General features: G+C 59.2%; 99 protein-coding genes, 8 tRNA genes and 6 pseudogenes (2 of these 113 running past the window's edge). 61 read left to right on the plus strand and 52 right to left on the minus strand.

Translation table 11 applies throughout. From position 1 onward, the window contains the following. Window positions 1-420: the 5' portion of an FMN-dependent NADH-azoreductase gene (locus PY649_RS06085; RefSeq protein WP_285867547.1), read on the minus strand. The gene continues 195 nt to the left of window position 1, outside the view; only the first 420 of its 615 coding nucleotides appear in the window; it begins with the start codon at window positions 418-420; the stop codon falls past the left edge of the window. Window positions 421-555: 135 nt separating this feature from the next. Between PY649_RS06085 and PY649_RS06090 the strand changes: the two genes are divergently transcribed. After that, window positions 556-1,524, plus strand: a complete 969-nt coding sequence (locus PY649_RS06090; protein WP_285867313.1) for a LysR family transcriptional regulator — start codon at window positions 556-558, stop codon at window positions 1,522-1,524. Window positions 1,525-1,731: 207 nt separating this feature from the next. Here the strand turns inward: PY649_RS06090 and PY649_RS06095 are convergent, their stop codons facing one another. The 3 genes from PY649_RS06095 to PY649_RS06105 all read right to left on the minus strand — a co-directional run bounded on the left by PY649_RS06095 (window position 1,732) and on the right by PY649_RS06105 (window position 4,805). Further along, window positions 1,732-3,720 carry a bifunctional 2',3'-cyclic-nucleotide 2'-phosphodiesterase/3'-nucleotidase gene (locus PY649_RS06095; protein WP_285867314.1) on the minus strand — a complete coding sequence of 663 codons (1,989 nt, stop codon included), beginning with the start codon at window positions 3,718-3,720 and terminating at the stop codon, window positions 1,732-1,734. 249 nt (window positions 3,721-3,969) lie between these two features. Then, the gene (locus PY649_RS06100; protein ID WP_285867315.1) at window positions 3,970-4,329 is read right to left on the minus strand and encodes a PilZ domain-containing protein; all 360 of its coding nucleotides are present in this window, start codon (window positions 4,327-4,329) and stop codon (window positions 3,970-3,972) included. Window positions 4,330-4,445: 116 nt separating this feature from the next. Beyond that, complete coding sequence (locus PY649_RS06105; RefSeq protein ID WP_285867316.1) at window positions 4,446-4,805, minus strand: PilZ domain-containing protein; 360 nt, start codon at window positions 4,803-4,805, stop codon at window positions 4,446-4,448. Window positions 4,806-5,004: 199 nt separating this feature from the next. Between PY649_RS06105 and PY649_RS06110 the strand changes: the two are divergent. Beyond that, window positions 5,005-5,813, plus strand: a pseudogene (locus PY649_RS06110) (endonuclease/exonuclease/phosphatase family protein). A 6-nt stretch (window positions 5,814-5,819) separates the two neighbouring features. On the opposite strand, the gene PY649_RS06115 reads toward PY649_RS06110, so the two are convergent. Then, window positions 5,820-6,281 carry an Lrp/AsnC family transcriptional regulator gene (locus PY649_RS06115; protein WP_285867317.1) on the minus strand — a complete coding sequence of 154 codons (462 nt, stop codon included), beginning with the start codon at window positions 6,279-6,281 and terminating at the stop codon, window positions 5,820-5,822. A gap of 151 nt (window positions 6,282-6,432) precedes the next feature. On the opposite strand from PY649_RS06115, the gene ald reads away from it, so the two are divergent. Then, window positions 6,433-7,551, plus strand: coding sequence for an alanine dehydrogenase (gene ald, locus PY649_RS06120; protein ID WP_285867318.1), 1,119 nt, complete (start codon window positions 6,433-6,435; stop codon window positions 7,549-7,551). A 78-nt stretch (window positions 7,552-7,629) separates the two neighbouring features. Here the strand turns inward: ald and PY649_RS06125 are convergent, their stop codons facing one another. From PY649_RS06125 to PY649_RS06155, 7 genes are all read right to left on the minus strand, one after another. Next, window positions 7,630-8,577: an IS630 family transposase gene (locus PY649_RS06125; RefSeq protein ID WP_285867319.1), complete on the minus strand. Its 948-nt coding sequence runs from the start codon at window positions 8,575-8,577 to the stop codon at window positions 7,630-7,632. Between the two features lie 113 nt (window positions 8,578-8,690). After that, window positions 8,691-9,164, minus strand: coding sequence for a DUF1203 domain-containing protein (locus PY649_RS06130; RefSeq protein ID WP_285867320.1), 474 nt, complete (start codon window positions 9,162-9,164; stop codon window positions 8,691-8,693). Window positions 9,165-9,236: 72 nt separating this feature from the next. After that, window positions 9,237-9,749 carry a GNAT family N-acetyltransferase gene (locus PY649_RS06135; RefSeq protein WP_285867548.1) on the minus strand — a complete coding sequence of 171 codons (513 nt, stop codon included), beginning with the start codon at window positions 9,747-9,749 and terminating at the stop codon, window positions 9,237-9,239. A gap of 60 nt (window positions 9,750-9,809) precedes the next feature. Further along, entirely contained in the window at window positions 9,810-10,667 is an 858-nt protein-coding gene (gene sseA / locus PY649_RS06140; protein WP_285867321.1) for a 3-mercaptopyruvate sulfurtransferase, read from the minus strand. 52 nt (window positions 10,668-10,719) lie between these two features. Beyond that, window positions 10,720-11,457 (minus strand): alanyl-tRNA editing protein, encoded by a 738-nt coding sequence (locus PY649_RS06145; RefSeq protein WP_285867322.1) that lies wholly within the window; start codon window positions 11,455-11,457, stop codon window positions 10,720-10,722. Between the two features lie 4 nt (window positions 11,458-11,461). Further along, complete coding sequence (locus tag PY649_RS06150) at window positions 11,462-12,502, minus strand: cysteine synthase A (protein WP_285867324.1); 1,041 nt, start codon at window positions 12,500-12,502, stop codon at window positions 11,462-11,464. Between the two features lie 49 nt (window positions 12,503-12,551). Beyond that, window positions 12,552-12,806, minus strand: coding sequence for a hypothetical protein (locus tag PY649_RS06155; RefSeq protein ID WP_285867325.1), 255 nt, complete (start codon window positions 12,804-12,806; stop codon window positions 12,552-12,554). Here PY649_RS06155 and PY649_RS06160 point away from each other — a divergent pair. Together PY649_RS06160 and PY649_RS06165 are read left to right on the plus strand one after the other, a co-directional pair. Next, complete coding sequence (locus PY649_RS06160; protein ID WP_285867326.1) at window positions 12,801-13,631, plus strand: SDR family NAD(P)-dependent oxidoreductase; 831 nt, start codon at window positions 12,801-12,803, stop codon at window positions 13,629-13,631. The two genes, PY649_RS06155 and PY649_RS06160, sit on opposite strands and share 6 nt — an antisense overlap. Before the next feature lie 133 nt (window positions 13,632-13,764). Next, entirely contained in the window at window positions 13,765-14,877 is a 1,113-nt protein-coding gene (locus PY649_RS06165; RefSeq protein ID WP_285867327.1) for a sn-glycerol-3-phosphate import ATP-binding protein UgpC, read from the plus strand. A 246-nt stretch (window positions 14,878-15,123) separates the two neighbouring features. Here PY649_RS06165 and PY649_RS06170 read toward each other — a convergent pair whose 3' ends face one another. The 3 genes from PY649_RS06170 to PY649_RS06180 all read right to left on the minus strand — a co-directional run bounded on the left by PY649_RS06170 (window position 15,124) and on the right by PY649_RS06180 (window position 18,502). Continuing rightward, window positions 15,124-16,038, minus strand: coding sequence for an ABC transporter permease subunit (locus PY649_RS06170; RefSeq protein WP_285867328.1), 915 nt, complete (start codon window positions 16,036-16,038; stop codon window positions 15,124-15,126). Between the two features lie 9 nt (window positions 16,039-16,047). Next, window positions 16,048-16,932, minus strand: a complete 885-nt coding sequence (locus tag PY649_RS06175; protein ID WP_285867329.1) for a carbohydrate ABC transporter permease — start codon at window positions 16,930-16,932, stop codon at window positions 16,048-16,050. A gap of 217 nt (window positions 16,933-17,149) precedes the next feature. Further along, the gene (locus PY649_RS06180) at window positions 17,150-18,502 is read right to left on the minus strand and encodes an extracellular solute-binding protein (protein WP_285867330.1); all 1,353 of its coding nucleotides are present in this window, start codon (window positions 18,500-18,502) and stop codon (window positions 17,150-17,152) included. Window positions 18,503-18,742: 240 nt separating this feature from the next. Here PY649_RS06180 and PY649_RS06185 point away from each other — a divergent pair, with 240 nt between their 5' ends. Together PY649_RS06185 and PY649_RS06190 are read left to right on the plus strand one after the other, a co-directional pair. Continuing rightward, complete coding sequence (locus PY649_RS06185) at window positions 18,743-18,868, plus strand: hypothetical protein (RefSeq protein ID WP_285867331.1); 126 nt, start codon at window positions 18,743-18,745, stop codon at window positions 18,866-18,868. 99 nt (window positions 18,869-18,967) lie between these two features. Continuing rightward, window positions 18,968-19,525 carry a sugar O-acetyltransferase gene (locus PY649_RS06190; protein ID WP_285867332.1) on the plus strand — a complete coding sequence of 186 codons (558 nt, stop codon included), beginning with the start codon at window positions 18,968-18,970 and terminating at the stop codon, window positions 19,523-19,525. A 9-nt stretch (window positions 19,526-19,534) separates the two neighbouring features. Here the strand turns inward: PY649_RS06190 and PY649_RS06195 are convergent, their stop codons facing one another. Further along, a complete protein-coding gene (locus PY649_RS06195) occupies window positions 19,535-19,849 on the minus strand; it encodes a hypothetical protein (protein ID WP_285867333.1) in 315 nt (104 codons plus the stop codon). A 117-nt stretch (window positions 19,850-19,966) separates the two neighbouring features. Here PY649_RS06195 and PY649_RS06200 point away from each other — a divergent pair. Then, window positions 19,967-20,041 (plus strand) — tRNA-Asn (locus PY649_RS06200). A 2,630-nt stretch (window positions 20,042-22,671) separates the two neighbouring features. Here PY649_RS06200 and PY649_RS06205 read toward each other — a convergent pair. Then, window positions 22,672-23,019 carry a hypothetical protein gene (locus PY649_RS06205; protein ID WP_285867334.1) on the minus strand — a complete coding sequence of 116 codons (348 nt, stop codon included), beginning with the start codon at window positions 23,017-23,019 and terminating at the stop codon, window positions 22,672-22,674. Window positions 23,020-23,142: 123 nt separating this feature from the next. On the opposite strand from PY649_RS06205, the pseudogene PY649_RS06210 reads away from it, so the two are divergent. From PY649_RS06210 to PY649_RS06220, 3 genes and pseudogenes are all read left to right on the plus strand, one after another. After that, window positions 23,143-23,442 (plus strand): annotated as a pseudogene (locus PY649_RS06210) (SDR family NAD(P)-dependent oxidoreductase); the annotation flags it as partial. 26 nt (window positions 23,443-23,468) lie between these two features. Next, window positions 23,469-23,970 (plus strand): annotated as a pseudogene (locus PY649_RS06215) (nuclear transport factor 2 family protein). A 153-nt stretch (window positions 23,971-24,123) separates the two neighbouring features. Continuing rightward, window positions 24,124-24,303, plus strand: coding sequence for a hypothetical protein (locus PY649_RS06220; protein WP_285867336.1), 180 nt, complete (start codon window positions 24,124-24,126; stop codon window positions 24,301-24,303). 147 nt (window positions 24,304-24,450) lie between these two features. Here PY649_RS06220 and PY649_RS06225 read toward each other — a convergent pair whose 3' ends face one another. Both PY649_RS06225 and PY649_RS06230 read right to left on the minus strand, forming a co-directional pair. After that, entirely contained in the window at window positions 24,451-24,777 is a 327-nt protein-coding gene (locus tag PY649_RS06225; protein WP_285867337.1) for a hypothetical protein, read from the minus strand. 307 nt (window positions 24,778-25,084) lie between these two features. After that, on the minus strand, window positions 25,085-26,185 hold the full coding sequence (locus tag PY649_RS06230; RefSeq protein ID WP_285867338.1) for a porin: 1,101 nt from the start codon (window positions 26,183-26,185) through the stop codon (window positions 25,085-25,087). 394 nt (window positions 26,186-26,579) lie between these two features. Here PY649_RS06230 and PY649_RS06235 point away from each other — a divergent pair. The 7 genes from PY649_RS06235 to exoR all read left to right on the plus strand — a co-directional run bounded on the left by PY649_RS06235 (window position 26,580) and on the right by exoR (window position 36,121). Then, a tRNA-Cys gene (locus tag PY649_RS06235) sits at window positions 26,580-26,653 on the plus strand. Between the two features lie 204 nt (window positions 26,654-26,857). Then, a complete protein-coding gene (locus PY649_RS06240) occupies window positions 26,858-28,000 on the plus strand; it encodes an acyltransferase family protein (protein ID WP_285867339.1) in 1,143 nt (380 codons plus the stop codon). A 154-nt stretch (window positions 28,001-28,154) separates the two neighbouring features. Further along, on the plus strand, window positions 28,155-28,826 hold the full coding sequence (locus tag PY649_RS06245) for a protein-L-isoaspartate O-methyltransferase family protein (RefSeq protein WP_285867340.1): 672 nt from the start codon (window positions 28,155-28,157) through the stop codon (window positions 28,824-28,826). Window positions 28,827-29,068: 242 nt separating this feature from the next. Further along, window positions 29,069-29,980 (plus strand): DUF2497 domain-containing protein, encoded by a 912-nt coding sequence (locus PY649_RS06250; protein ID WP_285867549.1) that lies wholly within the window; start codon window positions 29,069-29,071, stop codon window positions 29,978-29,980. Window positions 29,981-30,101: 121 nt separating this feature from the next. After that, a complete protein-coding gene (locus PY649_RS06255) occupies window positions 30,102-32,945 on the plus strand; it encodes a valine--tRNA ligase (RefSeq protein WP_285867341.1) in 2,844 nt (947 codons plus the stop codon). A gap of 412 nt (window positions 32,946-33,357) precedes the next feature. Further along, entirely contained in the window at window positions 33,358-34,611 is a 1,254-nt protein-coding gene (locus PY649_RS06260) for an OmpP1/FadL family transporter (protein WP_285867342.1), read from the plus strand. A gap of 706 nt (window positions 34,612-35,317) precedes the next feature. Next, window positions 35,318-36,121 (plus strand): exopolysaccharide production regulator ExoR, encoded by an 804-nt coding sequence (exoR, locus tag PY649_RS06265; RefSeq protein WP_285867343.1) that lies wholly within the window; start codon window positions 35,318-35,320, stop codon window positions 36,119-36,121. A 9-nt stretch (window positions 36,122-36,130) separates the two neighbouring features. On the opposite strand, the gene xth is transcribed toward exoR, so the two are convergent. Both xth and erpA read right to left on the minus strand, forming a co-directional pair. Further along, complete coding sequence (xth, locus tag PY649_RS06270; RefSeq protein ID WP_285867344.1) at window positions 36,131-36,922, minus strand: exodeoxyribonuclease III; 792 nt, start codon at window positions 36,920-36,922, stop codon at window positions 36,131-36,133. 129 nt (window positions 36,923-37,051) lie between these two features. Next, on the minus strand, window positions 37,052-37,384 hold the full coding sequence (gene erpA / locus PY649_RS06275; protein ID WP_285867345.1) for an iron-sulfur cluster insertion protein ErpA: 333 nt from the start codon (window positions 37,382-37,384) through the stop codon (window positions 37,052-37,054). A 316-nt stretch (window positions 37,385-37,700) separates the two neighbouring features. Between erpA and PY649_RS06280 the strand changes: the two genes are divergently transcribed. The 13 genes from PY649_RS06280 to PY649_RS06340 all read left to right on the plus strand — a co-directional run bounded on the left by PY649_RS06280 (window position 37,701) and on the right by PY649_RS06340 (window position 53,282). Beyond that, window positions 37,701-38,918, plus strand: a complete 1,218-nt coding sequence (locus PY649_RS06280; RefSeq protein ID WP_285867346.1) for a deoxyguanosinetriphosphate triphosphohydrolase — start codon at window positions 37,701-37,703, stop codon at window positions 38,916-38,918. Window positions 38,919-38,972: 54 nt separating this feature from the next. Then, a complete protein-coding gene (gene argS, locus PY649_RS06285) occupies window positions 38,973-40,733 on the plus strand; it encodes an arginine--tRNA ligase (protein WP_285867347.1) in 1,761 nt (586 codons plus the stop codon). A 62-nt stretch (window positions 40,734-40,795) separates the two neighbouring features. Continuing rightward, window positions 40,796-43,705 (plus strand): SPOR domain-containing protein, encoded by a 2,910-nt coding sequence (locus tag PY649_RS06290; RefSeq protein WP_285867348.1) that lies wholly within the window; start codon window positions 40,796-40,798, stop codon window positions 43,703-43,705. 113 nt (window positions 43,706-43,818) lie between these two features. Beyond that, window positions 43,819-44,832 carry a beta-N-acetylhexosaminidase gene (nagZ, locus tag PY649_RS06295; protein ID WP_285867350.1) on the plus strand — a complete coding sequence of 338 codons (1,014 nt, stop codon included), beginning with the start codon at window positions 43,819-43,821 and terminating at the stop codon, window positions 44,830-44,832. A 24-nt stretch (window positions 44,833-44,856) separates the two neighbouring features. Further along, on the plus strand, window positions 44,857-45,702 hold the full coding sequence (locus PY649_RS06300; protein WP_285867351.1) for a segregation and condensation protein A: 846 nt from the start codon (window positions 44,857-44,859) through the stop codon (window positions 45,700-45,702). 40 nt (window positions 45,703-45,742) lie between these two features. Continuing rightward, entirely contained in the window at window positions 45,743-46,441 is a 699-nt protein-coding gene (scpB, locus tag PY649_RS06305) for an SMC-Scp complex subunit ScpB (protein WP_285867550.1), read from the plus strand. A gap of 252 nt (window positions 46,442-46,693) precedes the next feature. Then, window positions 46,694-46,897 carry a twin-arginine translocase TatA/TatE family subunit gene (locus tag PY649_RS06310; protein ID WP_285867352.1) on the plus strand — a complete coding sequence of 68 codons (204 nt, stop codon included), beginning with the start codon at window positions 46,694-46,696 and terminating at the stop codon, window positions 46,895-46,897. 55 nt (window positions 46,898-46,952) lie between these two features. Further along, window positions 46,953-47,639 (plus strand): Sec-independent protein translocase protein TatB, encoded by a 687-nt coding sequence (tatB, locus tag PY649_RS06315; RefSeq protein ID WP_285867353.1) that lies wholly within the window; start codon window positions 46,953-46,955, stop codon window positions 47,637-47,639. Beyond that, window positions 47,636-48,463: a twin-arginine translocase subunit TatC gene (gene tatC / locus PY649_RS06320; RefSeq protein WP_285867354.1), complete on the plus strand. Its 828-nt coding sequence runs from the start codon at window positions 47,636-47,638 to the stop codon at window positions 48,461-48,463. Before tatB ends, tatC begins: the two co-directional genes overlap by 4 nt. Before the next feature lie 100 nt (window positions 48,464-48,563). Next, the gene (serS, locus tag PY649_RS06325) at window positions 48,564-49,847 is read left to right on the plus strand and encodes a serine--tRNA ligase (protein ID WP_285867355.1); all 1,284 of its coding nucleotides are present in this window, start codon (window positions 48,564-48,566) and stop codon (window positions 49,845-49,847) included. 65 nt (window positions 49,848-49,912) lie between these two features. Further along, the gene (surE, locus tag PY649_RS06330; RefSeq protein ID WP_285867356.1) at window positions 49,913-50,686 is read left to right on the plus strand and encodes a 5'/3'-nucleotidase SurE; all 774 of its coding nucleotides are present in this window, start codon (window positions 49,913-49,915) and stop codon (window positions 50,684-50,686) included. Further along, window positions 50,683-51,336, plus strand: a complete 654-nt coding sequence (locus PY649_RS06335) for a protein-L-isoaspartate(D-aspartate) O-methyltransferase (RefSeq protein WP_285867357.1) — start codon at window positions 50,683-50,685, stop codon at window positions 51,334-51,336. Before surE ends, PY649_RS06335 begins: the two co-directional genes overlap by 4 nt. 170 nt (window positions 51,337-51,506) lie before the next feature. After that, window positions 51,507-53,282, plus strand: a complete 1,776-nt coding sequence (locus PY649_RS06340; protein WP_285867358.1) for a peptidoglycan DD-metalloendopeptidase family protein — start codon at window positions 51,507-51,509, stop codon at window positions 53,280-53,282. Between the two features lie 78 nt (window positions 53,283-53,360). Here PY649_RS06340 and PY649_RS06345 read toward each other — a convergent pair whose 3' ends face one another. Then, window positions 53,361-54,233 carry an ATP-binding protein gene (locus tag PY649_RS06345; protein WP_285867359.1) on the minus strand — a complete coding sequence of 291 codons (873 nt, stop codon included), beginning with the start codon at window positions 54,231-54,233 and terminating at the stop codon, window positions 53,361-53,363. A 205-nt stretch (window positions 54,234-54,438) separates the two neighbouring features. On the opposite strand from PY649_RS06345, the gene yajC reads away from it, so the two are divergent. From yajC to PY649_RS06370, 5 genes are all read left to right on the plus strand, one after another. Further along, window positions 54,439-54,789: a preprotein translocase subunit YajC gene (yajC, locus tag PY649_RS06350; protein WP_285867360.1), complete on the plus strand. Its 351-nt coding sequence runs from the start codon at window positions 54,439-54,441 to the stop codon at window positions 54,787-54,789. A 165-nt stretch (window positions 54,790-54,954) separates the two neighbouring features. Further along, complete coding sequence (gene secDF, locus PY649_RS06355) at window positions 54,955-57,498, plus strand: protein translocase subunit SecDF (protein ID WP_285867361.1); 2,544 nt, start codon at window positions 54,955-54,957, stop codon at window positions 57,496-57,498. 4 nt (window positions 57,499-57,502) lie between these two features. Then, on the plus strand, window positions 57,503-57,889 hold the full coding sequence (locus PY649_RS06360; RefSeq protein WP_285867362.1) for an Mth938-like domain-containing protein: 387 nt from the start codon (window positions 57,503-57,505) through the stop codon (window positions 57,887-57,889). Between the two features lie 18 nt (window positions 57,890-57,907). Further along, window positions 57,908-58,768: a phytoene/squalene synthase family protein gene (locus PY649_RS06365; RefSeq protein ID WP_285867363.1), complete on the plus strand. Its 861-nt coding sequence runs from the start codon at window positions 57,908-57,910 to the stop codon at window positions 58,766-58,768. Window positions 58,769-58,843: 75 nt separating this feature from the next. Beyond that, window positions 58,844-59,317 carry a hypothetical protein gene (locus tag PY649_RS06370; protein WP_285867364.1) on the plus strand — a complete coding sequence of 158 codons (474 nt, stop codon included), beginning with the start codon at window positions 58,844-58,846 and terminating at the stop codon, window positions 59,315-59,317. A gap of 137 nt (window positions 59,318-59,454) precedes the next feature. Here PY649_RS06370 and trmFO read toward each other — a convergent pair whose 3' ends face one another. From trmFO to PY649_RS06385, 3 genes are all read right to left on the minus strand, one after another. Beyond that, window positions 59,455-60,864, minus strand: coding sequence for a methylenetetrahydrofolate--tRNA-(uracil(54)-C(5))-methyltransferase (FADH(2)-oxidizing) TrmFO (gene trmFO, locus PY649_RS06375; protein ID WP_285867365.1), 1,410 nt, complete (start codon window positions 60,862-60,864; stop codon window positions 59,455-59,457). A gap of 216 nt (window positions 60,865-61,080) precedes the next feature. Beyond that, the gene (locus PY649_RS06380; RefSeq protein ID WP_120706345.1) at window positions 61,081-61,224 is read right to left on the minus strand and encodes a DUF1127 domain-containing protein; all 144 of its coding nucleotides are present in this window, start codon (window positions 61,222-61,224) and stop codon (window positions 61,081-61,083) included. Between the two features lie 304 nt (window positions 61,225-61,528). Continuing rightward, a complete protein-coding gene (locus tag PY649_RS06385) occupies window positions 61,529-61,675 on the minus strand; it encodes a DUF1127 domain-containing protein (protein ID WP_007690983.1) in 147 nt (48 codons plus the stop codon). A 911-nt stretch (window positions 61,676-62,586) separates the two neighbouring features. Here PY649_RS06385 and PY649_RS06390 point away from each other — a divergent pair. The 4 genes from PY649_RS06390 (at window position 62,587) to tig (ending at window position 66,363) form a co-directional block, all read left to right on the plus strand. Beyond that, on the plus strand, window positions 62,587-63,741 hold the full coding sequence (locus PY649_RS06390; protein ID WP_285867366.1) for a DUF2157 domain-containing protein: 1,155 nt from the start codon (window positions 62,587-62,589) through the stop codon (window positions 63,739-63,741). Then, window positions 63,738-64,358 carry a GDYXXLXY domain-containing protein gene (locus PY649_RS06395; protein ID WP_285867367.1) on the plus strand — a complete coding sequence of 207 codons (621 nt, stop codon included), beginning with the start codon at window positions 63,738-63,740 and terminating at the stop codon, window positions 64,356-64,358. The genes PY649_RS06390 and PY649_RS06395 overlap by 4 nt, the downstream gene beginning before the upstream one ends. Window positions 64,359-64,502: 144 nt before the next feature. Beyond that, window positions 64,503-64,587: transfer RNA gene (locus PY649_RS06400), tRNA-Leu, on the plus strand. 276 nt (window positions 64,588-64,863) lie between these two features. Then, complete coding sequence (gene tig / locus PY649_RS06405) at window positions 64,864-66,363, plus strand: trigger factor (protein WP_285867368.1); 1,500 nt, start codon at window positions 64,864-64,866, stop codon at window positions 66,361-66,363. Window positions 66,364-67,176: 813 nt separating this feature from the next. On the opposite strand, the gene sthA is transcribed toward tig, so the two are convergent. The 3 genes and pseudogenes from sthA to PY649_RS06420 all read right to left on the minus strand — a co-directional run. Further along, window positions 67,177-68,580 (minus strand): Si-specific NAD(P)(+) transhydrogenase, encoded by a 1,404-nt coding sequence (gene sthA, locus PY649_RS06410; RefSeq protein WP_285867369.1) that lies wholly within the window; start codon window positions 68,578-68,580, stop codon window positions 67,177-67,179. A gap of 103 nt (window positions 68,581-68,683) precedes the next feature. Next, window positions 68,684-69,280, minus strand: a complete 597-nt coding sequence (locus tag PY649_RS06415; protein ID WP_285867370.1) for a dual specificity protein phosphatase family protein — start codon at window positions 69,278-69,280, stop codon at window positions 68,684-68,686. A 258-nt stretch (window positions 69,281-69,538) separates the two neighbouring features. Next, window positions 69,539-69,670: pseudogene (locus PY649_RS06420) on the minus strand (JAB domain-containing protein); the annotation flags it as partial. A gap of 478 nt (window positions 69,671-70,148) precedes the next feature. Here PY649_RS06420 and PY649_RS06425 point away from each other — a divergent pair. The 4 genes and pseudogenes from PY649_RS06425 to PY649_RS06440 all read left to right on the plus strand — a co-directional run. Then, window positions 70,149-71,207 (plus strand): HlyD family secretion protein, encoded by a 1,059-nt coding sequence (locus PY649_RS06425; RefSeq protein ID WP_285867371.1) that lies wholly within the window; start codon window positions 70,149-70,151, stop codon window positions 71,205-71,207. Continuing rightward, window positions 71,204-73,978: a ribosome-associated ATPase/putative transporter RbbA gene (gene rbbA / locus PY649_RS06430; RefSeq protein WP_285867373.1), complete on the plus strand. Its 2,775-nt coding sequence runs from the start codon at window positions 71,204-71,206 to the stop codon at window positions 73,976-73,978. Before PY649_RS06425 ends, rbbA begins: the two co-directional genes overlap by 4 nt. Window positions 73,979-73,980: 2 nt before the next feature. Next, the gene (locus PY649_RS06435; protein WP_285867374.1) at window positions 73,981-75,093 is read left to right on the plus strand and encodes an ABC transporter permease; all 1,113 of its coding nucleotides are present in this window, start codon (window positions 73,981-73,983) and stop codon (window positions 75,091-75,093) included. 230 nt (window positions 75,094-75,323) lie between these two features. Next, window positions 75,324-76,310 (plus strand): annotated as a pseudogene (locus PY649_RS06440) (IS1595 family transposase); the annotation flags it as partial. A 979-nt stretch (window positions 76,311-77,289) separates the two neighbouring features. On the opposite strand, the gene radC reads toward PY649_RS06440, so the two are convergent. From radC to phaC, 4 genes are read right to left on the minus strand one after another with little or no spacing between them, the layout of a single operon-like run. After that, complete coding sequence (gene radC / locus PY649_RS06445) at window positions 77,290-78,141, minus strand: RadC family protein (RefSeq protein WP_285867376.1); 852 nt, start codon at window positions 78,139-78,141, stop codon at window positions 77,290-77,292. A 3-nt stretch (window positions 78,142-78,144) separates the two neighbouring features. After that, the gene (map, locus tag PY649_RS06450) at window positions 78,145-78,981 is read right to left on the minus strand and encodes a type I methionyl aminopeptidase (protein ID WP_285867377.1); all 837 of its coding nucleotides are present in this window, start codon (window positions 78,979-78,981) and stop codon (window positions 78,145-78,147) included. Between the two features lie 2 nt (window positions 78,982-78,983). Then, on the minus strand, window positions 78,984-79,733 hold the full coding sequence (gene sfsA / locus PY649_RS06455; protein ID WP_285867379.1) for a DNA/RNA nuclease SfsA: 750 nt from the start codon (window positions 79,731-79,733) through the stop codon (window positions 78,984-78,986). Window positions 79,734-79,746: 13 nt separating this feature from the next. Further along, window positions 79,747-81,594: a class I poly(R)-hydroxyalkanoic acid synthase gene (gene phaC / locus PY649_RS06460; protein ID WP_285867380.1), complete on the minus strand. Its 1,848-nt coding sequence runs from the start codon at window positions 81,592-81,594 to the stop codon at window positions 79,747-79,749. A gap of 157 nt (window positions 81,595-81,751) precedes the next feature. Here phaC and PY649_RS06465 point away from each other — a divergent pair, with 157 nt between their 5' ends. The 4 genes from PY649_RS06465 to recJ all read left to right on the plus strand — a co-directional run bounded on the left by PY649_RS06465 (window position 81,752) and on the right by recJ (window position 86,900). Further along, window positions 81,752-82,213: a hypothetical protein gene (locus PY649_RS06465; RefSeq protein WP_285867381.1), complete on the plus strand. Its 462-nt coding sequence runs from the start codon at window positions 81,752-81,754 to the stop codon at window positions 82,211-82,213. A 222-nt stretch (window positions 82,214-82,435) separates the two neighbouring features. Continuing rightward, window positions 82,436-83,656: an LL-diaminopimelate aminotransferase gene (locus PY649_RS06470; RefSeq protein WP_285867382.1), complete on the plus strand. Its 1,221-nt coding sequence runs from the start codon at window positions 82,436-82,438 to the stop codon at window positions 83,654-83,656. Window positions 83,657-83,716: 60 nt separating this feature from the next. Further along, entirely contained in the window at window positions 83,717-85,036 is a 1,320-nt protein-coding gene (locus PY649_RS06475; protein ID WP_285867383.1) for a homoserine dehydrogenase, read from the plus strand. Window positions 85,037-85,094: 58 nt separating this feature from the next. Continuing rightward, a complete protein-coding gene (gene recJ / locus PY649_RS06480) occupies window positions 85,095-86,900 on the plus strand; it encodes a single-stranded-DNA-specific exonuclease RecJ (protein WP_285867384.1) in 1,806 nt (601 codons plus the stop codon). A gap of 61 nt (window positions 86,901-86,961) precedes the next feature. Here the strand turns inward: recJ and PY649_RS06485 are convergent. After that, window positions 86,962-87,036: transfer RNA gene (locus PY649_RS06485), tRNA-Glu, on the minus strand. Window positions 87,037-87,155: 119 nt separating this feature from the next. Beyond that, a tRNA-Glu gene (locus PY649_RS06490) sits at window positions 87,156-87,230 on the minus strand. 332 nt (window positions 87,231-87,562) lie between these two features. Here PY649_RS06490 and PY649_RS06495 point away from each other — a divergent pair. After that, on the plus strand, window positions 87,563-88,756 hold the full coding sequence (locus PY649_RS06495; RefSeq protein ID WP_285867385.1) for a M14 family metallopeptidase: 1,194 nt from the start codon (window positions 87,563-87,565) through the stop codon (window positions 88,754-88,756). 223 nt (window positions 88,757-88,979) lie between these two features. Here the strand turns inward: PY649_RS06495 and PY649_RS06500 are convergent. The 3 genes from PY649_RS06500 to PY649_RS06510 all read right to left on the minus strand — a co-directional run bounded on the left by PY649_RS06500 (window position 88,980) and on the right by PY649_RS06510 (window position 90,666). Continuing rightward, window positions 88,980-89,054: transfer RNA gene (locus tag PY649_RS06500), tRNA-Glu, on the minus strand. 157 nt (window positions 89,055-89,211) lie between these two features. Beyond that, complete coding sequence (locus tag PY649_RS06505; protein WP_285867386.1) at window positions 89,212-89,961, minus strand: hypothetical protein; 750 nt, start codon at window positions 89,959-89,961, stop codon at window positions 89,212-89,214. A gap of 264 nt (window positions 89,962-90,225) precedes the next feature. Then, on the minus strand, window positions 90,226-90,666 hold the full coding sequence (locus tag PY649_RS06510) for a VOC family protein (protein ID WP_285867387.1): 441 nt from the start codon (window positions 90,664-90,666) through the stop codon (window positions 90,226-90,228). Window positions 90,667-90,863: 197 nt separating this feature from the next. Here PY649_RS06510 and PY649_RS06515 point away from each other — a divergent pair, with 197 nt between their 5' ends. The 3 genes from PY649_RS06515 to PY649_RS06525 all read left to right on the plus strand — a co-directional run bounded on the left by PY649_RS06515 (window position 90,864) and on the right by PY649_RS06525 (window position 92,161). Then, window positions 90,864-91,442: a cold-shock protein gene (locus PY649_RS06515; RefSeq protein ID WP_028753855.1), complete on the plus strand. Its 579-nt coding sequence runs from the start codon at window positions 90,864-90,866 to the stop codon at window positions 91,440-91,442. A gap of 1 nt (window position 91,443) precedes the next feature. Beyond that, complete coding sequence (locus PY649_RS06520) at window positions 91,444-91,953, plus strand: DUF192 domain-containing protein (RefSeq protein WP_285867388.1); 510 nt, start codon at window positions 91,444-91,446, stop codon at window positions 91,951-91,953. A 131-nt stretch (window positions 91,954-92,084) separates the two neighbouring features. Beyond that, a tRNA-Pro gene (locus PY649_RS06525) sits at window positions 92,085-92,161 on the plus strand. 119 nt (window positions 92,162-92,280) lie between these two features. Here the strand turns inward: PY649_RS06525 and PY649_RS06530 are convergent. From PY649_RS06530 to PY649_RS06540, 3 genes are all read right to left on the minus strand, one after another. Continuing rightward, window positions 92,281-92,889 carry a hypothetical protein gene (locus PY649_RS06530; protein ID WP_285867389.1) on the minus strand — a complete coding sequence of 203 codons (609 nt, stop codon included), beginning with the start codon at window positions 92,887-92,889 and terminating at the stop codon, window positions 92,281-92,283. A 149-nt stretch (window positions 92,890-93,038) separates the two neighbouring features. Continuing rightward, window positions 93,039-93,770 (minus strand): SOS response-associated peptidase, encoded by a 732-nt coding sequence (locus PY649_RS06535; RefSeq protein WP_285867390.1) that lies wholly within the window; start codon window positions 93,768-93,770, stop codon window positions 93,039-93,041. Between the two features lie 229 nt (window positions 93,771-93,999). Then, on the minus strand, window positions 94,000-94,650 hold the full coding sequence (locus PY649_RS06540) for a hypothetical protein (RefSeq protein ID WP_285867391.1): 651 nt from the start codon (window positions 94,648-94,650) through the stop codon (window positions 94,000-94,002). A 247-nt stretch (window positions 94,651-94,897) separates the two neighbouring features. Here PY649_RS06540 and PY649_RS06545 point away from each other — a divergent pair, with 247 nt between their 5' ends. The 3 genes from PY649_RS06545 (at window position 94,898) to PY649_RS06555 (ending at window position 95,741) form a co-directional block, all read left to right on the plus strand. Beyond that, window positions 94,898-95,059, plus strand: coding sequence for a DUF3309 family protein (locus tag PY649_RS06545; RefSeq protein WP_285867392.1), 162 nt, complete (start codon window positions 94,898-94,900; stop codon window positions 95,057-95,059). A gap of 204 nt (window positions 95,060-95,263) precedes the next feature. After that, window positions 95,264-95,569: an ETC complex I subunit gene (locus PY649_RS06550; protein WP_283050236.1), complete on the plus strand. Its 306-nt coding sequence runs from the start codon at window positions 95,264-95,266 to the stop codon at window positions 95,567-95,569. Between the two features lie 95 nt (window positions 95,570-95,664). Next, window positions 95,665-95,741, plus strand: a tRNA-Arg gene (locus PY649_RS06555). Window positions 95,742-95,917: 176 nt separating this feature from the next. Here PY649_RS06555 and PY649_RS06560 read toward each other — a convergent pair. Then, window positions 95,918-96,100 (minus strand): annotated as a pseudogene (locus PY649_RS06560) (AAA-associated domain-containing protein); the annotation flags it as partial. Window positions 96,101-96,173: 73 nt separating this feature from the next. Further along, window positions 96,174-96,356 (minus strand): hypothetical protein, encoded by a 183-nt coding sequence (locus PY649_RS06565; protein WP_285867393.1) that lies wholly within the window; start codon window positions 96,354-96,356, stop codon window positions 96,174-96,176. A gap of 6 nt (window positions 96,357-96,362) precedes the next feature. Here PY649_RS06565 and PY649_RS06570 point away from each other — a divergent pair, with 6 nt between their 5' ends. From PY649_RS06570 to PY649_RS06585, 4 genes are all read left to right on the plus strand, one after another. Continuing rightward, complete coding sequence (locus PY649_RS06570; RefSeq protein WP_285867551.1) at window positions 96,363-96,614, plus strand: response regulator transcription factor; 252 nt, start codon at window positions 96,363-96,365, stop codon at window positions 96,612-96,614. A gap of 565 nt (window positions 96,615-97,179) precedes the next feature. Continuing rightward, window positions 97,180-98,664, plus strand: coding sequence for a lipopolysaccharide biosynthesis protein (locus PY649_RS06575; RefSeq protein WP_285867394.1), 1,485 nt, complete (start codon window positions 97,180-97,182; stop codon window positions 98,662-98,664). A gap of 57 nt (window positions 98,665-98,721) precedes the next feature. Next, window positions 98,722-99,732 (plus strand): polysaccharide pyruvyl transferase family protein, encoded by a 1,011-nt coding sequence (locus PY649_RS06580; RefSeq protein WP_285867395.1) that lies wholly within the window; start codon window positions 98,722-98,724, stop codon window positions 99,730-99,732. 269 nt (window positions 99,733-100,001) lie between these two features. Beyond that, entirely contained in the window at window positions 100,002-103,937 is a 3,936-nt protein-coding gene (locus tag PY649_RS06585; RefSeq protein ID WP_285867396.1) for an AAA family ATPase, read from the plus strand. A 14-nt stretch (window positions 103,938-103,951) separates the two neighbouring features. On the opposite strand, the gene PY649_RS06590 is transcribed toward PY649_RS06585, so the two are convergent. The 5 genes from PY649_RS06590 to PY649_RS06610 form a co-directional block, all read right to left on the minus strand. Further along, on the minus strand, window positions 103,952-104,953 hold the full coding sequence (locus PY649_RS06590) for a 3-oxoacyl-ACP synthase III family protein (RefSeq protein WP_285867397.1): 1,002 nt from the start codon (window positions 104,951-104,953) through the stop codon (window positions 103,952-103,954). Next, window positions 104,946-106,640, minus strand: a complete 1,695-nt coding sequence (locus PY649_RS06595; protein ID WP_285867398.1) for a flavin monoamine oxidase family protein — start codon at window positions 106,638-106,640, stop codon at window positions 104,946-104,948. Before PY649_RS06595 ends, PY649_RS06590 begins: the two co-directional genes overlap by 8 nt. A gap of 14 nt (window positions 106,641-106,654) precedes the next feature. Beyond that, window positions 106,655-108,457 carry a thiamine pyrophosphate-binding protein gene (locus PY649_RS06600; RefSeq protein ID WP_285867399.1) on the minus strand — a complete coding sequence of 601 codons (1,803 nt, stop codon included), beginning with the start codon at window positions 108,455-108,457 and terminating at the stop codon, window positions 106,655-106,657. Between the two features lie 223 nt (window positions 108,458-108,680). Then, on the minus strand, window positions 108,681-108,818 hold the full coding sequence (locus PY649_RS06605) for a hypothetical protein (protein WP_285867400.1): 138 nt from the start codon (window positions 108,816-108,818) through the stop codon (window positions 108,681-108,683). A 111-nt stretch (window positions 108,819-108,929) separates the two neighbouring features. Then, window positions 108,930-109,538, minus strand: a complete 609-nt coding sequence (locus PY649_RS06610; protein WP_285867401.1) for a LysE family translocator — start codon at window positions 109,536-109,538, stop codon at window positions 108,930-108,932. 110 nt (window positions 109,539-109,648) lie between these two features. Here PY649_RS06610 and PY649_RS06615 point away from each other — a divergent pair, with 110 nt between their 5' ends. After that, window positions 109,649-110,110 carry an Lrp/AsnC family transcriptional regulator gene (locus PY649_RS06615; RefSeq protein WP_285867402.1) on the plus strand — a complete coding sequence of 154 codons (462 nt, stop codon included), beginning with the start codon at window positions 109,649-109,651 and terminating at the stop codon, window positions 110,108-110,110. A gap of 48 nt (window positions 110,111-110,158) precedes the next feature. Here PY649_RS06615 and PY649_RS06620 read toward each other — a convergent pair whose 3' ends face one another. The 5 genes from PY649_RS06620 to PY649_RS06640 all read right to left on the minus strand — a co-directional run bounded on the left by PY649_RS06620 (window position 110,159) and on the right by PY649_RS06640 (window position 114,809). After that, complete coding sequence (locus PY649_RS06620; protein WP_285867403.1) at window positions 110,159-110,398, minus strand: hypothetical protein; 240 nt, start codon at window positions 110,396-110,398, stop codon at window positions 110,159-110,161. Between the two features lie 148 nt (window positions 110,399-110,546). After that, on the minus strand, window positions 110,547-111,320 hold the full coding sequence (locus tag PY649_RS06625; RefSeq protein WP_285867404.1) for an amino acid ABC transporter ATP-binding protein: 774 nt from the start codon (window positions 111,318-111,320) through the stop codon (window positions 110,547-110,549). Window positions 111,321-111,340: 20 nt separating this feature from the next. Further along, on the minus strand, window positions 111,341-112,495 hold the full coding sequence (locus PY649_RS06630) for an amino acid ABC transporter permease (protein ID WP_285867405.1): 1,155 nt from the start codon (window positions 112,493-112,495) through the stop codon (window positions 111,341-111,343). A gap of 1 nt (window position 112,496) precedes the next feature. Continuing rightward, the gene (locus PY649_RS06635; protein ID WP_285867406.1) at window positions 112,497-113,687 is read right to left on the minus strand and encodes an amino acid ABC transporter permease; all 1,191 of its coding nucleotides are present in this window, start codon (window positions 113,685-113,687) and stop codon (window positions 112,497-112,499) included. Between the two features lie 96 nt (window positions 113,688-113,783). Next, window positions 113,784-114,809 carry an amino acid ABC transporter substrate-binding protein gene (locus tag PY649_RS06640; RefSeq protein ID WP_285867407.1) on the minus strand — a complete coding sequence of 342 codons (1,026 nt, stop codon included), beginning with the start codon at window positions 114,807-114,809 and terminating at the stop codon, window positions 113,784-113,786. Window positions 114,810-115,172: 363 nt separating this feature from the next. Here PY649_RS06640 and PY649_RS06645 point away from each other — a divergent pair, with 363 nt between their 5' ends. Beyond that, window positions 115,173-115,343, plus strand: the beginning of a protein-coding gene (locus PY649_RS06645) for a cystathionine beta-lyase (protein ID WP_285867408.1). It continues 1,020 nt past the right edge of the window; 171 of the gene's 1,191 nt are visible here — the first part of the coding sequence; the start codon lies at window positions 115,173-115,175; the stop codon falls past the right edge of the window.

Below are 115,343 nucleotides of genomic sequence, written 5' to 3' on the forward strand. Positions count from 1 at the left end.
GGAAGCAAGAACGATATAGGCCTTTTTGCCGGTCGCCAGACCTTTCGGGCCGGTTTCCGTGTAGGTGAAGGTGCGGCCGGCACGGGCAACGTTGTCGATCCAGGCCTTCAGCGACGAATAGATGTTGAAGTTGATGAGCCCGGTGCCGATCACGACGGTGTCGGCAGCGAGCAGTTCGTCCACCAGCTGGTCAGAGATCTTGACAGCTTCGGCCTGTTCTGGGCTGCGAGCCTCTGCCGGCGTGCGGATGGCGGCGGTGAAGAGCTCATCGATATGCGGCAGCGGCGCGAGGGCCAGATTGCGGTGGACGATCGTCTTGCCCGGGTTCTGGGCCTTGATCTTGTCGGCAAGCTCGGTGGCGATCTTGGTGGAGAGCGAGTCGCTGCGCGGGCTGGAAGTCAGAAGCAGGATGGAGGACATGGTCATGTTCCTTTTCAATGGGTTGCGGGAGCCAGGCAGGAGACTGGCCGCCGTTCGAGAAAAGAAATAAGGCTGCAGTGCCATCGAAAAAACTGTGATAATATGGATTGGAATTATCGATAGAATGGATGGCCCATGCTTCCTAATCCAACCCTGGACCAGCTGCAGGTTTTTCTGACCGTTGCCGAATCTGGCAGCTTTTCTGCTGCTTCGCGCACCCTTAATCGTGCGCAATCGGTCATCAGCTATACGATCGCCAATCTCGAGGCACAGCTTGAGGTGCCGTTGTTCGAGCGCTCCGGCTCCCGCCAGCCGACCCTGACGGACGCCGGCCGAGCCATGCTGGAGGATGCGCGCCGTATCCTGTCCGATCTCGCAGTGATGCGCGCTCGTGTCAAAGGTTTGAAAGCCGGGCTTGAGGCGGAAGTGGCCGTGGCGATCAGCATCATGGTGCCGACACACGCCACGGTCGACGTGCTCAGCGAGTTCCGCGACCGCTTCCCCTTCGTGTCGCTACGGCTCGACACCGGCGAGCTCGGCACGATGATGGATCTTGTCGCCAGCGGTAGGTCGACGATCGGCATTGGCGGTGCGGTGCTGAAGCAGGATGATTCGCTGGTCATCGAGCGCATCGGCCACTCCTTCATGATTCCCGTCGTGTCGCCCCGTCATCCGCTTGCCCAGATCCGGAGGCCGTTGACACTTGCCGATGTGCGCGAGGAGGTGCAACTGGTTGTCACCGATGCCTCCGGTCTCACGAATGGAAAGGATTTCAACGTCCTGTCCTACAAGACCTGGCGCGTTAGCGATATCGCGACCAAGCATCAATTGATGCGCGGCGGGCTCGGCTGGGGCGGGCTGCCGGCTTCGCTCGTCGTCGAAGACCTACAGAAGGGACGGTTGGTGCGCCTGGACCTCGATGCGTACGACCAGAGCGAATATCCGATCTATGCCGTCCATAAGCTTGCCAATCCACCCGGTCCTGCCGCTGCCTGGATGATAGAAGCCTTCAGCGCGCGTCTTTCAAACTGCCCGAATCACGCGGATTTCAAGGCAGCCGTCGAAATGTTCCATCCGAACGAGGAGCCATTGGCGGCCGAATGATCAAGCTCCTTCGCCCCGCAAATGCGGGGAGAAGGTGGCCGAGAGCTGTTGAACGAAGTGAAACGGCGATCGGTCGGATGAGGGGCCTTCTCGGATTAGGCTCAGCCGCGAAAGGCGCCGACTTCGCAAGCATTCGATGATGGTCAGGCACGGCTGCCGCCGCCGCCAACTTCTCCCCGCAATGCGGGGAGAAGGAACGACCGGGGACTAAAGAACCAGCCGGAAGTTACGGAAACCGTCGGTACCTTCGCCGGCATCCTCGATCGTCACGCTCTTCACATCGGCAAGAAAATCCTTGGCCTTGGGCGAGCTCTGGAACAGGACCGTGGTGCCTGGCAGCGGCTTGAAGGTCCAGTTGCCGTCGGCGGTCGGATTGATTGTGCCCTGGTCATGGACATAGCGGACGATGACGTCGCGGTTGGTATCCGGAGCCTGGTAGACCACCTTGTCCGAAGCAATCTCCGGGAAGTTGCCGCCGCCGCCGGCGCGATAGTTGTTGCTGACGACCAGGAATTTTTGAGCCGGATCGATCGGTTTTCCCTCGAACTGCAGGCTCTGGATGCGGTTGGAGTCGGGGTTCAGCAACTTGCCGTCGTCACCGAAGCGGCGCGGCTGCGATATGTCGATCTGATAGGTCACGCCGTCGATGACATCGAAGTTGAATGATGGGAAGCTGTCGTTGAGCAGGGCGGCATCCTTGGCGCCCGGCTGGATCTGATTGAACATCGCCGCCGACATTTCCAGCCAGTTCTTGACTTGCGCGCCGTTGATGACGACCGCCTGTACAGTGTTCGGATAGAGATAGAGGTCGGCGACATTCTTGATGGCGATATTGCCGGCAGGAACGTCGGTATAATAGTCTACGCCGTTGCGCCCACCGCATTTGAAGGGCGCGGCCGCTGAAAGTACCGGCAGATCCTTGTACTGCGTCTCCTTCAGCATGTCCTTGATGTACCAGGTCTGCGCCTGGCTCACGACCTGCACCGACGGGTCGTCGGCGACGAGGGCGAAATAGGAATAAAGCGGCGCCGAGGTCTTGCCGACCGGCGTGCGAACGTAGGCGAGCGTTGCTTCATGCTCAGCCTTCGCCGCTTCGACCACTTCCTTCTTGTCGGCGACATCGGCAACGATCTTCTTCTTGTCGTCGCGGTGATAGATCGGCCGTGCCTCGGAGGTGAAGTCGACGATTTTCCAGCTGTTGCCGTCTTTCTCCAGCAGCAGGTCGATCAGGCCGAGATGCGAGCCCCAGAAGCCGGCCATGACTGCAGGCTTGCCCTGCAGCGTGCCCTTGACCGGATCGGCATTCTTGATGCCGTCCCAGGTCTTCGGACCGGGGAAAACGAGATGCTGGTGGCCGGTAAAGATTGCGTCGATACCGTCGACTGCAGCAACATAGAGAGAGGCGTTTTCCATCTTGTCGGCCGGGCCGGAGCCGTCGATGCCGGAATGCGAGAGGGCAATGACGATGTCGGCGCCTTCTTCCTTCATCACCGGGACCCAGGCCTTGGCGGCCTCGACGATATCGCGCGTCTGCGCCTTGCCTTCGAGATTCTTGATATCCCAGAGCATGATCTGCGGCGGCACGAAACCGATGAAGCCGATCTTGATCGTGTTTTCATTGCCGGCGCCGTCCTTGATCTTCTTTTCGAGGATCAGATAGGGCTTGAAGAACAGGTCGTCCTTCTTCGGGTCGGAGGCGAGCTGGCCCTTGGTCAGGTTGGCGCAGACGAAGGGGAAATTCGCGCCGCCCAGCACCTTGAACATGAAGTCGAGGCCATAGTTGAACTCGTGATTTCCGAGCGTGCCGACCTCATAGCCGAGCGTGTTCATCGCCTTGACCACCGGATGGATGTCGCCGTCCTTCATGCCGTGCTGATAGGCCATATAGTCGCCCATCGGATTGCCCTGCAGCACGTCGCCGTTGTCGATCAGCAGCGAATTGGTGGCTTCCGCGCGGATATTGTCGATGATCGTTGCCGTGCGCGTGAGGCCCATCGTGTCGTTCGGCTTGTCGGCATAATAGTCATAAGGGAAAACATTGACATGAATGTCCGTCGTTTCCATGAGGCGCAGATGCGCCTGATTGCTGGCCGCGCGAGCCGCGAACGGATGCAGCACGATCAGCGCCGCAGTGACGCTGAGGCCCTGCAGCAAGGAACGGCGCGAGATGCTGGGCAATTCCAGAACGGAAGACATGAAACACTCCTTCGACAATGAATCTATGGCCCCTCGATCACCATTCGGGGTGACGGAGACTAAGATGATTTTTGAAGGTGTGCACCACCAATATGACAGACTTATTGTGGTCCCGGCGCTAGAGCGGGATGATTTCAGGTCGAACCGACCTGAAATCTGAATCCGTCTCTAAATCAAAAAGTTAGAGCGGGATGTCGCCCGAAAACCGCGTACACTTTTCGGCATCCCGCTCTAAGGGCAAGGAAGCTGTCAACGCTTGAGAACCGGCTGTATGTCCTTGTGGAAAAAGCGAAAATAGGAGGCAACTTGCGCGGACGCGTTGGAGGAGGGGTCGAATTCGATGCCGATCCGGCCGTTATGGCTCCAGCGCACGAAGCCGTCCAACATGCCGATCTCGTCGCACTCGACACGAACCTTGCTGCCGGCGGCAGCATGGATAGGCCCCACTAGGTCGAGCGCGATACCGCCGGTGGAAATATCGACCACCCGGCCAACAACCGCCTTTGCGAAATATCGAACCCGGCCCATCAACCGGACACGCTTGCGGGGCGAACGCCTCGTCTTGATATTCAGATTGCTCTGAGCGAGCGATTTTGAAATTGGCTGCATGACTGACCTCCCTATATACGTGTTTCCGAAAACACGAATAACAGGCATTCGTTGAAAGGCCGTTATGACAACCGGTAAAATTGAAATCATCCGTTCCGAATCGGGATTAGCTTCTCCTAACGTTTCAGCACTGGTGTAGCGTCCTTGTGATAGAAGCGGAAATAGGCCGTTACCTGTGCTGCCGCGTTGGAAGATCCGTCGAATTCCACGCCGATGCGTCCGCCCCTGAGCCATCGCACGGTGCCCTCCAAAGCGCCGAGTTCGCGGCACTCGATCCGGACCTTGCTGCCGCGAACGCCAGTGAACGGTCCGCCGAGATCGAAGGCCAGGCCGGTTGTCGAAATATCGGACACCTGTCCCGGAGTGGGTCTGCCGAGATAGGTCAATGTCGCCATGACCCGGCACCGCGTGCGGGTCGCTCGCCGTCCCTTTTGCGTCGAAGTGCTTGATGAGTAAAGGTTAATTTGAGCAGACATAAAATTAACAATGGTTAAATTTCTCTGCTGCCATCGTTAACTTTTGCCACTTAAAGCAAAGCTACCCAAATTGTTAAAATGCGACCTAAGCTGTTGTTCTTCAGGTGGGAAAGGTTAATTTGGGGACGGATGACGCGTTTCGCGAAAGTAAATATTTGCAACCTTCGTATGCAGGTTGAGTGAAGGGTTTTAGGGAGAGATAACTTTGCGCATTGTTTCGCTAAATGTTTGGGGCGGCAGGTTGCATGAGCCGTTGATGCGATATGTCGTCGATGCCGAAGCGGATGTTCTGTGCCTCCAAGAGGTCACGCGCACCCAGGGCGCACATTCCGAGTGGCTGGTCTATCGCGACCATGGCGTCGAGCTTCTGCAGCGAACCAATCTTTTCGAGGAGATTTGCGCAGCCCTGCCTACACACGATGCCTTCTTCAGCCCGACAGCGCGGGGCGATCTTTTCGATGGCGAGGAGCGGGTTGTATCGGAATTCGGCCTGGCGACCTTTGTCCGCAAGTCCTATCCGGTGATCGGCCAGGCATCGGGCTTCGTGCATGGGGAATTTTCCCCTGATGGATGGGGGGCGCATCCACGGTCGCGCAACGCGCATTGCATTCGGCTTTTCGACTATGAAAGGGGGTCGCGATCATCATCGCGCAAATGCACGGCTTGCGCGACATCGGCGGCAAGGGTGACACGCCGGCCCGCCGCGCCCAGGCAGATGCATTGGTGAAGCTCATCCGGCAGGTTCGGAAGGGCGATGAGAGGCTGGTCGTGTGCGGCGACTTCAATGTTCTGCCGGGAAGCGTAACCTTCGACGCCCTAAGCACCTTGGGGCTTTCCGATCTCATTACCGCACGCGGTCACCGCGATACGCGAACCTCCTATTACGGCAAGGAGCCGCGTTTTGCCGACTACATGCTGGTGACACCGGCGGTGGAGGTGATTGCATTCGACGCGGTCACCGAGCCGGAAGTTTCCGACCACCGCGCCTTGTTGCTCGATCTCAGGTAGCTCGCCTCAAAGACCGACATTCGGCCGGTCGATTATTTCGCGCAGCGCGAAGCTGGAATTGATCTTCACCACATGCGGCAGGGCCGAAAGCCAGTCGCGGTGAATACGTTCATAGTCCTCGAGATCGCGCGCGGCGACCCGCAGGATATAATCATATTCGCCGGACATAAGATAACAGACGAGCACATTCGGGCAGCGTTTCACCGCAGCCTCGAATTCTGACAGCGTTTTGGCAAATTGGCCGGAAAGTGAGATGTGCACGATGGCAATCATCTTGTAGTCAAGCGCCTTGTGCGACAGCCGTGCATGATAGCCGCCGATGACGCCGTCCTTCTCCAGAATATCGAGCCGGCGCGAGCACGCGGATGGAGACAGGCCCACTTTTTCGGCTAGCTCGGCATTGGTGATTCTGGCGTTCTGCTGCAGCACCCGCAAGATCGAACGATCCATGATGTCTATATCCGCCATTCGAAGATCCTTCGAAAAAACTCCACTTGGCGCAATAATTCACGAAAAATGGCCATTTGCAAATTGTCTTTGCAAGGACATTTCAAAGCAGAGGTGGTCTCATTCCCAATGGAACAGTTGCAAGCCAGATAAGCATTCAGGGAGAAATAAAATGCGCGTTGGTTGTCCGAAAGAAATCAAAAATCATGAGTATCGCGTCGGTCTGACGCCCGCATCCGTCCGCGAGTATGTCGCCCATGGTCACGAGGTCTGGGTCGAGACCAAGGCTGGCGCAGGCATCGGCGCTGACGATCACGCCTATATCGCCGCCGGCGCCAAGATCGCCGCCAGCGCTAAGGACATTTTCGAAAAGTGCGACATGATCGTGAAGGTCAAGGAGCCGCAGCCATCCGAATGGGCGCAATTGCGCGATGGTCAGCTTCTTTATACCTATCTGCATCTCGCGCCAGACCCGGAACAGACCAAGGGGCTGCTCGCCTCCGGCGTCACCGCGATTGCCTATGAAACCGTCACCGACGAGCGCGGCGGCCTGCCGCTCCTTGCGCCGATGTCGGAGGTCGCCGGCCGTCTGTCGATCCAGGCGGGCGCAACGGCGCTGCAGAAGGCCAATGGCGGCCTCGGTATCCTGCTTGGTGGCGTGCCTGGCGTTTTGCCGGCCAAGGTTGCCATCATCGGCGGCGGCGTCGTCGGCCTGCATGCCGCCAAGATGGCGGCTGGGCTTGGCGCTGATGTCAGCATTCTCGATCGTTCGCTGCCGCGCCTGCGCCAGTTGGACGATATCTTCAACGGCCGTATCCACACGCGCTATTCCAGCATCCAGGCGCTGGAAGAAGAGGTCTTCGCCGCCGATCTCGTCATCGGCGCCGTGCTGATCCCCGGCGCGGCGGCGCCGAAGCTCGTCACGCGCGAAATGCTGTCCGGCATGAAAAAGGGTTCCGTGATCGTCGACGTCGCCATCGACCAGGGCGGCTGTTTCGAGACCTCGCATGCCACGACCCATTCCGACCCGACCTACGTGGTCGAAGGCGTCGTGCATTATTGCGTGGCCAATATGCCGGGGGCGGTTCCCGTGACCTCCGCACATGCCTTGAACAATGCCACGATCTATTATGGCCTCGCGCTCGCAGATCGCGGCCTGCGCGCCATCGCCGAGGACAAGCACCTGCGCAACGGCCTCAACGTCCACAAGGGCCGCGTCACAAACAGGCCGGTGGCCGAAGCACTCGGCTACGAAGCCGCCGCACCGGAAAGCGTGTTGAACGTAGCGTAAATCCTATCGCGCTACATGAGATGAGGCGCCGGCATCCTCATATGCCGGCGCCTCTTTTTGTCGCGCCGCTAGAGCGTTTCAAGTTTTGACGGAAGCGTAGCCAGCGTTTGAGAAGTAATTAGCACATTCATCCGGCTTGATGGTTTCGGTCAGCAGTCCCAGATGGCGCCAGGTATCGTCGATGGTTCGCTTTTGGGCCATGCGCATCCAGTGCTTGATCTTGGCAAAGGCCTGCTCGATCGGATTAAGGTCGGGGGAATACTTTGGCAAGAACCATAGCCTGGCGCCGACCGCCCTGATGGCCTCGCGGATGGCCTTGGCTTTGTGAGAGCCGAGATTGTCGAGGATGACGATATCGCCGGGCTTGAGGGTCGGGATCAACTGCTGGCGGACATAGGCGCGGAAGCATTCGCCATTGATCGGACCATCGAAGACGCAGGGCGCGGTGAGTTTGTCGCAGCGCAAGGCGCCGAGGAAGGTCAGGGTGCGCCAGCGGCCGTGCGGGGCAAAGCCGCGCAACCTCTTGCCCCTCGGCCCCCAGCCACGTAACGGCGCCATGTTGGTGCGGATCCAGGTCTCGTCAATAAAGACGAGCCGCTTCGGATCGAAGCGGTCTTGCCAGGCCTTCCAGCGGGCTCTGCGCCGAGCAATGTCGGCACGGCCCTGCTCAAGGGCGAACAGCGTTTTTTTTAAGCTCAGGCCTTCGCGACGCATGAACTGCCAGATGGCATTGTGGGAGACGGCCACGCCGCGGGCGGCCAACTCATCCTTCAGCCGATGCAGTGTCAGATGGGATGTCTGCTCGATCTGCTCGACGATGAAGGCGCGGTGCGGCTCCAGCACCCGCCGGCGATGGCCGCCCATCTTGCCGGGCGACACGCTGCCGGTCGCCCGATAACGCTGTGACCACTTCACCACAGACGAGACGGCAATATCAAACCGCTCCGCCACCACCCGGCAGCTATGCCCGGCTGTGACCGCAGCGACAACGCGCTCACGAAGATCATTCGAATAGGGTCGCGTCATGGATGCTGGCCTCCATTCCAGCATCCATCTTGAATCACAATTCTGCCGATTCGAGAATCCCGAACCGATTCCGATAAGCAATGATCCGCTCTAGAGCGGCGCATACCCCTTTGTTATGCGCGGTCGATCCGGCACTGGTAGCAGTTGTTGCGTGCCGAGCGGACATGCACATAGGCGATACCCTCGCGGCTCAGGAGTTCGGCAGCATAGGTCTTGATGTCACCGATCGGCGTCACTGCGCCCGTGCCGTAGACGATACGGTTGTTTTCGGCATAGCCTCGCACGATGAAATCCGGGCTCGTCGTCAATACGGGCGGTAGGATTTCCTCAGCCGCGTAACGTTTGCAGGGGACTTTGTGCAGGAAGATCGGCCCGGTCTCGGCATAAGGCTGCAATTCCGGAAACGGTCGATAGGCGAAGACGAAAAGCTCTTCGCCCGCATCGACATTCCGCAGGCAGTGGCGGCAGGGATGGCCCGGACCATCCGAGATCATTGTCTCCGGTCGGCGACCGTAGGCATCAACACCGCCATTCCAGAGGGCTTCGGCATCGGACGTGGGCATGGCGGCAAAAGCGATGGCGGACATGGCAAATCTCCTTCTTTGAGGTTCACCATGTGATGCGCCGCGATGGCGGGAGAAGCCACCCGATTCCTGCGGCTAGCTTTTCTTCGCCAACTCCAGCAATTCCTTGTCGCTCAACGGCCGGACGATGCCTTCGCCGGTCGAGACGGGGGAGAAGCCGAACATCTGGTAGAGTTGAAGCGCTCGCGGATGGTCGAGATTGTTGGTGGTGGTTGTGATGCGTTGCGGGCTCAGCGTCCACATGGCGTAGAGCGCCTGCAACAGGAACCATTTGCCGATGCCGAGGCCGAGAGCGTGCTCGATCAGGCCGAAATGGCTGAGCTCGATTGTCTCATCGTCCTCACGGAAATACTCGAAAAATCCGGCCGGCGCGCCGTTGACGTAGAGCACGCTGATGTCGTTACGCTGGTCGTGCAGGACTGCCGTCAGCTCTTCGTCGTGCAGACGAAGCCGGTCGACCCAATGCCAGCGAGCGCCGACCTGGCGGTAGAGATAGCGGTAAAAAGGCAGGGGAATGCCGGGCGAGCGCATGATCGCCGTCTGGATATTGACGGGCACGGGCAGGCTCGCCTTTGGCGGCGCAGTCATTTCCAGCCGGGTGATATGAACTTTGAGCGACGATGGCGTTTTCACTTGGGGCCGCGCCACTCAGTCTTTGCCGGTGACGATAGGTGTGTCTGGTCGGCTGCCCCATTCGGACCAGGAGCCGTCATAGAGCCGGTTGGCACCATGGCCGAGCGATTCCAGCGCCAGCGTGATGATGGCGGCGGTGATCCCGGAGCCGCACGTGGTCACCACCGGCTTTTCGAGATCTATTCCGGCCTTCTCGATTGTCTCCCGCAGCTCCGGCAGGGACTTGAACTTGCCGTTTACGGCGAAGCTGCCGGACGGCAGGCTTTTCGCGCCCGGCATATGGCCGGAGCGCATACCTTCGCGCGGCTCCGGCTCGGTGGCGGCGAAACGGCCGGCGCTGCGGGCATCGGCAATCTGCAGAGAGCCGCGGTCGACGATTTCGCGCATCTCATTGAAGGGGACGACGCGGCCGGCATTGAATTTCGGCTTGAAGATAGCAGGGGCGAATGCGGGCAGGGCTGTTTCCAGCGGCCGCCCTTCCGCCTTCCAGCCGTCCAGGCCGCCGTCGAGCACGAAGACGTTTGGGGCGCCCATGGCGACTTGGAACAGCCACCACACGCGCGGTGAGGCAAAGACACCGGGACCGTCATAGACGACGATGCGATCGGTCTCGCTGATGCCGAGCTTGCCGACCTCGGCTGCAAAGAATTCCGGCGACGGCACCATGTGAGGCAGATCGGTGGAATGATCGGCGACCTTGTCCTGATCGAAGCGGATGGCGCCGGGAATATGGCCGCTGGCATATTCGGCATCGGCATCGCGCTTCTGCGCCGGCAGATAGAAGGACGCGTCAAGGATGCGCAGATCCTTGGCACCCAGTTCGTTCTGCAGCCAATCGGCGGATACGACGAAACGGCTCTTCTCCGCAGTCATGATCATTTCTCCCTGATTTGTATCGGGCCCTATTTTACCAGGAATCGTCAGCTCAAGCTTCGTCGGTGGGCGCGCCGAAACGGATGCGGAAGCGGCGGTTCTCTTTGCCCTTCTTCTCGATTTTGGCGATGTAGATTGCACCGACTTCCTGCGTCTCCGACACATGTGTGCCGCCGCAGGGCTGGCTGTCAACGGCAGAGTTCTCGCCGATGCAGACAAGGCTGACGCGGCCGAGTCCGATCGGCGGGCGCACATTCTTGGATTTGACGATACCCGGATTGGCTGCAAGCTCTTCATCCGTGATCCACTGGACGAAAACGGGATGGTTCTCGTTGACAAGCGCCATCATCTTCGCTGTGACTTCGTCCTTGTCGATCGTCTCGCTCATATCGAAATCGACGCGGCTTTCGTCTTCGCCGACGGCTGCACCCGTGATCGGATATTGGCAGACGACCGAGAGCAGGTGGCAGGCCGTGTGCATACGCATCAGCTTGTAGCGGCGTGGCCAATCGATATGCAGCACCAGCTTCTCGCCAACGGCAGGCTGTGCTTCACCCTCGAGCGGCACATGGATGATGATATCCTTCGTCGCCCCGTGCTTGGTCTGGCCGAGCGCGATTTTCGAACCGTCGGCGCGCTCGAAGAAACCGATATCGCCCGGCTGTCCGCCGGACATGGCATAGAAGCAGGTCTGATCGAGTTCGATGCCCCCATCCTCGTGAATTGCGGCTACGAAAGCTTCTGCGGTCGAGAGATAGAAATCGTCACGATAAAGGGCATTCACCGACATAAGATCACGCTTGGTTCTCGTAAGGAACAGGAATATCGGAATTCGTCGTCAAATATGCCGGCAGCGGCAGACCCTTCGACTTCAGGAAATCCGGATTGAAAAGCTTGGACTGATAGCGATTGCCATAGTCGGCGAGGATGGTCACGATCGTATGGCCCGGGCCGAGATCCTTGGCAAGGCGCACAGCGCCGGCAATGTTGATGGCCGTCGAGCCACCAAGGCAAAGACCTTCGTGTTCCACCAGATCGAAGACATAGGGCAGGGCTTCGGCATCGGTGATCTGATAGGCGAAATCGGGCGTAAAGCCTTCCAGGTTAGCCGTCACGCGGCCCTGGCCGATACCTTCCGTGATTGAAGAGCCGGAGGATTTCAGCTCGCCGTTCTTGTAGAATTCATAAAGTGCTGCGCCTTCCGGATCGGCGATGCCGATCTTGATGTCCTTGTTGAAGGCATGCAGGCCCATGGCGACGCCCGCCAAGGTGCCGCCGGAGCCGACCGAGCAGATGAAGCCGTCGACCTTGCCATTGGTATCGCTCCAAATTTCCTTGGCGGTCGTCTCAATATGCGCCTGGCGATTGGCGACGTTGTCGAACTGGTTGGCCCAGATCGCGCCGTTCAGGTCGGTCTTCGCCAGCTGTTCGGCAAGCCTGCCGGAAACCTTCACGTAATTGTTGGGGTTTTTGTAGGGAACGGCCGGCACTTCGACGAGTTCGGCGCCGAGCAACTTCAGCGCGTCCTTCTTTTCCTGGCTCTGCGTTTCCGGAATGACGATAACGGTGCGGTAGCCGAGCGCCTTGGCGACCACCGTCAGGCCGATGCCGGTATTGCCCGCCGTGCCCTCGACGATGACGCCGCCCGGCTTCAGCAGGCCTTTCCGTTCGGCATCGCGGATGATGTAGAGCGCGGCGCGATCCTTGACCGACTGGCCGGGGTTCATGAACTCCGCCTTGCCGAGAATGGTCGAGCCCGTCGCCTCGGAGGCACCCTTGAGCTTGATCAGTGGCGTGTTGCCGATCGCTTCTAGGACGGAGGGATGGACGGTCATGGAATCTCTGCCTTCTGTTCGGGACTACTGTAAGAACGGTCTTTTCCCTTCACAAGGCGGCATAGGCAAGAAATTCTGTTCCACGCTCCCCTTCCACGCCGCAAAATTCCACTTCGACGATAAAAGTCAGCCGCGAGGCGTCCTTCAGGGTTTCGTCTTTCTGCCCCGTCGATGCGGAATTCGACCGTGGCGACGGTCGGCTGGCCGAAAGAGGCCACAATGATGCGTTAGTCCTAAAATGCTGCCAAGACCGCCCGAAGGCTGCATCGGGCAGGTTGCCGGCCAGGGAGAAAAAGTCATGCACCCGTTTATTGCCCGTCCCGAACATGGAGTGATCTGGATCACAGGAGCCAGCTCCGGGATCGGTCGGGCATTGGCACTAAAGCTTGCGGGCGAGGGCTACAAGGTCGCCGTCACCGCCCGACGTCACGACAAGCTCCTGGAGCTGCAGGCGGAAGCGAGCGAACAGCCCGGCAGCATTATCGTGCTCGACGGCGATGTCACCAGTGCCGAGGACATGGAGCACACCGTCGCGGCGATCGAATATCAACACGGCCCGCTGGCTCTGGCGGTCCTCAATGCTGGCATTTATCTGCCGGCGCGGGGCGAGGATCTGAACCACGATGTTTTCGACCGCAGCTTCGCCGTCAATCTCCATGGCGTCATCAACTGCCTGGTGCCGGCCGTGCGCCATATGAGGGCGAGGGGACATGGCCAGATCGCCATCGTCTCGTCCGCCGCAGGCTATGGCGGTGTACCGGCAGGCGCCGCCTACGGCGCCACCAAGGCTGCCCTGATCAATATGGCCGAAAGCCTGAATTTCGAACTTGACCGTATGGGCATTCATATCCAGCTCGTCACGCCCGGCTTCGTTGACACTGCGCTGACTGGGGAGAACAAATTTTCAATGCCTGGACTGATGTCGGCTGAAGATGCAGCGAAGGCAATCGCCGCTGGCCTGAAATCGCCTGGTTTCGAAATCACGTTTCCAAAGAGCTTCACCTACCGCGCAAAGCTGGTGAACTTTCTGCCCTATAGCCTTTATTTCCGCGTCATCAGACGTATCATCGACGGCCGTCGCCCGTCGCAGGCCTCCGGCCACCATCCCAATCCGCATCCGGCCGAATAACTGCTAAATGTTGCCCTGCTGAAAAGCTTGTGCGCTGCACAATTCGCGGGGTCTTGTCACCGTTTTGTAATGCAAGTTCGCTAGCAGTCCAGCGAACTGACAGGCCCAGAATTGACAGGCAGGGAAGAGCAAGATGGCAGAGATCCGGATCGAGCAAGTCCGCAAGGCCTATGGACGCAATCAGGTCGTGCACGGCGTCGACTTGAACTTCCGCTCTGGCGAGTTCGTCGTCATTCTTGGCCCTTCCGGCTGCGGTAAGTCCACGCTGCTGCGCATGATCGCAGGCCTCGAGGATATCACGTCGGGCGAAATCGTCATCGACAACAAGGTGGTCAATCAGCTGGAGCCGCGCGAACGCGGTTGCGCCATGGTTTTCCAGAACTACGCGCTTTATCCGCATATGGATGTCGCCGCCAACATGGGCTACGCGCTGAAGGTGGCCGGAGTGCCGCGCGAGGAACGCGACCGCCGCATCAAGGAAACCGCACGCATCGTCGGCCTCGAGGATTTCCTTGCCCGCAAACCATCAGAGCTTTCCGGCGGTCAGCGCCAGCGCGTCGCCATGGGCCGCGCCATCATCCGCGAACCGAAGGTCTTCCTCTTCGACGAACCGCTCTCCAACCTCGACGCCAAGCTGCGCGTGCAGATGCGTGTCGAAATCCGCCGCCTGCACAAGCGCCTTGCGGCCACCTCGGTTTTCGTCACCCATGATCAGGTCGAGGCCATGACGCTCGCCGACAAGCTGGTAGTCATGTACAGGGGCAATGTCGAGCAGGTTGGCACGCCGCTGGAAGTCTACAATACGCCGCGCACCCGTTTCGTCGGCTCCTTCATCGGCTCGCCGGCCATGAACTTCCTCGAAGGTTCCTTCTCGGCGAATGGCGAACAATTCATCTTCGACGGACTGCCGATTGCCATCGACGCCAATATCGGCAAGCGCCACGCCGGTCAGCCGGTCGCGCTTGGCATCCGCCCGGAACATGCGCGTCTTGTGCCGGCGGGCACGCCCGGCGCTGTTCCGGCCACGGTGGATTTCGTCGAAGAACTCGGCGCCGGCCGCGTCATCCATTGCGACATCAACGGCTCCAACTTCGCCGTCGCTGTCTCCGACCATACCACGGGACAAACAGGTGACGCCGTCGGCCTGGAGCTTCCCCAGCAGCATACTCATCTTTTCGCCCAGGACACCGGCCTGCGCCTCGACACCATTGCTTCCGTCACGCCCCTCAAGGTCGCGGCAAACTAATTTTCAGAATCAATTTTCAGCAAGAGCGCCCGGAAATTCCTACCGATTTCCGGGCTTTTTGTTGTCTGGCGGAAGGCGGGCTGCTGCGGCCCGAAGGCTCGATCCATCTTTAGGCTGCACGGGCGCATCCACTGGCGCCGCGACGGTCGCCACGACTTTCAGGTCTATCGTGCTTGAACGACAGCCTTGATGATCCGACCTTAAAAGCCTGCCGCACTCCCCGAGGAAGTGCGGCAGAAAATTCAATTACTTCTCGGGCACGATCAGGCCGCGCACGAACCAGCGCTGCATCAGCACCACAACGACGAGCGGCGGCAGCATGGTGATTAGCGTGCCGGCCATGGCGATGTGCCATTCGGGAATGCCGCCCTCATTCGGGATGAGGCTCTTCAGCCCAACGATAGCCGTGGAGAAGTTGGGATCGGTGGTGACGAGCAAGGGCCAGAGGTACTGATTCCAAGCATATAGGAACATGATAGTGCCGAGCGCGGCCATATTGGTGCGCGATAGTGGCAGCAGGATATCGACGAAGAAGCGCAACGCGCCAGCGCCGTCCATGCGGGCAGCCTCTGTCAGCTCGTCCGGCACTGTCAGGAAGAACTGGCGGTAGAGAAACGTGCCGGTGGCGGTCGCGACGAGCGGCAGGATCAGGCCGGAGCAGGTGTTCAACAGGCCGAGGTTCAGCGACACTTGAATGCCGCTTACCTGCTGGATCAGCCAGCTTATGCCGGTGATATCAAGAATTGCCTGATAGGGTAACAGCACATTGGCTGCGACCGCAAAAGTCGGCACAATGCGCACCTCCAGGGGCAACATCAGGGTGATGAAGATCGCCCAAAAGATCAGGGCTCTGCCCGGATAGCGGAAATAGACAAGCGAAAAGGCCGTCAGCGCCGAGATGAAGACTTTGCCGGCAGCGACGCCGGTGGCCAGAATCAAGCTGTTCAGCAGTTGCGGCCCGAGATTCGCGGTCGTCCAGGCTGTCTTCATATTAGCCCAGAAATCGCGGCCGGGGATCAGCGACATAGGGACATCGTTGACATCGGCAAGGTTATGCGAAGCGGCGATCGCGACAATGGCGAAGGGCGCGACTGCCACCACGAAGCCGATGAACAGGATGATATGGGTGAAGATATCGAGAATGGGTGTACGTTCGACCATGGACGCGCCTCAGCGGTAATGTACGCGCCGCTCAATGAAGCGGAACTGGAAGATGGTGAGCAGGATGATCAGCAACATCAGGATGATGCTCTGCGCGGCGGCGCCTGAGTAATCGAGGCCTTTGAAGCCGTCGAAAAAGATCTTGTAGACCATGAGATTGGTCGAGTTGGCCGGGCCGCCGGCGGTCATGATGTCGACGATGCCGAAGGAGTCCTGGAAGCTTTCGGTGATGTTGATCACCAGCAAAAAGAAGATTGTTGGGGTCAGCAGGGGAAATTGTACGTCCCGGAAGCGGCGTAGCACGCTGGATCCGTCCATCGCGGCTGCCTCGATCAGCGAGCGCGGTATACCCTGCAACGCCGCAAGGAAGAAGATGAAATTATAGCCGATATATTTCCACGAGAAAGCGACGATGATCGAGGCCATGGCATCGGTGCCGTTTAGACCCGGATCCCATAGGCCCGGCCAATAGTGATTGACGACGGCCATGAAGCCTGCCTCCGGCGCCAAAATGAAGCGGAACGCCATCGCCAGCGCCGGCGCGGCGATGCCGTAGGGCCAGATCAGCACGACACGATAGATCTTGGAGCCTTTGAGTTGACGATCGGTCAACGCCGCCAGCAGCAGCCCGCCGCCCATTGACAGCGTCGTGGTGATCGCAGCGAAAGTCAAGCTCAACGTCACCGAGTTCCAATAGTCGGGGTTGGCGAGGATGGATCTGAAATTGTCGAGCCCGACCCACTCATTGCCGCCGCCCCAGGGTTGCTGCAGCGTCAGCGACCAGTAGACCGCCTGGCCGGCTGGCCAATAGAAGAAGGTGAAGATGAGAAGGATCTGCGGCACGGCAAAGAGGAAGCCGATGCTCCATTTGTTGAAGGTTGTACGCTTTTCCATCGGCCCTTCCGGTGAAGATGTCGGTTGCCAGTGCTGCATTATTCCTTTGGCCACACGTGTGGCGGAAGGGATGATGCAGTCGTTCGAACGAAGCCTTAGATCGCGAAGATCGCCGAACCTTGCCCGCCGGATCAAGGTCAGCCGTCGCGCCAGTGTCGGCTTATAGAAAACGTCCGCCGGGAAAGCCCGGCGGACGCTTGCTGTGGAATCTTGCGGATCAGGGGAGCTGCTTGCCCTTGTAGGTGGCTTCGAAACGGTCGAGGACTGCGTTGCCGTTCTTGACGATGTTGTCGACGCCTTCCTGAACGCTGACCTTGTTGGCGAAGATGGCCTGCATCTGGTTGCCGAATTCAGCGCGGATCTGCGTGAAATTGCCCAGGCGAACGCCGCGGGTGATCGGGGTCGGCTCGGAGGCGGTCAGGCTGGCGATGGCGACTTCGCGGCCCTTATAGGGAGCCTTGTCGTAGAAGCCGGAGGACTTCATGAAATCGAAGCCGGACTTCGTGACCGGGATATAGCCGGTGTTGGTCGACCAGAAGAGGGCGGTTTCCGGCTTGGCGATGAAGTTCAGAAACGCAGCGGCGCCCTTGTACTCATCGGAAGACTTGCCAGCGAGAACCCAGAGGGAAGCGCCACCGACGAGCGAATTCTTGCGCTCGGTGCCGGCGTAAACCGGAAGTTCGGCGACATCCCAGTTCATGCCGGCCTTCTGCGTCTTGCTGACGGTGCCGTGGTCGCCGACCGAGGTCAGGATCATCTGGCAATCGCCGGAAGCGAACGCCTGGACCATATCCTGGCCGAGGTCCTTGGACTTGATCTTGATGAGGCCGGCGTCGTACCAGCTCTTGAGATCGGTAACGTACTTGACGAACTTGGTCTTGTTGACGGTCAGACGGGCATTGAGGCCGTCATAGCCGTTGTTTTGGGTAGCAACCGGCTCGTTGTGGACAGCCGAGAACTGTTCCATCAGCTGCCAGCTTTCGTTGCCGGAGATGTTGATGGCCATCGGGCAATCAAAGCCAGCGCCCTTCAGCGCCTTCATGTCGTCGGCAGCTTCTTCCCAGGTCTTCGGAGCTTCGGTCTTGCCGATCTTGGAGAAGGCGTCCTTGTTCCAGTAGAGCAGGGCGGTCGAGGAGTTGAACGGGAAGGAAAGCAGTTCGCCCTTCGACGTAGCGTAGTAGCGAGCGATGCCCGGGAAATAGTCGTTCCAATTAACCTTGTAGCCGTTTTCCGACATCAGCTTGCTGACCGGATAGTAGGCGCCCGAAAGCATCATGGTCGCGGTGCCGACGTCGTAAACCTGCACGATCGTCGGCTGCTTGCCGGCGCGGAAAGCGGCAATGGTGTTCTGCAGAGCGGCGTCGTAGTTGCCCTGGCTGGTGCAAACGACCTGATAATCGGTCTGCGAATTGTTGAAGTTCGTGCACATCGTCTGAACGACGCGCTCCAGATCGCCCGACAGGCCGAACCAGAAATCGAACTTGACGGGAGCAGCGGCGGCCGGCAGGGCCAGCGCTAAGCTCATGACGCCGGCGGCAGCCGCCGAGATGCAGTTTTTAAGTTTCGACATAATCCCTATTTCCTTTTGAAAGCTCGGAACCGATGGCCTTGCGCAAGTCCGCGGCAGCGGCGTTATAGACAAGCTGTGTGACAGTTTATTGAGGGCGAAAATCTCTTGTCAGCAGGCGGTTTTGCGTCTCTGCAAACGCTTTTAAAGGGCAATTGCGGATTAATCCGAAAGGAGGAGAAGACACCGCTTTACGTGCAACATAAGGTCTATCTAAATATTGAATATCGAGAGGAGGTGCGCATGAGTCGTCGGTCGCGGCGCCTCGTCAGAATGGAGCGCTATATGATGAAGCGGCTGCTTCTGATCATAGCCGCCCTCACTCTATTTGCGCTCGCCCCGTTGGCACTGTTGATCTCCGCCTATTGAAGGACGCGGACTGAACTGCGCGTTCTCCTTGCCGCTCACCTGTGTCCTGTGCATGATCGTCCCGACACACTGACGGAAGTCTCGGGAGGAGAACGGACGATGGTCCGAAGCGAGCGGCAGAAGATGGCATCAGGGGAATGGTATTGCTGCATCGATCCAGAGCTCGATGGTTTACGCGCGATTGCTCGAGAGGCAGTGCATCAGCACAATACCATGCCGCCGGGCGAGCGTGGCAATATCGGCCCCGCTCTGTCGATGCTTTTTGCCCACGTGGGTGAGGGCGTGTTCATCGAGGCGCCATTTCATTGTACCTACGGCATTAATATCTCGCTCGGCCCGAACGTCTATTTCAATGCCGGCTGCACCATTCTCGATACCGCGACGGTGCGCATTGGAGAAGGCAGCATGCTCGGACCGGGTGTTCATATATATTGTGCCGAACACCATAAGGATCTGCCGGAACGGCGCGCTGGGCTGGAAGTCGCGCGGCCGGTCGAGATCGGCAGGGATGTCTGGATTGGCGGTGGCGCCATCATCCTTGGCGGTGTGACCATTGGCGATGGTGCGATTGTCGGCGCGGGCGCCGTTGTTACCAGGGATGTGGAGGCAGGCGCGACCGCGGTCGGCAATCCTGCGAGGCGCGTGGCCGTCAAATAGGTAAGAAGGCTAGTCTGCCGGCCGCCGCCGTCTCGTCCACCATACGGCAAGGCGCCGTCGCCAGCGCCGTATGAGTGGCAGGTCGTGCGATAAGAGGATGAAACCCAGTGGCAACATCCAGAAGCCCAGGACAGGCAGGAAGCCGAGACAGCCGCCGAAGATCAGCGCGAGGCCAATGCCAAGGCGGGCAAGCCGCGATCGTGGGAGCGGAATGCGAATGGAGCCGATGACGAGCTCGCGTGTAGTGTGATCGATCCCGAAACGCCGGGCCTTTTCGCTGCCATTGCGATCGGTTTTTTTTTCGGCTCTGCCCTGATCAGTCATCCACAGGAGATGGTAAGGCGACGAAATAATACAAGGGAAATGGATTTTTTTGAAAAAACCGCTTGGCAAATCGGGAAAGCATTTGTATTACCCCGCTCACACCGCGCCAAGCGGTATTCCCTGGTAGCTCAGCGGTAGAGCATTCGACTGTTAATCGACAGGTCGCCGGTTCGAATCCGGCCCGGGGAGCCAGTTTTTAAGATAAGTGCCTGTTTTTGTTGTGTTTTCAAAAACGGGCACTTTCTTCCCCTCTTTCCCTCCCCACTTTTGATTTCTGTTAAGTCACTGAATTTGTTGGTTGGCTCCAATGCGGAGTCGATCTGGCGGCCCGTCGTTCTTTATTTATCCCGGCTTGGCGCCTTAAGCTCCTCGCACCGCAGCTGATCGCTGCCCGATATAAACCGCTTCCGATTCCCGAATCGCATATCCTGGTGACGCGGGCAGGCTCCATTTGTTTTATGCGGTTTGCAGAGACCGCACGCAGCGATGCGTGGACGTTTGCGCTTGTGATGCATGATTGCCTCCGACATTGGCTGGTGCGCCCCTATGGCGCACGCGCATGTGTCGGAGGTGAGTGGGTTGAATGGTCATGGTGGGTTAATTACTACAAAGGCCGAAAGTGAAAAAGCCGTCGGCTGGTGGCCAGCGGCGAGCTGTGGTGGGCGCTCAAGGGTTTCCGCATGGCGACTGGGCGCAGGATATAACGGCCGCCTTTGCCAGAATGCCCGCAGCGTTAAGCTTCACCGAAGCGTGGCTTACCTACCCAATCACCAGGAAGCGGCATTGCCCATCGCTCCGCGTTGTAGTGTGCCCCACCAATGGGCTTCTGTGAGCTCTTGGCGAGCCGAACGGGTCCTTGTGTTCCCCGCCCCCCGTCAACACGAAGTCTGTCCGAAAAGTATTCTCCTTCCAATATGTCTCCTTTTGCGCCGGTCTGCAAACGAAGTATGAACGTAACAGAATGGTTAGATGAGACGTTTTCATTGGATTCGTGAATCCGGACGTCGGATGTAAAAATAAGAGAATACCGCGTCTTGCTCTCATCACTGACGATGGCTGCAGTTCTACTCTCGGAGCTGGCCAGCTCAGAGAAAGTCGCGATTGACAATGTCAGTCCGTTTTGCGCAACTTCCAGGGCAAGCACGTCGCATCCCGCCCGTGCCACGGAGTAGGACCATCCTTCCCATCGTCCCGAAAAATCTGGGACACCTAGCATCGATCGGATCCATCGAAGTCGGAGGGCTATTGTGTATAGAACGTAGCTCGATCCGGCTCCGATAGTGGCGCTTATGGTGACGTACCTCAGTGCTTTTCCTATTTGATCTGCGCCGATGATGCCCACAGCCGAGAGTGAGACGAGAAACGATAAGATGCCGCTGATAACGGCTACCTTAATGATCAGATCTCGCTGCTCGCGGACTTGCAAGATGTCACTCCCCTTCAAACCTCATATAACCAGACATCGCTGCTTACCGCAAGTTGAGTCGGCCAGCGCGCGTCTGGTGTAGGCGACGGTGGTGATCGCGCCGGCGTGTGGTAATTTGGCGATCCCTGAAACGTCTTCCCGCGCCATCAGAAGCTCGATGACGTAGTCGACTTCAGGCGGTGGCTCGTCAAAGCTTGGATCTTCCGCCTTGAGTGGCGAACCTTTCGACTTGCCAGGGCGTGGCGTCCCCAAGCCTGATTCCGCTCCTATGAAATCGATGCCAAGGGACGCAACCGCATCTGCACAAGATCCATACGACAGGAAATCGTCTGATAGCTCGTCAACGTCGTTCCGCGGCCGGAGCTCGTAACGCTTGTGTCAGTTGCCAGTTCGGGCCGGTTGTGGTTCAGCGTCAGCAAGCCGAGGCATAACTGCTGGCAAGTCCAGATGCTCTCCGAGATTTGACTTCGCCTTCGACTTTCCGCGTGCCGTTCCGTTCCTGCGCGTGTCGAGTCCTCCCTGCGGCGGCTCGTTATCGTAGCAACAACAGAAGCCAGGAGCCGTTGGCGCGCTATGAGCCAGAGGCAGGCCGCTCCATACTTGTCGTGTTTCATCGCCCAATTGAACGCGGGCCGGCCACCTCGATAGACCGGAGCCCTCCCTTTAGGTGGTGTGTTGTCATTGGCAGCTATGAACTTCGTGGCGAGGCGCTCTGCTGCGTTTCGCGAAGATGTCGTGCGTAGGTTCGTCGGTAGGTTCACGCTGTCCTCCTACGCGGCAAGTTGTCGTTCGCGGCGACGAGCCGCGTTACAGGTGATGGCATTTATGATTTCCCTCGGTAGCAGCGAGCCGCAAAAGCGGCTGGTGGCGGGCCCTTGGTGGCCTTCGTATGGATAAGGTGATGATGCTGTAAACTAGCGAATTTATCAATATAGAGATTGACACGGAAGGCGATATGTGCATGCAAAGATATTTAATAAAAATTCAACACGCTATTTAATTAATTCAAAGTATTCGTTGTGATTCAAATATTGAATGATATCATTAAATTGTTAGGCGACTTTCCGCCTACGTGGCGGCGATAAACAGCCGCATTGGGCCGCCGCACGATCCCCGCCGACGGCCCAATTTTTATGATTTCTCCAATTGCGAATTTTGCGGATGAGAAAAAATGCCTAGGCCGCCGGTAGGTTGGCGAACGGATGTAGAACGCCGATATTGCCCTCCCGTTAGCCCCGATTTGCGCTAAATTTCCCAACGATTCCTCATGCGCGCTCTGCGCGTACGCGCCTGGGATTCCTGTGTTAGCACCATCGTGGTGGAGGCCGAGCGGTAGTAGGAGAGGGAGTGGGCAGGATGCGAGCACCCCTCCCGCTCGCCAATATTGCTTTTGCCGTCAGCGACCTTGCACGACCTTGATGAGGTTTGGCGATGGTACCTGTGTTCTCACGAATGTTTCGACTTCTTCGCTCGTGATCTTGCCCGCCGTCAGACCATTGACCACCCGGCGACAGACCACCGCCATCGGATCGCTGGCGCTGACATTTGCCATTGTGGCAATTGCCTGCTTTTGTTTGGCCGTAATATTTCCGGAGCGGCAGGACGCGTAAAAATTTTCCCTAAGTGCGGGGCTTCCTTGTAACGCGGTCTTAACGGCTTCGGATTTTTGAGCCCTCTGCTCGGGCGTGCAAGCTGCAAGAGATGCTAAGACAGAAGCAATAGCCAGAATATGTAAGTATTTCATAAATTCCCCCAATCAATCGCGCTGCCAATAAAAGCGCGAATTGATTGGAGAATTGTTAAATCCTAGCGTGCATTAAGTTTGCTGGCGGTGGTGACGTTAACCAGTTGAATCTCGTTGATGCGGCTCTTCACCTCCTCGATGGGCGGCCTCTTCACGCCGGCCAACTGGGGCACCTATGTCTCCACCAAGCACGCTTTGGAATCGATTGCCGAAGCGTTGCAGCAGGAACTTGGCGCTTACGGAATCAAGATCCAGACGATCAATCCGGGCGCCTACTACACCGGCTACAACGAGACGATGGCCGACAATCCGTTCCGCTGGCTGGATGACAGCAAGAACTTCACCAAGCGCGCGGACTTGCGCAAAGGTTTCGACGACTTCTTCGCTACCCCCGAAGGCAAGATGGACCCGCCACCGCAAGTGCAACTGTCCGCAGTCGGGAGCCCCGTATCCGCCGCATCTTCAACGTGGCCCTCGGCGTCGCCACCACTATCCTGACCTTGCGCGGGTTGGAGGCCCGCGCGCGCCGCAGATGCTGACCGAAACCGAACGCCGCAACAAGACAATCGTCGACGCCGGCTTTGAGGCCTGGACGGCCGGCACAGGCAGCCCCTATGACCTCCTCGCCGACGACGTCCGCTGGACGATCGAGGGCTATTCGCTGGCATCGAAGACCTATCCGAATCGCGAGGCATTCCTGCGCGAGGTGATCCGCCCGTTCAATGCCCGCATGAAGGCGCCGCTCAAACCTGCGATCCGCAACGTCTATGCCGAGGCGACACAGTGATCGTGTTTTTCGACGCCCGCGGGATCGCACGTGACGGGAAGCCCTATGCCAACACCTATGCCTGGTTCCTCGACATGCGCGACGGTCGTATCGTCCGCGCCTCGGCCTTCTTCGATTCGGTTGCATTCAACGAGTTCTGGACTCGTGTGACGCCGTCCGAATAGGGCAACACGAGGCGTACTGACGCAGTTTGCCTCTAGGTCCGGCTGCTCTCGCAAACGTGAGGACGCATTCATGTATCGTTAATCTGAATCGGCGCATGAACGTCGCGCGCCTTTCGCGCAGCATAGTCCCCCAAATGCTTTAGAGGTTCGAAAATGAAAAACCTGATTCTTGCTTCCGCCGTTGCTCTGGCTTCTTTTGTCGGCATCAGCACGCAGTCCGAAGCAGCCACGATTGTGCATGTAGACAATCATCACCATCATTGCATCGTGAAGACCGTACGTCATCACGTCAACGGCCATTGGGTCGTTCGCAAGGAACGCGTTTGCCGTTGATTTTGTAACAGGTTCAAGCCGGCGGCCTTTGTCGTCGGCGAAATAAGCCGGCCGTTGCCGAATATTGTTCGGCAACGGCCGGAATGTTTTTGGGGGTGTAAGCAGGAGACCGCGCTCATTTACATGACAGGCCGGGCACCATATGAGTTACGGCCTGATTTCGAAGTAGATGCCTCCGCGGTGCGGACGGTAGTAGCCGCGGCCGTAGCGCCAGTCATCATCATAGTAATGGCGGCGATCCCAGCGGCTATCGCGCCAATGGCGATCATGATAGTGGCGGTTGCGCCAATATTCCCCTCGTCCATAATCCCAGTTCGGGTCTCGCCGGGATCCGTGCTCCTGAACCAGAATGATACCGGAAGAGCTAGGCGAAGGCGAATTCGTCAACGGCATTGCCGTTGCTGGAACCACGGCGGCCAGCACTGTTCCCATGGCAAGTGAGGCCGCCAGGGCCATCAAAGCAATATATTTCAAAGCACCAACTCCTTTATTGGAACAACGTCCCTTTTCGCCGGACTCAACGCTGCGACGGCGGCAATGTTCCCCGTCAAGCTTGATGCGGGCCTGGGTGGCGACATGCTGGCAGAGGGCGATAGTGAGATTTAAAGGCGCTGCTGTCCGTCGAAAATGGCGCAACCGGTTGTGCTGGGGAGGGGAGTGAGCGAGACCGAGGCTGCAGGTTCAGCGGGCGCTCATATGGAAAAGGGTCAATGTAGAAAAGGAGCCCGGCAGGGAAAGCCGGGCTCCTCTCTTCTCTGATCGGAGGTCAATTCAGATCAGGTCAGAAGTTGCGTTCGAAGCGGAGGATACCGGCGACGGTATCGTCCTTGGCAACGTCGTAGTGAACGTAGGTCACTTCCGGTTCGACCAGCAGGTTCTTGACCGGGTTGAACTTCAGGTTCGTCGTTGCTTCGAACATCTTCGAGTCGGTGTAAGCGAGCTGGACGTTCCACTTCAGCTTGTCGTTGAACGGTACGCCAACGCCGCCCCAAACTGCCCAGTCGCCCCAGCCGCATTTCGCGCCATGAACGGTGCCGTCCGGTGCCGTGCAAGCCGAGACGTTCTGGTTCGAGCCGGCATACTGGTTGAGCTTATCGCCGTCCGTGTTCCAGCCGCCCATCAAGAAGGCCGAGAAGACGCCGAAGTCAGCATCGACGCGAGCCTTGACTGCACCTTCTTCGACGATGGAGTCATAGCCACCGACGACCTTGAAGGACCATGCGCCGGACTTGTAGCCAGCACCGGCAACAACGTTCGGAGCGTAGTGGTTTTGCTTGGACGTGACCCAGGCACCGTCATAGCTGGAAGCGTCCGAACTGGAGTTGGAATCTTCGAGCGAGATGACGGCGGTGAAGCCGTTGCCGCCGTCGTAGTTGTAGGTCAACTGGTTGAGTTCGTACGGACCGTCATAGATCACGTCGTCGTTGATGACGTCGCCGGCATAACCAACGAACTGGTTGTAGTAGGAGTCCGTCTTACCAACGGTGAAGCCGCCGAGGCTGATGTACGACCACAGCAGGTTTGTTTTCGTGTCGTTGCCGTCGTTCCAATCCCAACGAACGATGGTTTCGGTCTTCAGCGGACCGTATTCGGTGTCGGTCGCGGTATCGACGTTCAATTCTGCGCGGGTGTGCCAGAGCGTGCCGACCTTGCTGGTACGGTTGTAAGCATCATACCACTCACCTTCCGTACGCACCTTGCCGCCGATCTTGAGGCAGGTTTCGGTTCCCGGAATGAAGAAGTAGCCTGCACCGTATGCGTCGCAGATGCGAACGTATTCGAGCGGCTCCGGTTCGGCGGCGACGATCGCGTCGGCCGCGTGAGCACCGGATGCTGCCGCAAGCGCGGCAGCGGAGCCGAGAAGAAGGCTCTTGATGTTCATAATAACTCCAATCTGTTCCTGATTGGGCATGAGATATCGCGCCGAAAAGACGACGTGCCCAACCCCATCCCGTTCATGTTCCCTATCAGTAGGTGCGAAGTAATAAGCTTCGCGAACTATTTCCTGAACCCGTCCCGTTGATTTGACAAGATACTAAGACGAACGAACTATATGCACGCTACTCGAAAAAACAGCTTGTTGCAAAAATGACGCAATTCGTCAGAAGGCGGCCTTTGAGTGCCTTATTGGCGCCAATAAAATGGCAAGGTTTGCGGCGCTTTGGCGGTGCCGGCGAGCTGGAAGCCAAGTTATTTGGTGATCAGCCGCGATAGGCCTTGCGCTCCAATAAGATTCGTTCTAAACGCCCGCCATCACTCGCCTTTACAAATCGGATGGCCTCGTGGCGGAGTGGTTACGCAGAGGACTGCAAATCCTTGAATCCCGGTTCGATTCCGGGCGAGGCCTCCAAAATTCCCTTCCATTGAAGCAGATGCTGTCCGCGACAACCGATTGGTTGCCGCTGAAATTACAGACATTTTCTGCACCCTGCGGAATAGATTCGCATCCTTCTGAGCCAGCGTCACAACCATGCATTTGCAGCGAAATGCTGCATTGCAGAAATCCATCGCTCCCCTATGTCCCGCTCGTGTCGGTCGAATTGATGGGTAGTCCATGAAATACGTTAGGGAGTTTGAGGCCCTCAGGGGCATGCTGGCGATCTGGGTTCTCGTCGGTCATGTCGCTTCGGCCGTCGCCATTCAAGGGCGATTGTTTCAGGAGCGATTCTATAATGAGTATGCAGTGGATGTTTTCATCATTCTCAGCGGCTTCGCCATCACTGCATTGATCGACAAACGACCGGAGCCCTATCGGCTCTATATCGCCCGCCGGGCGCTCAGAATCTTTCCGGCCTACCTCTTTTATTTGGTCATTTCCGCGGCGGTCGCGACGACAGCACTGCACATCTGGACGGATTCGCCCGATGGTTCGATGAAGGCGGCACGAATCGGCATTGCCGCCGACACGCTCGCCTATTGGCCTTGGCATCTCCTCGCGCATCTGACTGGCCTGCATGGCCTGGTGCCGCCGGGTCGCTTGCCGTCGACCGACTATGCCTTTCTCGGCCAGGCCTGGAGCATTTCGCTCGAATGGCAATTTTATCTGGTTGCGCCACTGCTGATCGGATTGGCGCTCAGGCCGGTGTCATGGCGGCGAATCGCGGTGCTCATTCTCCCGGTGCTCGCTGTCGCCGCCGTTTCGCCGAAGCTACCGCAAAGCTTTCTCGGCAAATGGCTGGTCGATTTCGGCATCGGTATCGGCAGCTTCTATTTCATGAAGTACCGGGCTCTCGGCGATCCTTTCCTGAAAGCGTTGCCGCTGCCGCAGCTTTGGCTGATCGGCATCATCCTGTGCATATTACAGCGTTCCGTCGTCTATCTGCCGCTTGCCATCTGGCTGACGGCGATCCCGGTAATCGTTTCGGCGCGCGAGGGCAGGGGCGACATCTATGCGCGGCTATCCGCCATTGCCTGCAGCCGACCGCTGCAGTGGCTGGGCGGCATGGCCTATTCGCTTTATCTCTCGCATATGCTGGTTCTGCTTTTCGCGCTCGGCACGCTCCCAAGCCTTGGCCTTTCCTCGCCATGGGCGCAGGCGGCCTATCTGCTGGCGGTGACCCTCGTCGGCACGCTTGTCGTCTCCCGGCTGTCCTATCTTTATATCGAGAAGCCGTTTCACGAGTTCGGCCGCAATCTCGGCAGGGGCGTTGCCGTTGCGGCCGAGTCCGCCGATGTCGCTGAAAGGAAAGCGGTTTGACCTGTGCGTGAAGGAAGCGGCTGTTGTCGCACGGCGACGCATCGTCACGAATTTCTGCGCCTGCCGCTGCAACGCCTTGAAAGCGTAGCCGCACGCGATTAAGACACGCTGAGCATAGCAGCAACCCCGGCTTTGCCTTTGGGCGCGAGAGGATATGATGGATTTCGAAGCAGCACGCGTGAAGATGGTCGAGAACCAGATCCGCACGACGGATGTCACCTCCCATTCCGTGTTGAATGCGTTTCTGACGGTGCCGCGCGAGAATTTCGTGCCGGAAAAGTCGAAGCTCCTGGCCTATATCGATAATGACATTGAGGTCAGCCCGGCCGCTTCGGGCAAGCCGGCGCGCTTCCTGATGGAAGCCTCGCCGCTGGCAAAGCTCTTGCAGCTCGGCGAGATCACCAAGGAAGACAAGGTTCTCGATGTCGGCTGCGGCACCGGTTACGTTTCGGCTCTCCTGTCGATCCTTGCCGGCAGGGTCGTGGCGCTTGAATCCGACGAGACGCTGGCCGCTGAGGCTAAGGCCAATCTCACCGCGCTCGGCCAGGAAAACGTGACAGTCGCCACCGGCGAGCTGGAAAAGGGCCATGCCGGCAGCGGTCCCTATGACGTCATTTTCGTCAACGGTTCAGTCCAGGAGGTGCCGCAGGCGCTTCTCGATCAGATTGGTGAAGGCGGCCGGTTGATCGTCGTGCTCGGCTATGGCCATGCTGCCCGCGCCACCGTGTTCATTCGGGAGCGTGGTGCTCTTTCGGAAAACGTCTTCTTCAATGCTTCCGTCAAGCCGCTGCCGGGCTTTGCAAAGGCCAAGGAATTCGTGTTCTGACCTGTTGCGCGGCTGAACCATCCTTTTGAAACGGGCGCTTCGAGCGCCCGTTTTTCGTTGGGCATTTTGATAGAGAAGTCCACAATATCAGGTGATTCGCAGGCACCGTAACAAAACTGTGCATCAGGTGGCTTAGTGCTACCACAGTGATTTTTTTCCTGTGGCTAGTATTCTAGGGTGGCGCTGATTCGGGCGCTGCTTTGGCGGAATTCCGGTCACTGTCTGGGAAAACGGGGATGAATATGGCTCAGCCAAGTGTAGTGCGTGAACCGTCCATGGAAGAGATTCTGGCGTCGATCCGCCGGATTATCGAAAGCAACGAACCCGGTGCCGGCAAGTCCGTTTCCTCCTCCCTGCCAGCGCTTTATACCGTTGCCGACGACGACCAGGATGGCGATATCCACCTGACGGTCGACGAAGAATTTGCTGCAGCCGAGATGGATGACGTACCGCCAGCCGCTGTCGCCGAGCCGCGTTTCGTAGCAGCCAATTCGCAGGTTCCGATACGTGAGCCGGAATCGCCCGCCCGCACCATGTCGCTTGCCGACGTGGCAGCGCGCGTTCGCGCCGCCTCCGAGCGGAATGCTGCGCAGCTAAACCCGGCGCGCGAAGCGCCGCAGCCGCGCGAATTACCGCCGGCCATGGCCGCACGTTTCGCCGAGGCGCGAGTTGAGCCGATTGCCGACGTGCCATTGCGCAGCGCTATCGCCGAAGCGCCGGTGCCCGTCGTTACGCCGCCTGCGGCTGCCCTTCTCGCCGAGGCCGCCGTGCCGGTCGCGAAGGCCGAGCCACAGCCTGCACCGGTGGAAGAGCGGCAAGCCCCCGTTCCCGCAGCGCCCGCTCCGCTCGAAATGCCGGTTTTCAATCAACCGCAACAGCAGCCGGCTGCGGCCGCCGCCGATCGTTACCTGCCGCAAGTGCAGGCTGAGCTTGCATCGTCGCTGATGTCGGAAGCCGCCGGTGCGCAGGTCGCCCATTCCTTCGGCGAACTCGCCGCCGCGATCGACGGCAGCCAGCGTCGGTCGCTGGATGAGATCGCCCAGGAGATGCTGCGGCCGATGCTGCAGGAATGGCTGGACGACAATCTGCCGACCTTGGTCGAGCGTCTCGTGCGTGAAGAAATCGAACGCGTGGCTCGCGGCCCGCGCCGCTGATAGCCTGAGCTTCGCGTAGGCGATCCGCCGCTCCGGCTTCCGGGGCGGCTTTTTTATTGACTTGCCCGCGCCCATCCTATTTACAACCCGCATCACCGAACCCTCCAGATCCGGTCCCCAAATGCTCGACAAAACTTATGATTCTGCCGCCGTCGAACCGAAGATCGCCCAGAAATGGGATGAGGCCGACGCCTTTCGCGCCGGTGCGAACGCGAAGCCAGGCGCGGAAACTTTCGCCATCGTCATTCCGCCTCCGAACGTCACCGGTTCGCTGCACATGGGCCATGCGCTAAACAACACGCTGCAGGACATCATGGTGCGGTTCGAGCGCATGCGCGGCAAGGACGTACTCTGGCAGCCGGGGATGGATCATGCCGGCATCGCCACGCAGATGGTGGTCGAACGCCAGCTCATGGAGAGGCAGCAGCCCGGCCGCCGCGACATGGGCCGCGACGCCTTCATCGAAAAGGTCTGGGAATGGAAGGCGGAATCGGGCGGCTTGATCTTCAACCAGTTGAAACGTCTGGGTGCTTCCTGCGATTGGTCGCGTGAGCGCTTCACCATGGACGAAGGCCTGTCGAAGGCCGTTCTCGAAGTCTTCGTCACGCTTTACAAGGAAGGCCTGATCTATCGCGACAAGCGGCTGGTCAACTGGGACCCAAAAATGCTGACGGCGATTTCGGACATCGAAGTCGAGCAGCATGAGGTCAACGGCCATCTCTGGCATCTGCGCTATCCGCTCGAAGAAGGCGTCACCTATCAGCATCCGGTCGCTTTCAATGAAGAAGGCAAGCCGACGGAATGGGAAACGCGCGACTATCTCGTCGTCGCCACCACCCGCCCGGAGACCATGCTCGGCGATACCGGTATTGCCGTTCATCCGAGTGACGAGCGCTACAAGGCAATTGTCGGCAAGCATGTCATCCTGCCGATCGTCGGCCGGCGCATCCCGATCGTTGCCGACGAATATCCGGACCCGACCGAAGGCACCGGCGCCGTCAAGATGACTCCGGCGCATGATTTCAACGACTTCGATGTCGGCAAGCGCCGCGGTTTGCGCGTTGTCAACGTCCTGACGCCCGATGCTCGCATCACCATCAAGGACAATGAGGATTTCCTCGAAGGCCTCGACAACCCGGCGGCGCTGCATGGCGCCTGGGATGAACTGGAGGGCAAGGATCGTTTCGAAGCCCGCAAGATCATCGTCCGCATTTTCGAGGAAGGTGGCCTGCTCGATAAGGTCGAGCCGCACAAGCACACGGTGCCGCATGGTGACCGCGGCGGCGTTCCCATTGAGCCGCGCTTGACCGAACAATGGTATGTCGATGCCAAGACGCTCGCCGAACCAGCGATCGCGTCCGTTCGCGAGGGCCGCACCAAGCTCGTTCCGAAGAGCTGGGACAAGACCTATTACGACTGGATGGAAAATATCCAGCCGTGGTGCATTTCCCGCCAGCTCTGGTGGGGCCATCAGATTCCGGCATGGTATGGCCCGGACGGCCAAGTCTTCGTCGAGAAGAGCGAAGAAGAAGCGCTGCAGGCTGCCATCCAGCACTATCTTGCCCATGAAGGGCCGATGAAGGCCTATGTCGAGGACTTGCTGGAAAACTTCAAGCCGGGCGAGATTCTGACGCGCGACGAAGACGTGCTCGACACCTGGTTCTCCTCGGCGCTCTGGCCGTTCTCGACGCTCGGCTGGCCGGACGAGACTCCGGAACTGGCGCGGTACTATCCGACCAACGTGCTCGTCACCGGCTTTGACATCATCTTCTTCTGGGTCGCCCGTATGATGATGATGGGCCTGCATTTCATGCAGGACGAAAACGGCGATCCCGTCGAGCCTTTCCATACGGTCTACGTTCACGCCCTGGTGCGCGACAAGAACGGGCAGAAGATGTCGAAGTCCAAGGGCAACGTCATCGATCCGCTCGAGCTGATCGACCAGTACGGCGCCGATTCCCTGCGGTTTACGCTGGCGATCATGGCGGCGCAGGGCCGCGACGTGAAGCTCGATCCCGCCCGCATCGCCGGCTATCGCAATTTCGGCACCAAGCTGTGGAACGCGACGCGCTTCGCCGAGATGAACGGCGCAGCCAGCGATCCGCATTTTGTGCCGGAAGCAGCCGAACTGACCATCAATCGCTGGATCCTGACGGAACTGGCACGCACGGAGCGGGACGTCACCGAAGCGCTGGAGGCCTTCCGCTTCAACGATGCCGCCGGCTCGCTCTATCGCTTCATCTGGAACCAGTTCTGCGACTGGTATCTCGAACTGCTGAAACCCGTTTTCAGCGGCGAAGACGCGAACGCCAAAGCGGAGGCACAGTCCTGCGCGGCATACGTCCTCGAGGAGACCTACAAACTGCTGCATCCCTTCATGCCCTTCATGACGGAAGAGCTGTGGGCGCATACGGCAGGCGAGGGCAAGGAACGTGACGGTCTGATCTGCCATGCCGATTGGCCGGCACCCTCCTATGCGGACGATGTCGCTGCCGATGAGATCAATTGGCTGATCGATCTGGTATCCGGTTTGCGTTCCGTTCGTTCGGAAATGAACGTGCCGCCCGCTGCTATCGCGCCGCTGGTGCTCGTTGGTGCCAATAGCCTGACGCGCGAACGTCTGTTTCGTCATGACGCGGCCATCAAGCGGCTGGCGCGTGTCGAGGAGATTTCATTCGCGGACACCGCGCCGAAGGGCGCGGCGCAGATCATCGTCGGCGAAGCGACCGCCTGCCTGCCACTCGGCAACCTTATCGACCTGGCTGCCGAAAAGGCACGCCTCGAAAAGGGGATTGCCAAGAACGAACAGGAGACCGCCCGCATTGTCGGTAAGCTCTCGAATGAGAAGTTCGTCGCCAATGCCAATCCGGACGTCGTGGCTGCCGAACGCGAGCGCCTGAGCGAACTCGAAGGTCAACTCACCAGCCTCAAGGTGGCGCTTGACAGGGTCAGCGAAGCCGGCTGAAACCGCAGACAATGTGAATTTAAAGGGCACGCGGGCGAAAGTCGCGTGCCCCTTTTCTTTGCTCGCCGCTGATTCGATGTCGAGCAACAAAAAACACGCCCGATTTTTGGCGTCCGCCAGCTTCGCGCAGGCAAGAGGTGTTACCCCTAAATTGGTAGGATTTCTTGAAAAGCGAGACTGTTGTCAGATTGTAACAGAATTGTTGCTATGAGGAATGAAAATCTACTTGGGGCCTCTGATGTACATTAGAGAAGAAATAAATGCCTAAACATGGCGGCGGTTTGCCGTGCAGATCAATTTCTTACGTAAGTCAGTCCTTATGCTGCAGCCTTGTGGATCACCGGCGCCGCATTGCCAATTCGGGTGATCGTCGCAACAATCGGATCAATGAATACGCAGGTGGGGGAACACAATGGCATTTCGCATTGCGCTGAGGGGCGCATTTTCATTCATTATGAGCGCATCATTCGCCAGCGCCGCTTTTGCGGGCGGGCTTGATCGCGCCGGTTACGATATTGATCTGCTTTTCGACAAGGGGCGCTACGTATTCGAATCCGGCGTCACCTATGTGATGCCCGATCGCAAGCTGAAGAACGCGAAGGATATCAATCCGACCGACGGCAATCTCAATGGCCGCCCGCACTCGGCCGATGCGACCGAAAATTATGCTGTACCCTATATCGGCTTCAAGATCGGCATTACCGATGACATAGACTGCTTGGCCGACTACTCCGAGCCGTTCGGCGGTCACACCAATCCGGGTCTGAACTGGGCCGGCGCCAACAGTGAAATCGAGACCAAGGTCCGCACGCATAACTATGCGGCGACCTGCTCTTACAAATTCGATGCTGGTCCGGGTCAGTTGCGCCTGATCGGCGGTGGTTTCTATCAGGAGGTCAGCGGCTTCAAGTCCCGTCTGGTCTCCGTCGTTCCCCCTCCGTTTTCCGCCGTCTATGACGGTGTCGGCTCGCTGGATGTCGACGGTCATGGCTGGGGCTGGCGTGCCGGTCTCGCTTACGAAATTCCCGAATACGCCTTCCGCACCAGCCTCGTCTACAACAGCCGGGTCAAATACGACAACCTCAAGGGCACCGTCGATCTGACGGAGTTGCCGCCCGTCCGCCCGTTCTTCGGCAGCGCCACATCCGTCTTCGGTTCGGCGGATGCGCCCGACTCGCTGGAATGGAAGGTTCAGACCGGCATCGCGCCGGACTGGCTGGCCTTCGGTTCGGTCAAATGGACCAATTGGAGCGTGCTGCAGAGCATCGCGCTTTGCCCGACCTCCACGCGCGGCATATCTTGCCATACGGGCGGCGCGACCGAACTCACCTCGCTCGATCTGCTCTATCAGGACGGTTGGACGATTACCGGCGGCGTCGGCCACAAGTTCAGCGACAAATGGAGCGGCGCGCTCAGCTTGAGCTGGGATCGCGGCACCAGCCAGGGCTACGGTTTGAGCACCGATACCTGGACGCTTGGCGCCGGCCTTTCCTACAAGGCGACCGAACACGTGGAGTTCACTTTCGCCGGCGCGCTAGGCCTGTTGACCAGCGGCAAATCCGGTGAGATCACCTCCAACGGCATCACCTACGGCGACGACGCGACCTATAGTTTCGGCAACGATCTGGTCGCTGCATTGTCGACGTCGATGAAGGTCAGATTCTGAACGTAACCCATTGAACTGAACTAGGTTCTGAGGTCTCATCCCTAAAGCTTCAAGTGATTCCCGCGCCGCGAGCCCTTTTTCGGTCTCGCGGCGTTTTAATGCCAAATTTGCGCCAAGCCATTTTTCGATACGACCAGCAAATCATCCCGAATAACGGATTCGTGGTTAACGAAACCTCAAGATCGGCAAACTCTTTGTGACGAATCGGCAACACTTTATTTCAACAGATTACAGGCGCGTGTTCGCCGCCCAAATTGTCCATTTCCCGCCACAAATGGGGAGCAGCGATTATACGGGCAACGGGGTAGGCCTTGGTAGAAAGTGCGTAAGCGGTTGATGGGTCAGTTTCCACTTCGGCAGAAAAAGCAATCCGGGATCGGAACGGCGACGTTCTCGATGCAGCCGGAAAGGCATTATTTCCCGTGGGAATCCGAAAACCGTTCTATCTCGAATATCTCTCTTTGGACAGCGAAGCGGCGGGCTGTTTCGAGGGTGACATGCGCTCGCAACAGCGTGAATGCTGGTTTGGACATAATTTCAGACTACGCTTGGAATTGTGGCGAACGGCATTGTGCTGGTGCCCTGCGGACCTCCTTAAGAAGGGATCTCGCGGGTTCGCGCGCCGGTAGAGAATACATTCGCAGGCAATACGGTGCAGGTGGGATCACCGTAGCGAATGCGGATGGAGCGAAAGAAATCGACTGTTATGTTTAAGTCCGAGTTCATATCAGCGCGAATGATGATGCTCAGCCTGTCGCTTGCCACCTCCGTGGCACTCGCAGGCCAGGCCTTGGCATTTGACATCAATGCGGGTGTCACCAAGGAGTCAGGGCCTTTCGATCTCTTCAAGTTTGGCTTCCGGGCCTACAAGAACGGCCAAAAGGAAGAGGCGGTCGAAGCTTATCGTTACGCTGCCGAGAAAGGGCATACCGGGTCGCGTTGGGCGCTGGCCAATATGTATGCGGACGGCGATGGCGTGACGCGGGACGATTTCGAGGCCTTCAAGATCTACAGCGAGATCGCCCAGCAGGGCGTGGAACCCGGTTCCGAGGATACCGGCTTCTTTATCAACGCGCTGCTCGCGCTTGCCAATTATTACAAGACCGGCATTGCAAACAGCCCAGTCAAGATTGATCTCAATCAGGCACGTCAGCTCTACTTCCAGGTCGCGTCGACCTTCGGCGTTCCCGAGGCGCAGTTTCAGCTCGCGCAGATGATGCTGGCGGGTGAGGGCGGCGCGGCCAATGTGCAGCAGGCCAAGAAGTGGCTGAACCAGGCCCGCAAGAGCGGCCATCCCGGCGCCATGGCCGTCTTCGGCAATATTCTCTTTCAGGAGGGCCAGTCCGTGCGCGGCCTCGCCTTCATGACGGCGGCGTTGGATAAATGCAAGCCGAAGGACTGTTCCTGGATGGAGGACCTTCAGGAACAGGCCTTCTCGATCGCCAACGAAGACGATCGCCGCGTTGCCGTCTCCATGGCGCATCAGCTGGATGTCGCCGGCCCCGAATAATCCCCAATCTCAGGCCTGAAAATCGAAGCGCGCGATCACCGGAACGTGGTCGGATGGTTTTTCCCAGGCGCGCACGTGTTTTTCGATGGCCGCGGAGGTTAGGCGATCGGCTGCTTCCGGCGATAGCATTAGATGATCGATGCGGATGCCGTTGTTTTTTTGCCAGGCGCCGGCCTGGTAGTCCCAGAAGGAATAGAGCTTGTTCGCGTCCGTCGTGGCGCGCACCGCATCGGTGAAGCCCAGATGCTCGAGCGCGCGAAACGCCCGGCGGGTTTGCGGCAGGAACAGCGCATCATTCTCCCAGACCTTCGGATCGAAGCAATCATGCGGCTCCGGGATGACATTGTAGTCGCCGGCCAGGATAGTCGGCTCTTCCAGAGCCAGCCGGCCGGCCGCGAATTTCCGTAGGCGTTCCATCCAGGCGAGTTTGTAGGGATATTTTTCCGTATCGACGGGATTGCCGTTCGGCAGGTAGAGGCAGCAAACGCGAAGCGCGCCGTGTTCCGGCACGGAAAAGACCGCTTCGATGAAGCGTGCCTGTTCATCGGCATCGTCGCCCGGCAAGCCGCGGGTTACTTCGTCGGGCTTCATCTTGGACAGGATAGCCACGCCATTGAAACCCTTCTGCCCGTTCGTTTCGACGTGATAGCCGAGCGCTTCGATCTCGAAGCGCGGAAAGCCCTCGTCGACCGTCTTGATCTCCTGCAGGCAAACGATATCGGGATCGGAGTCCTTCAGCCACTGGCACAGATTCTCGATACGCGCCTTGACGCCGTTGATGTTCCAGGTGGCGATTTTCATGAAAAAGCGGCTCCTCTGCTTTGGCTTTCTTTCTATCCGCAGCAAACAGTCTTGACCACCCGTCAAAATGCAAACCGGCCGTAAGCAACAGCTTGCGACCGGTGATCAATCTGTGGAAAAGCAGGAGCGTCAGATCGAAAAACTCGTGCCGCAGCCACAGCTTGCGACGGCATTCGGATTCTTGATCTGAAAGGATTGGCCGAGGAGATTGTCGACGAAATCGATCTCGGAGCCGGCCATGTAGACCAGCGACAATTGATCGATCAATACGGTAGCGTCGCCCTTTTCGACAACGATATCATCGTCTTGCGGGCCCTCGGCGAGATCGAATTTGTAGGAGAAGCCGGAACAGCCGCCACCTTCGACGGCGACGCGAAGCGCTCGCTTGCCGGTCTCTGCACTGACGATCGCGGCGATTCGCTTTGCCGCTGCGTCCGATAGGGTTACACTTGTCTCAGTCATGCCTTCCTCCTGCCGGGGTCAAGATCCGGAGAGAACCAATGGGGCCGTCCGACTTTCAAACGGCTGATATCCATAGCCTTTATCATGAAAGTGCGTCCGATGACAGCTTTGGTTATATGGTTGAACTACCCACCATTTTGCTGTTCTTCATTGGTATAGGTATGAAGGCCGTGAAGCGGCGTCAATGGGCCAGAGCATCCCGCGTTTGAATGGCATCATCAAAAATGCGGAGAAGATACGCTGGATTGGAAGCATTGGAGCGAGCCTTGCGCGTTCAATCGAGCGTGTGGCGCTCTAACGCCGGAATGGATGAAGAATGACGATCGACAAGCATGCATTGGGTTTCGGTTATGGTGAGCGGGCTGTTTATGCGACCAACCCCTGGGAATCGCGTGGGCGGCTTTATGAGGAGGGATCGAGCCCGACGCGCTCGGATTTCCAGCGCGATCGCGACCGCATCGTACATACGACCGCTTTTCGGCGGCTGAAACACAAGACGCAAGTCTTTATCGCGCAGGATGGCGATCACTACCGTACGCGCCTGACGCATACGATCGAGGTGGCGCAGATCGCCCGGGCTTTGGCGCGTGCGCTGAAGCTCGACGAGGATCTCGCCGAAGGCGTGGCGCTGGTCCATGATTTCGGTCACACTCCCTTCGGCCACACGGGCGAAGACGCGCTGCACGAGATGCTGCTGCCCTATGGCGGCTTCGACCACAATGCGCAATCGTTGCGCATCGTGACGAAGCTCGAGCGGCGCTATGCCGAATTCGACGGCTTGAATCTCACCTGGGAGACGTTGGAAGGGCTGGTCAAGCACAATGGTCCGCTTCTGACGCCCGATGGCAAGGGCACGCGTGGTCCGGTGCCGCAGCCGATTCTCGATTACTGTGAAATCCACGATCTGGAGATCGCGACCTTTGCCAGCCTCGAGGCGCAGGTCGCGGCGATCGCTGACGACATCGCTTACAATACTCACGACATCGACGACGGCTTGCGCTCAGGCTATCTGAATTTGGAGATGCTGGAGGAGATTCCGTTTCTTTCGGGGCTGATGGCCGAGGTCAGGGAGCGCTATCCACATCTGGAACCGAGCCGTTTCACGCATGAGATCATGCGCCGGCAGATCACGCGCATGGTGGAGGACGTGATCTCCGTTGCTCAGCATGCACTGAACGAGGTCAGGCCCGACAGTGTCGCCGACATTCGCGCGGCCGGCCGCATCATCGCCACCTTCTCGCCTGAGATGGCCGAGACGGACAAGCAGATCAAGCAAATGCTCTTCAAGCGAATTTATCGCCATCCGGATATCATGCGCATCCGGGCCGGCGCCGCGCAGATCGTCACCGACCTGTTCCAGGCCTATATGGACAATCCCAAGGAGATGCAGAGCCACTATTGGGTCGATCATATTGCCGGCCTCGCCGTTGCCGCGAAGGCTCGCCATGTCGGCGACTATCTGGCGGGTATGACCGACACCTATGCCATCAGCGCCCACAGGCGTTTGTTTGACCAGACTCCCGATTTGCGGTAGGCAGCGGCGGCGACGGGCCGACCGGGCCCGCCCAAGCTATGCGTGGACAATATGATGAACCTTTTCACCGATTTCGAAGTCAGAATTAAGAACGCCCTTGAACAAATTGATATTGTGAAAGAAAAGCGATCCGAACTCGACTTCGGCCGTATTGGCGTGGAGCCGCCGAGAGACGCCAGCCACGGCGATGTCGCCACCAATGCGGCTATGGTGCTGTCCAAGCCGCTCGGCACGAACCCGCGTGCGCTCGCTGAGATCATCATCGCCAAATTGCGCGAAGACGCTGATGTTGCCGAGGTTTCGGTGGCGGGCCCCGGTTTCATCAATATTCGCCTTTCGGTCGGCTATTGGCAGCGCCTCCTGGCGACGATGATCTCGGAAGGCGAAAAATTCGGCCGTTCGACGCTCGGTGCGGGCCAGAAGGTCAACGTTGAATATGTTTCCGCCAATCCGACGGGGCCGATGCATGTCGGCCATTGCCGCGGCGCCGTCGTCGGCGATGCGCTGGCGAACCTGCTTGGCTTTGCCGGCTACGATGTTACCAAGGAATACTATATCAACGACGCCGGCTCGCAGATCGACGTGCTGGCACGGTCGGTTTTCCTCCGTTATCGCGAGGCGCTCGGCGAGCAGGTCGGCGACATTCCGGCTGGTCTCTATCCTGGCGATTATCTCGTTCCGGTCGGTGAGGCCTTGGCGAAGGAGTTCGGCACCAAACTGCGTGGCATGCCGGAAGACCAATGGCTGCCGATCATCAAGGAACGCGCCATCGACGCGATGATGGCAATGATCCGTGCGGATCTGGATGCGTTGAACGTCCATCACGACGTCTTCTTCTCGGAGCGGACGCTGCATGCCAACGGTGCGGCCTTGATCCGCACCGCGATCAACGACCTGACCTTCAAGGGATATGTCTACAAGGGCGCTCTGCCGCCGCCGAAGGGCCAGTTGCCGGAAGATTGGGAAGATCGCGAGCAGACCTTGTTCCGTTCGACGGAAGTGGGCGACGATATCGACCGTCCGCTGATCAAGTCGGACGGATCCTATACCTATTTCGCTGCTGACGTCGCCTACTTCAAGAACAAGTTCGACCGAGGCTTCAACGAGATGATCTATATTCTCGGCGCCGACCATGGCGGCTACGTCAAGCGGCTGGAAGCCGTGGCGCGCAGCATATCGGATGGCCAGGCGAAGCTGACGGTGCTGTTGTGCCAGTTGGTCAAGCTGTTCCGAAATGGTGAACCAGTGAAGATGTCGAAGCGCTCCGGCGACTTCGTCACGCTGCGTGACGTGGTCGACGAGGTTGGTCGCGATTCCGTGCGGTTCATGATGCTTTATCGGAAGAGTTCCGAGCCGCTGGACTTCGATTTCGCCAAGGTGACCGAACAGTCAAAGGATAATCCGGTCTTCTACGTGCAATATGCCCATGCGCGCTGCATGTCGGTGTTCCGCCAGGCCAAGGAAGCCTTCCCGGATCTCGATATTGCCTCGCTCGATCTGGCGAAAGCGGTGGGCGGTGCGATCTCCGATCCGGCCGAGTTACAGCTCATCGCGAAGATTGCGGAATTCCCGCGAATCGTCGAGGCTGCGGCCCAGTCGCAGGAGCCTCACCGCATCGCATTTTATCTCTACGATTTGGCTAGTTCCTTCCATGGACATTGGAATAAAGGTAAAGATTTACCTGAATTACGATTTGTTAACGATAAGAACCGAGAATTAAGCATTGCCAGACTTGGGCTGGTGTACGCTGTCGCGTCGGTTTTGAAGTCGGGCCTTGGTATAACCGGGACCGCTGCACCGGACGAAATGCGATAAACGTCACCATTTGCCCACATTGCACTGGCATTTAACTGTAGCGTTTGCGAGTGGATTGGGTGATGGCAGAAAAACAGTTGGCGTATCGCGCAAGCGGAAACGACGAGTTCTTTGCGGATGATGATCCGCTTGCCGAACTCGCCCGCATCGTCGGTTTCGAGCCGCGGCCCGCCGCCCAGGCGGCGCCTGCAGCTCCGCGGCAAGAGCCGGCCTTCGATCTCGAAGACGAGCTCTTACGGGAATTTGAGCGTTATGATGCGCCACGTTTGAGTCCTGCTGATGACATTCCGGTCTCGCTGGAAGATCAGCCTTTTGCCGGCGAAGCTCAGCTTTCGCATCCGGGTGAACAGATACGCGCCGAACCTCAGTTTGAGGAATTGCCGCAACCAGTGCCTCCGGTCAGGCAGACTGCCGGTGCGCGCGATCTGATCGACGAACTCGAAATGTCGATCGCGCCCAGCTTGCAGCCCGTGCGGGCTCCGCAGCCTGTCCCGGCGCCGCAGGCGGCCGCGCCAGCTCCGAGGCCCGTTGTGGCGCCGACGCCGCAGTCTGCTGCCGCCACCGTGCGGTTGCCGCTTGCCAATTTCACTGTGAATACTCCGCCCCAGGTACGCGAACAGGCAAAGCCTGCGGCTCAGACTCCGGTCGCGCCGCCCGTTGTTCAGGCTAAGCCGCCCATTGAAACGGCGGTCGATTTCGATCTGCCGATGATGCGGGACGCGCCGCAACCGCAACCAACTCAGCCCCAGCCTATTGTTGCTCAGCCAGCAGCGCCGGTCACCAGGGCACCGGAGCCGATCAAGCCGGCCCGTATGGATGCTGCGGCCCTTTCCGCCGAGATCGATGATCTGCTGGCCGATGTCGACCGCTATCCCGTTCCCGTTAGAGGCGCAGCGCCAGACGCCAAGGTAGAGCCGGACTTCGATATTTTCGGGTCTCAGCAGATGACGTCGCCGTCGTTTGCACCGGATCTGGGCGCTCCCGTTACTGTTACGGCTGCTCCTGTTGCCGCGAAGGCTCCGCAACGCGAAGAGCCGAAACCGATCGTCCTGGAAGCCGACGATCCCTTCGCCGGCCAGGACTTCGAGTTCGACCTTGCAGATATCGAAATGGAACTTGCCGAGCTCGATTTCGCCGAAACGAGCAAGCCTGCTCCGATCACGCCGCCAGCGCCTGCTCCGGTGGCTGCATCGCAGCCGTCCCCGATCGTTTCTCGGGCGACGCCGGTAGCGCAGCCCCCGGCTGCTCCGATCGCCGCAGCCCCGATGGCCGCTGCTCCGCAAGTCGTGCAGGCTCCACGTCCGGAGCCGGCTCCTGTGCGTCCGGTTCAGCCGCCGGTCGCTGCCGCAGCACCGGTAGCGCGCAAGGCTGCGCCGGTTTTTGATGCCGATCAGGCATTGCCTTTCGATCCTGCCGAAATCTCCGACACGGAAGATCGCGTCGAGAATTTCGAAGGCTCCCATGTTCCGAACCTGCCACCCGTCGAGCCGGAACAGCCGATCGTGGTCCCGCCGGAATATGATTTCGACATCGACTCGGAAATGGCGAGCCTGTTCGGCACCCCTGCTAAGGAAACGGCTCCCGAGCCGATCAAGCCAGCCGCCGCAGCCGCCCTCGGCGGCGCTGCCATGGCTGCATCCTGGTCCAAGAATGCTGCGGCAAAGCCCGTTGCGGTGGCGGCTAAACAGCCTGCCGACGAGTTCGACGAGTTCGAGCGGGCGTTGGAAGAGGATTTCCGCCGCAGCTATCGTGAAGCGTCCAATCCGGTCGAGAATGTCGCCCGCATGACGCTGAACCCGGCGGCTGTGGCTGGTCGCCGCCCGGCGCGCTCGTTCCGTGGCATGGCGACTGCCGTTGCAGTCATCGCGGTTCTGGGTCTCGGCGCATATGGCGTCTACGGCTGGGTTCGTCACGGTTCACCGATTTCAAGCTTGTCCGGCGAGCCGCGCGTCATCACGGCCGATGCGGATCCCGTGAAGGTCGCTCCGGAAAATCCGGGCGGCACCGTTGTTCCGAATCAGGACAAGGCCGTCTACGACCGGGTAGCCGGGGACAGCACGACAGCGCCTAAACAGAAGCAGCTGGTTTCCTCCAACGAGCAGCCGGTGGATGTCGTCCAGAAAACTTTGATCCCCGAAGCCGTGTCGCCCGACGATGGCAGCGACGATCAGGTCACGCCGACCCCGGTCGGTGAAACCGAGGATCCGCGGCTGCTGCCGAACCAGAACGGCAACAATGCCAATACGGCTGCCAACGACGATGCCCAGATCCCTTCGGTGTCGCCGCGCAAGGTGCGCACCATGATCGTCAAGCCGGACGGCTCGCTGGTCGCTCGCGAAGAGCCGGCTGTCGACAAGACCACGACGGCAGCATCCCCGGCGTCGACGCCTAAGACCGCTGCCGCGAAGGCGCCGGCGGATAACCAGGTTGCCTCCGCTGATCTTCGCCCATCGACTGCAGAAACGCAGGCCTCGCAACTCGCTGCTGCCCAACCCGCCGACGGCGACGCTGCCAGTGCCGAAAGCACGCCGATCCGCGTCGTGAAGACGGCGCCAGTGCCGTCTTCACGCCCCGTGCAGCAGCCAGCACGGCCCGCTGTCGCCCCTGCCGCGAATGATGCCGCCGCCGCTCGTCCGGTTCAGGCTCAGCCGAAGCCGCAGGAGGTTGCGTCGGCAAGCCAGGCCGCGGCTCGGCCGGCTCCGGCTCCGGCTGCATCGGCAAGCGCGGGCGGTGCTTACGGCGTGCAGATCGCGTCGCTGCCTTCCGAGGCCGAGGCGCAGAAGTCGCAGGCTAATCTGAAGGCGAAGTTCGCCAGCGTCATCGGTGGTCACCCGCTCGAAATTCGCAGGGCCGACATCGCCGGCAAGGGCACCTACTATCGCGTCCGCGTTGTCGCCGGCTCCAAGGACGAAGCCGCCGACATCTGCCAGCGTTACCGCGCAGCAGGCGGCACCTGCCTGATCTCGAAGTAAGAGATCTAGACCCTATGATTGTTGAAAGCGGCGGGCCGAGGCTCGCCGTTTTCTTTTGTGTATCTCGGTTCGAGGTTATTCGCATTTCGCGAGGCGGCCTTTATGATTCGAACATGACCGAATCAAAATCCATGATCCTCGGCTGTAGCGGCCATTCCATCACGCCCGAAGAGCGTTCCTTCTATCAGTCGGAACAGCCATGGGGCTTTATCCTCTTTGGACGCAATATTTCCGAGCCGGCGCAGATAGCCGATCTCGTGGCTTCGTTGCGCGATAGCGTTGGTCGCGATGCGCCAGTATTGATTGACCAGGAAGGGGGGAGGGTGCAACGCATCCGTCCGCCGATCCTGCCGCATTATCCGTCCGGCCAGGCGCTGGGTGATATTTATCGCAAGAACCGTGAACAGGGCCTGCGCGCCGCCTGGCTGATGTCGCGGCTGCACGCTTTCGATCTCCTGAAATTCGGCATCAACGTCGATTGCCTGCCGGTGCTCGACGTGCCGATCGAAGGCTCCAGCAATGTCATCGGCAACCGGGCCTATGCGGGTGATCCCGTGACGGTAACGGAGATGGGACGCGCTGCTGCCGGGGGCCTCAAAGCCGGCGGCGTCCTGCCGGTGATGAAGCACATGCCTGGCCACGGCCGTGGCTTTGCCGATTCGCATCACGAATTGCCGGTTGTCACGGTTTCGCGCGCGGAGCTGGAAGCGCATGACTTTCCACCCTTCGCGGCGCTTAAGGATGAGCTGATGGCCATGACTTGCCACGTGGTATTTACCGACATCGATCCCGCCAATCCGGCGACGACGTCGCGCAAGGTTATCGACGAGATCATTCGTGGCCATATCGGCTTCCAGGGTCTGCTGCTCTCGGACGATACGTCTATGAACGCGCTTGCCGGCACGATCGGCGAGCGTGCGGCGAATATTGTTGCGGGCGGATGCGATATCGTGCTGCACTGCAATGGCGTCATGGATGAGATGCAGCAGGTGGTACGCAATGTTCCGGTGCTGACCGGCGCCGCGCTGGCGCGTGCGAAAGCGGTCGAGGCGGCTTTCGGCCACAATGACGGCGCCGACGAGGCTTCGATCCGCGCCGAATTCGACGCGATGCTTGCGGTGGCGTAGGACCGAGCTCCAGGGATCTGAGGGGTGAACAAGGTGGACGGCACGGAGAAGAATCTGCAGGCGGGGACGCCGATGGACAAGCTCTGGCAGGACAATGGTGCGGAGCGCGGCATGCATGAACCGGCGCTCGTCGTCGACATTGCCGGCTTCGAAGGTCCGCTCGACCTTCTGCTGCATCTCGCCCGCAACCAGAAAGTGGATCTGTCGCGCATCTCCGTTCTGTCGCTTGCCGAGCAATATCTGCAGTTCATTGAGCGCGCCCAGCGGATCCGCATCGAGCTTGCCGCCGATTATCTCGTCATGGCCGCCTGGCTCGCCTATCTCAAATCGAAACTGCTCATTCCGCAGCAGAGCAAGGAAGATGGCCCGACCGGCGAGGAAATGGCCGCGACGCTCGCCTTCCGCCTGAAACGCCTTGAGGCTATGCGCGACGCGGCGACAGACCTCGTCAATCGCAATCGTCTCGGCCGCGACGTCTTTGCCCGCGGAGCACCGGAACATATTCCCGACCGGCGCCAGTCGGCCTATGACGCCAGCCTCTACGATCTTCTGACCGCCTATGCGAGCCTGCGTCAGCGTCAGGCGATCACGCAGGTGACGATCGAGCGGCGGCGTGTCTGGTCGCTGGTCGACGCGCGTACGATTCTCAGCCGGATGATCGGTGAGATCACCGATTGGACAGCCTTGGAACACTATCTCTTGGACTATATGACCAACGCGAGCGAGCGCGTGACCGCCATCGCCAGCGCCTTCGCCGCTTCACTGGAGCTTGTGCGCGAAGGCAAACTGGAGATTCGCCAAGAGGGCGCCTTTCAGCCGCTCTATATGCGGCGCGGGCCGAACCATATAGAACTTGAGGCAGCGGAATAGAGCAGGAGCGAGCGTGACCGGCCCGGACAACGATCAGCACATGGACGACGAAGCGGCTGCCGTGACGGCGCCTGCCGTTGATGGGTACCTTGTCCGCGAAGCCGAACGCATTGCCGAAGCCTTGGTCTTTGCCTCCGCTCAGCCGGTTTCCGAAGGCTTTATCGCCGATCGCGTCCCCCGCGGCGTGGATGTGCGCGCTGTTATGCAGCGTTTGAAGGCCGATTATACGGAGCGCGGGGTCAATCTGATACAGGTCGACGGCGCCTGGGCCTTTCGCACCGCCGCCGATCTTTCCTTTGTGATCCGCCGCGATGATAACGAGGTTCGGAAACTGTCGCGCGCGGCCCTCGAAGTCCTGGCCATCATTGCCTATCACCAGCCGGTGACGCGCGCCGAGATCGAGGATATCAGAGGTGTGCAGACGTCGAAGGGGACGCTCGACGTGCTGATGGAATCCGGTTGGGTTCGTTTTCGTGGACGTCGGCGCACCCCCGGCCGGCCGGTGACGCTGGGCACCACGCGGGATTTCCTCGATCATTTCGGCCTGGAAGAGCTGCGTGACTTGCCCGGTCTCGAAGAATTGAAGGGGGCAGGGCTGCTTTCGGGCCGTATTCCTTCTAATTTCAACATTCCGTCGCCATTGATGAGCGACGAATTGACCGAGGAAGAAGATCCGATCACGCAGTTGGATCTCGAGGAACTCGGCCTTTTGGCGCCGGGCGGGGCTTCGGACGACTGAGCCGAAATCGGTGCCATCACCGCATCTCAGGCCGATCGGCTGCGATAAAGCTTTTTTCCAAGGATTGGCGCCAAGTCTCGGTTTTGCCATTAGCGGATGCGAATATGAAAATCATTCTCCTTAGTTGGGGATGTTTGGCCGCGGCTTTGGCGTTCGCTATCCCCATCTGCGTCGCCGGAGTACATTTTGGTGTTTGAAAAAGATCCGTAAACGTCTTACATCGGAAAGACGTTGAAATTGGGAGTTATCGCAATGGGTTCTCTAAGCATATGGCATTGGCTGATCGTTCTGGCCATCGCCCTGTTGTTGTTCGGTCGTGGAAAGATCCCGGAGCTGATGGGTGACGTTGCCAAGGGCATCAAGAGCTTCAAAAAAGGCATGAACGACGACGAAGATGCGCCGTCTCAGACGACAGCGTCCCGTACGGTTGAACACAAGGCCGACGAATCGAAATAATCATGTCGGGTGCGTCAGGAGCTGAGAGGCTTGCTGCCGGCCCAGGAGCCTTTTCATGTTCGATGTAGGCTGGTCTGAGCTGCTGATTATCGCCATCGTGGCGCTTGTGGTCATTGGCCCTAAGGAACTGCCGTCGACTTTGCGGACGATCGGTAAGATGACGGCGCGGGCCCGAAAAGTGGCCGGCGAATTCCGCGCGCAATTCGATGAGGCCATGCGTGAGGCGGAGCTGGACGATGTGCGGCAGACGATCTCCGACGCCCAGAAACTCAATCCGGTCAATTCATTGCGGGAGGCAATGAACCCGTTGCGGCAGATGGGCAACGAAATCAAGGCCGATCTGCAGCGTTCGACGACGGTGGATAAGTCTGAGGTCGCCACATCGACGCCGGCTGTCCAGGTTTCCGAGCTGTCCATGGGGCTGCCGGAAACGCCTCCGATTGTTCCTGCTGCCGATGCGACGGCGCCGATAGTTTCGCCTCCGCCGGTGACCCCTCCGCCGCCGGCTGCCACTGCCGAAGAGACGCCCGAAAAGCCGAAAACCGTACGCAGGCCGCGGGCGAAAACGCCGGCCAAGACGGATGAAGTTGTTGCTGCCGCGGTCGACACGTCGGTTGTCGCGGAAAAGCCGAAGCGGGCGCCCCGCAAGGCTGCAACCACCGCCACGGATGCTCCCGCCGCCGCACCAAGAACGCGCTCAACGGCCAGCAAAACCACGCCTAAGAAGAAGGACCAGGCATGACGGGTGATATCGACGATAAGCCGCAGCCGCTTATCGAACACCTCATGGAATTGCGCACGCGGCTGATCTGGTCGCTGGTGGCGTTTTTCGTAGCCTTCATCGCCTGCTTCGCCTTTGCCAAGCATCTCTTCAACTACCTGGTCTACCCGTACAAATGGGCTGTCGTCTGGGCTCATCTCGATATCGCCAAAGCCGAGCTGATCTATACGGCGCCGCAGGAGTTCTTTTTCACCCAGGTGAAAGTCGCGATGTTCGGCGCCCTGGTGATCTCTTTCCCAATCATCGCCGCGCAGATCTATAAATTCGTGGCGCCGGGCCTCTACAAGAATGAACGCTCTGCCTTCCTGCCGTTCCTGATCGCGTCGCCGATCCTCTTTCTGATGGGCGCGGCGCTGGTCTACTTCTTCTTCACGCCCATGGTCATGTGGTTCTTCCTGAAGATGCAGCAGGCTCCGGCCGACGGTCAGGTGGGTATCGCGCTGCTGCCAAAGGTCTCGGAATATCTCAGCCTCATTATGACGCTGGTGTTTTCCTTCGGCCTCGTCTTCCAACTGCCGGTCATTACAACGCTCCTCGCCCGCGTCGGCCTGCTGACCTCGCAATGGCTGGCACAAAAGCGCAAGTTCGCAATCGTCTTCGCCTTCATCGTCGCCGCCGTGCTGACGCCGCCGGATCCGATGTCCCAGATCGGCCTTGCACTGCCGACGATCCTTCTCTACGAGATTTCCATCTACGCGGCGCGACTCGTGGAACGCCAGCGTGCCCGGCAAGCTCTTGAAGAGAGTGACGGAAACTCGGATGTCGCCAAGACGGATAGTGTCTAGGCGACCACTCGGTATCGTCTTTTCATAGGGTTTTGCCGGTTCGATCTCCGACCGAAATTTCGGTCGGAGCTAAGCCCATGTGCAACAACCTGGAACGACGATGCTAGATATCAGATGGATTCGTGAGAATGCCGAGGCTTTGGACGCAGCGCTTGCCAAGCGTGGTGCCGAGCCTTTGTCGCAAAGCCTCATTGCGCTCGATGAGAAGCGCCGCTCCGTCATCCAGTCTGTCCAGGATATGCAGTCCCGCCGCAACGCCGCTTCGAAGGAAATCGGTGCGGCCATGGCGCAGAAGAAAACCGAGCTTGCCGAGAAGCTGAAGGCCGAAGTCGCCGAAATCAAGACGTCGCTGCCGGCAGCGGAAGAGGAAGAGCGCGTGCTGACGGCCGAGCTCAACGACGCCTTGTCGCGCATTCCCAATATTCCGCTCGATGACGTGCCGGTTGGCAAGGATGAACACGACAATGTCGTCAAACATGCCTGGGGCGCCAAGCCGACCTGGAACCATCAGCCGAAGGAGCACTTCGAGATCGGCGAAGCGCTCGGCTACATGGATTTCGAGCGCGCCGCCAAGCTCTCCGGCTCGCGTTTCACCGTACTGACCTCGCAACTGGCGCGCCTGGAACGGGCGCTTGGCCAGTTCATGCTGGATCTTCACACGGGCGAGCACGGCTATACCGAAGTCAGCTCTCCGCTGATGGTGCGAGACGAGGCCATGTTCGGCACCGGACAATTGCCGAAATTCGCCGAAGACCTCTTCAAGACCACGGATGGTCGCTGGCTGATCCCGACCGCTGAAGTGACGCTGACCAACCTCGTCTCCGGCGAAATCCTCGATCAGGAGAAGTTGCCGCTGCGCTTCACGGCGCTGACGCCGTCTTTTCGCTCGGAAGCGGGTTCGGCCGGTCGCGATACGCGCGGCATGCTGCGCCAGCACCAGTTCTGGAAGTGCGAGCTTGTATCCATCACCGACGCCGAAAGCTCGATTGCCGAGCACGAGCGCATGACCGCCTGCGCCGAGGAAGTGCTGAAGCGTCTTGGCCTGCATTACCGTGTCATGACGCTTTCGACCGGCGACATGGGCTTTGGCGCCCGCAAGACCTACGATCTCGAAGTCTGGCTGCCGGGGCAGGATACCTATCGCGAAATATCTTCCTGCTCGGTCTGCGGCGATTTCCAGGCGCGGCGAATGAATGCGCGCTACCGCGGCAAGGACGACAAGGCGACGAAATTCCTCCACACGCTGAACGGCTCAGGTACCGCGGTCGGCCGCTGCCTGATCGCGGTTGTCGAGAATTATCTGAACGAAGACGGCTCGGTTACTGTTCCGGACGTACTGCTGCCATATATGGGTGGTGTGAAGAGGATCGAGCGGGCAGCTTGATTGATGTGACATGATCCCGAAAGCCGCTTCACACTTTTCGGGATCGTGTTTTGAGCGGTGGGGCAATGCGGATACTTCTGACCAATGACGACGGCATTCATGCCGAAGGGCTGGCCGCGTTGGAGCGCATCGCCCGCACCATGTCCGATGATGTCTGGATCGTTGCTCCGGAAACCGACCAAAGTGGCCTTGCCCATTCGCTGAGCCTTTCCGAACCTTTGCGTCTGCGCAGAGTCTCCGAGAAGCAATATGCGCTGCGCGGAACGCCGACGGATTGCGTCATCATGGGCATTCGCCAGGTGATGGACACCAAGCCGGACCTGGTGCTCTCGGGGGTCAACTCCGGCTCCAACGTCGCCGATGATGTCACCTATTCGGGAACAATCGCCGGCGCGATCGAAGGTACGCTGCAGGGCGTGCGCTCCTTTGCGCTTAGTCAGGCCTATTTGCATGAGAATGGGACGCGCGTCGTGCCTTGGGAGGTGGTCGAGGAGTATGCGCCCGCGCTCCTTGGCAAGCTCATCGATATCGACTTGCCCGACGGCACTTTCCTCAATCTGAATTTCCCGAACTGTCGGCCGGACCAGGTTTCCGGCATCGAAGTCACCGCGCAGGGCAATCTGGCTTTCAATCTGCAGGTTGAGGAACGGGCCGACGGACGCGGCTTTCCCTATTATTGGCTGCGCTTCGGCGAACGCAGCGGCATTTTTCGCCCGGGCACCGATATCCATGCGTTGAAAGAAAATCGTATTTCGGTAACTCCTTTGAAACTCGATTTGACGGATTATTCGGTGCAAGACCGCGTGGCGCGGGCGCTCGGGTATGGAGTGGCGGATTGACAGCTCGTTTGGTCGAGAAGGAAGGCTTTGCGGCCGTCGTGTTGCGGCTGCGAGCCGAGGGCATATTGGACCTCGATTTGATGACGGCCGTCGAACAGACGCCGCGCCTTCCTTTTGTGCCGCCGCAATTTGCCGATGACGCCTATTCCAGCCGAACGATCCCGATCGAATGCGGTGCCTTCATGGAAGGCATCGATCTGGTCGTCCGCATTCTTCACAGCCTGAAGATCAAGCCCGGTCACCGCGTTTTGGAAGTTGGAACAGGCAGCGGATTCACGGCCGCCGTCATGGGGCGCATCGTCGAGCGGGTGCTGACGGTCGATCGCTACAAGACACTGACGACGGCTGCGCAGCAGCGTATGGACACCTTGGGCTTGCGCAACGTCATCATTCGTCAGGCTGACGGCAGCGTCGGTATGCCGGGCGAGGGCACTTTCGATCGTATCCTGGTGACGTCGGCCTTCACCGCCATGCCCCGCTTTTTTGCCGAGCAACTGGTTTCCGGCGGATCGATGATCGCGCCCCTGATACTTTCAGACACGACCTGCCGCATGGTGCGTCTCACCAAGACCGGAAGCCGCTTCGAGCGCGAGGAACTTTTTGACGTTCCCTATCAGCCGATCGTGCCGATGCTCGCCTCCTATCTTTGAGGCCTAATTTAGATTGAGATCCCTGAACTATCCCCGCGAGCGCGGGGATTTCTGTTCTATGGTTAGCAATTCATCAAAAAAACACATGCGACACCAGTGCTTTAACCGCATGGTAAGATTAACGCGCTTTAATCGACCCATAAACGGTTGCGTCTCAAGTGGGTCGAGTCATGGGTTTCAGTCTTTCGTCAAACTTCGGTAAATCGGCAGGGAAAGTCCTGGTGGCCATTCTCCTGGCGAGCACCGCGACAGCTTGTAGTTCGGACACGACGCGCTTCGGCGGGCTCTTCGCAGGCTCCCCGGATCGGACGACGACGGGCTCGATCAATCGTCGCGGTCTGACTGGCCCCGACGGCGATCCGGTGCCGCGTGCGGATGTTGCCCAGGGTGGCGGCTATCAGCAGCAGGATTATTCGCAGCAGAACGCATCGCCCTATCCGAATTCACCGGCGCGCTACAATCCATCCTATTCGAGTGCCCGTGTATCGACGGCGCCCGTCGCGATCCAGCGCTCCGATCTCGCGGCCCCGACCGCGTCCGCGGCGCCGGTTCGCTCGCATGTCGCATCAAGGGCCGAAAAGGAAGCGCTCGCCCAGCCGTTCCCGGCATCGCATGGCAAGGCCGCCGCGTCTCGGATGGAGCCGGCTCTGGCTCCGGACGCGATGCCGACCGGAACGATCAAGGCGCCTCCGACTGCAGCGACTTCTTCCGCCTGGACGGCGGTCAACGCGCCGAGCGTCACATTGCGTCCCGGCGAAAGTATCGATTTGCTGTCGCGCCGCTACGGCGTTCCGGAAAAGGAAATTCTGCGTGTTAACGGCTTGAAGAACAGCGCCAGCGCTCAGCCCGGCCAGCAGATCATCATTCCGACCATGAACGGTGCCGGCGCCCCCGGCCCGGCCAAGATGGCCTCGGAAGCGACGGACCTGTCCAAGGGCGGCAAGATGCCGGGTCCCGCCAAGGCTCCGGAACAGGATTCCGTTGCACTGCCGTCCAACGGCCAGATGCGCGGCAAGTCGCAGGCCGGCCTTGCCGATCCCAGCAAGCTCGCTGCCGGCAACGGCAAAGGTCCGCATCCGAAGGGCGATGGTACCTATGTCGTCAGGCCCGGCGACTCGCTCGCAAAGATCGCGAAGAACGCGGGCATCAGCGTCGATGCGCTCAAGCAGGCAAACCACATTCAGTCGGGCGGCGTCCGCGTCGGCCAGACGCTGAAGCTGCCGCGCGGTGCGATTGCCGAAGCCGAGCCAGTCAGACCCGATCCGGTGAAGACCGCTTCCATCGAGCCGCAGAAGTCTGCCGTGAAGTCGGTCGCGGTGCCGGCGATGGAGCCGAAGCAGGCCGCCGCTGAGCCGACCGTAAAGCCGGCTGCGAAAGCCGCCGCTGCAAAGACTGTGGCGACGAAGACTGCCGCCGCAGAACCGGCAGCAAAGGCGACATTCAAGACCGTTGCCGCGTCGGAATCCGATGCCGCCAAGCCGCAGGCGGTCGCGGCCGCAGCGCCGACCCAATCCGTCAGCGACGCCGCCGCCAAGGCCGACGTGTCGGCTGATGCACCGGAAGAAACCGGCATCGGCAAATATCGCTGGCCAGTTCGCGGGGCCGTCATCGCCGGCTACGGCTCCAACGTCAACGGCAGCCGCAACGACGGTATCGACATCTCGGTTCCGGAAGGCACGCCGATCAAGGCCGCTGAAAACGGCGTGGTTATCTACGCCGGCAACGGCCTGAAGGAACTCGGCAACACCGTCCTCGTCCGTCACGACGACGGCACCGTCACGGTCTACGGCCACGCCGATGCGCTAAGCGTCGCCCGCGGCCAGAAGGTCCAGCGCGGCCAAACGCTCGCCACCTCGGGTATGAGCGGCGATGTCAAGCAGCCGCAGCTTCACTTCGAAGTCCGCAAGAATTCGGCCCCGGTCAACCCAATGACGTTCCTTGAATAGGTAGTGCGTCTCAAGGAGTCTGCAAAAAGCCCGGTCACCACCGGGCTTTTTGTCGTTCTGGGCCTTGGAAAGCGAAGGTCAATCCCGCTCCAGCACGATACGCTGCCGCCCGGCCAGATCCTGAATATATTGCCACGCCACACGCCCGGAGCGAGCGCCGCGTGTTGTCGCCCATTCCAGCGCTTCATGGTGCATCTGGGCGCGATCGAGGGGGAGCTTGAAGTGATCGGCGTAGCCGTCGATCATCTGCAGATAGTCTTCCTGACTGCATTTGTGGAAGCCGAGCCACAGGCCGAAGCGGTCGGAGAGCGACACCTTTTCCTCGACGGCTTCCGACGGATTGATCGCCGTCGATTGCTCGTTTTCCATCATATTCCGAGGCAGCAGGTGGCGGCGGTTCGATGTGGCGTAGAACAGCACATTGTCCGGCCGGCCCTCGACACCGCCGTCCAGCGCGGCCTTCAACGACTTGTAGGCGGTATCGTCGTGATCGAAGGAAAGGTCGTCGCAGAAGACGATGATGCGATGCGGCGTGTTCTTCAGGATATCGAGCAGCACCGGCAGCGAGGATATGTCCTCACGGTGCACTTCGACCAGCTTCAGTGAGACCCCGGTGGCGCGGCGCACATCCTCGTGAACGGCCTTGACGAGCGACGACTTGCCCATGCCGCGCGCGCCCCACAGCAACACATTATTGGCGGCGAAACCCTCGGCGAAGCGCAACGTGTTCTCGTGGAGAATGTCGCGCACATGGTCGACGCCGCGGATCAGGGCCAGCGCCACGCGGTTCGGCCGTTCAACAGGCTGCAGATAGAGCCGGGCCGGCGCCCAGACGAAGCAATCGGCCGCCTTCCAATCGTTGGCGGCCGGCGCCGGGCCGGCGAGGCGCTCCAGTGCGTCGGCGAGGCGGCGGACTTCCGCAAGGATCAGCTTGTTTTGATCTTCGGTCACCGTTTTTCCTCCAGAACGTTAGTCGGGAAAGGAGTAAAATGCTTCCTGTGCTGCCGGTACCATGCTCCTTCCGGAGCCGAAAGGCTAAGAGGCCGGGAAAACAGTACGGTTCGCGGCTGTTTTTGTTGCATTCGCGATCATCGCAACTATATTCCGGCCACCTGACGCGGGCCCCGTTCCCGCAGGGAGTTCAAGGGAGTTCTCGATGTTTATTACCAACGCATATGCACAGAGCGCGACAGATTCAGCCGCAGGCGTCTTCGGCGGTTCCGGCTTTGAAATGATCATCCTGTTTGTGCCGCTGATGGTGGTTTGGTATTTCCTTCTTATCCGTCCGCAGCGCGCGCAGGCTAAGAAGCGTGAGGAAGTCCTGAAGAATATCCGTCGCGGCGACCAGATCGTCACTGGCGGCGGTATCGTCGGCAAGGTTACCAAGGTCGTCGACGACAAGGAACTGGAAGTCGAAATCGCCGAAGGCGTCCGCATCCGGGTCGTCCGCAGCGCCATTTCGGAAGTTCGTGTCAAGGGCGAACCGGTCAAGGCTGACGCCGCGTAAGGCTTTGACAGCGGCGGATCGAAGCGGCTTGCCACGCCAGCGTGCAGTTTCGAAAATCGGATTCGACTTTCGAACGGAACTATGCGCAAATTCAAAGCGTTACTGCGCCTTTACGTGCCTCGGCGAATGTTGGGGCGCAGTAGGAAGCCAAAACTCGAGAGAGCGATGCTGCACGTCTCCTGGTGGAAGACCGTCCTGATCTGGTTCGCCGTTCTCTTGAGCGTTATCCTTGCCGTGCCTAATCTGCTTAGCGATGAGCAGCTTTCCTCCTTTCCAGTCTGGTTCGCGCAACGGCAAGTCGAATTTGGGCTCGATCTCAAGGGCGGCTCGCATATCATGCTCAAGATCGAGCGTGGCGATGTGGTCAGAAGCCGGCTGGAGACCGTCGTCGGTGACATCAGCGCCAGGCTGCGCACGGTCAATATCGGCTATTCCGGTCTGACAGGTACTGGCCAGAAGATCCAGCTCCGCATCAACGATCCGGCGCAAGTGCAGGCGGCGGTGAATGCCCTGAAGCCGATCACCAGCGCCAACGGCAGGCCCGGAGCAGCGCTGTCGGTGGGTGACAATGGCGCGCTCACGATCGATATCAGCGATGCCGGCATCAATGAGCGCGTTTCCGCAGCCATGACACGATCGCTCAAAGTCATCCGCAACCGTATTGCTCAGTTGGGCGTCGGTGAACCGCTCATTCGCCGGCAAGGGGCGGACCGTGTCGTCATCCAGGTGCCTGGCCTTCCTGACCCACAGCGCCTCAAGAACGTTCTGAACCAGCCGGCGCAGCTCAGCTTCCGTTTGGTCGATCAATCCATGCAGGTGCAGGACGCCATGAACGGCCGTCCGCCCGCCGGTTCGGAGGTCCTGTTTTCCGAGGATGACCCGCCTGTCGGCTATCTCGTCCTGAAGCAGCCTCTGCTCTCGAATATCGACTTTGCCGACGCCGTGGCGGTATCCAATACCCAGAACAATGACGGCAATATCTCCGTCAAGCTGACGCCCGAGGCGACCAGCCGTTTCGCACAGGCGACCGCCGACAATCTCGGCAAGAACGTCGTGGTCGTGCTTGACGATCAAGTTATTTCGGCCGCCGCGTTGAAGACCGCAATTACCACTGGCGATATCGATATCCCCGGCGATTTCACTGCACAGGGCGCGCAGGATCTGGCCGTCATGCTGAAGTCAGGCCCGCTGCCGGCGACACTGACGACGGTCGAAGAGCGGACCATCAAGCCCGGCTTGGGCAATGAAACGATGCGCTCCGGCGTCACCGCCTGCATTGTTGCCGGCATCTTCGTCGCTGCGCTGATGATCGGCTTCTATGGGCTGCTCGGCGTTGCCGCCACGATCGCGCTGGCCATCAATATCATCATGGTCCTGGCAATCATGGGGCTATTCGGCATCACGTTGACCCTGCCGGGAATTGCCGCAATCGTCCTCATCATCGGTATCGCGCTCGACGCCAATGTTTTGATCTACGAACGCGTCCGGGAAGAGGAGAAGAAGACGCATCTCCTCGTCGATGCGCTGCGTCACGGCTTCAACAGGGCAGCCGCCACCGTTGCCGACGCCAATCTGACCCTGCTCATCGTTGCGGCGATTCTTTTCTACGTGAGCAGCGGCGCGGTTCGTGGCTTTGCCGCGACATTGATAACGGGCGTCTTCACCACCTTCTTTACCGCTTGCTTCGTCACGCGTTCACTCGTCGATGCCTGGATTTCGCATCGCAAGCCGCGCGTGCTGCTTGCGGGTGTCCGAAGCGGCATCTTCGACGGCGCGAATATCCGTTTCATGGGCATCCGGCGCTATACCTTTACGGTGTCGGCGGCCTTGTCGATAGCAACGCTGCTTGCCTTCGCAGCGGTCGGCATGCATCTCGGCATCGATTTCACCGGCGGCTCGATCATCGAGGTTCGCGCCAAGCAGGGCGTCGCCGATCCTGCCAATATTCAATCACGCCTGCAGAACATCATTCCAGGCGATGTGCAGGTCGATCGGTTGGACGATCGGCTGAGCGCCGTGATCCGTGTGCATGCACAGCAGGGTGGCGAGAACGCCGAACAATCCGCTGTGTCCCTCGTGCGCGACGAGCTGGGCAAGGACTACGACTTCTCCCGTGTCGAGGTCGTTGGCCCCGCCGTCTCCGGCGAGATCAGCACGACGGCCTCGCTCGCCGTTCTGGCGGCGCTGGCGGCAATCCTCATCTATATCTGGTTGCGTTTCGAATGGCAGTTCGCCGTCGGCGCGATCGTCGCGACGCTGCATGATGTCATCCTGACTCTTGGCCTTTTCGTGCTGACCGGCATGGAATTCAATATGACCGGCATTGCCGCACTTTTGACCATCGTCGGCTATTCGCTGAACGATACGGTCGTCGTCTATGACCGGATGCGCGAGAATTTGAAGCGCTATTCGCAGATGCCATTGCCGATCCTGATCGATGCTTCGATCAATCAGACGCTATCGCGCACCGTCCTGACCTCGGCAACGACTTTGCTGGCGCTTCTCGCGCTATATATATTCGGTGGCGAAGTGATTCGCTCCTTCACCTTCGTCTTGCTCTTCGGCGTCGCGGTCGGCACCTTCTCGTCGATCTATATTGCGGCACCGGTCCTGATCGTCTTCAAGCTGCGCCCGGATAAGTTCCAGGCCAGCGGCGAAAATAAGGGACAGGCAGGCGGCGACATGCAATCAGGCAAACCAGCGGTGTGACAGAGTGGCAAAAGGCATAGAAATACGGAACGCGCATTTTCCCGGTCGCGCACCGATCGACGCTTACGGCAATGGTGGCTTCCGCTTTGCCGACATGTCGCATCGCGGCTCTCTGCTCTGCCTGCCCTCCGGCATCTATGGCTGGGACATGACGCTGGAGGACGCGCTGACGCCGGCGCATTTTCAGAAAGTGCTCGATGAGGCCGCTGAGATAGAAGTATTGCTGGTCGGCACCGGCATGGACCTCCGGCCGTTGCCCTCGGAGCTGAAAGCGGCTCTGCGCGCCAAGCACATTTCTTCCGATGCGATGAGCACGGGGGCGGCGGTACGCACGTTCAATATCATGCTGTCCGAGTCGCGCGCCGTGGCCGCGGCGCTGATCGCCGTTTGACCAGGATCAGGCAAGTACATGACGACAGGAGCTGCGCCTCGTAGCAACCAGGATCTTTGCCTGGCGACGCTTCGCGACACCGACCGTGACCGCTATCTCGCCTGCCTGCTGGCACCGGAGGATAAACGCGGCGCCCTGGCCGCACTTTACGCCTTCAATGCCGAGTTGGCGCGCATTCGCGATCTGGTCCATGAGCCACTGCCGGGCGAAGTGCGAATGCAATATTGGCGCGATCTGCTCGAAGGGCAAGCGCATGGATCGAGTGCTGCCAATCCCATCGCCGCCGAACTGCTTGCCGCGATCGAGCTGCATCGGCTGCCGCGTCAAACGCTGATCGATATGATCGATGCGCGCATCTTCGATCTTTATGACGATCCGATGGAAACACGCGGCACGCTGGAAGGCTATGCCGGCGAGACAGCGTCGGCGCTGATCCAGCTTGCAAGCCTTGTCCTAGCGCCGGAGGATGCCCCTCGCTCGGCTGACGCCGCCGGCCACGCCGGCGTGGCGCAGGCGATTGCCGGGCTGCTGTTGCTCATGCCGCTGCATCGTCGCCGCGGTCAGCTTTATCTGCCGCTCGAAATTCTGAAGGCGACTGGTCTCGATCGCGATAGCTTCCTTGAGGGCAAGGATACGGCGCGGATTTCTGCCGCCATCGAGGCTTTCGCCGGCCTCGGCCGCGAACACCTGGTGAAGGCTAGGGCCGCCGGCAATATCTCGCCAAGGGTATTTCCGGCTTTCCTGCCGGTCGTCTTGGCAGAGCCTGTGCTAAAACGTGCACAAACCCTGGGCGCCAAGTTGTTCGATCAGTCTTTCCTGCAGCCGCAATGGCGCCGGCAGATGCGCATGGCGCGGGCCGCGATGACCAAGAAAATCTGAAACCGACCACGTTCGCGCAAGGCTCGCGGTCTATGAAGATCGCCGAACCATTTACCTGCATCCTGGGAGAGCCGCATGGGCATCATCGTCTGGTGCATACTCTTTGCGATCGTCGTTTTCTTTGCCTTCTTTGCAACGCGTATGGCGTCGCAGAACAAGGAAGATGGTTTGCACGATACCGGTCTTGCGATTCTGGAGTTCGGCCGCGCTTTTCCGATGGAGGCGATTCGACAATTGCAGACGACCGCCAACGGCCAGGCCGTTTTCGTGCGCCTGCATGATGACAAGGCCGGCTTCATGCGGAGCTTGCGCAATCACTTTGCCGTTCACCTGATCGAGCCGGGCAGGGCACGCGCCAAGGATTCAGGAACCGGTCGCGGTCTGACTGTCGATTTCCTTGACGCTCCGCATCACAGCGGCACGTTCGAATTCGCTACGCCCGCGGAGGCCGCCGAGGTTTCCCTCTGGCTGCTTGGGAACTATGTCGAAAAACCTTCGCCCCAGCGGGGAGAGGGTGGGCATGATCGGTTGAGTGAAACGAAACCGTGAATGGCCGGTTGAGGGTGCGCCGCCGGCAAAGTGCGCCTGGCATGCGTACGCTATTCTTCCCAGTAATGCCCCCTCAACCCGCATCCTGAGCCTGTCGAAGGGGCCGGGCGACCTTCTCCCCGCTGGGGCGAAGGTGGTTATTGTCCAAGCCATCCAGCGCAATCGGCAAGCGCCCGCTTGGCGATGAGTTGCCGTTTTATGATCGTCTTGTCCTTGCCGCGGAAGCGCTTGACGCCTTCCGGCTTGACGATCGAGCCCGGTCGCAATTCCGGAAACAGCCCGAAATTGATGTTCATCGGCTGGAAGGAGCGTTTACCCGGCTCTTCATCGGAAACGATATGGCCGCCGGTAATATGATTGAGCAGCGACCCCAGCGCCGTCGTGTCCGGCGGCAGCGACGGCGACTGGCCCTTGCGCTCGGCGGCGGCGAAGCGACCGGCGAGCAGGCCGATGCTGGCGCTTTCGACATAGCCTTCGCAGCCGGTGATCTGGCCGGCAAAACGCAGGCCCGGCCGCGATTTCAGCATCAGCGAGCGGTCGAGCAGGGTCGGCGAATTGATGTAGGTATTGCGGTGCAGGCCGCCGAGCCGTGCAAATTCAGCGTTCTCGAGGCCCGGAATCAGCCGGAAAATCTCGGCCTGCGCACCATATTTGAGCTTCGTCTGAAAGCCGACCATGTTGTACAGCGTGCCGAGAGCATTGTCCTGGCGGAGCTGCACGACCGCATAGGCTTTGACAGTCGGATTATGGGCATTGGTCAGGCCCATCGGTTTCATCGGACCGTGGCGGAGCGTCTCGCGCCCGCGCTCGGCCATGACTTCGATCGGCAGACAACCGTCGAAATAGGGCGTGCCTTCCCATTCCTTGAAGCCGACTGCATCGCCAGCGATCAACGCATCGACGAAGGCATTGTATTGGGCTTCGTCCATCGGGCAGTTGATATAGTCCTTGCCTGTGCCACCCGGGCCGACCTTGTCGTAGCGGGACTGGTACCAGCAAATGTCCATGTTGATGCTGTCGCGATAGACGATCGGTGCGATGGCGTCGAAAAAGGCAAGTGCGTCCGCGCCAGTCTCGGCTTGGATGGCGCTGGCGAGCCCTGGCGCGGTCAAGGGCCCGGTGGCGATGATCGCCTGGTCCCATTCATTCGGCGGCAAACCGTGGATCTCCTCGCGCACGACAGTGATCAGCGGATGGTTTTCGATCGCCTGCGTTACGGCTGCCGAAAATCCGTCGCGATCCACGGCCAGCGCGCCGCCGGCGGGAACCTGATGCTTGTCGGCCGCAGCCATGATCAGCGAACCGGCAAGGCGCATTTCCGCATGGATGACGCCGACCGCGTTGCTGGTCGCATCGTCTGAGCGGAAGGAGTTTGAGCAGACGAGTTCTGCCAGACCATCGGTCTTATGCGCCTCGGTGCCGCGCACGCCGCGCATTTCGTGCAGGATGACGGGTACGCCGGCACTGGCTATCTGCCAGGCAGCTTCGGAGCCGGCAAGGCCGCCGCCGATGACGTGAATAGGAGAAAAGGAGCTGGTATTTGTCATGCGCGCGTCATTACCACGGGCAGGCCGGCGATCCAATTGCTTTGCTAAAGCATGTCGTGCAAAAGTGTGCCGCGGTTTTGCGATAACGACATGCGCAAGATCAAAAACTTAAAGCGCAAAGAGCGAATCTGAAAGATCGCGATGCGCTTTAGCAGCCGGAATCAAAAACGGCGCCGAAGAGCGCCGTCTTGAGGCAGTCTGCTGAGTCCGTCTCGATTAACGGAAAGAGCGGGAAGCGATGTTGCGGATTTCGTAGCGGCTAACGCCGATATCCGAGAGAGTCTGTGCGGAAAGGTTGCCGAGCTCGTTCAGGGTGCGGCGATAGCTAATCCAGTTCTTGGCAATACGAATCGGGTTCATTGTCTTGTCCTCGGTCATTCAGTTGCGAGCGGCACGATTGCCGCCTCAGCGCTTGACATTCATATAGGTGCGAGGACGAATATTTTGCAGTGCAAATAAAAGGCGTCTGCTATGCATTTGTGCAATATGACGCCCAAAAAGCCACCAATGCCCAAATTTTATGTGCCATGTGCCGGGCGAATGGCTTTAGGCAGTACGTCTGTTGCTGCAGGCGCGAACAGCGCACAAACAAAGAACGCCCGCCGCGGTTGTCCGCAACGGGCGTTGTGAAGGCTGTCGCTATTCAGCGAAGCCAATCCGGCAATTAGCGGCCGGTGGCTTCGCGAGCTACGCGATGGATGTCCGAACGGTCGATACCGAGGTCGTGCAGTTCGCGGGTGCTCATGCGGCCGAGTTCGGTAACGGTCTGACGGTACTTGCGCCAGTTATTGAAAGAGCGGGTCAGGTTCATTTTAAGTCCCTTTCGAGGATCTGGAGATCTTGTCGGTTCCGTAATTGGTTCCGTCCGCGATCTGATGAGCGTGAATATATGCTGCGCTGCAAGAACTAAAAGAGCGAATGCTTCATGTCACCTATGCATATGACGCATTTCTCACGGGCGATTTGCCGAGGCAAATGACTGCTTTATGTGCACATCACGGCAGCGTGAACATGACTCATCAGCTGAAAGGTGGACGAATACGCGCGTTTTTGCGCAAATGCAGGGCAATTGCTCAGGTATTGCCTGCTTTCGATCATGATTCACATGATGTTGTGAGGCTCGCTGGATTGGGAGGCGGTCGTCATCCCGCGAGGTAAGAATTCTGCTCTCTGCATTTTTTCCGCGTTAATCCCGTGCTCTGTCCTGCTTAACGGCGCCTTGCAGGTCATATCCGCTGATTCATGAAGAATTAACTGACTTAATTGGGAGATAAAAATAACGCCCACCGCGGGAGGAGGAGGCGGTGGGCGTCATTTGTGGTGATTGACGACTGGGAGGAGGAGTGTCGTCAATCCATCGGAGCGCACTGGGAGGAGGAGTGTGCGGCTCCGAATTCTATCTGAGGAAATCCTTCCTCAAGCTCTTTCCGGCTTTCGCCGAAGCGGCGCGCTACCGCCGTCCTTCGATGCTCACAAAATAGTATGACTTTTGAATTTTGTGCAGCGCAATAATTTCATGGGAGGTATGTCGGCTGCGCATGCCTTCGAAGCTCTGCATTCTACAGATCGAATTATAACGAATGAAGCCTTAACCCCCCCCCTTTTAATGTGGTGCGGCATGCCCTGCATTGCAGGTGATTTCAGCGATGAATGAGCGACCTCGCTCGCACTTAATATGTGATAAGACACGTTGATGAGGGAATCGCAGTTTAGAGGCGCGCAATGTATCGGGGTAGGCTGGAGCGTGATCTAAAGGTCTGGGTGGAGAAGGGACTGGTCGACGCGTCGGCGGCGGCAGCGATTCTCAACGAATATGACAGCCGCCCGGCAAGCTTCAGCCTCGGTCGCGTGCTTGCCGTCATGGCCGCACTTCTCGTCGGTGCGGCGATCCTGCTCTTCGTGGCGTCGAATTGGGAAGAAATTCCGAGAGTTGTCCGGCTCCTCGGGCTAATCGCGCTGATATGGGCCTTTTATCTTGGCGCCGCCTATTTATTCGTGCGCGCCCGCCCGATCCTCGCCTCGGCCTTGCTGATTATCGGCACGATCAGTTTCGGCGGTGCCATGTCACTGGTTGGTCAGATGTATAATCTGTCCGGTGATGAGCTGACGATGATGATCGTCTGGTTCGCGGTCGCCAGTGTAGCCGCCGCGCTATTTCGCTCGGGCGCGCAGGTCGGCCTCGCCGGTTTCCTGGCTTGGGGATTTTGCGGCCTCTATCTCTGGGAGCACTATAACGAATGGTACGGCGTCATGCCCTGGGTGCCGCCGATCATGGCGGCCGTGCTGATCTCCCTGGTCCGATATGTCGATGCGCCTGCGTCCCGGCATTTGGCCTATCTCATGCTTGTCGGCTGGCTGACCTGGATTTTCACGCAGTATGAGAGCCTGCGCGCGGCGATCCTGTTTGCCGCCGCCGGCATGATTGCCTTCCTCGCCGTCAGCCTCCCGCTTTCGCCTTTGACGAGGGTCGCACGAACTGCCGGCGCCGCACCTGCCTTCTATACTTTTCTTATCGCTACCATCGGGTTCTTCGCGATCCATGGGGAGATCAGCGATGGGGGCTTTGAGAATAGTGCATGGGTTGGAAACAGGCTGCCGCTCATCGTGGTCTCCTTCGCGACGCTGGCAAGCGCGGTTGTTGCGATCATTCTGAGCGGCCGCGACAACAGTGCGGTGCGCTACCTTGTCTACTTCGTCTTCGCCGGCGAAATTTTCTATCTCGCCAATGAGACGGTCGGTTCGATCATCGGTACGTCCGGGTTCTTCCTGATTTGCGGCGTGTTCGTGGCAATCGCCGCCTGGCTGGTCATCCGGCTGGAGCGGCGATTCTCCCATAGCAACGGCTCCCATGGTGATGGGCAAGGGGTGCAGGCATGACGGTCACAGGCGACGTCAGCTCCGTTGCACGCAATTTCAGCCGCCGCATGTGGGTCGCCGCCGTCGTTGTCGCCGCGCTGCAGACGGCGGTCCTGGGCTATATGGTCGGCGAAAGGGCATGGGGCCTGAGGAGCGGCGTCGAAGTCCTATTGAAAACAGCACCGATCGATCCGCGCGATTTACTGCGTGGTGACTACGTGACGCTGAACTACGACATTTCGCGCGTGCCGGTATCGACCCTGATCGGTGGCCCACCGACGGAAAATCGGACAAACCAAGTTCTGTCCGTCCGCCTTAAAAAGCAGGATGACGGCTATTGGGGCGTCGTCGAATCGTCCTTCGGAACGCTGGAACCGAAATCGGACACGGTCGTCCTCAAAACCCTGCCTTTTGACTATTTCTCCTATGGCGATAGTGCGCCGTCCCCGCAGGCTACGATTTCTGTCACCTACGGCATCGAGCGCTATTATGTGCCCGAAGGCGAGGGCCGCAATATCGAGGATGCCCGCAACCACGACCGCGTCGCGATCGCTGCCCGCGTTTCCGCCGATGGCGAGGCGCATATCAGAAGCCTGCTTTTGGACGGTAAATCCGTTTATGAAGAGCCGCTTTACTGACTAGGTTTCGGTATAAAGCCAAACAAGGTCCGTGGACGGTCGTGGAACCGTCATTTTTCCTTTGCGTGGTTTAAAACGGGTGATATAGAGACGCCGCGCTCCGGAAGGCCCCATGGGCAGGCATTGCCGTGCGGTTTTGGGAACGCGGGTATGGTGAAATTGGTAGACACGCCAGATTTAGGTTCTGGTGCCGCAAGGCGTGGGAGTTCAAGTCTCTCTACCCGCACCAAGGCTGCCCTTGTGGACGGGAGAGGCTTAACGGTCTGCCTCCTGACCCGCTGTGGACGCGCCATTTTGCCTAGAGCATCCCGCTTTCTAGTGGAAAGTGGATAAGATGCCCTAGATTCCGAGAGGTGGAGCGACCTTTTGCGCATTCCTTCGAACGCGCGGCGCTCTAGCAGAATGATGAGGAATTGCATCCAAGCCACGCTCGGGATTTTCCGGCGTCGTGCTCATCGAAACGAACGGCTGTCTGGGCACGGCCGCCATGAATGAAGGTAGGACAATGCAGGTTATCGAAACGCTCGCTGAAGGGCTGAAGCGCGAAATCAAGGTGGTCATCCCGGCCAAGGACATGGAAGTTCGCATGAACGAGCGCCTGGCCGAGGTCAAGGACAAGGTCCGTATCAACGGTTTCCGTCCGGGCAAGGTGCCGGTTGCGCATCTGAAGAAGGTCTATGGCAAGTCGATCATGGCCGACCTCGTCAATGAGATCGTTCGTGACCAGCCGCCGGCAATCCTGACCGAGCGCGGCGAAAAGTCGGCGACCCAGCCGGAAATCGCCATGACCGAGGACAAGGATGAGGCTGAAAAGATCCTCGCCGCTCAGGCCGATTTCGAATTCACGCTCTCCTATGAAGTCATCCCTGCGATCGAACTGAAGTCGGTCAAGGGCATCAAGGTTACCCGTGAAGTCGCCGAGATCAGCGAAGACGAAGTCACCGAACAGATCCTGAAGATCGCCGAAAGCGCCCGCAGCTACGAGACCAAGAAGGGCAAGGCCGCCAACGGCGACCGCGTCACCATTGATTATCTCGGCAAGGTCGACGGCGAAGCCTTTGAAGGCGGCAAGGACGAAGACGCTCAGCTCGTCCTCGGTTCCAACCGCTTCATCCCGGGCTTCGAAGAGCAGCTTGTCGGCTTCAAGGCTGACGACGAGAAGACCATCACCGTGACGTTCCCGGCCGACTACCCGGCCAAGAACCTTGCCGGCAAGGAAGCGACCTTCGACATCAAGGTGAAGGAAGTCGCAGCTCCCGGCGAAATCGAAATCAACGACGAACTCGCCTCCAAGCTCGGCCTCGAATCCGCCGACCGCCTGAAGGAAATCGTTCGCGGCCAGATCGAAAGCCAGTATGGATCGGTCACCCGCCAGAAGGTCAAGCGTCAGATCCTCGACCAGCTCGACGAGATGTACCAGTTCGACACGCCGCAGAAGTTGGTCGAAGCCGAATTCGCCAGCATCTGGCGGCAGATCCAGACCGATCTGGATGAATCCGGCAAGACCTTCGAAGACGAAGACACGACGGAAGAGAAGGCTCGCGAAGAATATCGCAAGCTGGCTGAGCGTCGCGTTCGCCTCGGTCTCGTTCTCTCCGAAATCGGCGAAAAAGCCGGTGTCGAAGTCAGCGAAGACGAATTGCAGCGTGCTCTTTATGCGCAGCTCCAGCAGTTCCCGGGCCAGGAAAAGGAAATCCTGGAATTCTTCCGCAACACGCCCGGCGCTTCCGCCAACCTGCGCGCGCCGATCTTCGAAGAAAAGGTCATCGACCACCTGCTGACCGAAGTCGACGTCACGGACAACACCGTTTCCAAGGAAGCGCTGCTGGCTGACGACGAAGCTGAAACGGAAGGCAAGCCGGAAGCCAAGAAGGCTGCTCCGAAGAAGAAGGCTGCTGCCAAGGCTGAAGCAACCGAAGCCGCCGCTGAAGGCGAAGAAGTTGCCGCTGCTCCGAAGAAGAAGGCTGCTCCGAAGAAGAAGGCTGCTGAAGACAGCGCCGAATGATTCGGCTTTCTTCCGTAACGAAATCAGGCCCTGCCGTTCGCGGCAGGGCCTTTTTTGTTGGCCTGGAGCATGCCGCGCGAAGGTGAGACCCGGCTTCGGGTTAAAGACATTTGTGAAAACAAGCGCCCAAAGCGCGGTAAGCGGTCAGAAAAATCGCGACGGGCTTTAAGGTGATGGGACGCCGCAATGCAGGTGAACATATAATCGCGCACACTGCCAGAGTAATCGGAAGCATACGCGCGTCGATCTTCACGCCAATTTTACTTCAGAGCAGATAATGCGCTGTTTCGAAAAATAACTTCGGCTGCGAATTATAGTTACTTTAATGGTCTATGTTAGGAGAGTATACTGTTAGGGTAAGTGCATCCGCTGTGGGTCTCAAATTACTCATTGGGGAGAAGTACAATGACTAGATTCGTGACTGCAATGTCACTTGCTCTGATCTTGTCAGCGGCTCCCGCTCTTTCTGCCGCTGGCTATTATGTCGTGCGTGCTCCGCACTCGAAGCGATGCGAAGTCGTAAAAACAGCACCCAACGGACGAACCCTGCTTCTCGTGGGCAAACCACATAGCACGATGAGTGCGGCCAACCACGCAATGCATACATCGGTCAGTTGCACCCAGACAAAGAAGGGTTCGAGCTCGAAGGGTTCGAGTTATTAATCCGCCTCGGCCCGGTGTCAGGCTCTTTTCCGCGCATCAAGGGAAAGACTTCGCACACTGGGCCTTTATTTGTGGCATTTGCCGCAAAACGTCGGAAATTGGGCGTCTGCTTACCGTCTTGACGGGGAGGGCGTCGATCCCGAGACCTACTCATATCTCCGACTTGATGTCACCCATGCGATTCCATGCATCCAAGCCCGCGATTTTGTAGGCTTCGGCGAGTGTCGGATAGTTGAAGGTGTTTTCAACGAAATATTCGACCGTGCCTTTGAGGTTCAACACTGCCTGGCCGATATGGACAAGTTCGGTTGCGCCTTCGCCGACGATATGGACGCCGAGCAGGCGACGGGTCTTCAGCGAGAAGATCATCTTCAAGAGGCCGGTGTCGAGGCCCATGATATGGCCGCGCGATGTCTCGCGGAAGCGGGCGATCCCGCATTCGTAGGGAATGTGGCGTTCCTTGACCTCTTCCTCGGACAGGCCGCAGGTCGAGATTTCCGGCACGGCATAGATGCCGTAGGGGAAGTATTTCGGCGGTTCCTTGGCGATGGCACCGACAGCAACGCGGGCCGCGATTCGGCCCTGTTCCATCGAGGTGGACGCAAGGCTCGGAAAACCGACGACATCGCCGGCCGCGAAGATATGCGGGACGTTGGTGGCAAAGGTCTCAGGGTTGACGCTGAGGCGCCCGCGATTGTCAGCCTCGAGACCAGCGGCGGCCAAATTGAGCGTATCGGTCGCGCCCATGCGGCCAGCCGCAAACAGCACCATATCGGTAACGATGCGGCGACCATTGTCCAGCAGCAGTTCCACCTTGCCGTCCTCGCGGGTGACCTTTTCGGCCTTTTGCCCCAGCAACAGCTTCATGTTGCGGTCGCGGAGCTGGTAGGTGAAATCCTCGACGATTTCCTTGTCGATGAAATCAAGCATCGTCGTTTTCGGATCGATCAGCGTCACCTGCGTGTCGAGCGAACTGAAGATCGTCGCATATTCGATGCCGATGACGCCGGCGCCGATGACGACCATCGAGCGCGGCAGGTCCCCGATCTCCAGCAGTTCGTCGCTGTCGAGAACGGTCTTGCCGTCGAAGGGCATGTAATCCGGGCGGAAGGGCTTGGTGCCGACCGCGAGCAGAATGCTGGCTCCAGTGACATGGAGCACTTCGCCATCATCCTTGACGACCTGCATCGTCTGCGGGTCAACGAAGCTCGCCTTGCCGCGGATATGGTGCACGCGATTGCGGGCAAACTGATGCTCCAGCACTTCCACTTCATGGTCGAGGGTGATCAATAGGCGGCGACGCAGATCCTCGGCGCTGATTTCCTGCTTGACGCGGTAGGCGCGACCGTAGAAGCCGCGTTCGCGCCAGCCGGAGAGATTGAGCGCGGTTTCACGCAACGTCTTCGACGGAATTGTGCCGGTATGGACAGATACACCGCCGACACGCTTGCCCTGCTCGATCACAAGCACCCTCTTGCCGAGCTTGGCGGCCTGAATGGCGCCTCTGCGGCCTGCGGGGCCGCTGCCCACGACTATGAGATCGAATTGGTCCATCGGGAAGCCTCGGGTGATGAATTAAGGAATCAATGTCGCAACGCAACATGCGGTCCGTCAACCGGTAGCGGCTCAATGTTACAGATTATCTAACGAGAAATGATCAGGAGCTGGAAAGGCCGAGCCAAGGCTCCAGCTTTTCAAAAGTCCGGTCCATGGCATAGGCGCTGGTGAAGGAAAGCGGCAAATGTCCGTACATGATCGACATCTGACCTTCCGCAGTCGCTTCGCCGGTTTTGGCGATAGCCGCGAGATAGAGGGCTGAGGCAAGCCCGGTGCGATCGGCGCCCGCCTGGCAATGAATCAGCAACGGTTTCGGTGCATCGCGCATGATCTCGACAAGCTGGGCTGCCTGGCCCTGGGTCAGCTCGCGACTGGCAGACATCTTGAAGTCGATGTGGTTGATATTCAGTTCCTTCGCCTGGGCGACTTCCCTGTCATACCAACTGCGGCCACTGTTGTCGCCACGCAGATTGATGATGGTCTTGATGCCGTATTGCTTCTGCAGTTCGGCGATTGTCGCCGCCGACGGCTGAGAAGAACGGTAAACCTGGCCGGCGATGACGGGGTGGAAATTCGTCGTCCAGAGCATGTGTGCGTAGAAGCCGCCGGCGATCAGTGCGAAGGGGGCGAGCGCCCAAAGTACGCCGCGGCCGATGCTGCATAGGCGACCAGAAAGCGATGATGATGTCTTCGGCATGTGGTCTCCGCACACGCCGAACCCTGAGTGGATAAGGCGCAAACAAAAAAATGGCTTCCGCCGGTAAATGCGCCGGTGTGGAGGCGCTGCTTTTCTCTCAGAACATCCTGACAAATACCTGAAAAGCGTAGGGAAGCGGGGGAGGCTGGACACCACCAATGCCTCGAGATCCGAGAATGAAACAGGATTGAAGAATATAAATAAAAACAATTAGATATATTAATATTCTAACGGATCAATCTATCTCGAAGACGCGGTTCAAACCAGCCTCAGCGCCCTGAAGGTCACGTGGCCGCCCTTGCCGAAGATAATGTGATCTTGAACGGAGATGCCCAGGGGGCGGGCCGTGTCTATGATCGTCTTCGTCAGTTCGATATCGGTGCACGAGGGAAAACATCACCGAAGGGTGGTTGCGCGCGTCAAAAAGAGATGCCGCGCCCAGATTTGAGATTCCCGGCTATTGTCTGCCGCGCCCCCCAAATATAAATTTTTGCAGATTTTACGCTGTCTTATGTCCGAGCCGGCCGAGCCGATATGGTGTGAGGCCGACGTTTCGGTAGCTGCGTAGCGTCCGCCGCGGGCAAGTTTCAGCTGAATGAATGACCCCACCGAGGTATGGATTCCCCCATCGCGCCGAATTCCTGCAATCAAATGGGGATAGCTTCTCGCGTTGGTGCGGACCTGCGGTTGGGTATTTGCTGCCAGTCAAGGAACCAAACGGCTTCATCTGGCAGGAGTTGACCGGCGTGGTCGAGATGGTCGGAAGCATCCCAGTATATTTCGATCCACCGAAGGCAAGCGCGGTGACCACTGCGCTCTTCGTGGGCGGCCCTCTATTGCGAAGAATCTACGGTGAGGGAATTGCTCCATGACACGAAAGGGCTTGATCATAGTTGCGCTGATCCTGGTGGTGGCGGGCGCCGCTTACGCTTTCATCAGACTCCACAATACCGGCTTGCCGGCGGGCATGGCCAGCGGCAATGGCAGGATCGAGGCTGTTGAAATAGACATAGCGGCAAGAACGGCAGGAAGGATCGCGGATATTCTGGTGAATGAAGGTGATTTTGTCCAACGGGGCCAGGAGCTAGCGCTTATGGACACCGAGCAACTGAGGGCACATCGCCGTCAGGCGGAAGCTGAATTGCGCCGCGCCAAGATTGCTGTCGGCACCGCGAACAGCCTCGTCAAGCAGCGGGAAGCGGAGCAGGAAGCGGCCGTTTCTGTTGCCGCGCAGCGGCAGGCCGAACTTGATTCCGCTGTGATAAGAGTGAGCCGGTCAGAGCGACTCGTCGGTTCAAGCACGATTTCGCAACAGGTCCTGGACGATGATCGGGCAGCCTCCCATAGCGCGCAGGCAGCGCTGGCTGCAGCCAAGGCACAGGTGGCGGCGTCCGAGGCGTCCGTCGGTTCGGCGCATGCACAGGTAGTGGATGCGGAGGCGGCGGTGGAAGCCGCCGAGGCCGCAATCGAAAGCATCGACGCCGACATCAATGACAGCACGCTCAAATCACCGCGCGCCGGCCGCGTACAGTACCGCGTTGCTCAGCCGGGCGAAGTGTTGTCTGCGGGCGGGCGGGTGCTCAATTTCGTTGATCTCGGCGAGGTCTACATGACCTTCTTCCTGCCGACCGAACAGGCCGGGCGCGTGCCCATCGGGGCGGAGGTTCGCATCGTGCTCGATGCCTTTCCCCAGTACGCCGTACCGGCCAGGGTGACATTTGTCTCCAGCGTGGCGCAGTTTACTCCAAAGACCGTGGAGACGCAGGATGAGCGCCAAAAGCTCATGTTCCGCGTCAAGGCGAGAATTGCTCCTGAATTGCTTCAAAGACACATGGAACTGGTCAAGACAGGACTGCCGGGCACGGCCTATGTCAAAATCGACCAGGCGGTCGAATGGCCGGAAAGCCTCGGGAATCTCGCGCAATGACCGATCGGGTGAGCGAAGAGGCGCCGTCTTCCGCGCATGTCGCGAGGCTCGAAGGCGTAGGCCTATCCTACGGCAAGACCCGCGCCCTAGACGGGATCACCCTCGATATTCCGTCGGGATGCATGGTGGGCTTGATCGGGCCGGATGGGGTTGGCAAATCGAGCCTTCTTTCCCTCATCGCCGGCGCCCGGGCGCTGCAGGAGGGCCGCATCAATGTGCTCGGCGGTGATATCGGAAACGCCGTTCACCGCCGCCTGGTTTCGCCGCGTATCGCCTATATGCCGCAGGGCCTGGGCAAAAATCTTTATCCGACGCTTTCGGTCTTCGAGAATGTCGATTTCTTTGGCCGTCTGTTTGGCCAGGACAAGGAGGAGCGCGACAGACGCATCGCGGGGCTGCTCAAAGGCACGGGCCTTGCGCCGTTCGTGGATCGACCGGCCGGCAAGCTCTCCGGCGGCATGAAACAGAAGCTCGGCCTTTGCTGCGCTCTGATTCATGACCCCGATCTGCTGATCCTCGATGAGCCGACGACCGGCGTCGACCCCCTGTCGCGCCGACAATTCTGGGAACTGATAGACGAGATACGCCTCGGCCGCGCCGGCATGAGCGTTATCGTTTCCACAGCCTATATGGAGGAGGCCGCCCGCTTCGACTGGCTGGTGGCGATGGATGCCGGCAACGTTCTTGCGACCGACACCGCAGACGAGATTCTCCGTAGGACCGGCGCGCCCAATCTTGACGCGGCTTTCATCGCGTTGCTGCCGGAAGAAAAGCGTGCGGGCCACACGGAAATTGTCATTCCGCCGCGATCGGCAGAGGCGGACGGCGAAATTGCCATCGAGGCGGAACACCTGACCATGCGGTTCGGCAATTTCACCGCCGTCGACAATGTGAGCTTCCGAATCCTGCGCGGCGAAATCTTCGGCTTTCTCGGCTCAAACGGCTGCGGAAAGACCACGACCATGAAGATGCTGACTGGACTTCTGCCGGCGAGCGAAGGAACGGCGCGCCTCTTCGGTAAAGATGTCGATCCCAATGACATCGAGATCCGCCGCCGCGTCGGCTATATGTCGCAGGCCTTTTCACTCTACACCGAATTGACCGTGCAGCAGAATCTGGAGCTGCACGCCCGCCTTTTCGGAATGGCGTCGGCTGCGATACCCGCCAGGGTCAGGTCCATGGCAGAGCGATTCGATCTGGCGGGCTCGATGGATGCCATGCCGGAGGCGCTGCCGCTTGGCATTCGCCAGCGACTTTCCCTTGCCGTTGCCATGGTGCATTCACCCGAAATCCTGATCCTCGACGAACCTACCTCGGGTGTGGATCCGGTCGCCCGTGACAATTTCTGGGAGATTCTTTCCGGCCTTTCCCGCACCGACAACGTGACCATCTTCGTTTCGACGCATTTCATGAACGAAGCGGCTCTTTGCGACCGGATCTCCTTCATGCATGCGGGCAAGGTCCTTGTCAGCGACACGCCGGCGGCGATCATGGAAAAACGGGCCGCGGCCACTCTCGAGGAGGCGTTCGTCGCTTATCTCGAGGAGGCCATCGGCGAAAAGGAAGCTGCCAGAGAAGGCGAAGTCATTTCGGTGGTGGAAGCAACCAGCAGCGCTGCGGGAGTGCTGGAACGCACCCAGCGGTTCTTCGACCCTCGCCGGATGTTCGCCTACAGCAACAGGGAAGCGCTCGAGCTGCAACGCGATCCGATCCGGGCGACGCTTGCCCTCGTCGGCAGTCTCATCCTGATGCTGGTGATCGGCTACGGAATCAACATGGACGTCGAGAATCTCAGTTTTGCCGTCCTCGACAGGGACGACACCGGCATCAGTCGCGAATACGCACTGCAGATCTCAGGATCGCGCTATTTTAACGAAAGGCCGCCGATCACCGACTATGACGACATGGACAGGCGCATGCGCAACGGCGAGCTCAGCCTTGCGATCGAAATTCCTCCTGGATTTGGCCGGGACGTCGCGCGGGGCAACCGTGCCGAGATCAGCGCATGGATCGACGGCGCGATGCCGACCCGCGCTGAAACCGTGCGCGGCTACGTGCAAGGCGTGCACTCTGCCTGGCTGACGCAGAAAACGAGACAGCGCTACGGCGAGGCGGCGACCATCGGCGATTTCCAGCTTGCGATCCGCTATCGATACAATCCGGATGTCCGCAGCCTTGTCGCTATCGTGCCGGCGATCATCCCGATCCTGCTTCTGATGATACCGTCCATGCTTGCCGTGCTCAGCGTCGTTCGGGAGAAGGAGCTCGGTTCGATCATCAATTTCTATGTCACTCCGGTGACGCGGATCGAATTCCTGCTGGGCAAACAGATCCCCTATGTGCTGCTTGCGGCATTCAATGTGATCCTGCTGACCGGCTTTGCGATTTTCATCTTCCGCGTACCGTTCACCGGCAGTTTTCTGGTTTTCGGCACGGCGGCGCTGCTCTATGTGATCGTAACCACGAGCATGGGGTTGGCGATCTCGACATTCGTCAACAGCCAGATTGCCGCAATCTTCGGTACCGCGCTTATCACGGTCGTTCCCGCAGTGCAGTATTCTGGGCTGATCGATCCCGTGTCATCGCTCCATGGGTTCGGGGCTTTCATAGGTAACATCTTCCCGACGACCTATTTCGTGACAATTTCCCGCGGCTCCTTCTCGAAGGCACTCGATTTCGGCGATCTTGCGGGATCCTTCGTGCCACTGATTATCGCCATCCCCGTCCTGCTCGGCTTTGGAGCGGCTTTCCTCAAGAAACAGGCGGGCTGAGCATGCGCATCGCCAATGTCTTTCATCTCGGCATCAAGGAACTGCGCGGGCTCGCGCGCGATCCCATGTTGCTCGTTCTCATCGTCTATGCATTTTCGCTGTCGGTATACACGGCCTCGAATGCCACGCCGGAGACCCTGAACAACGCGGCGCTTTCCATCGTCGACGAGGATCATTCGCCGGCGTCGTCACGCATCATCACGGCTTTCTATCCTCCCTATTTCATTGTGCCGCCATTGATCTCGCGATCCGAAATGGACAGCCGCATGGATACCGGCTTAGACACCTTCGCCCTTAATATTCCCCCCAATTTCCAGCGGGATCTGCTTGCCGGCCGATCTCCGACGATACAGCTCAACATAGACGCGACGCGCATGTCGCAGGCCTTCACCGGCGGCGGCTACGTGCAATCGATCGTATCCGGCGAAGTCAGTGAATTCGTGAACCGCTACCGGGCGGCGCCGAACGCGGCGATCGATCTCGTTCTCAGGGCGCGGTTCAATCCGCAGCTCGAGAAGGGATGGTTCATGCCCATATCCAACGTAATCACCTCGATCACCATGCTGTCGATCATTCTGACGGGGGCAGCACTAATTCGCGAGCGCGAACATGGCACGATTGAACATCTCCTGGTGATGCCGGTGACGCCCGTCGAAATCATGGTGAGCAAAATCTGGTCGATGGGGCTGGTCGTATTGATCGCCACCACTTTTGCCCTGACGGTCGTCGTGCAGCGATTGCTGAACATACCCATCGAAGGATCTATCGCGCTTTTCTTGGGTGCAACAGCACTCCAGGTCTTTGCTACCACCTGTATGGGCATTTTCCTTGCGACGGTTGCGGGCTCCATGCCGCAATTCGGCCTGCTGCTGATGCTGGTGCTGCTACCGTTGCAGGTGCTCTCGGGTAGCATGACGCCGCGCGAAAGTATGCCGGAGATCATCCAGTACATCATGCTCGCAGCCCCCAACACGCACTTCGTGATCCTCGCCCAGTCGGTCCTTTTCCGGGGAGCAGGTCTTTCGGTGGTTTGGCCCCAGTTCATCGCTCTGGTGGTGATCGGGGCGATATTGTTCTATTTTTCCCTGCGACGTTTTCGGCAGTTTTTGCGATAGGCAGTTCTCCCTATCGCATGGCGGCGTGACCAATCTGGTCGGTGCTGCGCTCTCGCCGTCAGTCTATTCGCACAGGAAAATGTCACTTAAACAGGATAATATGATTATATGTTAATGTATTTTCTTGTGCCTAGTGGAATAATTTAAATGGCTTATCCCGTTCGCACAGGTGTTAACCACATCTAGCGTTGCAAAATGACACATCTCTCCTTCTCCGATAAATGAAGGGCATGAGCGAGAGCCTCTTTCCGACACGCTGGGCGAACGACAAGCCGCCATCGCTGAAGAAGTTCATCTCGGACTTCGCCGACGACTACGCCTGTGCGGAGTATCTGGCGAAGAAGCGCTGGAAGGACAGCTTTCGATGCCCACGTTGCAGCGGGAACCGGGCATGGCGACTTGAGGCTCGCCCTTGGGTCTGGGAATGCCAGGGTGTCGCCGTTGCGGACGACGGGGGACGAACCACGACCGGCTGCCGTCATCAGACATCGCTCATCGCCGGGACAGTGATGCACGGCACGCATCTTCCACTACCAGTCTGGTTTCTGGCCGCCTACCTCCTCGCGACCCACTCCAACGGAATGTCCGCCCTGCAGCTCCAGCCGAAGCTGGGTCTCGGCAGCTACAAGACCGTCTGGCTTCTGCTTCACAAGCTCCGCCGGGCGATGGTCGATCCGGACAGGCGTCCGCTGCGCGGCATCATAGAGATCGACGAGACGAGCGTGCCCTTCCGCCGCAGGGACGAGCCCGAAGGCGGTGGTCAGGGGCGCAGCCCCATCGGCAAGATTTTCATGATCGGTGCCGTCGAGGTGGAAAACGGGAAATATCCGGCGCGATGCCGCCTGCGGCGTATCGTGAACATCAATCGGGAAAGCTTGCACGGCTTCATCCGGGACAATACCGTCCTCGGCAGCCTGCTCGTCACGGACGGGAACACCGCCTACCGGCGCTTGCCGGATCGCGGCCACCAGGCGATCAACCTAAGCGCGGTCGACGCTCCACCAGCCCATGAGGTGCTGCCGTGGGTGCATCGGCTCTTCGCCAACTTCAAGAGATGGAGCTACGGGACCTACCACGGCGTCCGCGACAAGCATGTCGACATCTACGCCAACGAGTTCGTCTTTCGCTGGAACCGAAGACGGCACTTCCAGACGAACGTCGACACTATCCTCGGCATCGGTCACAGGATCGGCCGGGCAACCTGGCGCGACGTCGTCGGTGACACCAGCCAATGGAAATACGGCCACGAGGATCAGATTCTCAACATGGTCCGCCCGGACCGATTGGACCACGCGAAGGAGTGCGCCGTTGAGAACGACTGCGACATCTTCGACGCGCTCGCCGAAATCAGACGTGAGGAGAAGCGGTGGCGGTACGGCCGAAAGAAGCCGAGACGTTCGGCACTTCCGCCGAGGCGTCCGGGCGAGGAGCGTGGTACTAGGCGATATGTTCATCCGCCGAGCCTTGCTCCCGAGGAAATCGTCAAAGGCTATCTTCGCCATGTACCCATCGGCTCGAAGTTAGCCGGAACCCGACGGAAGACAACCGAACTGACGTAGAAGCTACCGATCTCCACCAAACGTATGGGGCAGCCGCGTCGCGTCAATTGCAGTCATCAATGAATCTAGCTAGAGTACGCCCATGGGTTGAGCAATACGATGGAATATCGAGTGATATGCATCAGGCTTTGGACATTGGTGACTATCTCAGCATTGCCATCCTCGCCGGGGGGATGGTGTTGGTTTACATACTCGCAGTGGGGCCAAATCGCTACAAGTCGGTCGATGAAATTCCTAAGCGCGTGCTCGTCAGGATAGCCCTCATAGGGTTCCCACTTGTTGTCGTGCTTATCCTTATTCAGACTAATCACCGTTCAACCCCGTGGCTGATGTACACGCCAGTTTCATGGTTGGGTCCCGTGTGAGGCTTTCGGATTTGATCCGCGTCCGCTTCGGGCCGAATGCTGCCCCTGCGCAGGTGGTGTTTGCTACCTAACTCCGAAATCATTTGTGGATCAGTCGGCCACGGCGACGGCTCGACGTGACATAGCGCAGCGAATCTGGCCTGGTCCAAACTCGTTGTTATTTCACCCGCCGGCCTGGAGGGGCCTCTTTCCTCTATTTGGAGAATGGAACTTCCTTCCCCTCGAAACGCTATTAGAAGCGTCTACCTGTGCGAACGGGATAAGCCATTAATTTAAACGAGCCGCAGCGCCCTGAAGCTGACGTGGCCGTTCTTGCCGATGATAATATGATCGTGAACGGTGATGCCCAAAGGGCGGGCGGTGTCGATGATCGTCTTCGTCATTTCAATATCGGCGCGCGAGGGAGTGGGATCCCCGGAGGGATGATTGTGCACGAGGATCACGGCAGTCGCTGAGAGCTCAAGCGCTCGTCTGACCACTTCGCGCGGATAGACCGGCGTATGGTCGACCGTGCCTAAACCCTGCACTTCGTCGGCGATCAGGGCATTGCGCTTGTCGAGAAATAGGAGGCGGAACTGTTCGCGCGTCTCGTGCGCCATGGCGGAATGGCAATAATCGATCAGCGCTTTCCACGAGGAGAGCACCGGTTTGCCCGTGATCTCGCTTTTCAGCATGCGTTGCGCGACGCTCGCTACCAGCTTCAGATCGAGAGCTACCGCTTCGCCGACGCCGCTGATTTCCTGCAGCAGGTTGGCCGGCGCGCCGAAGACTCCGCCGAGCGTGCCAAAACGGGCAAGCAGCGCCTTTGCGATCGGCTTGGTGTCACGGCGGGGGATCAGTCGAAAGAGCAGCAGTTCGAGGATTTCGTAATCGGCAAGCGCCGCATCGCCGCTATCGCGGTAGCGATTGCGCAGGCGCTCCCTGTGGCCGTGATAGTGAACCTCGGCGTTGGCCGGCGTGCTCGGCGATTTTGCCGGTCTGTCGCGTAGTGCGGTCTTGGCGGGCTGATGGGCGAAAAACAGCCGTTCGTCGAAAAGCGAAGCGTCTTCTAGACCATCCGTCGCCCCGCCGCTATCGATGGGCATGTCGCCATGTCCGGAGGAAGAAGCGGGGCGTTTCGCCATGAATTACCCCTGCATCGGCGGCAGGCCGGGACGGTCGAGACCGCCGGGCGACAGGGTGAAGATCTCGCAGCCCGTAGCGGTTACGCCGACGGTATGTTCATATTGCGCCGACAGCGAGCGGTCGCGCGTGACCGCCGTCCAGCCGTCGCCAAGCACTTTCACATGCGGTCTTCCGAGGTTGATCATCGGCTCGATCGTGAAGATCATGCCTTCGCGCAGTTCGGGGCCTTCGCTGGCGCGGCCGTAATGCAGGATGTTCGGCGAATCGTGGAACAGGCTGCCGACCCCGTGGCCGCAGAAGTCCCGCACGACGGAGCAGCGCTCCGCTTCGGCATAGGTCTGGATCGCTTCGCCGATGGCTCCGGTCCGAGCACCGGGACGCACGGCGGCGATGCCGCGCATCAGCGATTCATAGGTCACTTCCAGCAGCCGTTCTGCTGAACGCTTGATCTCGCCGACAGGATACATGCGGCTGGAATCGCCGTGCCAGCCGTCGAGCACATAGGTGACGTCGATGTTGACGATATCGCCTTCGCGCAGCGGCTTGTCGTTGGGGATACCGTGGCAGACGACGTGGTTGATCGAGGTGCAGGAGGATTTCATGTAGCCGCGATAGTTCAGCGTCGCAGGGTAGGCGCCGTGATCCATGCCGTATTCGAAGACGAAGCGATCGATGGTGTCCGTGGGTACACCGGGCGCGACGATATCAGCCAGTTCGTCGAGGCAACGGGCGGTCAACTGGCACGCCTTGCGCATTCCTGCGAAAGCATCCGACCCGTAGAGGCGGATGGCGCCGGTATTTTTCGACGGCGCCGTTGCCGCTTCGATGTAATTCACCATGATCAGCCTTCAGCAGAAATCTTTATACTAGTATTTAATGCAGCTATGCCGGGTTCGTCTATCGGGATCAACCCTGTGGGCGTTATTTCCTTTGGCGAAACCCTGCATTTCAGAGCATAGACTTCGACGCCGCGTTTCAAAGCTCGCCCGAAGGCCGCGGCATAAGCCGTATCGAGATCGGCACAGACGCGAAAGCGTTGGCAATCGTGCCGCTGGATCACGAACAGCATGACAGCACGGTGTCCAGCTTCCGCCATGTCGCCCAGTTCTTCCAGATGCTTGGCGCCACGGGCAGTGACCGTATCGGGAAATTCGGCAAGACCCCGCTGGCGCATGAAGTGCACATTCTTGACTTCGACATAGGTGGTTGTCCGCAAGGGGTCGGTCAAGAGCAGGTCGATACGGGAATTGCGGCCGTAATTCTGCTCGCGGCGCACGGTCGTGTAATCGCCGAGATCGGAAACCTGGCTAAGCGCAATCGCCTCCGCCGCCAGCCGGTTCGGCATCGCAGTGTTGACCCCGACCGTGGTGCCGTCAGCCTCGATCAACTCGAAGACGTGACGATATTTGCGCTTCGTACCGTCGTGTTCGGAAAGCCAGATGCGTGAACCCGGTGCTGTCAGCCCCTGCATCGAGCCCGTATTCGGACAGGAGCCGGTGATGATCTCCCCGCTTTCCAGTTCGGCATCGAAGAGGAAGCGCTTGTAGCGGGCGATCAGCCGTGCGGGAACGAGGGGCGGATTGAATAGCATGGATGATCGCCGCTCAGGCGCGCTCCATGACGAAGCTGCCCGGTGCTTCCTCTAGGGCGTTCAGCGCCGCGCCGCCGGGCTTGCGGGCGGGAGCCACGCGACTGTTGTGGCTTTTGATCCACTCATGCCAGTGGGGCCACCACGAGCCGGGGGTCTCTTTGGCCTCCACCAGCCATTGACCATAGTCGCCCTTGACAGGGCCGCCGGTCCAGAACTGGTATTTGTGCTTGTCGGGAGGGTTGACGACGCCGGCGATATGGCCGGACCCCGTGACCACGAATTCTACCGGGCCGCCGAAGAACTGGCTGCCGACGAAGACGGATTTGGCCGGCGCGATATGGTCCTCGCGGGTCGCCAGATTGTAGACCGGTATCTTGACGTCCTTCAGCGACAGCTTTTTGCCGTCGAGCATCATCTTGCCCTGGCTGAGCGCGTTGTCGAGATAGCAATTGCGCAGATAAAACGAATGGTTGGCCGCGGCCATTCGAGTGGAATCGGCGTTCCAGAACAACAAGTCGAAGGGCAGGGGTTCCTGGCCCTTCAGATAGCTGTTGATGAAGTAGGGCCAGATCAGCTCCGAAGCGCGCAGCATGTTGAAGGCTGTCGCCATCTTCGAACCCTCGAGATAGCCGAGCGCCTTCATCTGCTCTTCCAGCGCCTGGATCTGCTCCTCGTCGACGAAGACCTTGAGATCGCCGGCAAAGGTGAAATCGACTTGCGTCGTCAGGAAAGTAGCCGTGCGGATGCGCTTGTTCTTTTCCTTGGCATGCAGAGCAAGTGTCGCTGCCAGCAGCGTGCCGCCGACGCAATAGCCAACGGCATTGACCTCCTTTTCGCCCGTCGCCTTCTCGATCGTGTCAAGCGCGAAATCGATGCCTTCACGGGCATAGGACGTCCAATCCTTGGCCGCATGGCGCTTATCCGGGTTCACCCAGGAGATGACGAAGACGGTGTGCCCCTGTTCGACACACCATTTTATGAAGGATTTCTGCGGGTTGAGGTCGAGAATGTAGAATTTGTTGATCCACGGCGGGCAGATCAGCAACGGTCGTTTCAAAACCTTGTCCGTTGCCGCCTCATATTGAATGACCTGGCAGACGTCGCTCTGCGCGATCACCTTGCCGGGGGTCAGCGCCATGTCTCGTCCGACGGCGAATTTCGTCATGTCGGTCTGGCGCAACCGCAATTCGCCGCGGCCGGCGCTGATGTCCTCGGCGAACATCTTCATGCCGCGCACCAGGTTTTCCGCGTTGGAAGCGACGGTCTCGCGGTAGAGCTGCGGGTTGGTGGCAACGAAATTGGCCGGCGACAGTGCCGCCGTGATCTGTTTGGTGTAGAAGGTGGCCTTGTGGCGCGTGTGCTCGTCCAACCCTTCGGCATCAGTGACCAGCTTCTCCGCCCAACCCGAGGTCAGGAGATAGGTTTGGCGCAGGAAATCGAAGAACGGATTCTTTTGCCAGTCCTCGTCGGCGAAGCGCCTGTCTTTCACCGGCTCGGCCTCGGGCTCGGCAGCCGAATCGCCGCTGAGACGCTGCATGGTTTTTGTCCACAGGCCGAAATAGCCGGATAGCAGGTAGGTCTGCGCTTCCAATGTCCGGCGCGGATCGGAAAGCCAGTATTCGCCGACCTTGGAGAGCGTCTTCACTATGTCGGTTACCGGATCGGCGACGGTGTCGATCTTCTCGCCGCGCTCCCGCGGTGCGAGCCAGGCAGATGCCGCCTTGCCGAGATTTTCCAGCGCGCGGGCAAAGTTCACGGCCATCGCCTCGGGGTCTTTGACAATGTAAGCCTCGACCGACTTCGGATCGAAGCCGGGAAAGGTGCCGTTGCCTTCACTTTTATCCCGCTTGCTGTCGGTCACGCATCATCCTCCCGGCGGCAGCTCTCTTTTGTTTTCCATTTGTACATCTTGGCGGAAAAGGAATACAAGTCGAATGAAACGCAACCCTGCTCTTGCGTTGACGCTGCGACAAATTTAACAGTCGCAACCCACGGCAAGGAACAGGCAGGACGACAATATGGGCGGCGGCATGGTGGCAAGACTCAACCGGTATTCCGTACTTTGCGGTGCTTTGTACGGCATTATTGCACTGGCGCTTGCCGGCTGCTCGACACCTGAAGAAAAAGCAGCTTTTGCAAAGAGACAACAGCCGCCGCAGGCGGTGGTCGTCAAATCCGCTCAAGGCAAGCCGGTCGATGAAGGCAACACGCAGCAGCACTACAAGGACGGTTATCCGTCCTTCAACGCTCCTCCGACGGCAGCGAATGTCCAGATCAACGATCAACAGGCGGCTGATCTCGTCAAGCAACTGACGGCGCTCGGTACGCAGCGCAAAGACGGCACGATTTCGGAGGCCGAATATCAGAAACGCGTCGCCGAAATGCGCAAGCTCGCGGCCGAGCACGGCCAGGACACGCTGTCGCAAATTCACCAAGAGAGCCCGCCGACCGGCCAGCCGCCCGTTCAAACGCAGAATTAGCCTTGCGTTTCAGGCGATTTGGACGCAAAGCGTTCAGACAGGCTGAATTTCGATGTGTCTTCCTGGGTTGAAAGCGCTTTGCGTCAGTAACCGCCAAAGATTCACCGTATCCTTCGCGTCATTGTAGTTGCGGCGCCGCGATTCCGGAGTTCGTATCGCGGCTCACCGGAGATTGACGAACTTCATTGCGGTTGTGAGGGCCGCTGTCCCATGGGGAAAGAAATGGAAGAGTTTCATAAAGTCCGGCGTTTGCCGCCCTACGTTTTCGAACAGGTCAATCGTTTGAAAGCGAGCGCGCGAGCGGGCGGGGCGGACATTATCGACCTCGGCATGGGCAATCCGGACCTTCCGACCCCCAAGGCAATCGTCGACAAACTGTGCGAGGTGGTTCAGGATCCACGCACGCATCGTTATTCCTCGTCCAAGGGCATTCCGGGGCTGCGCCGCGCGCAGGCCGCCTATTACGCCCGACGCTTCGGCGTCAAGCTCAATCCGGATACGCAGGTGGTCGCCACCCTCGGCTCCAAGGAAGGCTTCGCCAACATGGCGCAGGCAATCACGGCGCCGGGCGACGTCATCCTTTGCCCGAACCCGACCTATCCGATCCATGCCTTCGGTTTTCTGATGGCCGGCGGCGTCATCCGCTCGATGCAGGTCGAGCCGGACGACAGTTTCTTCCCGCCGCTGGAGCGGGCCGTGCGCCATTCGATCCCGAAGCCGTTGGCGCTGATTCTGAATTACCCGTCCAACCCGACGGCCTATGTCGCGACACTGGATTTCTACAAGGAAGTCATTGCCTTCGCGAAGAAGCACGACATCATCGTGCTGTCGGATCTCGCCTATTCTGAAATCTACTTCAACGACGACCCGCCGCCGTCGGTCCTGGAAATTCCGGGCGCGATGGATGTTACCGTCGAGTTCACCTCGATGTCGAAGACCTTCTCCATGCCCGGCTGGCGCATGGGCTTCGCCGTTGGCAACGAGCGCCTGATCGCGGCGTTGACGCGCGTCAAATCCTACCTGGATTACGGTGCCTTCACGCCGATCCAGGTGGCGGCGACGCATGCGTTGAACGGCGACGGCTCCGATATTGCGGAAGTCCGCAACATCTATAAGCGTCGCCGCGACGTGCTGGTCGAAAGCTTCGGCAAGGCCGGCTTCGATGTACCGCCGCCGGCAGCGACTATGTTCGCCTGGGCCAAGATCCCGGAAAAATTCCGCCATCTCGGTTCGCTGGAGTTCTCGAAGCTTCTGGTCGAGAAGGCCGACATCGCAGTGGCGCCCGGCATCGGTTTCGGCGAGCAGGGCGACGATTATGTTCGTATCGCGCTCGTCGAGAATGAGCATCGCATCCGCCAGGCGGCGCGCAATTTGAAGCGCTTCCTCTCCACCGCGGATGAGACCATGCATAATGTGATTTCACTGAACGCCCACCGCTCGTAATTTTTCACGGCAGCCGTTTTTGCGGCTGCCGTGTTCCAAGACATAGATCAGGAATTATCCATGGCAGATGCCCTCAAAATCGGCATTGCGGGCTTGGGCACCGTTGGTGCCTCGCTTGTCCGCATCATTCAGAGCCGCGCCAACGAGCTTGCCGTTACCTGCGGCCGCCCCGTCCGGATTGTCGCCGTTACCGCTCGTGATCGTACCAAGGATCGCGGCATCGACCTTGCCGGCATCGAATGGTTCGGCGGCCCCGTCGATCTGGCGCAAAAGGCCGACATCGACGTCTTCGTCGAACTGATCGGCGGTGCTGAAGGCGCGGCCAATGCGGCCGTGCGTGCGGCCCTTGCGCGTGGCCTGCATGTGGTCACCGCCAATAAGGCGCTGCTTGCCTATCACGGTGTCGAATTGGCTGAGATCGCCGAGGAGAAGGGCGCGCTTCTCAACTTCGAAGCAGCAGTCGCCGGCGGTATTCCTGTCATCAAGGCGCTGCGTGAATCCTTGACCGGCAACACGATCTCGCGCGTCTACGGCATCATGAACGGCACCTGCAACTACATCCTGACCCGGATGGAGAAAGAGGGCCTGTCCTTTGCCGATTGCCTGAGGGAAGCCCAGCGTCTCGGTTACGCCGAGGCCGATCCTGCCTTCGACATCGAGGGCAACGATACGGCCCACAAGCTCGCCATCCTGACGACGCTTGCCTTCGGCAACCGTATCGCGGCCGACGACATCTATCTCGAGGGGATCACCAATATCTCCATCGAGGATATCCGTGCCGCTGCCGAGCTTGGTTATCGCATCAAGCTGCTCGGCGTCGCCCAGCGCACCGAGACCGGCATTGAACAGCGCGTACATCCGACGATGGTGCCGCTCGAATCAGTCATCGCCCAGGTTGACGGTGTCACCAATGCTGTTGCGATCGAATCGGACATTCTCGGCGAACTGCTGATGGTCGGTCCTGGCGCCGGTGGCAACGCCACGGCTTCCTCTGTGCTCGGTGATATCGCCGACATCGCCAAGAGCCAGCCGGGTGCGCAGCGCGTGCCGGTACTCGGTCACCCTGCCAAGGCGCTGGAACCTTACCGCAAGGCGCAGATGCAGAGCCACGAAGGCGGCTATTTCATCCGCCTGACCGTTCTTGACCGCACCGGCGTTTTCGCCAGTGTCGCAACCCGCATGGCGGAAAACCACATTTCGCTGGAATCGATCGTCCAGCGCGCGACGCAGCACCTGGCGCCGGCCCATCATCAAACGATCATCCTCGTCACCCACGCCACGACGGAGGACTCGGTGCGCAAGGCGGTCGCGTCGATCAAGACCGAGGGTTATCTCGTCGGGGAACCGCAGGTGATCCGCATCGAGCGGCCAAAGGAATAATTCCGACGATAGGGGCCCGTTCCGGTAAAGCGGAACGGACCGTCCAATTCTGGGAGAGATGGTGGAACAGCCGGCAGATCCTGTGCAGCGGGCATTTCTGGGCGTCGAGCGCTCCGTCTCCGGTAATCGCTGGATTTCCCGGCTCGACCAGGCCGGTCAGAATCGGGCGCTCGCTATCGCCCAGACCCATGGCCTGCCGGATCTGATCGCCCGGGTCCTTGCCGGCCGTGGCGTAGGGCTCGATGAGGCCATGGCCTTCCTTGACCCAACCATTCGCAGTCTGATGCCCGATCCGCACTTGCTGACGGACTGTGAGAAGGCCGCGCAGCGGCTGCTACGTGCCATCAAGGCGGGCGAAACCGTTGCCATCTTTGGTGACTATGATGTCGACGGAGCGGCCTCCTCGGCGCTGCTCTACCGCTTTCTCACTCATTTCGGCGTGCCCGCCAGCATCTATATTCCAGACCGCATTTTCGAAGGCTACGGCCCGAATCCTGCCGCCATCAACCAGCTCATCGACAATGGCGCGACGCTGATCGTCACCGTCGATTGCGGTTCCACCAGCTTCGAAGCGCTGGAGGCGGCAAGAGCGCGAAACATCGACGTTGTTGTCATCGATCATCACCAGGTCGCGCACGAGCTGCCGCATTGCCACGCGCTGGTCAATCCGAACCGCGAGGACGATCTGTCGGGGCAGGGGCATATCTGCGCGGCCGGCGTTGTTTTCCTCGTCCTGGTCGCGGCCCTGCGGCTATTGCGCCAGGCGGGCGATGCCCGGGTGCGCGCTATCGACCTGCTTGCCTGGCTCGATATCGTCGCGCTCGCGACAGTCTGTGATGTCGTGCCGCTGAAGGGGCTGAACCGCGCTTACGTCGTCAAGGGCCTGATCGCCGCCCGCCATCAAGGCAATCCCGGTCTTGCAGCCTTGTTTCGCAAGGCGGGGCTCGCCGGCCCGGTGACGCCCTATCATTTCGGTTTCATGATCGGCCCGCGCATCAATGCCGGTGGGCGTATTGGCGATGCCGCGCTCGGCGCCCGGTTGCTGACCTTGGAAGTTGCCTCCGAGGCCGAGACGATCGCGGAGAGGCTGGACGAGCTCAACCGCGAGCGCCAAGCGATGGAAGCCGCCATGCTTCAGGAAGCGGAAGCCGAAGCGCTGGCCGAATATGGCAACGGAGACGGAGCCTCCGTCATCGTCACGGCGCGGGAGAACTGGCATCCCGGCATTGTCGGCCTGATCGCCTCGCGGCTGAAGGACAAGTTCCGTCGTCCGACTTTTGCTATCGCTTTCGATTCAATGGGGCGAGGCACCGGCTCCGGTCGCTCCATCAACGGTTTCGACATGGGCCGCATGGTGCGCGCCGCCGTCGATGCCGGCCTGCTCGTCAAAGGCGGCGGTCATGCCATGGCGGCGGGCTTGACCGTGGAACGCGCCAATCTCGGCAAACTCCGGGCCTTCTTCACAGAGAAGGCGGAGAGACAGGTCGCGGGCCTCGTCGCCAATGAAACGCTGAAGATCGACGGCGCGCTCGGCGCCGGCGGCGCGACGGTAGAGCTGGTCGACCAACTCGAAACCGCCGGCCCCTATGGCTCCGGCCATCCGCAGCCGATCTTTGCTCTTCCAAGCCACCGCCTGCGCGATTCGCGCCTTGTTGGCCAATCCCATATCAAGATCACCCTGGAGGCCCAGGACGGCGGCCGTCTCGACGGCATCGCCTTCCGCGCCGTTGAAACGCCCCTCGGTGAACTCCTGCTCTCCTCTCGGGGATCACAAATCCACATCGCCGGGACGCTTGGCGCCGATCATTGGCAGGGCGCAAGGCGTGTCCAGTTGCGCGTCATGGATGCGGCCAAGGCGCCGTGACCTGCGCACCGAAACCATCGCTTTAACGATAAAGAATCAAACTCTTAGGGAAGGGAAGCAGTGGCACGCCCTAGGGGAGTCGAACCCCTCTTTACAGAATGAAAATCTGTCGTCCTAACCGATAGACGAAGGGCGCGTGCTGTGGCGCCCTTATAGTCAGCACCTTTTGTTCCCGCAAGCGGAAAATCGAGAAAAATCTACGGGTAGAGGCGGATTTTTCGAGGCAATTGTGGAAAACGTCGAGGCCGGTTTGATTGGTACGCCCTAGGGGAGTCGAACCCCTCTTTACAGAATGAGAATCTGTCGTCCTAACCGATAGACGAAGGGCGCAGGCTGCGCTTGCGGTCATATAGGAATAGCGCAAAGTCGCCGCAAGCGGAAGCTGGATCATTTGTCACCAGAGAGGAAGAACAGCCGCACCGGACGAGATGAACTGCGAAGTTGCATATAACTGTTATCGCTGCCAATTTTCGGGCTGCGGTTCTGCCTGCACCGCCAACAACGCCGCAAGATCCCAAACCCCGGCATCGCTCTCGTGGAAATTATGCAACCTTGCGTTTTCAGCAGCATATCCGTATTTTAGCGCACGCGGGAATATGCGACCGATGCGCATGCCGTGCCGTCGCATGAATGTTGCCTTTCACAACCATAAGGACCCCATCATGCCGGACAAGTCTCCAAAAGGTATCGATCGCCGCGATTTGCTAAAAGCATCCATCGCCACGGTCGGCGCCGCAGCCGCGCTCGCCGTCACCGCTGGTGCGGCAAATGCTGAGGACGCCGCGACACCAGCTGCCAATCCGTCATCAGGAACGGTTTATACTGGCGATGTTATCGACGGCAAAAAGGTCGTTAGCGCGCTCGACGTTAACGATCTGGAGCCTGGCAAGAAGCACTTTTTGTATTTCCAGGGTGTTGAGATGCCGACCGGACAGCACTGGTATGTGTCGGTGACGGTCGCCAAGGGAGCAAAACCAGGCAAGCGCGGCGTCCTGACCAGCGGCGTGCATGGCGACGAGATGAGTTCCATACATACGGTTCATGCCGTGATGAGCGAGCTCGACCCGGCGCAGATGTCGGGGACCGTGATGGCAGTCACGGATGTGTCCAGCCCGGCCCTGGAAGGCATGCAGCGCAGATGGCCCAACCAGGGCAGAGGCATCGATCTGATCGATATGAATCGCGAGTGGCCCGGGAACGAGAACGGCGCCACCGCACCCAGCCGACACGCCGGGCTTCTGTTCAACCGGCTGCTGCGGCCGAACGCCGACTTCTCTATCGACTTCCACACCGGGACAACAGGGTTTGAAGTGACCGCTTTCAATATTGGCGGCATGGATGTGCCCGAAGTCAAAGCGATGATAGAACTGTATCCCGTCGGCCAGATCTTCGACAATCATGTATATCCCGGTGTCCTGCACAACGCGTTTATGGACGTGGGCATCCCGTCCTTCACGCCGGAAATCGGCGCTGCGCGCGTCTTAGACCTCGAGATGATCCCGCTCTTCGTGGAAGGCACGATGAACGTTTTCAAGCATCACGGCATCGTTGCCGGGCCAATGGGTCGTACAGGCAAGGACGTGACCGTTTTTGTCGGCAACAGCGCGTTCCCGATCCTGGCCACTGCGGGCGGGCTCGTCGAGCATCTGGTCAAACTCAACGACAAGGTCGGGGCCGGGCAAAAGGTTGCCATCCAGCGCAATAGCTTCGGCGAGGTGATTGCGGAATATACAAGCGGCGTGTCCGGAGAGATAACGGGCCAGCGCAGCGATGCAATGTCAGAGCCCGGCAACCCCTTGGTATTTATCCTTTTCAACAAGCCGAAGTCGGAGGACGTCCAGGTTTATCCCGAGTAGCCGCCGTATCGACCGCGAGGCTGGTGATGCGGCTGTGGCCACTCACGGCTGCGTTGCCGGGAAACCGGATTCTCTCGCCGATACTTGCCTTGCCATGCATCGGACTTTTTCAACAATCTCGGATCATTGTCGTCAGTTCGGCTGGCGACAAGCGAGTTTCTGCGTAGGGCCGATAGCGAACCCCGTGTCCAGTGCCGAGTATTGTGCTGGGGTGGTGGAACAGTGGCACGCCCTAGGGGAGTCGAACCCCTCTTTACAGAATGAAAATCTGTCGTCCTAACCGATAGACGAAGGGCGCGTGCTGTTGTGTGGCGCGCTTATAGCGGGGTGATTTCATTACCGCAAGCGCCTATTTCGTTTTTTCTTGGAAAAAATGACAGAAGCATAACGTCGCGGCGAAACTTGAATAAACCTGCCTTAACAGGATGTTGCAGGAATTTGCGGAGAGGGCCGTCTTACAGACCCGCTCCGCTTTGCGCCTGTGTCAGCAGCGGCTTGGCATCTTGGCCCTGGCCCTTTGACGCTACGATATGGGCCAGCATCAATGCCTCCTTGCTGTCGATTTTCCGGGTATTGGAGCCGCGGGCAGGCATGATTTTCGAGGGCGTGGCGTCGGCGGTCGGCTTCATCGGGCTTCCCGATGCATAGGCGGCGTTGCGGATGACAGGCGGAGGGATCACCGCCTGGGACGTTTGGTCGACGGGCATGCCGCCACTGCTTGGCTGTGGCGTGACATTTTGCATCGCGCTAGGTGGCATGCTGTAGACGCTGCGCATGATCGGGGAGGGTCCCTGCGGTTGTCCGGCATCCGGCTGCGTGTTGGCCAGCGTACCATCAGGATTGACGGCAATCGGCGCTGGCGTCGAATAGATGCTGCTTCTATTGGCGTTGACCGCCGTCGGCTGGGTCACCAGGCCGGCAATGCCCGCCGGCGCGTCGGTGGCAACAGGCGGGGCGCCGGCCGGAGCCGCGGGGAAGTAGGATTGACTGCCCGTCTGCTGGGCAACCATCTGCGGCTGGGCGCGATGCAGGCTGTGGACCATCGGATCGCGATAGGCGACCTCCCCCTTTTGGCGCTTCGCCTCGGCTTTGGTGTTAAGGGCGTCCGCAAGCTGTTCGGCTGCACTCGGTTGCGGCGCGACCTCGGCCGCTTGTTTCGGCTTGTCGCCCGTCGTCGCGCAGCCAGCGAGCATTACAAATGACATGGCGACGGCAATAGCGCTTGCAAGCTTTTTATTGACGGATAAAATTGGCAGATCGCACAAAGGACGTTCCCCGCTGAAAAATTGGCACCGGAACGGCCTCTTGCGAGGGACGATGATGACGCGCGGCGCAGACTGGGAACGATGACCGCACGAAATCCGATGCATGATGCTTCGAGTCGTCCAAGCATGCCGGAGAGCGGGTATGACCGGCAAGCGCGAAACCGATGGCTCCGCGCGTGCCGTAAGCCTCGCGAAAGCTAGCGTCTACCAGGCGCCAGTATTGGGCAACGAAGCCCAGGGCTCGGCCGGAGCAAGATCGGCGCCCTTCTGCAGGATCTCAATGGAAATGCCGTCCGGAGACCGCACGAAAGCCATGTGACCATCGCGGGGCGGGCGGTTGATTGTAATGCCATTGTCCATAAGTTTCTGGCAGATTGCGTAGATGTCATCGACCTCATAGGCGAGGTGACCGAAGTTGCGTCCTCCGGTATACTCTTCAGGGTCCCAGTTGTAGGTGAGTTCCAGACTGGGGGCGCCGCGGCTTCGCGACGCGTCTACATCTTCGCTAGCAGCAAGGAAAACGAGTGTGAAACGGCCTTTCTCGTTTTCGTAGCGACGGGTTTCAGTGAGGCCGAATAGAGTGCTATAAAAGTGCAGCGAGGCGTCGAGATCGGTAACGCGGACCATGGTGTGGAGATAACGCATTCTATTTCCTCTCTAATGTTTGGGCTAAGACGATCATGAAACGAGACACCAGCTTCAGGCAAGACTTGGCGCAATAATCTGCGGATGGGAATAAACGAAAACTAGGACTTGCGCTTTTCCGTTACCAAGATGTTAATCTTGATTTCAAGGAATCAGTTAACCGTAACAGTGTGACGCGTAATCGAGGGCTGGCTAAGATGGGTGATAGAATTTCATCGAAGGGAATCGTCGACTTCGGAGAGATGTCGGGCGAAGCCGTCGAGCTCATCGAAATCTCCGGCGTCGTCAAATGGTTCGACGTCGCCAAGGGTTTTGGCTTCATCGTTCCGGACAACGGGATGCAGGACGTGCTGCTGCATGTGACATGCCTGCGTCGTGATGGTTACCAGACCATACTCGAGGGAACACGTATCGTTGCCCTGATTCAGCGTCGCGAACGCGGCTATCAGGCTTTCAAGATCCTCTCGATGGATCAGTCGACCGCCGTACATCCGTCGCAGATGCCGCCGGTACGTACGCATGTCCAGGTGACGGCCACGAGCGGCCTGGAGCGCGCCTTGGTCAAGTGGTTCAACCGCACCAAGGGATTCGGCTTCCTGACACGCGGCGAGGGCACGGAGGACATCTTCGTGCATATGGAAACCTTGCGTCGTTTCGGTCTGGCGGAGCTGCGGCCAGGGCAGGTGGTGCTTGTCCGCTTCGGGCCGGGTGAGAAGGGACTGATGGCTGCGGAAATCCATCCGGATGCGCCGAGCCCGGTGACGCGGCCGCATTGACATGACAAGTGTTACGTTTTCTGTCGTTTTGAAGAGCGCCGTCGTGGCGCTTTTTCTTGTCGGAGCATCCGCTCCCGCCATTGCAGCGCAAGCGACCAGCGAGAAATCGATGGCGTTCAATTCGGAACAGTTGTCGATCCAGACGGCCAAGGGCGCGACGCACAAATTCACTGTTGAATTGGCGTTGACCGAGCCGCAGCTCGAGCTCGGCCTGATGTATCGCAAGAGCATGCCGGCCGATCACGGCATGCTCTTCGATTTCGGTGAGCCGCGCCCTGTCATGATGTGGATGAAGAATACCGTGCTGCCGCTCGACATGCTCTTTTTGGACAGGAGTGGCGTCATTACGCACGTTCAGGAAAACGCCGTACCTTATTCGGAAGCGATCATCAGCTCCGAAGGGGCGGTGGCTTACGTCATCGAGCTGAACGCCGGTGCGGTCAAGAAACTCGGCCTTGCCGTCGGCGACAAGGTGACCAGCCCCACCATTTCCGCCAAGCTCGCCAAGTAGATTTTTCGTCGGGGATCAGCACTTCGACGCCATTTTAGCTGTTGCAGCGTGGAGATGAACCGTGTATCTCCGCACTCGTTCTGCAAAGCGGAGCAACACGATCTCCTAAGGGGGATTATGGCCTACGGGCACGGAGTGTAGCGCAGTCTGGTAGCGCATCTGGTTTGGGACCAGAGGGTCGGGAGTTCGAATCTCTCCACTCCGACCATAGATATCGTGTTGAAATGGTTGCGTTTTTCCAATTTCGTAAGCGACTATAAATCAGATCTATCTTTTTCTTTCGTACCGGCGCCTGCTTCCAAGTGACGGGATACCCGTCATCTGAAATCAACGTGCTGGGGCGCTAGCCTGTGCCGGATCGTAGCTGAACACATCCAAGGCTGTTGAAAACGGGTACTGCCATAACTTGTCAGGGTATCGGCGTTGAATTTTTCGCAGCCTTCCGTCAACGTTCGATATCCAAATGTCAGCCGGCGCTTCATAAGGAAAACTTCGCCAAATCGCGGAATAGTGACGTAACGCTTCCCCAATATCACTTTCTGTCCCGACGAACTTGCATGAATTCCAGAATGGTCCGCGCTGTCCAATCGTCCCAATCGTTCCCCGCCCGCTGCTTCGCCATTTGGTCGAAAAGGCATACTTTTCATATTGGTAAGCGTCCACGGCCCGAAACTCTGAATGCGGCTTTAGGGTGCCATCCGCTTTAACATTATATGTGATGTCGGCGACCTGCGGGCTGTTCCAAGTCTTAATGAACGCCTGATTTACCTCGTTGCACGAGAGGTCTTCCTGCAATGGGTTTCCGGAGGAAGTTGGTATTTTGGTGTTATGACCGGATGAAGGGTGGGTGCCGTTCGGCTCTGAAGCGGTGGTGGCGTGAGCGTCGAAAGATGCCGAACAGGCGCTCAATATTGCAATGGCAATGTACTTTCTCATTTATCCTCCAATAAACACGAGTCGATGTGGCGTTCCGTCATGCCCCAATCCTTATCGAACTCCGCTCCGGCAGTCGTTATAGCGCCAAAGGGCATCGCTCTTCGGTTTCATCTCGCGGACTTTGTCGATAAACCATAAGTGGGCGTCGCTCACAGCAATGGCGGCTCCGGATCGTCGTCGGACGGCTCTTCGATCGGCTCGATGATATCAGGCCTATCGTTTTTCGGCGAACCAACGTCCTTGCCGATCGGCCACATGGTTAAGAGCTCAGACGGAAACGGCTTCATGAGGTCATGGGGATCCGGTTCGAAGGAAAGCCAGCGCTCATAGTCCTCCGGATGCAGCATGACTGGCATGCGGTCGTGGATCGTCGCCATCAGCTCATTTGGCTGACAGGTGATAATAGCGAATGTCTTCCGCTCAATGCCGCTTTCCGGATCGCGTCGGCTTGCCCAGATGCCTGCGAGGGCGAAGGGCTCGCCTGACTTCATTGCGATAGCATAGGGCTTCTTGTTTTTGCCGGTTCCATAAATGTCCTTCCATTCGAAAAAGCCATTGATCGGCACCAGACAGCGTTTTGATTTGTAGGAATGCTTGAACATGCCGTTGGTCGAAATGCCTTCGGACCTTGCGTTGATCATCGGCCTGCCGGCATCCCTGGCCCACGCCGCAACAAAGCCCCAGCGCGCTGTCGCGAAGACCGGCCCCATAACGTCGGGTTCCTGGACGATCTCGCGGATGATGATCGGATAGTCCAGTTGCGGCGCCCCGTTATAACGGGGAAAACTGTTGGACAGCGGCTCGACATCACCGGGGCCGGCAAAGGCGAAGTTGGCAAGCAGTTCCCTCAGGGATGTTTGGATGTAGATGCGTCCACACACAATCTATCCTCCCCAAATAGATGTTGGCGCGCCGGGCGGTCGGCGCCACTCTATCATTTACCGTCACCTCGAATTCCGTCGTCAACGTTTTCACGGTCTTCACTGTGATGCGAAGGCCTCCGATCCGCTGTCGGCGGGCCGGTTCATCTGTCTCCGCATATGCATGGTGAACCATGGATGGCGGATTCGCCATCCATCAATGCGTTGCCAGCTGACGGATCGAGCGATGTTATTTAACCTGATCGGCGGTGACACCGAACACCACGTTTTTGCGCGTCGATTTCAGGGTTTCCTGCGCGCTTCCGTCATAGCCGCCATTACCAATCGTTATTTTGTCAAAGGGCGGGCGGCTATAAACATCTGCCTTCTTGGCTACCGCTACAGCGGAAGTGATATAGTAGGGCTTGTTTCGTGGCAGGATTGTTTCTCTACATGCTTTTGCGATGTTATTGGTAATGAGCTTCGTCGGATCGTCATCCGTGTTCATTGTTGACGTCGTGAAGCCCGTTACCTTTACCCTGGTGTATGGAACTCTGAGCGTCGTGACGCCGACACCAAAGTAAGCGCCTGAAAGATAGACTTGATCTTGCACAACCTCGTCCGGATCGGAGCTTGCGGATGTGAATGAAAGGGCTTTCAGCGCGTTTTGCTTCTTGAAGTCATTCTGACAAAGCTCATAGAATTTTCCGGCGGAATCCTGATGATAGATCCGGCCTGGCTTAAGGAGGTCGGGTGAAACGAGGGCGGTAGAGTACGCGCCGGGTCTTAATGCTTGAGACGCGGCGGTTTGACTTAGAAGTGGGTTCGGTTTCTGGATGACCTCGCCTGCACAAGACGTCAGCATCAATAGTCCAAAACAACTCATATAAAGCTTCTGCATCCAAAGACCCTCTTTTAGTGGCAAAGTATTTAGCGTGAATGATTTTAAACTATAGAGGGAAACGAAGTACTGATTCTGGTTGTAAGTCAATCGAGACTGCAGTGACGAAGAAGTAAACGCACATAAATGCAAAACGAACGCCAGCGCGAACACGAAGCTTCGCCCTTAACCAACACCTAAAGCGACATATTTTAAGAGGCGCTTCGGCGAGAGCTGGAATTTATTCGGTTGAACAAAGGAGGATGAAATGCTGCGCAATATCCTGCTGGTTATCCTGATCGTGGTCATGTTCGGCGCGTTGCCGTACTGGCCCTACATGGCGCCGCTTGGATTTGGCTATGGTCCCTCAAGCGTCGCACTCGTCCTGCTGGCCATTGTCCTAATGCTGGTGCGCATGAGGCGGATATAGAGCCTGTTGCCGGCGCCGAGTTGTGAGCGCGGATCGAGCAGGGTGGTATCGAATGGCTAAGGCAATGGGGCGCCGCCATTTTTGCTTGAAACTAAGGGGATTCGCAGCTAAGCAAAAATCCGTGTTGCTCGGCCTTCACGGGTCGGGGAAAGACGAAAGAAGCAAAAGGCGGGACTGTCCCGCTTACCCGGAGGCGCTGCAGCGATGCCTGCCAAGATTTACCGTCCCGCAAAAACCGCCATGCAGTCCGGCAAGGCCAAGACCCATTTGTGGGTTCTGGAATTCGACCAGGAAATCCCGCGCAAGATCGATCCGATCATGGGCTATACCTCTTCGGCCGACACGCGTCAGCAGCTCAAGCTGACCTTCGAGACGCAGGAGCAGGCCGAGGCCTATGCCCAGCGTAACGGCATCGAATATCGCGTGCTCGCCCCCAAGGATGCCAACCGCCAGGTGGTTTCCTACACCGACAACTTCCGTTTCAATCGTATCCAGCCGTGGACCCATTGAGTCCAGCGCGGATTGAATTCGGCGCCCATTGAGTTTGACGAAAGTTTCAGGCATGTGTTGTCAGCCGCGACACCTTCGCGGCGGCTTGGATTTCAGGCCCCTTAGCTCAGCTGGATAGAGCACCTGCCTTCTAAGCAGGTGGTCGCAGGTTCGAATCCTGCAGGGGTCGCCATGTCTTTCTTTGTCCATACCGAAGAGATGGGTAACAGAACGTACCTAAGACTTAGGTGACAACCTCGTGCCGAACGGGTTGTCGATGGTTTGCAAGGTCCTCTGTTCCAGGTCGATATATCCCAGATCATAATGCATCAAGCTGACGAGCCAAATGGCAGCGACCATCGCCCACAATCACTGGGGGTTCTCCAGGCTAAACATCTCCTTTTGCTCGTCATAGGCGAAGAGTTCGCCATAGCGGGCCTAGGAGATGATCGTCTTCAGGGTATCGTCCGCATAGGACTCGGTCATATAGTCTTCCAGTTCGTTGCGGAACCGTGCCGCCGGAGCCGTGTGGTTCGGGCGTTTGTCGAGCAAACCTTCTCCGCGAGCTTTGGGCGCAGGCCGATCCACACTCCGACCGGCACCCAGATCAGGGTGGCAAGCGCCATTAGAACGATGACGCGCAATAGAAGCCGTCGGCGACGGCCGTCGCCACATCCCACCGGCCTACGCTGGCCCTGAGATAATTGATACTGAAATAGGCGGACCATGCGGCGGCGCCAATCACCACCACCATCCAGTTCCCGTCCATGGTGCGGGAGGTAGCCCCAGTCTGCTCGATGCCATCCATCAAGGGATCGGGAATGATACCCTACGGCGCGCTGAAGACGGCGCCACCGCCGAACTTCGACACCGCTGGCTCGATCTCACTGCGGGCGAGCAAGAGGTCATGCGGCTTGTGGTCCGAGGTCTGTTGAACAAGCAGATCGCTGCGGCTCTTGGCGTGAGCGAGATCACGGTAAAGGTCCGGCGCGGCCAGGTCATGCGCAAGATGCGGGCTGGAACCCTCGCCGACCTGGTCAGGATTTCTGACCGACTAGGGGAATAGCTCGTGGGATTCCCGCATCTGCAATGCTTCAGGCGCGATCCTGCCAATTCTGGCTGCTGTCGCTGCGCAGAAGGATGTCCTCGTTCCCGCGGTGTTCGGCGTGTCGCTCGTCGTCCTCGAACCGTTAGGGGCCACCGGCGCCAAGGCCGGGGGCGCTCAGGCGCCCACGGTCCGAGTCGCCGTTTGGGGCGCCATAGTGATGGCCGTCACGGCCGGCATCGGCGCGTTGACCGGCAAATCCGTGTGAAGCACGCGAGCGCTGCCGCTTCCGGTATCGCGGCGGATCGATCGGCGAACTTTCCCATCCCCGCACACAAAAGGTTTAAGCCGCCGGCAAGATGATGCGAAAATGATACGAAAATGAACTGAAACTGACGCCAAAATGATCTGGAGCTGTTGACACGCGGATTCTGCGAACTAGTTCCCGCTCAGACGCAGGGGTCCGCCCCATCGATTACTGCCGTGCAAATCTTTACAACCGTCTCAATTCGTAAGGTATTGATACGGAAGGGGATATCTGTGCGCAAAATGACCGCGTCACAGCGTAATGGGACGTCAATATCGAATGACCAGCATCACCGGACGGCTCGTCAAGGGAAGCATGTGGTTAAGCCTTTCTCGGACGATCGTGAACGGGCTTGCGACACTCAGCACATTCGTACTGGCGCGGTATCTGGCGCCCTCTGATTTCGGCGTGGTCGCCCTCGGCATGACGATACTCTTGATCGTCACGACAGTGACCGAGCTCTCGCTTTCTGAAGCGCTAATCCGTCATAAGGCGCCGAGCGAATCTCATTTCAGCGCAGCATGGACCCTCAATGCCGCACGCGGGCTGGCGATCTGTATCCTGTTCGCGATCTTTGCTTATCCGACCGCCGTCCTGTTCAATGAACCGAGATTGACGGGCGTCATGCTGGCCCTTGGCGTCAGCATGCTGATGGGTGGTCTCACCAATCCGCGCCGCATCATGCTCCAGCGCGACTTGATCTTCTGGCAAGAATTCGTACTCGCCGTTTCGCAGAAGTTCGCCGGCTTCGTCGCCTCCGTCGCAATAGCGGTGATCTATCAAAGCTATTGGGCGCTGGTCATCGGCACTCTCATAAGCCAGGCGACGAATGTCATTGTCTCCTATCTGGTGCTGCCCTTCCGACCCAGGATCACCTTTCAGCATATGCGGGAGTTCTTCTCCTTTTCCGCCTGGCTCACTGCTGGCCAGATCGTCAGCACACTCAATTGGCGCTTCGATTATCTGCTGGTCGGCAAGATGCTCGGAGGGATCCAACTCGGCTATTATTCGGTGGGTAGCAATCTTGCCATGATGCCGACGCGGGAGGCGACTGCGCCTCTCACGCAGACGATCTATCCAGCCTTCGCAGGCATTCGCAATGACCCCGGCAGGCTTGCCGCTGCCTATCAGCGCGTGCAGGCGCTCGTTGCTGCGGTTGCGCTTCCCGCCGGCATCGGCGTTGCAGTGACCGCCGATCCGCTGGTCAGGCTCGCGCTGGGTGACAGGTGGACGCCGGTCGTTTTCATCATCCAATCACTTGCCTCGGTCTTTGCGCTGCAGACGCTGGGCTCGCTGGTGCAGCCACTTGGAATGGCGAAGGGTGAGACGCGGGTGCTGTTCGTCCGCGATACCCAGATGTTCTGCCTGCGGGTGCCGATCATGATCGCGGGTTTGATGCTGTATGGCCTGCCCGGAGTCATCCTGGGCCGTGTGTTCACCGGCTTGTTCAGCACTGTTGTCAACATGATGCTCGTACGCCGCTTCACCGGGGTTTCCGTGTTGAAGCAATTGTCCGTGAACCTCCGGGCGCTGGCAAGCGTCGCGGTGATGGCGGCCGGCGTCTCGCTCGCCTCGAGCCATTTGGCGTCCACGGACGACAAGTTCGTACTCGTGATGCACCTCTCAATACTGATCTTGCTTGGCGGCCTGCTCTACTGCGGCTCCACCTTCCTGCTGTGGATGTTGATGAAGCGGCCGGCCGGTCCTGAAACGGAGGTCCGAACGATACTCGGCAAAGTGTTGCCGAGACTACGCCTTGCCTGAAGAAGGTACGGCCGATCGAGGCTGGACTGCCTTGTCATCGAAAAGGGGAATGGGGAAATGACATTGCAATCAAATCAAACTTTGATCACGAAATTGGAAGGTATGATCCACGATTGCCTGAAAGACTACATCAGCCATGACGAGCCTTTGGCAATCCTCGACTTTCCCGACATCCGCAACTGCGGCGACTCGGCCATTTGGTTGGGCGAAATGGCCTATCTCGACAAGAGATACGGTAAGCGCCCGACCTATGTGTCGCGGATCTACGACTTTTCGGCTGAGCAACTCGAGCAAACCGTGCCGACCGGTCCGATATTCATTCATGGAGGCGGCAATTTCGGCGACATCTGGGATGCACATCAGGACTTCCGCGAACAGGTCCTGGAGCGGTTTCCTCATCGTCAGGTGATTCAGTTTCCGCAATCCATCCACTACAAGTCTCAGGCGCGCCTGGACGAAAGCGCGCGCGTCATCGGGCGTCATAAGCACTTCGTGTTGCTGGTGCGCGACGAGGAGTCGAAGGAGTTCGCGCTCAAGCATTTCGATTGCGAAGTGCGGCTTTGCCCCGATATGGCCTTCTGCATCGGCGCAATCCAGCCGGAGGAATCGGAATTTCCGGTGCTCGCCATGCTGAGATCCGATATCGAGAAGGTCGGAAATGCCGATCTTTCCGCCTATCCCGATATTCCGAAAGAGGACTGGACCACCGAATCCGCCAGGCGCGTGCGCGTCGCCAAAGCGCTTGGCGCGGCAACGGCTCTTCTGGCTCTCAAACCAGCCGAAATACGGCTGCGCAAACTCGACGCGGCAGCTCATAATCGGGTGCGCCGTGGCATCCGCCAGATCTCCCGCGGCCGCACGATCGTCACCGACAGGCTGCATGTCCACATTTGCTCGTTGCTGCTTGGACGCCCCCATGCCGTGCTGGATAACAACTACGGCAAGATACGTCGGTTCATGGCCGCATTTTCAGGTGATACCGATTTGGCATACAAGGCGACATCGCTCGACGATGGGATCGCCTGGGCACGCTCCAGGGCCGGTCAATCATTGTTGCCTGCCGCTTAGCGTGCAGCGCTTAGACTTGCATGTCGCCTCGATTGCATAGCCGCCGACGTGCAGCGGTATAGCAGGAGGGTGCGCCGCTCGCGCGTCGATCGCTGGCATCTGGGGCGCTGGCTTATTGCCGACTGGCGCGCGACGGATTTACATAGGAGAGGGCACCGCCACGGCGCCGTAGCCAGGCGGACCTGTTGCCCACGACGGGCTCACAGGCGTGGATTGGTTCGCAAATTTGCGTTACTCTGAGCCTTCGGGGAAAGGGTTGGGGGCCCCCTATGTCGGATAGGAGCTTGCTTGAGGCACGGCTGATCGAGAGTTTCGCGCCACCGCCGCTGAGGCTCTTTGGCAAAGAGCCCTCCATAGCGCCGGATCGCCGCATGGCACTGCTGTGGCTGGACGTCGTCGGCTTCACCCGGATTACAACGCATTTTCTTGCGCGGGGACCCGCCGGCATTGAAAATCTGGCCAACCTGCTGGAACTGCATTTCGCCGGGCTTATCGACATGATCGTCGCCCATGGCGGCGAGCCGTTGATGTTTGCGGGCGATGGGCTGCTTGCCGGCTGGCCGTGCGCTGGCTCGACCCCTCATGAGGCTCTTCTACGCGCGGCGGCGTGCGCCCAGCAAATTCTTGCGGCGTCGCGTGGTGCCTTGCCTTCGGGAGAGCCGATCGAACTCCATGCCGTGCTCGCCTTCGGGCAGTGCCATACCGCCGAGATCGGAACCGGGAGCCTGCGGCTCCACGTGACCGTGGGAAACGGGCTCGCCGATTTGCAGGAGGCAAGCGCCACACGGGCCAAGGGACAGTTGCTGGTTTCGGCCGCCGCACGTTCGATCCTCGGTGATGCGGCGACCGTGCGATCGGCCGGCCGCGACGCGATCGTCCTGACGTCATTACGCGGTGCACCCGACCCGACGCCATTGGCCATTCCGCCGCTGACTTCGGAAGCACGCGAACGCCTGGCCGGTCTTGTACCGCTCCCCGTTGCACTCCGCCTCGACGGCAGGCTTCTCGATTGGACCGCCGAACTCAGGCGCATTTCGGTCGTGTTCGTGGCCCTGCCTCGGCTGGATCACGCTTCGCCCGACATTTTATCCCGGCTGGAGTCGATCGTAGCCGCAATCGCGCCAGAGGTCCTTGAGCAAGACGGGTTTATACAGCAACTCCGAGTAGACGAGCGCGGTGCAAACCTCGTCATCGTTTTCGGGATTCCGCCTGTTGCGCACGCGGATGATCCCGTGCGGGCGGTCCGATGTGCCGTCGACATGCGTGATGCGCTGCGCGCTATAGGCCAGCCCAGCAGTATCGGCGTCGCAACGGGGACGGCCTTTTGCGGATTGATCGGAAACGATGTCTTCCGCGCCTGGACCACCTACAGCGAAGCGGTCAATCTTGCCGCCCGGCTCCAGGGGTTGCAGCAAGGCACGATCCAGTGCGACGAAGCCACGGTCCGCGGGGCGCAGGATGCCATATCCTTCGTTCCGATCGGTCACAGCCAAGTGCGTGGATTGGATCTCAATGTCCCCGTCTGGACACCCAGGCGGCAGGATCGCGCCGAGCTCGACGAACTGATGCATGGACGTGAGCGCGAACTCAAGCGCATTCTGAGCGCCCTGGAAGATGCGGCGCAGTCCGGCAATTCTCGATTTGTCATCGTCGAGGCGGAATCCGGGATGGGTAAATCACGCCTGCTGGCGGAGTTGCATCATCGCCTGGCGACCGAGCGATCCACGACCTTGGGCGGCATCGCGGACCGGATCGAGCGTCACGTTCCTTATCGAGGCTGGCGAGGCGTGCTTACCCAACTGCTCGGTCTCGATGCCAAACAGCCGGAGTCACAGCGGCGTGCAGCCGCCTTGAACGCGCTCAGCCCGGAGCTCGCGCCTAGCGCGGCACTCCTGAACGCCGTCTTGCAACTCGATTTTCCCGAAACGGCCGAATTGGAAGCGATGAGCGCGCCCCAGCGCACGGAGGCCCGGCTCGATTTGCTGGTTTCGCTTCTCCGGCGTGCCGCTTGCGGTGGCTCGTTGCTGGTGACAATCGACGACGCCCAATGGCTGGATGACGAGAGTTGGACACTGGCGACGAAGGCCGTTCGTGCCGTGCGCGGTCTCTGTCTGGTGATGGCCATGCAGCCGATGGAGGAGGACGCGCGGATAGAAACGCTGTCGGACGGCGGCGCGCTGCGACTGAAGCTGGAAGGGCTATCGGATGAAGAACAGGACGGGCTGGCGCTGACCCGACTCGGCGCCGAACGCATTGCGCCGGATCTGGCGAACCTGCTGCATGCTCGCGCCCGAGGGCATCCATTTTTCTGTCTTGAACTGGCCCGGGCGCTCCATGACGAAGGCTTGATCGACGTGGTGGACGGCACCTGTCGTATCGCGCAACATCTGGCCGACGATCGCTTGCCTCTGCCGGATTCGATTCATGCTGCAGTGGCGCGCCGCATCGACCGTCTCGATCTTGAAAGCCAGGTGACCCTCAAGGTCGCAAGCGCCGCGGGCCTGCGTTTTCCGACCGCCCTTGTGGCCGCTGTACACCCCACCGCGAACGCCGAACAGGCGGTCGTCGGCCGTCACCTGGCGATGCACCACCGTGCGGGCATGCTGCAGCCGGACCACATCGACGAATTGGACGGCTATAGCTTTTGTCATGGCATTATGCGCGATGTTGCCTATGAGCTGATGCTCTACGGGCAGCGCAAGCAATTGCACAAGGCAATCGCCGACTGGTATGAACAAAACAGCGCCCTCGACATGTCACGCTTTTACGCGTTGCTCGCGCATCACTTGGAGGCGGCAGGCGAACCGGTACGGGCGGTTCACTATCTCAGGCTCGAAGCCGAGCGTGTTTTTGGTCTGGGATTCGTGCGGCAATCCCTTTCGATCGGTCTGCACGGTGCGGCCCTTCTCGGCTCCGAAGTACCGGCCGATGGCGCGGGGCTCCAAAAGGCGATCGGCCAGGAGATGGAGCAGATCGCTGCGCTGCTCGGCGACAGGCAGCCGGCAGATCTCATCGACCTGCCGCAACTGCAGGACGAACATGTCGCTAGCCTCGTGCCGCTATTGCTGAGCATCGCGCCCTACGCCTACCAAAGTCAGCAACCCGAACTGTTCGCGCTGCTCGGGGCGAGATGTCTGCGCCTGACGCTTGCTCACGGCCAGGCCGTTTTCACGCCCGATGTCTACGCGATGTATTCGGTTGTCCATGCGGCGATGACGGGCGACCGGCGGACGGGTGCGGCATGGAGCGATCTGAGCCTGCAACTACAACCCCGCGTCAAAGGCGCGAGCTTTGCCCGCTGCGCCTTTATCAATGTGTGGTTCCACAATCATTGGGTCGGAACGCTGGAAGACGGAATTGCGCGAGCAAAGGCGGGCGCCGAAGCCGGCCTCGCGAGCGGCGAAATCGTCTACGGCTGCTTCAATCTCACAACGGTCGTCGTTCTGCTCGCTGCGGCTGGCCGGCCCATCGACGAGGTCATCTCGACCGGTACCGCGCATCTCGCGCGGAACGGCGGTCGGGTGCGCAATTCCGCCTTCACGCTGCTGCTGGAACTGCAATCCGCCCGCGCGCTTGCCGGCAAAACCCGCGCGTTCGACCAGCTTTCCGATGCGACAATGGACGAGGAGACTGAGTTCGCAACCATGCTCCAATCGCGGTTCAGCAATCAGGTTGCCGGTTATTACACGGCGAAACTGCGCTTGGCTGCACTTGGCGGGGACTGGCGAAGCGCTCTCTCATGGGCAGAACAGGCGCGTGTCCTGCTGCCGTTTTTCGCCGGACAACCCTCGGAAGTCGTGCTTGTGCACTATCACGGAGCTGCGGCGCTGGCACTTGCCGCCTTCGGCTCCCCGGAGGACGCTCAGGCATTACGCGCTGAGGGATGGGACTGCGCGGACCAGATGCGCAATTGGGAAGCCTTGAACGAGGCCTGGCTCAGCCCCAAGGCGGATATTCTCGAGGGGCTCCTCGAGGCGGGCGCCGGCCAAATCGCGGCGGCGCAGAGGCTTCTGCGCGCCGCGGCGGAGCGCGCCGCAGAAACGGGCCACTTGGAAGACCGCGCCTTCGCTTTGGAATGCCTGGCCAGGGTGCAACAAACGGCCGGCGAAATCCCTAGCGCGCTCCCCGAGGCGCTGGCGGCATACCGGGCGTGGGGCGCTGAAGGCAAGCGCGAACGCCTCGCCTGCGAGTTCGGCGCAGCCTGAATACCAACTATGGTTCACACCACTCGCCGCAACAGTACGGCGTGCGCATGCAAGTCGAGGCCGAGCGCCAGGAGCATGACATAGGGTGTCTCTATGTCCTCTTCGCGAGCAGCCAGCGTCACGGCAATGCTGGCTACGGTCATGTTCCCGAAATCCTTGATGGTGCTGAGCGCCGGCCTGGTCTTCAGCACGTCGGCCCAGGCGTCCAGCAGGAGTGTCGACGCCTGATGACCGATGAGGGTGATATCGCCGCCGGAAAGCCCCTGGCGCTGCAACAACTGCTGTGCCGAAATCGCAGCGGTTCTACCGCCGAAAGACTTGAAGTCGTTGTAACCGTCCTGGGTCATGTGGAAATAGGGACCGCTATATTCCTGGTTCTCCGGCTGCCCGTTCGTCTTGATGGGATCACCGCTGACGAACATCGCACCATAAAGATCAGATCTGACAAGAGCCTGCTGATCCTGAACGATCCAGCGCACACCGGCTGATGCACAGCCGAGCACTGCCGCCCCTGCGCCGTCACCGGCGCTTACCGACGCGCCCTGGTTATAGTCGACGGCGCGTGTCCAATCACCGCCGGCGACCACGAGAATTCGCCGGGCCCGCCCGACCTTCAGCAGCGCATCGGCAATAACGAGCGACTCTGTGAAGTTGGAAAAGTCATTTCCGAGCGGCAGCGGCATGGCTCGCTCCGGGAGACCGAGACGCGCGTGCAACTCTCCCAGATCGCTCGGTACGATATAACGGCTGAGCGACGCGCAGCCCATCAGCAGATCGATATCGGCCGCCGCCACGCCCGCATCGATCATCGCCTTCTCGGCCGCAGCCTCCATGATAGAGACAAGCGATTCGTCGGGTCCCAATACATGCCGCCGCTCGAATCCTTGGAACAGCGCCAAGATCTCCTTTTGCGAGCTGTTGCTCTTCAGCGCATCGAAGATGGGATCGTCGTTGAGCCGGACCAGCGGCGGTACCTGATAGCCCAGCCCGATGATGCCGATACTGTTCTCAACCATCCTGCCACTCGCCTTTCGGTACACCGAGCCGCTGCTGCAGGACGATCTCGGCCGTCTGCAGGGCTCCTTCTGCCCATGTTTGATTGGTTGAATATGCCTCCCCACAGATGTAGCAGGGGAAATCGTCGACCGGCTGAGTCATACGTGTGAGCATGACATCCGAACGGACGTTGACGTTCCAAAGATGGACCCCGCCGCCGAAGGGATCGCGCGACCAGTCCATATAGGCGGCATCGATGGGCTCCGGCGCGCTGTCCTTGCCGTGCATCTGCATGAGCTCGCGATGGAGCTCGTTCACCATCGGCTTGGTGGCCGGATGCTGTGTCCAGTTCTCAGCGAGCCGCTTGGCGAAGGGATCGGCCGATTCCGCTGTCATTTCGGCCGCCTTTCGCTTGAACATCGGCCAATGGTGGCCTGGGCTTCTCAAGCTAAGCGGCAGGCCGGCCTTGTGGACTTCCGCGCGCCTGTCCAGTCCTTCCCAGAAACCGACGTTCAAGAGATCGTCGTACACCATGATAAGGCCTGGTTCGTCCCGCTTCGGAATGGTTGTCCCCTGCGGCCCGGCAGGCCAGTAGTAGCACTGCCGGATGGGCATGTCGGTGAGAGAGCGGCCGGAACTGACCCCCGAATCCTGCCACCAGCAGTTCGGATAGAGCAGGAAGCACTTGAACAACGGGATCGGAGCAACGGAGGCGAGGTCCTGCCGGAATTGGGTATTCGCCGGGCCAAGGACCTCGCCTTCCGGATCCAGCAGTTCGATAGAGCGCCGCGGCATGGCGAGCACGATGGCGCGCGCCGTCTTTGTCGTACCGTCCTGGAACCGCAGCGTGATGCCCTTGGAGCCGTCGTCGAGCGTGGTGCCGGCGAAACCGGCAAGCCATTGCTGAAATTGGATCTCGCCGCCGGCGGCCTGGAAGCGGCTCTGAAGCTCCCATGGCACCGTCTCGTAGCCGCCGTTGACCATGCGGTAGCTGACGTTCGGGGTGAAATCGAAATATTCGGCGGTCAGGTCGAGGGCGTTGGTGTTTCCGCCGAGGCAGTCGTACCCGACAGTCGCCCGGGCGGCCGCATATCCGTCCGCACTCATACCCTTGGCAAGCAGGTTCCACAGGCCGTGCTGCCACAATGGCAATCCATCGACCATGACGGTTTCAAGATATTGGCGCAGTGTTCCGGCATTGAGATGCGCCATGAGGTCAGGCATCAGCCGTGTCAGAACGCGTCCGATCAGCCCTGCGGGACTTCCCCCCGTTCCCGCGGCCAGCCATGCCGCTTCCGCCGGATCGAGCCAGAAGGGCAGCGCTGCCGCATTGCCGAGGTCGCTGGTGCGCAGGAGCTTCCCGCGCAGGAAGGCAATATTGCCGGGAAGATCGACGACCTGCTCATGCCATGGCAGTTTCAGCACGCACTCGACCAGGCTGGTAACGAGGGTCTGTGCCGGGGCGACATAGCGCATGCCGCCGACCTCTGCGGTCGTGTCCGGCATATGCGGCGAGCGAGCCGAAAGCAGCCGCCCGCCTATGCGTTCGCTTCCTTCGAAGAGAGCGACCTTGAGTTTTCCGCGAGCAGCTTCCCAACCCGCAAGCTTGGAGCCGGTCAGCCGCGATGTCAGCAGCCGCCAGCCCGTATAGATGCCACTTATCCCACCGCCGACGATAGCAACGTCGACGTCCGGCAATGTATCCATGAGTTCCCCCTCCCTCAGTCGACCTTCTTTTGCCAGTAAGGCGCGCTCCAGTATGGAGGCGCGGCCTTCGGGTCGATATGCGCCACAATCACCTGCGGCCGTCCGTTTTGGGCGCCATCCATGATCTTGCCCCATGAATCTCGAAGGTCTGCGGGCTTACCGACATCGACCGCATCGGCGCCGAGCCCTTCCGCCACCTTTATGAGATCGGTCGCTCCAAGGCTGTAGGCCTCGTCGAAACTGCCGTCGCTCGGGAACATCATTTCCATGCCCTGCGCCACCATTTTCAGATCGTCGTCCTTCAGAACGATCCAGATGGCGCCCACCTTGTGCGCGGCGGCGGTGGAGATCTCGCCGAGCTGCATCAGAAATGCTCCGTCCCCGACCAGGGCAACGGCAAGGCGATCGGGCCGTCCCAGCCTGGCGCCAATCACACCGCAGACGCCAAAGCCCATCGGGCCCATTGCCAGTGCGCTGTGGAATTCCTGCCCGCGGTCGACGATAAGGGAGTGCAGTCCCCAGCCGACGCAATTGCCGCAATCGATGAAAATGAAGGTATCGTCCGGCAGCAATTCGTTGAGCGTCCGGCAAAGGGCGGCAGGCTGCAGCGGAGCGCCCTCCGAATTGTAGCTTTCAGGCGACGAAAACGGCGAATGGTCCTTCTTGATTTCGGCGATCTCGGCCGCTCGCGCGGCGACAACCGCTGGGTCGGCCGGCCACGCCGGAGCCTGATCCCAGACGGCTCGGATGAAGGCACCGGCCTCCGCGACGATCCCGTCGGTGACGGGGAAACCGCGTCCGATCATCGACTGGTCGATATCGACCTGGATGAACGGGCCGTCCGGCACCAGCATCGGGTTCCACCGATAGGTCGCAAGCTCGCCGAGCGACGAGCCCACGACGAGCAGCGCATCATGGGCGGCAGCGGAGCCCTGGCCGATCATCCAATATTGCGGCCATTGGCATCCGGCAAATCCATAGGCGCGAAACGACAGGTCGTGCGTCTCGGGAAAGACGCCCTTTCCGTCCGACGTCGTCATGACCGGAACTTGCCACCACTCCGCCAGACACCGAAGCGCATCGGCCGTGCCGGAATCCCGCACCGCCTCGCGGCAGCCGTTGCCAAGCAGGATCAGAGGCCGTTTCGCAGTCGACAGCACCTCCAGCACGCGTCGAACGCCCTCCGCCGGCGCGACGCCCCTCGGCAGCGTGCGATAGTTCGAGGGGTGAGCAGGCGGTCGCGGCGCTACGATTTGATAGGGGTCTTCGTCATCGATTGTTGCCGAAGCAACGTTGTCGGAAATGCCCAGACGCACAGCGCGCCGCGGAATTGACAGCATGTCGCGCAGCGCCTGTTCGATAACGATCGGCGCGCCGGCCGCAGCTGCGATATCGGCGCTGTAACGCGTTCCCGCGGCGTAGATATCACGAATATTGAGCCCGCAATCGGTGCCCTCCTGAAGATAGCCGCGGCCAAGGAAATTTTGCGGCACCTCGCCGGTGAGCGTAATGACGGCGGAACCGCCGAAATACGCATTCATCGTGCCGGTCAGCGCATTGGTGGCGCCGGGGCCGCTGGTGACGAGCACCACACCGGGCTTGCCGGTTGCGCGAAAATAACCATCGGCCATGTAGGCGGCAGCGGACTCCTGTCGGCACACGACATAGGTGAATTCGGGGCGTTCCTTGACCCTCTCCAGCAAATGCGCGATGCCGGCGCCCGGAACGCCGAACATCAACGTCGCACGTTCGAGAACCAGATAGTCGAGAAGCTGGTCGGCAACAGTGCCGCCTTGCGAAGACGTAGATGCAGCCATCGTCATGAACTCCGCTTCATCGTGAGATAATGGCAGAAGAGCTATGAATGCGATTTCAGGTGACTGTATTTGCGGATGCTGATGCTACTCGCAGGCAAGTAACTCATCGTGCCTGAGGCCAGTCTTTATGTCGAGTAGCTAAAATAAGTAAGGCTGTGGATACGTTGACTGAAATCTGCCGATCACGACCGCTCTTGCCTTTCGGACTGCCAAAACGAGTGGCTCAATGCGTCTCCGCGGGCCAACCAACGGCATCGGCAGGTCTGGTGGCGTTTATGGCCATGTCGATCAGGTTATATCCGGTTATTGCACCGATCAATTTTATGATGATGACCGCCACGCTCAGAAGCGCAAGCGTCATGATTATCTTGTCGTGTTTATCCACAGCCCGTTCCCCAACGCCTTGTAAAATCTGCGTTTTGCGCAGTTGGCGGCAGTATATCGAGTCTGTTGCGGAGTGCTATGGGCTTGTTCAAGTGGCCAATCTGCCCGCAGCTACGAGTAAAAGCCCGCCGGCTATTCTTTCGATCCATCTTCGGCGACGATCGTTGAGGCTGCCATGGGTCCCGACCGCTGCGACCACGAAACTGAGGATGGTGTAGACGATGCTGCACAATCCGATGAAGATCGCCGAGAGGGCGCATGCTTGCAGCGCGATGTTTCCTTGGTGCTGCATGAATTGCGGCAGGATAGCGAAGTAGATCATCATGCCTTTGGGATTGAGAAAGGCTGTCAGGAAGCCTCTTTGAAGCTGGTTTGCACGACCTCCCGTCGGAAGCCTGATACCGCCGGCTTTCATCGATGATTTGATGAGCTGGAACGCAAGATAGAGGAGATAGGCGACGCCCAGCCAGCGAAGAGCCGTGAAGAGTGTGGGCGAGGCTGCGATGATGGCGGCAAGGCCAAGCGCCACAAGAGTCGAGTGCACCATATAGCCGATGCATACTCCTGCCGTTGAGCGTAGTCCGGCAGAGGCGCCGCCCGATAGCGTTTGCGATGCGACGAACAACATATCCGGACCTGGGGTGCAGATCAGCGGCAGGACCGTGGCTGCGAAGAGAAGCAGTGCTGTGTTTTCCATAATTGGCATCGTAGAAGCAAAAGCGGGCAATGAGGTTGCGAATACACCAATTTTGTCGGAATAATTGGCATTAAAATTCCGATTGATCGAATTATTGATAGGGAATGCCAATGCGGCTGGATGAGATTGATAAGCGCATATTACGGGCCTTGCAGCGCGACGGGCGGCTCCAGAACATCGAGCTGGCAAGGGAAGTGGGCCTGTCTCCGTCGCCCTGTCTGCGGCGGGTCAAGCTCCTCGAGGAGGCCGGCATCATCGACCGTTATGTAGCGGTACTCAACCCGGTGAAGGCCGGATTGCCGCTCTCCATGTTCGCACGCGTCTGGCTGACGGCCCAGGACGCGGAAACCATCGATCATTTCATGGAAGCGATGAAGAAACTGCCGCAGGTGATGGAGTGCTACATCATGCTTGGAGAAAGCGATGCTTTATTGCGAGTCGTCGTCGCCGATCTTGACGACTATCGGCATTTTCAGTCGACACATCTGACGAGGATCAACGGCGTCCAGAATGTCAAGACGGACGTACCGAGCCAGATCGTCAAACAGACCTACGCATTGCCTTTGCGCTGAAGATCGCTGTCCGTCGATATCCGACGCGGCACGTGACGATGCGGTGCGTCAGGCGGCGTTCAGGTCCGCGATTTCGCCGTGCCGTGCTAGGAGGCGAGGGGAGGTCATGTCACCGGTCTCTTCATCGACCATGACCGCATAGGCGGCAACGCCGACGAAACGCGCGGACATGGAGGAGGCGATCTTCTCGGCGCTAGCAGCGCTCGATGCCTGCCGCATCTCTCCGGGAACCAGATTTCCCCGGTTCTTCTTGTAGGGAAGGATAATGAATTTTTCGCCGGATGCCATTGTGTTTGCCCTGATTTGTTCGCACAATGTTCTGGATTGCTCAGGCTGTCAAGATGGTTAACGGCGACGTCGGTCGCATTTATCACATGCACATAAAAAACGCCGGCTGTGTCACAGCCGGCGGGTCTTGATTGCCGAGTTAGCCGGCTTAATGCAGGATCTGGCTCAGGAACAGCTTGGTGCGTTCGTGCTGCGGGTTTTCGAAGAATTCCTTCGGCGAATTCTGTTCGACGATCTGGCCCTGGTCCATGAAGATCACCCGGTTGGCGACCTGACGGGCGAAACCCATTTCGTGGGTGACGCAGAGCATGGTCATGCCTTCTTCGGCCAGACCCACCATGGTGTCGAGCACTTCCTTGATCATTTCCGGATCGAGCGCCGAGGTCGGCTCGTCGAACAGCATGATCTTCGGGTTCATGCACAGCGAACGGGCAATCGCCACACGCTGCTGCTGGCCGCCGGAGAGTTGGCCTGGATACTTCTTCGCCTGTTCCGGGATCTTGACGCGGGTCAGGAAGTGCATGGCGATTTCTTCCGCCTGCTTCTTCGGCATCTTGCGCACCCAGATCGGCGCCAGCGTGCAGTTTTCCAGGATCGTCAGATGCGGGAAGAGATTGAAGTGCTGGAACACCATGCCGACTTCGCGGCGCACTTCGTCGATCTTCTTCAGGTCGTTGGTAAGTTCGACGCCATCGACAACGATCTTGCCCTTCTGGTGCTCCTCCAGGCGGTTGATGCAGCGGATCATCGTCGACTTGCCTGAGCCGGATGGGCCGGCAATGACGATGCGCTCGCCGCGCATGACCTTGAGGTTGATGTCGCGCAGCACGTGGAAATCGCCGTACCACTTGTTCATGTTGATCATTTCGACCGCGACTTCCGTGTCGGAAATGGTCAGTTTTTTGGGTTGGGCTTCAGCCATATTGTTACTTCCCTCAATTCTTATCGTTTGTGGCCTGTGTCGAGATGGCGCTCCACAAAACCTGAATAGCGCGACATGCCGAAGCAGAACAGCCAAAAAATGAAGCCGGCGAAGACCAGGCCCGTAATCGGCGTCACGGCGCTTGCCCAATTTGCGTCGGAGAAGTTCTGGCGAACGATGCCGAGCAGATCGAACATGCCGATGATCGCCACTAGCGACGTGTCCTTGAACATCCCGATATAGGTGTTGACGATGCCGGGAATGACCAGCTTGATGGCCTGCGGCAGCACGATTAGCCGCATTTTCTGCCAGTAGCCGAGGCCGAGCGAATCAGCCCCTTCGAACTGGCCTTTGGGCACGGCCTGGAGACCGCCGCGGATGACTTCGGCCATGTAGGCCGAGGTGAAGATGGCGACACCGACTATCGCGCGAAGCAGCTTATCGACCGTCCAGCCCTGCGGCATGAACAAGGGCAGCATGTAGCTTGCCATGAACAATACGGTGATCAAGGGCACGCCGCGGATGACCTCGATGAAGATCACGCACAGCATGCGAACGACGGGCATTTTCGAGCGGCGTCCGAGCGCAAGCAGGATGCCGAATGGAAAGGAGACCGCGATCCCGACGAAGGAAAGGACCAGGGTCACCAGTAGGCCGCCCCATCTTTCCGTTTCCACGATATCGAGGCCGAAGCCGCCATGGAGCAGGAAGTACGAGACAACCGGCAGTACGAAGAATGCCAGAATTGCGTTCAACCCCTTCCTGGGAACCGACGGTATCAGTAGAGGCACGAATGCCATGATCATCAGGATGGCGACGAGTATCGGCCGCCAGCGTTCCTCCGGCGGATAGAGACCGAACATGAAGATGACGAATTTCGAGCGGACGAAGGCCCAGCAAGCGGCATTCCAGCCATCCGGCTGCGTTCCTCCCTGAACGGTCGTGGCGCAGAATGTGCGATCGGTTCCGTCCCAGACTGCCTGTATGAACAGCCAGTTGACCAGATGCGGGATGGCCCAGGCAAGGAAAGCGGCGGCCAGGATTGTGAGAACGACGTCCTTTGGCGTGGCAAAGAGGTTCTTCTTGCTCCAATGCCACGCGCCTCGTTCGCTGGCGGGTGCCGGCTGCGGCGACAAAAGCCCCTTGCTGACGAAGTGTTGATCAACGTTGGCCATATTATCTCTCCACCAGAGCCATCTTGGCGTTGAACCAGTTCATGAACAGCGACGTTACGACGCTCAGGGCGAGATAGATGACCATCCATATAATGACGACTTCGACCGCTCGGCCGGACTGGTTGAGGATCACGCCGCCGACCGCGACGAGATCTGCATAGCCGATGGCAATGGCGAGCGAGGAATTCTTGATCAGATTGAGATATTGGCTTGTCAGCGGCGGAATGATGATGCGCATTGCCTGCGGAATGACGACAAGCCTGTTGATGGCCGGGGCTCGAAGACCGAGGGCACCGGCCGCTTCCGACTGACCCTTCGCGACGCCGCGAATACCGGCGCGCACGATCTCGGCAATATAGGTTGCCGTATAGAGGGAAAGAGCCAGGAGAAGTGCGATGAACTCCGGTCCGACAACCATCCCGCCGGTCAGGTTGAACTTCCCGGCAACGGGATAGTCGAACGAGAGGGGCATGCCCGTCGCGAAGAAGGTCAGCAACGGCAGGCCGATCAATAGGGCGATCGACACCCAGATCGTATGGAATTGCTGGCCCGTCGCTGCCTGACGCCTATGTGCCCACCGCGCGACGATGAATATCGCTGCGATCGCGACGAGCAAAGCAACACCGACAGCCCACATGCCGGCGCCGAAGATCGGGCTGGGGAAGGCGAGGCCGCGATTGCTGAGATAGCTGGAAAACGGCAGATGGACGGCGTCCCGCGCCTGCGGCAGCAGCACCAGAACGCCGCTGTACCAGAAGAAGATGACGAGCAGCGGCGGGATGTTGCGGAAGATTTCGACATAAGTCTGGGACAGCTTCGCAATCAGCCAGTTGTGCGAAAGCCTGCCGATACCGACGATGAAGCCGACAATCGTTGCGGCGACGATGCCGACCGCTGAAATAAGCATTGTATTGAGCAGGCCGACGAGAAGCGCGTCGATATTGGTAGAATCGCTCGTAAAGGGGATCAGAGCCTGCCCCAGATTGAAGCCGGCGCGGCCTGCGAGGAAGCCGAAGCCGAAGGAGCGGTTCAACGCGCGCAGATTGTCAACCGTATTGGTGACGACGAACCAGCAGATAAACGCGAGAACGAGAACGGTGAGAACCTGATAGAACGCACCCCGGACTTTGGGATTGTTCAGCGCAGATACGGATGCGCTATCGCCATGAGGCGAATTCGTAGTAATTGCCATGCAAAATTTTTCCCCAATGTGCCTGTTTCAGGCTTGTTTTCTTGAGGTGAGAAAGGCGGCCTGCTGCCGCCTCTCTCGAAATTGGCCGTTTGCGGCTTAGCGAACCGGAGGCGCGTACTGAATGCCGCCCTTGTTCCACAGGGCGTTGAGGCCGCGGGCGATCTTCAGCGGGCTGCCTGCGCCAACATTGCGGTCGAAGACTTCGCCGTAGTTGCCGACACCCTTGATGATGTTGTAGGCCCACTCATTGGTCAGACCGAGGTCGGTGCCGATCGTGGAGCCCTGTTCTACGCCGAGAAAGCGCTTGATATCCGGGCTCGGCGAGTTCTTCATCTCATCGACGTTCTTCTGCGTGATGCCGAATTCTTCGGCATTGACGAGCGCATAAGCCGTCCAGCTGACGATGTTGAACCACTGGTCGTCACCCTGGCGAACGGCGGGGCCAAGCGGCTCCTTGGAGATGATCTCGGGCAGAACGACGTTGTCGTCCGGGTTCTTCAGCGTCAGGCGCAGCGCGTAGAGGCCGGACTGGTCGGTGGTGTACACGTCACAACGGCCGGAGTCATAGGCGGTGTTGACTTCCTCGAGCTTGTCGAAAACCACCGGATTGTACTGTAGGTTGTTGGTCTTGAAGAAGTCGGCGAGGTTCAGTTCCGTCGTCGTGCCGGACTGAACGCAAACGGCGGCGCCGGAGAGTTCCAGAGCCGACTTTACGTTCAACTCCTTGCGAACCATGAAGCCCTGGCCGTCAAAATAGGTGACGGGACGGAACTTAAGGCCCAGCGCGGTATCGCGGTTGATCGTCCAGGTGGTATTGCGCGAAAGCACATCGATTTCGCCGGACTGCAGCGCAGTGAAGCGGTCTTTCGCGCTGAGAGGCGTGTACTTGACTTTGGTGACGTCACCAAAGACGGCCGCGGCGACAGCCTTGCAGAAGTCGACGTCGAAACCGGCCCAGTTTCCAGACGCATCGGGCTGTGCGAAGCCAAGAAGCCCCGTATTCACCCCGCATTGAATAAAGCCCTTGGCCTTCACATCGCTCAGCGTCGAAGCCGACGCACCCGATGTGGAGTATGCCAAAGCGGCCGCTCCAAGGAATACGGATAGAGCAATCTTTTTCATCTTTCCCAACCTCTGTCTATTGTTTTATACTTAAAGCGTATCGCTCCCGAGCTAGGCTCTCGGAGAACCCTCTTCCTCACTCTCCCGGTGCGAGCAGATCTATCACAGTCGCAAATGCATTTATGGTCAAGACATCGCCCGAATTATTGAGGACAAATTCGGCATTTTCGCCCGCCCTGGACTGAAAATGGGCGCCTGGCATTTATATGGGCGGCATTTTGCCAAAAAACTGCGCGAAAATGAGTGTTGCTTCCATCATTCCGGTATTTTAGCAGGTAGATAGGTGTTTACGTCCGGGGTTGACCCCATCGGGCTTGGCAGCCAAAAATCGAATTCCCCACAGCGCCAAAGGCATACCCACACATGAAAGACAAAGACACATTGCTGCAAAACGCCGGCATCAACACGCGTTTGTCCCACATTGGTAATTCGCCCTCAGATTTCCACGGTTTCGTCAATCCGCCAGTCGTGCATGCCTCGACGGTGCTTTTCCCGAATGCACGGGCGATGGAGACGCGCGACCAGAAATATACC

The sequence above is a fragment of the Rhizobium mayense genome (genome assembly GCF_030272705.1).
GTDB lineage: Bacteria > Pseudomonadota > Alphaproteobacteria > Rhizobiales > Rhizobiaceae > Rhizobium > Rhizobium mayense.

Coding starts and splice junctions, on each gene's coding strand:
- PY649_RS06100 (WP_285867315.1), bottom strand. CDS start 4,329: ATGCAGCCAATTTCAAAATCGCTCGCTCAGAGCAATCTGAATATCAAG.
- tatB (WP_285867353.1), top strand. CDS start 46,953: ATGTTCGATGTAGGCTGGTCTGAGCTGCTGATTATCGCCATCGTGGCG.
- PY649_RS06390 (WP_285867366.1), top strand. CDS start 62,587: ATGTATCGGGGTAGGCTGGAGCGTGATCTAAAGGTCTGGGTGGAGAAG.
- PY649_RS06255 (WP_285867341.1), top strand. CDS start 30,102: ATGCTCGACAAAACTTATGATTCTGCCGCCGTCGAACCGAAGATCGCC.
- PY649_RS06550 (WP_283050236.1), top strand. CDS start 95,264: ATGCCTGCCAAGATTTACCGTCCCGCAAAAACCGCCATGCAGTCCGGC.
- PY649_RS06105 (WP_285867316.1), bottom strand. CDS start 4,805: ATGTCTGCTCAAATTAACCTTTACTCATCAAGCACTTCGACGCAAAAG.
- PY649_RS06530 (WP_285867389.1), bottom strand. CDS start 92,889: ATGAGAAAGTACATTGCCATTGCAATATTGAGCGCCTGTTCGGCATCT.
- PY649_RS06610 (WP_285867401.1), bottom strand. CDS start 109,538: ATGGAAAACACAGCACTGCTTCTCTTCGCAGCCACGGTCCTGCCGCTG.
- PY649_RS06495 (WP_285867385.1), top strand. CDS start 87,563: ATGCCGGACAAGTCTCCAAAAGGTATCGATCGCCGCGATTTGCTAAAA.
- trmFO (WP_285867365.1), bottom strand. CDS start 60,864: ATGACAAATACCAGCTCCTTTTCTCCTATTCACGTCATCGGCGGCGGC.
- PY649_RS06475 (WP_285867383.1), top strand. CDS start 83,717: ATGGCAGATGCCCTCAAAATCGGCATTGCGGGCTTGGGCACCGTTGGT.
- tatC (WP_285867354.1), top strand. CDS start 47,636: ATGACGGGTGATATCGACGATAAGCCGCAGCCGCTTATCGAACACCTC.
- erpA (WP_285867345.1), bottom strand. CDS start 37,384: ATGACTGAGACAAGTGTAACCCTATCGGACGCAGCGGCAAAGCGAATC.
- PY649_RS06130 (WP_285867320.1), bottom strand. CDS start 9,164: ATGTCCGCCATCGCTTTTGCCGCCATGCCCACGTCCGATGCCGAAGCC.
- PY649_RS06605 (WP_285867400.1), bottom strand. CDS start 108,818: ATGACGCTTGCGCTTCTGAGCGTGGCGGTCATCATCATAAAATTGATC.
- PY649_RS06150 (WP_285867324.1), bottom strand. CDS start 12,502: ATGACCGTCCATCCCTCCGTCCTAGAAGCGATCGGCAACACGCCACTG.
- PY649_RS06115 (WP_285867317.1), bottom strand. CDS start 6,281: ATGGCGGATATAGACATCATGGATCGTTCGATCTTGCGGGTGCTGCAG.
- PY649_RS06465 (WP_285867381.1), top strand. CDS start 81,752: ATGGGCGGCGGCATGGTGGCAAGACTCAACCGGTATTCCGTACTTTGC.
- PY649_RS06630 (WP_285867405.1), bottom strand. CDS start 112,495: ATGGCCAACGTTGATCAACACTTCGTCAGCAAGGGGCTTTTGTCGCCG.
- PY649_RS06245 (WP_285867340.1), top strand. CDS start 28,155: ATGATGGATTTCGAAGCAGCACGCGTGAAGATGGTCGAGAACCAGATC.
- PY649_RS06260 (WP_285867342.1), top strand. CDS start 33,358: ATGGCATTTCGCATTGCGCTGAGGGGCGCATTTTCATTCATTATGAGC.
- sthA (WP_285867369.1), bottom strand. CDS start 68,580: ATGGACCAATTCGATCTCATAGTCGTGGGCAGCGGCCCCGCAGGCCGC.
- PY649_RS06340 (WP_285867358.1), top strand. CDS start 51,507: ATGGGTTTCAGTCTTTCGTCAAACTTCGGTAAATCGGCAGGGAAAGTC.
- PY649_RS06510 (WP_285867387.1), bottom strand. CDS start 90,666: ATGCGTTATCTCCACACCATGGTCCGCGTTACCGATCTCGACGCCTCG.
- PY649_RS06425 (WP_285867371.1), top strand. CDS start 70,149: ATGACACGAAAGGGCTTGATCATAGTTGCGCTGATCCTGGTGGTGGCG.
- PY649_RS06505 (WP_285867386.1), bottom strand. CDS start 89,961: ATGTCATTTGTAATGCTCGCTGGCTGCGCGACGACGGGCGACAAGCCG.
- secDF (WP_285867361.1), top strand. CDS start 54,955: ATGCTGCACGTCTCCTGGTGGAAGACCGTCCTGATCTGGTTCGCCGTT.
- PY649_RS06290 (WP_285867348.1), top strand. CDS start 40,796: ATGGCAGAAAAACAGTTGGCGTATCGCGCAAGCGGAAACGACGAGTTC.
- PY649_RS06195 (WP_285867333.1), bottom strand. CDS start 19,849: ATGACTGATCAGGGCAGAGCCGAAAAAAAAACCGATCGCAATGGCAGC.
- PY649_RS06190 (WP_285867332.1), top strand. CDS start 18,968: ATGGTCCGAAGCGAGCGGCAGAAGATGGCATCAGGGGAATGGTATTGC.
- nagZ (WP_285867350.1), top strand. CDS start 43,819: ATGACCGAATCAAAATCCATGATCCTCGGCTGTAGCGGCCATTCCATC.
- sfsA (WP_285867379.1), bottom strand. CDS start 79,733: ATGCTATTCAATCCGCCCCTCGTTCCCGCACGGCTGATCGCCCGCTAC.
- PY649_RS06205 (WP_285867334.1), bottom strand. CDS start 23,019: ATGAAATACTTACATATTCTGGCTATTGCTTCTGTCTTAGCATCTCTT.
- PY649_RS06170 (WP_285867328.1), bottom strand. CDS start 16,038: ATGGTCGAACGTACACCCATTCTCGATATCTTCACCCATATCATCCTG.
- PY649_RS06615 (WP_285867402.1), top strand. CDS start 109,649: ATGCGGCTGGATGAGATTGATAAGCGCATATTACGGGCCTTGCAGCGC.
- recJ (WP_285867384.1), top strand. CDS start 85,095: ATGGTGGAACAGCCGGCAGATCCTGTGCAGCGGGCATTTCTGGGCGTC.
- PY649_RS06380 (WP_120706345.1), bottom strand. CDS start 61,224: ATGAACCCGATTCGTATTGCCAAGAACTGGATTAGCTATCGCCGCACC.
- PY649_RS06310 (WP_285867352.1), top strand. CDS start 46,694: ATGGGTTCTCTAAGCATATGGCATTGGCTGATCGTTCTGGCCATCGCC.
- argS (WP_285867347.1), top strand. CDS start 38,973: ATGAACCTTTTCACCGATTTCGAAGTCAGAATTAAGAACGCCCTTGAA.
- scpB (WP_285867550.1), top strand. CDS start 45,743: ATGGACGACGAAGCGGCTGCCGTGACGGCGCCTGCCGTTGATGGGTAC.
- PY649_RS06540 (WP_285867391.1), bottom strand. CDS start 94,650: ATGCAGAAGCTTTATATGAGTTGTTTTGGACTATTGATGCTGACGTCT.
- exoR (WP_285867343.1), top strand. CDS start 35,318: ATGTTTAAGTCCGAGTTCATATCAGCGCGAATGATGATGCTCAGCCTG.
- PY649_RS06515 (WP_028753855.1), top strand. CDS start 90,864: ATGGGTGATAGAATTTCATCGAAGGGAATCGTCGACTTCGGAGAGATG.
- PY649_RS06590 (WP_285867397.1), bottom strand. CDS start 104,953: ATGGTTGAGAACAGTATCGGCATCATCGGGCTGGGCTATCAGGTACCG.
- PY649_RS06165 (WP_285867327.1), top strand. CDS start 13,765: ATGGCAGAGATCCGGATCGAGCAAGTCCGCAAGGCCTATGGACGCAAT.
- PY649_RS06230 (WP_285867338.1), bottom strand. CDS start 26,185: ATGAACATCAAGAGCCTTCTTCTCGGCTCCGCTGCCGCGCTTGCGGCA.
- PY649_RS06545 (WP_285867392.1), top strand. CDS start 94,898: ATGCTGCGCAATATCCTGCTGGTTATCCTGATCGTGGTCATGTTCGGC.
- PY649_RS06435 (WP_285867374.1), top strand. CDS start 73,981: ATGCGCATCGCCAATGTCTTTCATCTCGGCATCAAGGAACTGCGCGGG.
- serS (WP_285867355.1), top strand. CDS start 48,564: ATGCTAGATATCAGATGGATTCGTGAGAATGCCGAGGCTTTGGACGCA.
- PY649_RS06565 (WP_285867393.1), bottom strand. CDS start 96,356: ATGGATGGCATCGAGCAGACTGGGGCTACCTCCCGCACCATGGACGGG.
- sseA (WP_285867321.1), bottom strand. CDS start 10,667: ATGACTGCGGAGAAGAGCCGTTTCGTCGTATCCGCCGATTGGCTGCAG.
- PY649_RS06250 (WP_285867549.1), top strand. CDS start 29,069: ATGGCTCAGCCAAGTGTAGTGCGTGAACCGTCCATGGAAGAGATTCTG.
- PY649_RS06385 (WP_007690983.1), bottom strand. CDS start 61,675: ATGAACCTGACCCGCTCTTTCAATAACTGGCGCAAGTACCGTCAGACC.
- PY649_RS06125 (WP_285867319.1), bottom strand. CDS start 8,577: ATGACGCGACCCTATTCGAATGATCTTCGTGAGCGCGTTGTCGCTGCG.
- radC (WP_285867376.1), bottom strand. CDS start 78,141: ATGGCGAAACGCCCCGCTTCTTCCTCCGGACATGGCGACATGCCCATC.
- PY649_RS06145 (WP_285867322.1), bottom strand. CDS start 11,457: ATGTCGGTGAATGCCCTTTATCGTGACGATTTCTATCTCTCGACCGCA.
- PY649_RS06180 (WP_285867330.1), bottom strand. CDS start 18,502: ATGTCGAAACTTAAAAACTGCATCTCGGCGGCTGCCGCCGGCGTCATG.
- tig (WP_285867368.1), top strand. CDS start 64,864: ATGCAGGTTATCGAAACGCTCGCTGAAGGGCTGAAGCGCGAAATCAAG.
- xth (WP_285867344.1), bottom strand. CDS start 36,922: ATGAAAATCGCCACCTGGAACATCAACGGCGTCAAGGCGCGTATCGAG.
- PY649_RS06640 (WP_285867407.1), bottom strand. CDS start 114,809: ATGAAAAAGATTGCTCTATCCGTATTCCTTGGAGCGGCCGCTTTGGCA.
- PY649_RS06520 (WP_285867388.1), top strand. CDS start 91,444: ATGACAAGTGTTACGTTTTCTGTCGTTTTGAAGAGCGCCGTCGTGGCG.
- PY649_RS06395 (WP_285867367.1), top strand. CDS start 63,738: ATGACGGTCACAGGCGACGTCAGCTCCGTTGCACGCAATTTCAGCCGC.
- PY649_RS06185 (WP_285867331.1), top strand. CDS start 18,743: ATGAGTCGTCGGTCGCGGCGCCTCGTCAGAATGGAGCGCTATATGATG.
- PY649_RS06220 (WP_285867336.1), top strand. CDS start 24,124: ATGAAAAACCTGATTCTTGCTTCCGCCGTTGCTCTGGCTTCTTTTGTC.
- PY649_RS06635 (WP_285867406.1), bottom strand. CDS start 113,687: ATGGCAATTACTACGAATTCGCCTCATGGCGATAGCGCATCCGTATCT.
- surE (WP_285867356.1), top strand. CDS start 49,913: ATGCGGATACTTCTGACCAATGACGACGGCATTCATGCCGAAGGGCTG.
- PY649_RS06090 (WP_285867313.1), top strand. CDS start 556: ATGCTTCCTAATCCAACCCTGGACCAGCTGCAGGTTTTTCTGACCGTT.
- ald (WP_285867318.1), top strand. CDS start 6,433: ATGCGCGTTGGTTGTCCGAAAGAAATCAAAAATCATGAGTATCGCGTC.
- PY649_RS06620 (WP_285867403.1), bottom strand. CDS start 110,398: ATGGCATCCGGCGAAAAATTCATTATCCTTCCCTACAAGAAGAACCGG.
- PY649_RS06095 (WP_285867314.1), bottom strand. CDS start 3,720: ATGTCTTCCGTTCTGGAATTGCCCAGCATCTCGCGCCGTTCCTTGCTG.
- PY649_RS06625 (WP_285867404.1), bottom strand. CDS start 111,320: ATGGCTGAAGCCCAACCCAAAAAACTGACCATTTCCGACACGGAAGTC.
- PY649_RS06280 (WP_285867346.1), top strand. CDS start 37,701: ATGACGATCGACAAGCATGCATTGGGTTTCGGTTATGGTGAGCGGGCT.
- PY649_RS06415 (WP_285867370.1), bottom strand. CDS start 69,280: ATGCCGAAGACATCATCATCGCTTTCTGGTCGCCTATGCAGCATCGGC.
- PY649_RS06160 (WP_285867326.1), top strand. CDS start 12,801: ATGCACCCGTTTATTGCCCGTCCCGAACATGGAGTGATCTGGATCACA.
- map (WP_285867377.1), bottom strand. CDS start 78,981: ATGGTGAATTACATCGAAGCGGCAACGGCGCCGTCGAAAAATACCGGC.
- PY649_RS06370 (WP_285867364.1), top strand. CDS start 58,844: ATGGGCATCATCGTCTGGTGCATACTCTTTGCGATCGTCGTTTTCTTT.
- PY649_RS06240 (WP_285867339.1), top strand. CDS start 26,858: ATGAAATACGTTAGGGAGTTTGAGGCCCTCAGGGGCATGCTGGCGATC.
- PY649_RS06175 (WP_285867329.1), bottom strand. CDS start 16,932: ATGGAAAAGCGTACAACCTTCAACAAATGGAGCATCGGCTTCCTCTTT.
- PY649_RS06470 (WP_285867382.1), top strand. CDS start 82,436: ATGGAAGAGTTTCATAAAGTCCGGCGTTTGCCGCCCTACGTTTTCGAA.
- PY649_RS06580 (WP_285867395.1), top strand. CDS start 98,722: ATGACATTGCAATCAAATCAAACTTTGATCACGAAATTGGAAGGTATG.
- PY649_RS06585 (WP_285867396.1), top strand. CDS start 100,002: ATGTCGGATAGGAGCTTGCTTGAGGCACGGCTGATCGAGAGTTTCGCG.
- PY649_RS06365 (WP_285867363.1), top strand. CDS start 57,908: ATGACGACAGGAGCTGCGCCTCGTAGCAACCAGGATCTTTGCCTGGCG.
- yajC (WP_285867360.1), top strand. CDS start 54,439: ATGTTTATTACCAACGCATATGCACAGAGCGCGACAGATTCAGCCGCA.
- PY649_RS06600 (WP_285867399.1), bottom strand. CDS start 108,457: ATGGCTGCATCTACGTCTTCGCAAGGCGGCACTGTTGCCGACCAGCTT.
- PY649_RS06575 (WP_285867394.1), top strand. CDS start 97,180: ATGACCAGCATCACCGGACGGCTCGTCAAGGGAAGCATGTGGTTAAGC.
- PY649_RS06595 (WP_285867398.1), bottom strand. CDS start 106,640: ATGGATACATTGCCGGACGTCGACGTTGCTATCGTCGGCGGTGGGATA.
- PY649_RS06135 (WP_285867548.1), bottom strand. CDS start 9,749: ATGACTGCGCCGCCAAAGGCGAGCCTGCCCGTGCCCGTCAATATCCAG.
- rbbA (WP_285867373.1), top strand. CDS start 71,204: ATGACCGATCGGGTGAGCGAAGAGGCGCCGTCTTCCGCGCATGTCGCG.